Annotated in this window: 117 protein-coding genes and 6 pseudogenes (1 of these 123 only partly in view); 60 read left to right on the forward strand and 63 right to left on the reverse strand. The window is 73.0% G+C overall.

Translation table 11 applies throughout. The features are described 5' to 3' along the window. A partial coding sequence (locus tag KIS93_RS42000) for an FAD-dependent oxidoreductase (RefSeq protein ID WP_186404741.1) occupies positions 1 to 137 on the reverse strand: 137 nt, incomplete at its 3' end. Positions 138 to 227: 90 nt separating this feature from the next. After that, on the reverse strand, positions 228 to 965 hold the full coding sequence (locus KIS93_RS42005; RefSeq protein ID WP_080038252.1) for an arginase family protein: 738 nt from the start codon (positions 963 to 965) through the stop codon (positions 228 to 230). A gap of 98 nt (positions 966 to 1063) precedes the next feature. Here KIS93_RS42005 and KIS93_RS42010 point away from each other — a divergent pair, with 98 nt between their 5' ends. After that, complete coding sequence (locus tag KIS93_RS42010; protein WP_186404742.1) at positions 1064 to 1942, forward strand: LysR family transcriptional regulator; 879 nt, start codon at positions 1064 to 1066, stop codon at positions 1940 to 1942. A 17-nt stretch (positions 1943 to 1959) separates the two neighbouring features. Continuing rightward, positions 1960 to 2739, forward strand: coding sequence for an SAM-dependent methyltransferase (locus tag KIS93_RS42015; protein ID WP_080046669.1), 780 nt, complete (start codon positions 1960 to 1962; stop codon positions 2737 to 2739). Here the strand turns inward: KIS93_RS42015 and KIS93_RS42020 are convergent. Genes KIS93_RS42020 through KIS93_RS42030 form a run of 3 tightly spaced genes read right to left on the reverse strand, consistent with a single transcriptional unit; the run spans position 2733 to position 5354 of the window. After that, the gene (locus KIS93_RS42020) at positions 2733 to 4172 is read right to left on the reverse strand and encodes a type I glutamate--ammonia ligase (RefSeq protein WP_222107835.1); all 1440 of its coding nucleotides are present in this window, start codon (positions 4170 to 4172) and stop codon (positions 2733 to 2735) included. The two genes, KIS93_RS42015 and KIS93_RS42020, sit on opposite strands and share 7 nt — an antisense overlap. A gap of 51 nt (positions 4173 to 4223) precedes the next feature. After that, a complete protein-coding gene (locus KIS93_RS67815; RefSeq protein WP_080038255.1) occupies positions 4224 to 5000 on the reverse strand; it encodes an LLM class flavin-dependent oxidoreductase in 777 nt (258 codons plus the stop codon). Between the two features lie 24 nt (positions 5001 to 5024). Beyond that, the gene (locus KIS93_RS42030; protein WP_080038256.1) at positions 5025 to 5354 is read right to left on the reverse strand and encodes a YciI family protein; all 330 of its coding nucleotides are present in this window, start codon (positions 5352 to 5354) and stop codon (positions 5025 to 5027) included. 163 nt (positions 5355 to 5517) lie between these two features. Between KIS93_RS42030 and KIS93_RS42035 the strand changes: the two genes are divergently transcribed. From KIS93_RS42035 to KIS93_RS42055, 5 genes are all read left to right on the forward strand, one after another. Next, complete coding sequence (locus KIS93_RS42035; RefSeq protein ID WP_186404743.1) at positions 5518 to 6585, forward strand: hypothetical protein; 1068 nt, start codon at positions 5518 to 5520, stop codon at positions 6583 to 6585. 204 nt (positions 6586 to 6789) lie between these two features. Then, positions 6790 to 8250 (forward strand): amidase, encoded by a 1461-nt coding sequence (locus tag KIS93_RS42040; protein WP_080038258.1) that lies wholly within the window; start codon positions 6790 to 6792, stop codon positions 8248 to 8250. Positions 8251 to 8331: 81 nt separating this feature from the next. Next, entirely contained in the window at positions 8332 to 8871 is a 540-nt protein-coding gene (locus KIS93_RS42045; RefSeq protein WP_080046670.1) for an RNA polymerase sigma factor, read from the forward strand. Next, positions 8868 to 10022: a CU044_5270 family protein gene (locus KIS93_RS42050; protein ID WP_080038259.1), complete on the forward strand. Its 1155-nt coding sequence runs from the start codon at positions 8868 to 8870 to the stop codon at positions 10020 to 10022. The genes KIS93_RS42045 and KIS93_RS42050 overlap by 4 nt, the downstream gene beginning before the upstream one ends. Before the next feature lie 19 nt (positions 10023 to 10041). Continuing rightward, a complete protein-coding gene (locus tag KIS93_RS42055) occupies positions 10042 to 11220 on the forward strand; it encodes a helix-turn-helix transcriptional regulator (RefSeq protein WP_080038260.1) in 1179 nt (392 codons plus the stop codon). Positions 11221 to 11267: 47 nt separating this feature from the next. On the opposite strand, the gene KIS93_RS42060 is transcribed toward KIS93_RS42055, so the two are convergent. The 9 genes from KIS93_RS42060 to KIS93_RS42095 form a co-directional block, all read right to left on the reverse strand. After that, complete coding sequence (locus KIS93_RS42060) at positions 11268 to 11465, reverse strand: hypothetical protein (protein ID WP_080038261.1); 198 nt, start codon at positions 11463 to 11465, stop codon at positions 11268 to 11270. 8 nt (positions 11466 to 11473) lie between these two features. After that, the gene (locus KIS93_RS67820) at positions 11474 to 11602 is read right to left on the reverse strand and encodes a hypothetical protein (protein ID WP_268966949.1); all 129 of its coding nucleotides are present in this window, start codon (positions 11600 to 11602) and stop codon (positions 11474 to 11476) included. Next, positions 11599 to 11958, reverse strand: coding sequence for a hypothetical protein (locus KIS93_RS42065; protein ID WP_080038262.1), 360 nt, complete (start codon positions 11956 to 11958; stop codon positions 11599 to 11601). The genes KIS93_RS67820 and KIS93_RS42065 overlap by 4 nt, the downstream gene beginning before the upstream one ends. Beyond that, positions 11934 to 12224, reverse strand: a complete 291-nt coding sequence (locus tag KIS93_RS42070; RefSeq protein ID WP_155126942.1) for a TetR/AcrR family transcriptional regulator — start codon at positions 12222 to 12224, stop codon at positions 11934 to 11936. Before KIS93_RS42070 ends, KIS93_RS42065 begins: the two co-directional genes overlap by 25 nt. 57 nt (positions 12225 to 12281) lie before the next feature. Then, on the reverse strand, positions 12282 to 13448 hold the full coding sequence (locus KIS93_RS42075) for an acyl-CoA dehydrogenase family protein (RefSeq protein WP_080038264.1): 1167 nt from the start codon (positions 13446 to 13448) through the stop codon (positions 12282 to 12284). An 81-nt stretch (positions 13449 to 13529) separates the two neighbouring features. Further along, the gene (locus tag KIS93_RS42080) at positions 13530 to 14153 is read right to left on the reverse strand and encodes a TetR/AcrR family transcriptional regulator (protein ID WP_080038265.1); all 624 of its coding nucleotides are present in this window, start codon (positions 14151 to 14153) and stop codon (positions 13530 to 13532) included. Positions 14154 to 14196: 43 nt separating this feature from the next. Beyond that, positions 14197 to 15327 (reverse strand): acyltransferase family protein, encoded by a 1131-nt coding sequence (locus KIS93_RS42085; protein WP_080038266.1) that lies wholly within the window; start codon positions 15325 to 15327, stop codon positions 14197 to 14199. A gap of 117 nt (positions 15328 to 15444) precedes the next feature. Beyond that, complete coding sequence (locus KIS93_RS42090; RefSeq protein WP_230466118.1) at positions 15445 to 16035, reverse strand: DUF2306 domain-containing protein; 591 nt, start codon at positions 16033 to 16035, stop codon at positions 15445 to 15447. A gap of 146 nt (positions 16036 to 16181) precedes the next feature. After that, positions 16182 to 16985, reverse strand: coding sequence for a cyclase family protein (locus KIS93_RS42095; RefSeq protein WP_222107836.1), 804 nt, complete (start codon positions 16983 to 16985; stop codon positions 16182 to 16184). 178 nt (positions 16986 to 17163) lie between these two features. Between KIS93_RS42095 and KIS93_RS42100 the strand changes: the two genes are divergently transcribed. The 4 genes and pseudogenes from KIS93_RS42100 (at position 17164) to KIS93_RS42110 (ending at position 20323) form a co-directional block, all read left to right on the forward strand. Next, positions 17164 to 18600, forward strand: a complete 1437-nt coding sequence (locus KIS93_RS42100) for a dihydroorotase (protein WP_080038268.1) — start codon at positions 17164 to 17166, stop codon at positions 18598 to 18600. A gap of 109 nt (positions 18601 to 18709) precedes the next feature. Then, positions 18710 to 19090: pseudogene (locus KIS93_RS69235) on the forward strand (AAA family ATPase); the annotation flags it as partial. Positions 19091 to 19310: 220 nt separating this feature from the next. Further along, a complete protein-coding gene (locus KIS93_RS42105) occupies positions 19311 to 19853 on the forward strand; it encodes a hypothetical protein (protein WP_186404744.1) in 543 nt (180 codons plus the stop codon). After that, positions 19850 to 20323 carry a hypothetical protein gene (locus KIS93_RS42110; RefSeq protein WP_186404745.1) on the forward strand — a complete coding sequence of 158 codons (474 nt, stop codon included), beginning with the start codon at positions 19850 to 19852 and terminating at the stop codon, positions 20321 to 20323. Before KIS93_RS42105 ends, KIS93_RS42110 begins: the two co-directional genes overlap by 4 nt. Before the next feature lie 25 nt (positions 20324 to 20348). On the opposite strand, the gene KIS93_RS42115 is transcribed toward KIS93_RS42110, so the two are convergent. Then, a complete protein-coding gene (locus tag KIS93_RS42115; RefSeq protein ID WP_080038270.1) occupies positions 20349 to 21872 on the reverse strand; it encodes an FAD-dependent monooxygenase in 1524 nt (507 codons plus the stop codon). 69 nt (positions 21873 to 21941) lie between these two features. On the opposite strand from KIS93_RS42115, the pseudogene KIS93_RS66170 reads away from it, so the two are divergent. Next, a pseudogene (locus tag KIS93_RS66170) lies at positions 21942 to 22088 on the forward strand (TetR family transcriptional regulator); the annotation flags it as partial. Positions 22089 to 22165: 77 nt separating this feature from the next. Then, positions 22166 to 22555 carry a TetR/AcrR family transcriptional regulator C-terminal domain-containing protein gene (locus KIS93_RS63785; protein WP_222107837.1) on the forward strand — a complete coding sequence of 130 codons (390 nt, stop codon included), beginning with the start codon at positions 22166 to 22168 and terminating at the stop codon, positions 22553 to 22555. Between the two features lie 6 nt (positions 22556 to 22561). Here the strand turns inward: KIS93_RS63785 and KIS93_RS42125 are convergent. Continuing rightward, a pseudogene (locus tag KIS93_RS42125) lies at positions 22562 to 23976 on the reverse strand (MmgE/PrpD family protein). Between the two features lie 9 nt (positions 23977 to 23985). Next, a complete protein-coding gene (locus tag KIS93_RS42130; protein WP_222107838.1) occupies positions 23986 to 25305 on the reverse strand; it encodes an MFS transporter in 1320 nt (439 codons plus the stop codon). A gap of 174 nt (positions 25306 to 25479) precedes the next feature. On the opposite strand from KIS93_RS42130, the gene KIS93_RS42135 reads away from it, so the two are divergent. The 4 genes from KIS93_RS42135 to KIS93_RS42150 all read left to right on the forward strand — a co-directional run bounded on the left by KIS93_RS42135 (position 25480) and on the right by KIS93_RS42150 (position 29315). Next, complete coding sequence (locus KIS93_RS42135) at positions 25480 to 26559, forward strand: DUF5937 family protein (protein ID WP_080038273.1); 1080 nt, start codon at positions 25480 to 25482, stop codon at positions 26557 to 26559. Positions 26560 to 26651: 92 nt separating this feature from the next. Then, positions 26652 to 27794 carry an erythromycin esterase family protein gene (locus KIS93_RS42140; protein WP_080038274.1) on the forward strand — a complete coding sequence of 381 codons (1143 nt, stop codon included), beginning with the start codon at positions 26652 to 26654 and terminating at the stop codon, positions 27792 to 27794. Positions 27795 to 27825: 31 nt separating this feature from the next. Beyond that, a complete protein-coding gene (locus KIS93_RS42145; RefSeq protein ID WP_230466119.1) occupies positions 27826 to 28290 on the forward strand; it encodes a MarR family winged helix-turn-helix transcriptional regulator in 465 nt (154 codons plus the stop codon). A gap of 74 nt (positions 28291 to 28364) precedes the next feature. Further along, positions 28365 to 29315 (forward strand): LLM class flavin-dependent oxidoreductase, encoded by a 951-nt coding sequence (locus tag KIS93_RS42150; protein ID WP_418115081.1) that lies wholly within the window; start codon positions 28365 to 28367, stop codon positions 29313 to 29315. Here KIS93_RS42150 and KIS93_RS42155 read toward each other — a convergent pair. After that, entirely contained in the window at positions 29282 to 29824 is a 543-nt protein-coding gene (locus KIS93_RS42155; protein WP_080038275.1) for an LOG family protein, read from the reverse strand. The two genes, KIS93_RS42150 and KIS93_RS42155, sit on opposite strands and share 34 nt — an antisense overlap. Positions 29825 to 29860: 36 nt before the next feature. After that, entirely contained in the window at positions 29861 to 31750 is a 1890-nt protein-coding gene (locus KIS93_RS42160; RefSeq protein ID WP_080038276.1) for a S9 family peptidase, read from the reverse strand. Between the two features lie 175 nt (positions 31751 to 31925). On the opposite strand from KIS93_RS42160, the gene KIS93_RS42165 reads away from it, so the two are divergent. Continuing rightward, positions 31926 to 33674 carry a cytochrome P450 gene (locus KIS93_RS42165; RefSeq protein ID WP_186404746.1) on the forward strand — a complete coding sequence of 583 codons (1749 nt, stop codon included), beginning with the start codon at positions 31926 to 31928 and terminating at the stop codon, positions 33672 to 33674. 9 nt (positions 33675 to 33683) lie between these two features. On the opposite strand, the gene KIS93_RS42170 is transcribed toward KIS93_RS42165, so the two are convergent. From KIS93_RS42170 to KIS93_RS42180, 3 genes are all read right to left on the reverse strand, one after another. After that, positions 33684 to 34829 (reverse strand): RNA polymerase sigma factor, encoded by a 1146-nt coding sequence (locus KIS93_RS42170; RefSeq protein WP_080038277.1) that lies wholly within the window; start codon positions 34827 to 34829, stop codon positions 33684 to 33686. An 8-nt stretch (positions 34830 to 34837) separates the two neighbouring features. After that, entirely contained in the window at positions 34838 to 35245 is a 408-nt protein-coding gene (locus tag KIS93_RS42175; RefSeq protein ID WP_080038278.1) for a YciI family protein, read from the reverse strand. Positions 35246 to 35308: 63 nt separating this feature from the next. Continuing rightward, complete coding sequence (locus KIS93_RS42180) at positions 35309 to 35806, reverse strand: pyridoxamine 5'-phosphate oxidase family protein (RefSeq protein WP_080038279.1); 498 nt, start codon at positions 35804 to 35806, stop codon at positions 35309 to 35311. Between the two features lie 203 nt (positions 35807 to 36009). Here KIS93_RS42180 and KIS93_RS42185 point away from each other — a divergent pair, with 203 nt between their 5' ends. After that, positions 36010 to 36471, forward strand: a complete 462-nt coding sequence (locus KIS93_RS42185) for a hypothetical protein (RefSeq protein WP_080038280.1) — start codon at positions 36010 to 36012, stop codon at positions 36469 to 36471. Between the two features lie 165 nt (positions 36472 to 36636). Here KIS93_RS42185 and KIS93_RS42190 read toward each other — a convergent pair whose 3' ends face one another. Both KIS93_RS42190 and KIS93_RS42195 read right to left on the reverse strand, forming a co-directional pair. Further along, positions 36637 to 37383 (reverse strand): hypothetical protein, encoded by a 747-nt coding sequence (locus tag KIS93_RS42190; protein ID WP_080038281.1) that lies wholly within the window; start codon positions 37381 to 37383, stop codon positions 36637 to 36639. A 58-nt stretch (positions 37384 to 37441) separates the two neighbouring features. After that, positions 37442 to 38275, reverse strand: a complete 834-nt coding sequence (locus KIS93_RS42195) for a GNAT family N-acetyltransferase (RefSeq protein ID WP_080038282.1) — start codon at positions 38273 to 38275, stop codon at positions 37442 to 37444. A gap of 139 nt (positions 38276 to 38414) precedes the next feature. On the opposite strand from KIS93_RS42195, the gene KIS93_RS42200 reads away from it, so the two are divergent. Together KIS93_RS42200 and KIS93_RS42205 are read left to right on the forward strand one after the other, a co-directional pair. Then, a complete protein-coding gene (locus KIS93_RS42200) occupies positions 38415 to 39605 on the forward strand; it encodes a cytochrome P450 (protein ID WP_080038283.1) in 1191 nt (396 codons plus the stop codon). 136 nt (positions 39606 to 39741) lie between these two features. Further along, positions 39742 to 40164, forward strand: a complete 423-nt coding sequence (locus KIS93_RS42205) for a YjdF family protein (protein ID WP_080038284.1) — start codon at positions 39742 to 39744, stop codon at positions 40162 to 40164. A 79-nt stretch (positions 40165 to 40243) separates the two neighbouring features. Here the strand turns inward: KIS93_RS42205 and ilvD are convergent. Then, positions 40244 to 42047: pseudogene (ilvD, locus tag KIS93_RS42210) on the reverse strand (dihydroxy-acid dehydratase). Positions 42048 to 42288: 241 nt separating this feature from the next. Here ilvD and KIS93_RS68440 point away from each other — a divergent pair. Beyond that, positions 42289 to 42339 (forward strand): annotated as a pseudogene (locus tag KIS93_RS68440) (hypothetical protein); the annotation flags it as partial. Positions 42340 to 42381: 42 nt separating this feature from the next. Beyond that, positions 42382 to 42834 (forward strand): MmyB family transcriptional regulator, encoded by a 453-nt coding sequence (locus tag KIS93_RS42215; protein ID WP_246005440.1) that lies wholly within the window; start codon positions 42382 to 42384, stop codon positions 42832 to 42834. Between the two features lie 7 nt (positions 42835 to 42841). Here the strand turns inward: KIS93_RS42215 and KIS93_RS42220 are convergent, their stop codons facing one another. After that, positions 42842 to 43267 (reverse strand): cupin domain-containing protein, encoded by a 426-nt coding sequence (locus KIS93_RS42220; RefSeq protein ID WP_155126950.1) that lies wholly within the window; start codon positions 43265 to 43267, stop codon positions 42842 to 42844. 113 nt (positions 43268 to 43380) lie between these two features. Between KIS93_RS42220 and KIS93_RS42225 the strand changes: the two genes are divergently transcribed. Then, the gene (locus tag KIS93_RS42225) at positions 43381 to 43731 is read left to right on the forward strand and encodes a hypothetical protein (protein WP_155126952.1); all 351 of its coding nucleotides are present in this window, start codon (positions 43381 to 43383) and stop codon (positions 43729 to 43731) included. Here KIS93_RS42225 and KIS93_RS42230 read toward each other — a convergent pair. Beyond that, complete coding sequence (locus KIS93_RS42230) at positions 43725 to 44291, reverse strand: TetR/AcrR family transcriptional regulator (RefSeq protein WP_080038288.1); 567 nt, start codon at positions 44289 to 44291, stop codon at positions 43725 to 43727. The two genes, KIS93_RS42225 and KIS93_RS42230, sit on opposite strands and share 7 nt — an antisense overlap. 92 nt (positions 44292 to 44383) lie before the next feature. On the opposite strand from KIS93_RS42230, the gene KIS93_RS63790 reads away from it, so the two are divergent. Both KIS93_RS63790 and KIS93_RS63795 read left to right on the forward strand, forming a co-directional pair. Continuing rightward, positions 44384 to 45286 (forward strand): MFS transporter, encoded by a 903-nt coding sequence (locus tag KIS93_RS63790; protein ID WP_222107839.1) that lies wholly within the window; start codon positions 44384 to 44386, stop codon positions 45284 to 45286. After that, complete coding sequence (locus KIS93_RS63795; RefSeq protein ID WP_222107840.1) at positions 45283 to 45837, forward strand: MFS transporter; 555 nt, start codon at positions 45283 to 45285, stop codon at positions 45835 to 45837. The genes KIS93_RS63790 and KIS93_RS63795 overlap by 4 nt, the downstream gene beginning before the upstream one ends. A 62-nt stretch (positions 45838 to 45899) precedes the next feature. Here the strand turns inward: KIS93_RS63795 and KIS93_RS42240 are convergent, their stop codons facing one another. After that, a complete protein-coding gene (locus KIS93_RS42240; protein WP_155126955.1) occupies positions 45900 to 47156 on the reverse strand; it encodes a YncE family protein in 1257 nt (418 codons plus the stop codon). A 197-nt stretch (positions 47157 to 47353) separates the two neighbouring features. Here KIS93_RS42240 and KIS93_RS42245 point away from each other — a divergent pair, with 197 nt between their 5' ends. Continuing rightward, the gene (locus tag KIS93_RS42245) at positions 47354 to 48052 is read left to right on the forward strand and encodes a TetR/AcrR family transcriptional regulator (protein ID WP_230466121.1); all 699 of its coding nucleotides are present in this window, start codon (positions 47354 to 47356) and stop codon (positions 48050 to 48052) included. On the opposite strand, the gene KIS93_RS42250 is transcribed toward KIS93_RS42245, so the two are convergent. From KIS93_RS42250 to KIS93_RS42265, 5 genes and pseudogenes are all read right to left on the reverse strand, one after another. Further along, on the reverse strand, positions 47985 to 49268 hold the full coding sequence (locus KIS93_RS42250) for an MFS transporter (RefSeq protein WP_186404747.1): 1284 nt from the start codon (positions 49266 to 49268) through the stop codon (positions 47985 to 47987). The two genes, KIS93_RS42245 and KIS93_RS42250, sit on opposite strands and share 68 nt — an antisense overlap. Before the next feature lie 28 nt (positions 49269 to 49296). Next, positions 49297 to 49896, reverse strand: coding sequence for a helix-turn-helix domain-containing protein (locus tag KIS93_RS42255; RefSeq protein ID WP_080038291.1), 600 nt, complete (start codon positions 49894 to 49896; stop codon positions 49297 to 49299). Between the two features lie 60 nt (positions 49897 to 49956). Further along, positions 49957 to 52560, reverse strand: a complete 2604-nt coding sequence (locus KIS93_RS68445; RefSeq protein ID WP_335673924.1) for an ATP-binding protein — start codon at positions 52558 to 52560, stop codon at positions 49957 to 49959. 200 nt (positions 52561 to 52760) lie between these two features. Continuing rightward, a pseudogene (locus KIS93_RS68450) lies at positions 52761 to 53420 on the reverse strand (AfsR/SARP family transcriptional regulator); the annotation flags it as partial. A gap of 38 nt (positions 53421 to 53458) precedes the next feature. Then, on the reverse strand, positions 53459 to 54352 hold the full coding sequence (locus KIS93_RS42265; RefSeq protein WP_080038292.1) for an NADP-dependent oxidoreductase: 894 nt from the start codon (positions 54350 to 54352) through the stop codon (positions 53459 to 53461). Positions 54353 to 54422: 70 nt separating this feature from the next. Here KIS93_RS42265 and KIS93_RS42270 point away from each other — a divergent pair, with 70 nt between their 5' ends. The 3 genes from KIS93_RS42270 (at position 54423) to KIS93_RS42280 (ending at position 56579) form a co-directional block, all read left to right on the forward strand. Continuing rightward, the gene (locus tag KIS93_RS42270) at positions 54423 to 55043 is read left to right on the forward strand and encodes a TetR/AcrR family transcriptional regulator (protein ID WP_080038293.1); all 621 of its coding nucleotides are present in this window, start codon (positions 54423 to 54425) and stop codon (positions 55041 to 55043) included. An 85-nt stretch (positions 55044 to 55128) separates the two neighbouring features. Beyond that, positions 55129 to 56247, forward strand: coding sequence for an alkene reductase (locus KIS93_RS42275; protein WP_080038294.1), 1119 nt, complete (start codon positions 55129 to 55131; stop codon positions 56245 to 56247). 65 nt (positions 56248 to 56312) lie between these two features. Beyond that, positions 56313 to 56579: a hypothetical protein gene (locus tag KIS93_RS42280; RefSeq protein WP_080038295.1), complete on the forward strand. Its 267-nt coding sequence runs from the start codon at positions 56313 to 56315 to the stop codon at positions 56577 to 56579. Between the two features lie 6 nt (positions 56580 to 56585). Here the strand turns inward: KIS93_RS42280 and KIS93_RS42285 are convergent, their stop codons facing one another. From KIS93_RS42285 to KIS93_RS42295, 3 genes are all read right to left on the reverse strand, one after another. Continuing rightward, positions 56586 to 57056 (reverse strand): hypothetical protein, encoded by a 471-nt coding sequence (locus tag KIS93_RS42285; RefSeq protein ID WP_155126962.1) that lies wholly within the window; start codon positions 57054 to 57056, stop codon positions 56586 to 56588. Positions 57057 to 57098: 42 nt separating this feature from the next. Then, positions 57099 to 57803, reverse strand: coding sequence for a TetR/AcrR family transcriptional regulator (locus KIS93_RS42290; RefSeq protein ID WP_230466122.1), 705 nt, complete (start codon positions 57801 to 57803; stop codon positions 57099 to 57101). 77 nt (positions 57804 to 57880) lie between these two features. Then, positions 57881 to 58408: a DUF1062 domain-containing protein gene (locus tag KIS93_RS42295; protein WP_230466123.1), complete on the reverse strand. Its 528-nt coding sequence runs from the start codon at positions 58406 to 58408 to the stop codon at positions 57881 to 57883. 308 nt (positions 58409 to 58716) lie between these two features. Here KIS93_RS42295 and KIS93_RS42300 point away from each other — a divergent pair, with 308 nt between their 5' ends. Both KIS93_RS42300 and KIS93_RS42305 read left to right on the forward strand, forming a co-directional pair. Further along, positions 58717 to 59478 (forward strand): PASTA domain-containing protein, encoded by a 762-nt coding sequence (locus KIS93_RS42300; RefSeq protein ID WP_186404748.1) that lies wholly within the window; start codon positions 58717 to 58719, stop codon positions 59476 to 59478. A gap of 45 nt (positions 59479 to 59523) precedes the next feature. Beyond that, positions 59524 to 61020: a hypothetical protein gene (locus KIS93_RS42305; protein ID WP_080038298.1), complete on the forward strand. Its 1497-nt coding sequence runs from the start codon at positions 59524 to 59526 to the stop codon at positions 61018 to 61020. A 12-nt stretch (positions 61021 to 61032) separates the two neighbouring features. On the opposite strand, the gene KIS93_RS42310 is transcribed toward KIS93_RS42305, so the two are convergent. Then, complete coding sequence (locus tag KIS93_RS42310; RefSeq protein WP_471633767.1) at positions 61033 to 61629, reverse strand: helix-turn-helix domain-containing protein; 597 nt, start codon at positions 61627 to 61629, stop codon at positions 61033 to 61035. Positions 61630 to 61709: 80 nt separating this feature from the next. Here KIS93_RS42310 and KIS93_RS42315 point away from each other — a divergent pair, with 80 nt between their 5' ends. Beyond that, positions 61710 to 62330, forward strand: coding sequence for an SAM-dependent methyltransferase (locus tag KIS93_RS42315; RefSeq protein WP_080038299.1), 621 nt, complete (start codon positions 61710 to 61712; stop codon positions 62328 to 62330). A 19-nt stretch (positions 62331 to 62349) separates the two neighbouring features. Further along, positions 62350 to 62841: a DinB family protein gene (locus KIS93_RS42320; protein WP_186404749.1), complete on the forward strand. Its 492-nt coding sequence runs from the start codon at positions 62350 to 62352 to the stop codon at positions 62839 to 62841. A 30-nt stretch (positions 62842 to 62871) separates the two neighbouring features. Here the strand turns inward: KIS93_RS42320 and KIS93_RS42325 are convergent, their stop codons facing one another. Both KIS93_RS42325 and KIS93_RS42330 read right to left on the reverse strand, forming a co-directional pair. Beyond that, positions 62872 to 63498 carry an ankyrin repeat domain-containing protein gene (locus tag KIS93_RS42325; RefSeq protein WP_246005442.1) on the reverse strand — a complete coding sequence of 209 codons (627 nt, stop codon included), beginning with the start codon at positions 63496 to 63498 and terminating at the stop codon, positions 62872 to 62874. Between the two features lie 67 nt (positions 63499 to 63565). Continuing rightward, positions 63566 to 64108 (reverse strand): GlcG/HbpS family heme-binding protein, encoded by a 543-nt coding sequence (locus KIS93_RS42330; protein WP_080038300.1) that lies wholly within the window; start codon positions 64106 to 64108, stop codon positions 63566 to 63568. A gap of 197 nt (positions 64109 to 64305) precedes the next feature. Between KIS93_RS42330 and KIS93_RS42335 the strand changes: the two genes are divergently transcribed. Genes KIS93_RS42335 through KIS93_RS42345 form a run of 3 tightly spaced genes read left to right on the forward strand, consistent with a single transcriptional unit; the run spans position 64306 to position 66979 of the window. Then, entirely contained in the window at positions 64306 to 65493 is a 1188-nt protein-coding gene (locus tag KIS93_RS42335) for a sensor histidine kinase (RefSeq protein WP_230466125.1), read from the forward strand. After that, complete coding sequence (locus KIS93_RS42340; RefSeq protein ID WP_080038302.1) at positions 65490 to 66113, forward strand: response regulator; 624 nt, start codon at positions 65490 to 65492, stop codon at positions 66111 to 66113. Before KIS93_RS42335 ends, KIS93_RS42340 begins: the two co-directional genes overlap by 4 nt. Positions 66114 to 66166: 53 nt before the next feature. Beyond that, the gene (locus tag KIS93_RS42345; RefSeq protein WP_230466126.1) at positions 66167 to 66979 is read left to right on the forward strand and encodes an MBL fold metallo-hydrolase; all 813 of its coding nucleotides are present in this window, start codon (positions 66167 to 66169) and stop codon (positions 66977 to 66979) included. Positions 66980 to 66985: 6 nt separating this feature from the next. Here the strand turns inward: KIS93_RS42345 and KIS93_RS42350 are convergent, their stop codons facing one another. Beyond that, on the reverse strand, positions 66986 to 67381 hold the full coding sequence (locus tag KIS93_RS42350) for a RidA family protein (protein ID WP_080038304.1): 396 nt from the start codon (positions 67379 to 67381) through the stop codon (positions 66986 to 66988). 110 nt (positions 67382 to 67491) lie between these two features. On the opposite strand from KIS93_RS42350, the gene KIS93_RS42355 reads away from it, so the two are divergent. Then, the gene (locus KIS93_RS42355; protein ID WP_080038305.1) at positions 67492 to 68469 is read left to right on the forward strand and encodes a helix-turn-helix transcriptional regulator; all 978 of its coding nucleotides are present in this window, start codon (positions 67492 to 67494) and stop codon (positions 68467 to 68469) included. Positions 68470 to 68548: 79 nt separating this feature from the next. On the opposite strand, the gene KIS93_RS42360 is transcribed toward KIS93_RS42355, so the two are convergent. Continuing rightward, positions 68549 to 69487: an MBL fold metallo-hydrolase gene (locus tag KIS93_RS42360; RefSeq protein ID WP_155126966.1), complete on the reverse strand. Its 939-nt coding sequence runs from the start codon at positions 69485 to 69487 to the stop codon at positions 68549 to 68551. A 75-nt stretch (positions 69488 to 69562) separates the two neighbouring features. Between KIS93_RS42360 and KIS93_RS42365 the strand changes: the two genes are divergently transcribed. The 4 genes from KIS93_RS42365 to KIS93_RS42380 all read left to right on the forward strand — a co-directional run bounded on the left by KIS93_RS42365 (position 69563) and on the right by KIS93_RS42380 (position 73304). After that, positions 69563 to 70267, forward strand: a complete 705-nt coding sequence (locus KIS93_RS42365) for a TetR/AcrR family transcriptional regulator (protein WP_080038306.1) — start codon at positions 69563 to 69565, stop codon at positions 70265 to 70267. After that, on the forward strand, positions 70264 to 71067 hold the full coding sequence (locus KIS93_RS42370; protein WP_080038307.1) for an alpha/beta fold hydrolase: 804 nt from the start codon (positions 70264 to 70266) through the stop codon (positions 71065 to 71067). The genes KIS93_RS42365 and KIS93_RS42370 overlap by 4 nt, the downstream gene beginning before the upstream one ends. Continuing rightward, entirely contained in the window at positions 71061 to 71828 is a 768-nt protein-coding gene (locus KIS93_RS42375) for a MerR family transcriptional regulator (RefSeq protein WP_080038308.1), read from the forward strand. The genes KIS93_RS42370 and KIS93_RS42375 overlap by 7 nt, the downstream gene beginning before the upstream one ends. A gap of 126 nt (positions 71829 to 71954) precedes the next feature. Continuing rightward, the gene (locus KIS93_RS42380) at positions 71955 to 73304 is read left to right on the forward strand and encodes a carotenoid oxygenase family protein (protein ID WP_080038309.1); all 1350 of its coding nucleotides are present in this window, start codon (positions 71955 to 71957) and stop codon (positions 73302 to 73304) included. A 10-nt stretch (positions 73305 to 73314) separates the two neighbouring features. On the opposite strand, the gene KIS93_RS42385 is transcribed toward KIS93_RS42380, so the two are convergent. After that, positions 73315 to 74286, reverse strand: coding sequence for an MBL fold metallo-hydrolase (locus KIS93_RS42385; RefSeq protein ID WP_080038310.1), 972 nt, complete (start codon positions 74284 to 74286; stop codon positions 73315 to 73317). 183 nt (positions 74287 to 74469) lie between these two features. On the opposite strand from KIS93_RS42385, the gene KIS93_RS42390 reads away from it, so the two are divergent. The 5 genes from KIS93_RS42390 (at position 74470) to KIS93_RS42410 (ending at position 78011) form a co-directional block, all read left to right on the forward strand. Next, positions 74470 to 75003, forward strand: a complete 534-nt coding sequence (locus KIS93_RS42390; RefSeq protein ID WP_168012812.1) for a DUF3307 domain-containing protein — start codon at positions 74470 to 74472, stop codon at positions 75001 to 75003. A gap of 26 nt (positions 75004 to 75029) precedes the next feature. Then, positions 75030 to 75842 (forward strand): alpha/beta fold hydrolase, encoded by an 813-nt coding sequence (locus KIS93_RS42395; RefSeq protein ID WP_080038312.1) that lies wholly within the window; start codon positions 75030 to 75032, stop codon positions 75840 to 75842. After that, on the forward strand, positions 75842 to 76147 hold the full coding sequence (locus KIS93_RS42400) for a GbsR/MarR family transcriptional regulator (protein ID WP_246005443.1): 306 nt from the start codon (positions 75842 to 75844) through the stop codon (positions 76145 to 76147). The genes KIS93_RS42395 and KIS93_RS42400 overlap by 1 nt, the downstream gene beginning before the upstream one ends. Before the next feature lie 724 nt (positions 76148 to 76871). Further along, positions 76872 to 77411, forward strand: coding sequence for a GNAT family N-acetyltransferase (locus KIS93_RS42405; RefSeq protein WP_080038315.1), 540 nt, complete (start codon positions 76872 to 76874; stop codon positions 77409 to 77411). 156 nt (positions 77412 to 77567) lie between these two features. Beyond that, positions 77568 to 78011: a group II truncated hemoglobin gene (locus tag KIS93_RS42410; protein WP_222107841.1), complete on the forward strand. Its 444-nt coding sequence runs from the start codon at positions 77568 to 77570 to the stop codon at positions 78009 to 78011. A 640-nt stretch (positions 78012 to 78651) separates the two neighbouring features. On the opposite strand, the gene KIS93_RS42415 is transcribed toward KIS93_RS42410, so the two are convergent. Together KIS93_RS42415 and KIS93_RS42420 are read right to left on the reverse strand one after the other, a co-directional pair. Further along, positions 78652 to 79290, reverse strand: a complete 639-nt coding sequence (locus tag KIS93_RS42415) for a response regulator (RefSeq protein WP_080038317.1) — start codon at positions 79288 to 79290, stop codon at positions 78652 to 78654. Further along, complete coding sequence (locus tag KIS93_RS42420; protein ID WP_155126969.1) at positions 79287 to 80714, reverse strand: sensor histidine kinase; 1428 nt, start codon at positions 80712 to 80714, stop codon at positions 79287 to 79289. The genes KIS93_RS42415 and KIS93_RS42420 overlap by 4 nt, the downstream gene beginning before the upstream one ends. 166 nt (positions 80715 to 80880) lie before the next feature. Here KIS93_RS42420 and KIS93_RS42425 point away from each other — a divergent pair, with 166 nt between their 5' ends. From KIS93_RS42425 to KIS93_RS42435, 3 genes are read left to right on the forward strand one after another with little or no spacing between them, the layout of a single operon-like run. Then, a complete protein-coding gene (locus tag KIS93_RS42425; RefSeq protein WP_080038319.1) occupies positions 80881 to 82347 on the forward strand; it encodes an alpha/beta fold hydrolase in 1467 nt (488 codons plus the stop codon). Continuing rightward, positions 82344 to 83729 carry an ATP-binding cassette domain-containing protein gene (locus KIS93_RS69240; RefSeq protein ID WP_080038320.1) on the forward strand — a complete coding sequence of 462 codons (1386 nt, stop codon included), beginning with the start codon at positions 82344 to 82346 and terminating at the stop codon, positions 83727 to 83729. Before KIS93_RS42425 ends, KIS93_RS69240 begins: the two co-directional genes overlap by 4 nt. Beyond that, positions 83726 to 84478, forward strand: coding sequence for a hypothetical protein (locus KIS93_RS42435; RefSeq protein ID WP_080038321.1), 753 nt, complete (start codon positions 83726 to 83728; stop codon positions 84476 to 84478). The genes KIS93_RS69240 and KIS93_RS42435 overlap by 4 nt, the downstream gene beginning before the upstream one ends. A 671-nt stretch (positions 84479 to 85149) precedes the next feature. Here the strand turns inward: KIS93_RS42435 and KIS93_RS42440 are convergent. Both KIS93_RS42440 and KIS93_RS42445 read right to left on the reverse strand, forming a co-directional pair. Continuing rightward, entirely contained in the window at positions 85150 to 86601 is a 1452-nt protein-coding gene (locus KIS93_RS42440) for a vanadium-dependent haloperoxidase (protein ID WP_222107842.1), read from the reverse strand. 995 nt (positions 86602 to 87596) lie between these two features. Further along, positions 87597 to 88826, reverse strand: a complete 1230-nt coding sequence (locus tag KIS93_RS42445) for a CynX/NimT family MFS transporter (protein ID WP_080038322.1) — start codon at positions 88824 to 88826, stop codon at positions 87597 to 87599. A gap of 78 nt (positions 88827 to 88904) precedes the next feature. On the opposite strand from KIS93_RS42445, the gene KIS93_RS42450 reads away from it, so the two are divergent. Together KIS93_RS42450 and KIS93_RS42455 are read left to right on the forward strand one after the other, a co-directional pair. Then, positions 88905 to 89459 (forward strand): TetR/AcrR family transcriptional regulator, encoded by a 555-nt coding sequence (locus KIS93_RS42450; protein WP_080038323.1) that lies wholly within the window; start codon positions 88905 to 88907, stop codon positions 89457 to 89459. 87 nt (positions 89460 to 89546) lie between these two features. Next, positions 89547 to 90557, forward strand: a complete 1011-nt coding sequence (locus KIS93_RS42455; protein WP_080038324.1) for an amidohydrolase family protein — start codon at positions 89547 to 89549, stop codon at positions 90555 to 90557. Between the two features lie 2 nt (positions 90558 to 90559). Here KIS93_RS42455 and KIS93_RS42460 read toward each other — a convergent pair whose 3' ends face one another. Further along, a complete protein-coding gene (locus KIS93_RS42460) occupies positions 90560 to 91102 on the reverse strand; it encodes a helix-turn-helix domain-containing protein (RefSeq protein WP_080038325.1) in 543 nt (180 codons plus the stop codon). Positions 91103 to 91161: 59 nt separating this feature from the next. Here KIS93_RS42460 and KIS93_RS42465 point away from each other — a divergent pair, with 59 nt between their 5' ends. From KIS93_RS42465 to KIS93_RS42475, 3 genes are all read left to right on the forward strand, one after another. Beyond that, a complete protein-coding gene (locus KIS93_RS42465; RefSeq protein ID WP_080038326.1) occupies positions 91162 to 92457 on the forward strand; it encodes an alpha/beta hydrolase in 1296 nt (431 codons plus the stop codon). An 84-nt stretch (positions 92458 to 92541) separates the two neighbouring features. Continuing rightward, positions 92542 to 93063, forward strand: a complete 522-nt coding sequence (locus KIS93_RS42470) for an RNA polymerase sigma factor (RefSeq protein WP_155126972.1) — start codon at positions 92542 to 92544, stop codon at positions 93061 to 93063. A gap of 325 nt (positions 93064 to 93388) precedes the next feature. After that, a complete protein-coding gene (locus KIS93_RS42475; protein ID WP_186404750.1) occupies positions 93389 to 94063 on the forward strand; it encodes a hypothetical protein in 675 nt (224 codons plus the stop codon). A 10-nt stretch (positions 94064 to 94073) separates the two neighbouring features. On the opposite strand, the gene KIS93_RS42480 is transcribed toward KIS93_RS42475, so the two are convergent. The 10 genes from KIS93_RS42480 to KIS93_RS42525 form a co-directional block, all read right to left on the reverse strand. Further along, complete coding sequence (locus tag KIS93_RS42480) at positions 94074 to 94703, reverse strand: response regulator (RefSeq protein WP_080038329.1); 630 nt, start codon at positions 94701 to 94703, stop codon at positions 94074 to 94076. Between the two features lie 5 nt (positions 94704 to 94708). Then, positions 94709 to 95596, reverse strand: coding sequence for a sensor histidine kinase (locus KIS93_RS42485; protein WP_246005444.1), 888 nt, complete (start codon positions 95594 to 95596; stop codon positions 94709 to 94711). A 274-nt stretch (positions 95597 to 95870) separates the two neighbouring features. Further along, on the reverse strand, positions 95871 to 96614 hold the full coding sequence (locus KIS93_RS42490; protein WP_080038330.1) for an ABC transporter permease: 744 nt from the start codon (positions 96612 to 96614) through the stop codon (positions 95871 to 95873). 2 nt (positions 96615 to 96616) lie between these two features. Beyond that, positions 96617 to 97336 (reverse strand): ABC transporter ATP-binding protein, encoded by a 720-nt coding sequence (locus tag KIS93_RS42495; RefSeq protein ID WP_080038331.1) that lies wholly within the window; start codon positions 97334 to 97336, stop codon positions 96617 to 96619. Positions 97337 to 97400: 64 nt separating this feature from the next. Further along, positions 97401 to 98393, reverse strand: a complete 993-nt coding sequence (locus KIS93_RS42500; protein ID WP_080038332.1) for a hypothetical protein — start codon at positions 98391 to 98393, stop codon at positions 97401 to 97403. 141 nt (positions 98394 to 98534) lie between these two features. Continuing rightward, positions 98535 to 99122, reverse strand: coding sequence for a dihydrofolate reductase family protein (locus KIS93_RS42505; protein ID WP_080038333.1), 588 nt, complete (start codon positions 99120 to 99122; stop codon positions 98535 to 98537). A 5-nt stretch (positions 99123 to 99127) separates the two neighbouring features. Next, positions 99128 to 99730, reverse strand: a complete 603-nt coding sequence (locus tag KIS93_RS42510; protein ID WP_222107843.1) for a dihydrofolate reductase family protein — start codon at positions 99728 to 99730, stop codon at positions 99128 to 99130. 120 nt (positions 99731 to 99850) lie between these two features. After that, on the reverse strand, positions 99851 to 100828 hold the full coding sequence (locus KIS93_RS42515) for an SDR family NAD(P)-dependent oxidoreductase (protein ID WP_080038334.1): 978 nt from the start codon (positions 100826 to 100828) through the stop codon (positions 99851 to 99853). Between the two features lie 113 nt (positions 100829 to 100941). Next, positions 100942 to 101226 (reverse strand): YciI family protein, encoded by a 285-nt coding sequence (locus tag KIS93_RS42520; protein WP_080038335.1) that lies wholly within the window; start codon positions 101224 to 101226, stop codon positions 100942 to 100944. Positions 101227 to 101234: 8 nt separating this feature from the next. After that, positions 101235 to 101801 carry a TetR/AcrR family transcriptional regulator gene (locus KIS93_RS42525; protein ID WP_080038336.1) on the reverse strand — a complete coding sequence of 189 codons (567 nt, stop codon included), beginning with the start codon at positions 101799 to 101801 and terminating at the stop codon, positions 101235 to 101237. Positions 101802 to 102014: 213 nt separating this feature from the next. Between KIS93_RS42525 and KIS93_RS42530 the strand changes: the two genes are divergently transcribed. Continuing rightward, complete coding sequence (locus KIS93_RS42530) at positions 102015 to 102803, forward strand: maleylpyruvate isomerase N-terminal domain-containing protein (RefSeq protein ID WP_080046687.1); 789 nt, start codon at positions 102015 to 102017, stop codon at positions 102801 to 102803. A gap of 97 nt (positions 102804 to 102900) precedes the next feature. Here the strand turns inward: KIS93_RS42530 and KIS93_RS42535 are convergent, their stop codons facing one another. The 3 genes from KIS93_RS42535 to KIS93_RS42545 all read right to left on the reverse strand — a co-directional run bounded on the left by KIS93_RS42535 (position 102901) and on the right by KIS93_RS42545 (position 105094). Next, the gene (locus tag KIS93_RS42535) at positions 102901 to 103149 is read right to left on the reverse strand and encodes a hypothetical protein (protein ID WP_080038337.1); all 249 of its coding nucleotides are present in this window, start codon (positions 103147 to 103149) and stop codon (positions 102901 to 102903) included. A gap of 172 nt (positions 103150 to 103321) precedes the next feature. Continuing rightward, complete coding sequence (locus KIS93_RS42540; RefSeq protein ID WP_230466474.1) at positions 103322 to 104257, reverse strand: helix-turn-helix domain-containing protein; 936 nt, start codon at positions 104255 to 104257, stop codon at positions 103322 to 103324. 129 nt (positions 104258 to 104386) lie between these two features. After that, positions 104387 to 105094, reverse strand: a complete 708-nt coding sequence (locus tag KIS93_RS42545) for a sulfotransferase family protein (RefSeq protein ID WP_155126975.1) — start codon at positions 105092 to 105094, stop codon at positions 104387 to 104389. Between the two features lie 163 nt (positions 105095 to 105257). Between KIS93_RS42545 and KIS93_RS42550 the strand changes: the two genes are divergently transcribed. Next, complete coding sequence (locus KIS93_RS42550) at positions 105258 to 106451, forward strand: cytochrome P450 (RefSeq protein ID WP_080046689.1); 1194 nt, start codon at positions 105258 to 105260, stop codon at positions 106449 to 106451. Positions 106452 to 106484: 33 nt separating this feature from the next. After that, positions 106485 to 107108, forward strand: a complete 624-nt coding sequence (locus tag KIS93_RS67825; RefSeq protein ID WP_080038339.1) for a TetR/AcrR family transcriptional regulator — start codon at positions 106485 to 106487, stop codon at positions 107106 to 107108. 6 nt (positions 107109 to 107114) lie between these two features. Here the strand turns inward: KIS93_RS67825 and KIS93_RS42560 are convergent, their stop codons facing one another. Beyond that, positions 107115 to 107348, reverse strand: a complete 234-nt coding sequence (locus KIS93_RS42560; protein ID WP_080038340.1) for a hypothetical protein — start codon at positions 107346 to 107348, stop codon at positions 107115 to 107117. A gap of 169 nt (positions 107349 to 107517) precedes the next feature. Between KIS93_RS42560 and KIS93_RS42565 the strand changes: the two genes are divergently transcribed. Together KIS93_RS42565 and KIS93_RS42570 are read left to right on the forward strand one after the other, a co-directional pair. Next, positions 107518 to 108393 carry an SAM-dependent methyltransferase gene (locus KIS93_RS42565; RefSeq protein ID WP_222107845.1) on the forward strand — a complete coding sequence of 292 codons (876 nt, stop codon included), beginning with the start codon at positions 107518 to 107520 and terminating at the stop codon, positions 108391 to 108393. A 157-nt stretch (positions 108394 to 108550) separates the two neighbouring features. Further along, positions 108551 to 109225, forward strand: coding sequence for a rhomboid family intramembrane serine protease (locus KIS93_RS42570; protein ID WP_230466475.1), 675 nt, complete (start codon positions 108551 to 108553; stop codon positions 109223 to 109225). Here KIS93_RS42570 and KIS93_RS42575 read toward each other — a convergent pair. Together KIS93_RS42575 and KIS93_RS42580 are read right to left on the reverse strand one after the other, a co-directional pair. Further along, positions 109202 to 109417, reverse strand: a complete 216-nt coding sequence (locus KIS93_RS42575; protein WP_080038342.1) for a hypothetical protein — start codon at positions 109415 to 109417, stop codon at positions 109202 to 109204. The genes KIS93_RS42570 and KIS93_RS42575 overlap by 24 nt on opposite strands. 98 nt (positions 109418 to 109515) lie before the next feature. After that, positions 109516 to 109671: the 3' portion of an SDR family NAD(P)-dependent oxidoreductase gene (locus KIS93_RS42580; protein WP_080038343.1), read on the reverse strand. The gene runs 597 nt beyond the window's last position; 156 of the gene's 753 nt are visible here — the last part of the coding sequence; the start codon falls outside the window, past its right edge; its stop codon occupies positions 109516 to 109518.

A 109671-nucleotide genomic window follows, 5' to 3' on the forward strand; every position in this document is an offset into this window, starting at 1 on the left:
ACGCCGAACGCGCGGGAGAGATTGGAGACCTTGCCGTCCCTGCGTTCCAGGACCGTGACGGCCACGCCCGACTCCGCCAGGTCCCCCGCGAGCAGCAGCCCGGTGGGGCCCGCTCCTACGACGATCACCTCGGCCATGTCGCCTTCCCTTCACGTCAACGTCTGTTGGCACCACTCAATCACCCCGTTCGAGGAGTGTCAACACGTGTTGGCCAACAGTTGTTGACCTTACTGAGACGCTGTGCACAACCCGACCAGCGAAGGGACCAGCCGCTCCAGCAACTCCTGGTCGCGGGGGTTGGCGGGCGCGTACTCGGTGATGCCCAGTCCCGCGATCGGGTGCCGGGCGGCCAGCTCGGCGACGGCCTCGGTCAGCGCCTGTGCCGACAGGCCGTCCGGCTCGGGGTAGCCGACCGAGGTGATGCCGTCCAGGACGTCGAGGTCCACGTGCACGTAGACGACGGCGTCCGGGCCGATGGCGTCCAGGCCGCCGATGCCCGCGCGGCGGATGTGCTCGGACTCGGCGGGATCCAGCGAGCGCGTGCCGGCCAGCGCGATCCGGGACGGGTGCAGCGCGGGGGAGCGGACGAGGTCGGCCGGGCCCTCGCCCTGCAGCGTGCGCAGGATCATGCCGTGGAAGGCGCCCGACGGGGAGGTGGCGGGGGTGTTCATGTCGCCGTGGGCGTCGAACCAGGCGACGTGCAGCCGGTCGCCGTGCCGGCGCAGCGCGGCCGTGATCGGCTCCAGCTCGACGCCGCAGTCGCCGCCGACCGTGACGACGAAGCCGTCCTGGGGGAGTGCCTGGCGGACGCGGTCGGCGGTCTCGGCGAGGGTGGCGCCGGTCTCGACCCGGACGTGCGCGTCCGCGGGGATCATGGCGGCCAGCCGGGCGGCGCCTTCGACGAGCCGGGGCGCCGTGGGCGAGGCCGACCCCTGCCACTGGGGCACTTCGACGACGGTGAGCATGGTGGTTCTCCTCCTGGTCGTGGTGGATCGACAGTGTCGCCCGAGGTCTTCTGCAACGTCCACTTAGCGTTCCTGCACGGATCTATAAGATGTGCTTGATGCTGGATCCGGTCAGGTTGCGCCTGCTGTGCGAGTTCGCCGAGCACGGCACGATGACGGCCGTCGCCGAGGTGCTGGGCCTGACCTCGTCCGCCGTGTCGCAGCACCTCGCCGTCCTGGAGCGGGAGGCCGGGGTGCCGCTGTTCGAGCGGGCGGGGCGGCGGGTCCGGCTGACCGCCGAGGGGTGGCGGCTCGTGGGGCACGCGCGGGTCGTCCTCGACGCGCTGGACGCCGCCGAGGAGGATCTGCGCTCGGCCGCCACCCCGCGCGGGCCGGTCAGGGTGGCCTGCTTCGCCACGGCGGCCGTCGCGCGCCTGCTGCCCGCGATCGCCACCGCCAGGGGCCGCCATCCGGACCTGCGGGTGATCGTGCACGAGCTGGAGCCGCGCGAGGCCGTCGAGGCGCTGCGGGCCGGCCGGTGCGACCTGGCGGTGGCGTTCACCTACAGCCTGATCCCGGAGGAGGCGCCGCCCGGGGTGACCCGCCGGTTCCTGGGCGTGGAGCCCATGCTGATGGCCCTGCCCGCCGGCCACCAGGCCGCGGGCGGCGGGGTGGACCTGCGCGTGCTGCGCGAGGAGCCCTGGATCGCCGGCTCGGAGGGCACCAGCGACCACGAGATGCTCGACCGGGCCTGCGCGCTGGCGGGCTTCCGGCCGAACGTGGTGCACACGGCCGACGACTACGCGCTCGTGCTGCGGATGGTGCGGGAGGGTCTGGGGGTGGCCCTGGTGCCCGAGCTGGTCGCCACGGTGGTGGGGGTGCCGGCGGGGGTCGTGCTGCGCTCGATCTCCACGATCGAGATCACCCGCACCACGTACGCGTGCCTGCGCACGGCGACCCCGGCCGTGAGCGCGTTGCTGGACCTGCTCCTCGGATGATCGCCTACGCTCTTGGCATGGACGGCGAGCCCCGTATCGATCGGACGAGACCGCATTCGGCCCGGGTCTGGAACTACCTGCTCGGCGGCACCGACAACTTCCCCGTGGACCGCCAGGCCGGCGACGAGCTGCTGCGCACGTTCCCGGATTTCGCGCAGGTGGCGCGGTTGCAGCGGGACTTCCTGCGCCGGGTGGTCGGCCACCTGGTCACGGAGGCAGGGATCAGGCAGTTCCTCGATCTGGGGTCGGGCCTGCCGACGGCCGACAACACGCACGAGGTGGCGCAGCGGCTGGCGCCGGAGTCGCGGGTGGTCTACGTGGACAACGATCCGCTGGTGCTGGTGCACGCGCGGTCGTTGTTGTCGGGGTCGGCGGCGGGGGCGACCGACTATCTGCAGGCCGACGTGCGGGATCCGGAAGGGGTGCTCGCGGGGGCGGCCCGGACGCTGGACTTCTCGCGGCCCATCGGGTTGGTCATGTTGAGCATCGCGGGTCAGGTGCCGGACCACGGGGTGGCGGCAGGGCTGGTGCGGCGGTTCGTGGCGGCCTTGCCGGCGGGTAGCGCGCTGGCGCTGTCGGACGGGGTGTCGGTGAATCCGGCGCTGGTGGAGGCGGTGGATGCCTACAACCGGCGGGCCGCGTTCCCGTACACGTTGCGCACGCCTGAGCAGGTGGCGGGGTTCTTCGAGGGGTTGGAGCTGGTGCCGCCGGGCGTGGTGCCGACACCGTCGTGGCGGGCGCAGCCGCCGTCGGGTGTGGTGAGCGCGGTGTGCGGGGTGGGGCTGAAGGCTCAGTAGAGCCAGCGGTACGCGCGGATGATGGCGGCGGGGTCCAGGTCGGCGGCGCGGTCGGCGTCGGAGGTGCGGACGGCCCGGAAGGCGTCGATGAGGTCGTCGCCGAGCGCGGCGCGGATGCGGGGGTTGTCGTGGAGCGCGCGTAGCTGCTGCTGGACGGTGGTGGGCAGGCGGTGGATGCCGTGGTCGGCGCGTTGCTGGTCGGTCCAGGTGGCGGGGTCCTCCTGGATCGGGCCGGGCGGTGCGAGGCGGTCTTCGATGCCGGCCAGTCCCGCGGCGATGACGGCGGTGAGCGCCAGGTAGGGGTTGGCGGCGGCGTCGGAGGGTTTGAGCTCGATGTTGGCGTGGTCGGGGCCGAGGAGCGGGGTCGAGGGGATGAGGCGGAGTGCGGCTTCGCGGTTCTCGATGCCCCAGCAGGTGTAGGCGCCGGACCAGTAGCCGGGGCGCAGGCGCTGGAGTGAGGAGAGGCTGGGGGCGGTGATGGCGGTGATGGCGGGCAGGTCGCGGAGGAGGCCGGCGAGGTAGGCGGCGCCTTGGGGGGTGAGGCCGGCGGGGCCGTCGCCGCCGGACAGGAGGTTGGTGCCGTTGTGGCTGGGTGAGGTGTGCAGGTGCCAGCCGTTGCCGACGTGGCCGGGGGTCACGAGGGGCGCGAAGCTGGCGCGCAGGCCGTGGTGGTGGGCGGCGGCGTGGATGGTCTGCCGGGTGAGGAGCTGGTGGTCGGCGGCGGTGAGGGGGTCGGTGGGGGCGATGTTGAGCTCGTACTGGCCGGGGCCGTACTCGCCGTGGAGCTGGCCGATGGGGACGCCGTTGCGGTTGAGGTCGCGCAGGAGCTGTTCGGCGAAGGCGTCGACGGCGAGCATCTTGACAGGGCCGTAGGAGGGGCCGTCGTAGACGGGGCGGGGGTCGTCGCGGGGGTCGTCGGCGGCGCTGAGGTGGAATTCGATCTCGTAGCCGGCGCGCAGGGTGATGCCGAGGTCGGCGGCCCGGGCGAGCTGGCGTTCGAGTGCGGTGCGCTGGTCGTAGGGCCAGGGGGTGCCGTCGGGGGCGATCTGCCGGCCGGGGCCCAGGCGAAGGCGGGTTGTCCGGCGAGCTGGACGATGCGGTCGGTGATGGGCAGCAGGCGGATGTCGCCTGAGGGGGTGGCCAGCGGGGGGTGGTCGAAGGTGATGGTGTCGTGGGAGTCGAAGACGGCGAAGAGGGGGGTGATGCCGACGCCGCGCCGGGTGGCGGCGGTGAACTGGTCGATGGGGACGGTGCGGGAGCGCGGGATGCCGTTGTTGTCGGCCCAGGCGATGATGACGCCGACGACGCCGTTGGCGGCGAGGTCGAGGTCGAGGGTGTCGGCTTGGGTGGTGTGGTCGAGCATGGGTGTCCCCCTTCGGTGGTCGGCCCGCGTGGCACCTTAGCGGGGGTGGAGCGGGGGTGCGGGGTGCCACGCTGGGGGCGTTCGGCCTGGTAGGGGGTTTGCCCGGGGTTGTGGGGATGGGTCAGCGGGGCGGGCCGGCGGCGATGGTGGCGCGGGCGTCGGGGACGCCGCCGCGCCACCAGCCCATGGCTTCGATCCACCAGGTCAGGCCGGCGGCGGTGTAGGCGTCCAGGTGGCCGTCGGTGGCGCGCCCTTCGAGGGCGATGTCGTAGCCGTCGAGGGTGCCGCGTTGCTCGGCGAGGTAGTCGACGACCCGGGCGAACTCGGATGGGGGGACGGGGCGGTCGCGTCCGTACTCGTGGAAGGTGGGCATGGCGCCGTCCCAGCGGGCGGCGCGGCGGAAGCCGGCGCGGGTGGGCCAGCGGCCGGGGCACCAGATGGGGATGCGGGGCTGCTGGACGGGGGTGGGGTGCAGGCGTTGCCAGAGCCGGGTGAGCTGGTCGAGGCCGTGGTCGAGCTTGGCGGCGCGGGCCTTGAGATCGGGGTCCTCGCCGAAGTCGGTGTATTCGGCGTCGAGGGAGCCGAGGCCGGCGCCGAAGGTGAGGCGTCCCTGGGAGAGCCGGTCGAGGGTGGCGCTCTCCTTGGCGACGGTCTGGACGCGGCGGCGGGGGAGCGCGGTCATGAGGATGCCGAGGCGGATGCGGTGGGTGCGGGCGGCGATGGCGGACAGGGTGACGGTGGGGTTGGCGACGGGCCAGGCGGGGTCGTGGTAGAGGAGGTGGTCCCACAGGTAGACGCCGTCCCAGCCGTGTTCTTCGGCCGTGACGGCGAGCTCGGTGAGGAGGGCGGGGTCGGCGAATTCGCCGACGTTGGGCAGGCCGATCGCGTAGCGCACCATGGGTTCAGGTTATGCGGCTGGTGATCATTGTTGGTGGAACGGGCGTACTTCGATCTTCCGGTCGCAGACCTTGGACGCTTCGGCGGCGAGCTTGAGCGCCGTGTCGAGGTCGGGGGCCTCCCACACCCAGATGCCGGCGAGGTACTCCTTGGACTCGATGAAGGGGCCGTCGGTGAGGACGGGTTGCTCGCCGCGGTTGTCGACGACGGTGGCGGTGCCGGTGTCGGCGAGGCCGCCGGCGAAGACCCAGTGGCCGTCGGCGATGAGCTGCTCGTTGAAGGCGCTGATGGCGGGCTGGCGGTCGGTGCTGCCGGGGTTGTCCTTGTCGTCGATGACGGAAACCAGGTATCGCATCTGGGAATGATCTCCTGTGCTCTCGGGTGGCTCAGCTACTTTGTCAGACTTGTGCGGTCGGGTGCGGACGGATGGTGACGTTCCCCTTCGTGTCTTGGCGGCCGATGATCGCGCCCCTATGTTGGTGATCGTTTCGCCGGCCCTCCGAACCCGCGGGGTGATCATGGGATCCACGCGTACGAACCTGACCATTGTGGCGAGCGTCCTCCTCCTGGCCGGGCAGGCGGTGGGCGCGGGCCCGGCCGCGGCGGACGGCTGCCCGGCGGCCACCGGCCAGTGGGAGGTCACCGATCTGGGCGTGACCGGGAGCGCGCTCGACATCAACGACCTGGGGCAGATCGCCGGCTCCAGCGTGAGCGCGTCCGGCGAGCAGCGGGCGACCGTCTGGGACGGCGCGCAGGTGCTCGATCTGGGCGGTCTCGGCGGCGGGCACGCCTACGCCGGCGCTCTCGACGAGCACGGCAACGTCGTCGGCAGCAGCTACACGGCGGAGGAGAAGGGCCACGCCTTCCACTGGCGGGCCGGGACGATGACCGACCTCGGCGTCTTCGGCAGCGTCCCCACCCGGGCCCGCGACGTCAGCGCCGGCGTCATCGTGGGCGAGTACCGGCACGTGCTACCCAACCGCACGGCCCGCTACCAGGCGTTCCGCATCGAGAACGGGGTCAGGACCGACCTCGCCGCCGTCTCCGGCAGCAACGCGGCGGCCGTCAACCCGGCCGGGCAGATCGCCGGCACCCAGGGCCTCCTGGAGCCGCCGGGCCCGGCGAGCGGGCGGACCCACCGGGCCTTCCTGTGGGACGACGGCGTCATCACCGAGCTCGGCACGCTCGGCGGCCAGTGGAGCCAGGCCGAGGCGATCAACGGCGACGGCGACATCGTCGGCCAGTCGGCGCTCGGTGCGGACGGCGTGCTCGCGGGCGGCTTCATCTGGAGCGCCGGGGCCGGCATGCGGCGCCTGCCCGACGGCGGGGGCGTGGCGGCGCCCAAGGCGGTCAACGACGACGACGTGATCGCCGGCACGCTCACGTGCGCGGCGACCGGCACCGCCGCCCACGCCGCCGTCTGGACCGGGCCTGACGCGGCGCCGGCCCTGCTGCCGGACCCGGCGACCGGCACCGCCACGATGGCCAACGCCGTCAACGCGCGGGGCGAGATCACCGGCTGGGCGGAGGCTCCCGACGGGTCGCGGCGCGCCCTGGTGTGGCGGCCCGCCACAAATCCAGAATGAGTTGCCTTTTCTGCTGGACAATTCGCGCGCATTATGGCTCGCGATCGAGAGAAAGGGAGACATCTGTCTCATTGCGCGCGACGGAATTTCCTGCCCTCGCCTACGGGTCAGCCTTCTGACCTGGTTTTATTCGCTATTTCGGTGCGGCGAAGCCGGTGATTCGCGCGAGACGGGATTCCGCCGGAAACCCTTACAGTCGCCTTCATGGAAGACACTTTTCAATCGGCAGAAGAGCTCGCTGCCGCAATGCGTGCCGGTGACGTGAGCTCGGTGGAGCTGACCGACGCGGCGATCGCCCGGATCGAGCGGGACGACAAGGCGGTCAACGCGATCTGCGTGCCGGACTTCGACCGGGCGCGGGCCGCCGCCCGTGACGCCGACCGGGCTCGGGCCAGGGGCGAGGACCGGCCGCTGCTCGGCATCCCGGTGACGGTCAAGGAGTCGTACGACGTCGCCGGGCTGCCCACGACCTGGGGCATGCCGGCGTACCGCGACCACGTGCCGGCCGAGGACGCGGTGCAGGTGGCGCGGCTCAAGGCCGCGGGCGCGGTGGTGCTCGGCAAGACCAACGTGCCCCTGGGGTTGCAGGACATCCAGACCTTCAACGACATCTACGGCACCACCGGCAACCCGTGGGATCCCGATCGCACGTCGGGCGGGTCGTCCGGCGGGTCGGCGGCGGCGCTGGCGTGCGGGTTCGGCGCGTTGTCCATCGGCTCCGACCTCGCCGGTTCGCTGCGTACCCCCGCGCATTTCTGCGGCGTCTACGCGCACAAGCCGACGCTCGGGCTGGCGGCGACGCGCGGCATGGCCGCGCCGCCGGCGCCGCCGTTGCCGGTCGAGCCCGACCTGGCCGTGGTCGGCCCGATGGCGCGCACCGCCCGTGACCTCACGCTCCTGCTGGACGTCATGGCCGGGCCGGATCCGCTGACGCTCGGCAAGGCGTACGAGGTGCGGCTGCCGCCCGCGCGCCACGAGCGGCTCGGCGACTTCCGGGTGCTGGTCCTGGACGAGCATCCGCTCATCGCGACCGGCGCGGCCGTGCGGGCGGGCGTGAACCGGGTGGCCGGCGCGCTCGCCGAGGCCGGCGCCCGCGTCGAACGGCACAGCGCGCTGCTGCCCGATCTGGCCGAGGCGGCGACCCTCTACATGCAGCTGCTGATCTCGGGCGCCGTCGCGCGTTTCCCCGTCGATGCGCACGAGCAACTGCGGGCCCGCGTCGCCGGGCTGGACGCGGACGACCGGAGTCTCGACGCCGTGCGGCTGCGCGCCATGCTGTTCAGCCACCGCGACTGGATGGAGGCCAACCAGCGGCGCGAGGTGCACCGCCACGGCTGGCGGCGGCTGTTCGCCGAGTTCGACGCCGTGGTGTGCCCGATCACGCCGACGCCCGCGTTCCCGCACGACCACCACCCCAACCCGATGGAGCGGCGCATCGACGTCGACGGCGTCACGTTCGCGTACTTCGACCAGCTCGTGTGGGCCGGTCTGGCCACCATGCCCGGCCTGCCCGCCACCGCCATTCCGGCGGGCCGTTCCCCGGAGGGGCTGCCGGTGGGGGTGCAGCTCATCGGCCCGATGTTCGAGGACCGCACGCCGCTGCGGCTGGCCGAGCTGCTGGAGCAGCGCATCGGCGGCTTCCGGGCACCGCACCAGGGTTGCTGAGTGTGCGAGATCGGGGTGTAAGAAAGTCGTCCCGCGGACCACATGCTCTGCGAACGCATGCCCCGATCGAAGGACATCAGCTTGCCGAACCCCCATGAGCGCTTCACCGCGCTCTACACCACCTACCAGGCGAGGGTGTACGGCTATGCGGCGAGCCGCGCCGGACACCAGCTCGCGGAGGAAGTGGTCAGCGAGACCTTCCTGGTGGCCTGGCGGCGCCTGGACGACATTCCCGCCGACGCCCAGCTGCCCTGGCTGCTGCGCGTCGCCCGCAACATCCTGCGCGACAACTACCGGCAGGCCGCCCGGCGCGAGTCCCTGGAAGCCGAGTTGCGGACGTGGACCGAACAGGCCATCGCGGACGCGGGTGAGCACGCCGTCGAGCGCGTCGCCGTCCTGCGCGCCCTGGCCGGCCTGTCCGACGCCGACAAGGAGGTCCTGACCCTGACCACCTGGCACGGCCTGTCCGCCGCGGAGGCGGCCGAGGTCGTCGGCTGCAGCAAGGCGGCCTTCTTCGTACGCCTGCATCGGGCGCGGCGCAGGCTGCAGTCGGCGATCGACGTCACCAGGACCAGCGCCTCCCCCAAGCCCGTGACCGTTCCAGGAGGGGAACTCCGATGAGCCGCAAGCCCGACGCGATGGACCTGCTCGCCATGGCCCGCCCGGCCGCACTGGATCGCGGATCGCGCCTGTCCGCCGACGACCTGCTGGCGATGGCGCAAGCGGAGCCGCCACGCGAATCATCACGCCTGCGACGGGCCCGGCCGCGCCGGTGGGCCTTGTGGGCGCCGCTGGCCACGGCGGCGATCGTGGCCCTGGTCTTCGTCCTGGTGACGCGCCTGGCGTCGCCCCCTGCCGTGCTCGACCCGCCGAGGGCCAACCAGGAGCTGTTCGACCTGGCCGACAGGATCGACCGGTTGCCCGCGACGGGCGGCGCGTACTGGCGGGAGGTGCGGATCGACGGCACCCCCCTGGCCGGCGGCGGTTATACGCTCACGGTGTCCGGCCGCAGCGAGACGTGGGTGCCGCGCGACCCCGCCGATCCGGTGCTGCGGCTGGCGTGGCGGCGCGAGGCCGCCCGCCCCGCCACGGCCGCGGACGAACGCGCCTGGCGGGCGGCGGGAGCTCCCGACCGGGTGAAGGGCCACTGCGAGAACAAGGGGCCGTGCCCGTCGGTCCCGGTCGCCGACGAGCCGCAGGACTGCAGGTACACCATGGGCGTCGATCCCACGGGAACCTACCCCGACGCGACGGTCAGCACGTTCACCATGGCAGATCTGGCGGCGATCCCCACCGATCCGGACAAGCTGATCGAGCGGCTGCGCGCGTACCACGCGATCTGGAACGCGCGCGGCTTCACGCAACCTTTCGAGACGTTCCTGCCGACCACCGCCAACCTCCTGGGCATGCCGCTCAGCCCGGCGCAGCGCGCCGCGCTGATTCGCGTCCTGGCCGCCCTGCCGACCACCAGGGTCGTGGGCACGGTGACCGATCCGCTGGGCAGGAGGGGCATCTCGGTGGATCTCGGCGGGGAGGGCGGCTCTCTGGTGTACTCCGGCAAGCCGCGCAAGGAGCTGCCGGTCTCCTATCGGCTGATCCTCGACCCGACGACGGGGGCGACGCTCGCGCACGTCTCGTACGCGGCCCGCACCGCGCTGGGGGCGACCAAGGGCCAGGTGATGGGCTACCAGGCCCGCGGCCCGGAGTCGGGCTGGACCGGGAAGCCGGCTTCACCGCCGAAGGGCTGCAAGCGGACAGGTTCCGTCCAGTAGGGGACATAGGCTGGTCGGCATGTCTGCGCCGACCGGCCGTGTGCTCACCCTGCTGGAGCTGCTGCAGTCGGGTGGCATCCGGACGATGGCGGAGCTGGCCGACCGGCTCGGGGTCGAGGGGCGGACGGTGCGGCGGTACGTCGGGCAGCTGATCGACCTCGGCATCCCGGTGGAGTCGGTGCGGGGGCGTTATGGCGGCTATCGCCTGGCGCGCGGTTACCGGTTGCCCCCGCTGATGCTCGACGACGACGAGGCGCTGGCCGTGCTGCTCGGGCTGATGGCGCGGCGGCCGGTGGCGGACACCGCGAGCGAGACGGCGGCGGCGAAGATCCGGCGGGTGCTTCCGGGGCGGCTGGCCTCCCGGCTGGAGGCGTTGCTGGACTCCGTCGCCTTCACCGAGCGGCCGGGCGGGCCGGACGTTCCTGATGGCGGGGTGCTGCTCGCGGTCGCGGACGCGGTGCGTCACCGCCGGCCGGTCGCGATCCGGTACACCGATCGGAGCGGGCGGCGCAGCGAGCGGACGTTGCACCCGTACGGGATCGTCAGCCATGCGGGCCGCTGGTATGTCACGGGTGAGGATCCGGGCGTCGGGGAGAGCCGGACGTTCCGGCTCGACCGGGTCGAGGACGCGCGGGCGCTGTCGGGCTCGTTCGAGGCGCCGGCGGGGGTGGATCCGGCGCGGCGGGTGGTGGAGGGGTTCGCGGCGGCGGCCTACCGGTATGAGGTGAGCCTGCGCGTTCAGGGGACGGTCGAGCAGGTCCGGGCCCGGCTGCCCGCCGGCATCGCCACCGTGGCGGAGATTCCCGGGGGTGGCGAGGCGGCGGGTGGGGAGGCGGCGGGTGGCGAGGCGGCGGGTGAGGGGTGGCTGCGGGTGGAGTTGCGGGCCGAGCGGCTGGACTGGCTGCCCGGAGTGCTGGCGGCGCTGGATCGGCCGTTCGTCATCGAGCGGCCGGGCGAGCTGCGTGACCTCGTCCTCGCCTTCGCCGGCCGGCTGGCCGCCCGCGCCCGCGGGTCAGCGGGGGACGAAGCCGCGGTAGGTGACGCGCCGCCGCCACAGGACCGGCCACTGGCGGTCGCGGATGCCGTGCAGCACGAGGGCGACCATCGTGCCGGTGAGGAAGCCTCCCACGATGAGGCTCATGGCGAGCATGAATGCGATGGCCATCAGAAATTCCCTCCGTCAGAAGTTCAAACTTAAACCTGACGGGGTGAACAGCCGCCCCGCCCGCCCTATTCCGGGCGGGCTCAGGCCGAGAGGGCGAGGTCGCGGCGGCGTAGGAACGCCGGCCCCGCCGCCGCCAGGGCGAGGGCCAGCGCGGGCGCGGCGGCCGTCCCGTTCAGCGGCAGTGCGGGGACGTGCACGAACGGGGACAGCTCCGGCACGATCCCGTCCGCCGGCCGGACCTCCGCGAGCAGGTCCACGGCCGGGAACAGGCCGAGCACCGTCCAGCTCAGCGCCGCCGCAGCTCGGCCCGGCCAGCGGCCTCCTCGCCGGGTGCGATGGTCAGGTCGAGGCCGTCCGGGGCGCGGGTGCGGCCGGACGTCTTGGCCGGGCCGGCGGCGTGGACGGCGGCGGTCATCGTTGCCGCTCGAACTTCTCCAGGCCGGTGCGGGCCTGCTCGAACAGCTCCCGGCCGAGGAACTCGGGCCTGATCAGGTCGAGCTGGGCCTTGCCGACGCGTACGGCGCCGTCGGGGCCGTACAGGTCGGTGCCGAGGGCGCGGGAGACGTGCTCGTGCAGCACGGTCAGGCCGAGCTTCATCGCGGTCAGGACGGTGGCGCGGGCCCGGTGGTCGCTCTCTTCGCGGGGGTCGTCGCCCGCCAGGTGCTGCTCGGTGATGGCGACGAGGTCGTCGAACATGCCGGCGGCGGCGGGGGAGCCCTCCACGAGGGCGCGGCCGAGGTACTTCATCAGGGGCGGCGCGGTGCGGTGCACGGTGCCGACGAACTCGGGGTTCTCCAGCCGTCGGTGACGCCGGCGCCGACCTGGGCCCGGATGTAGGTCAGGACGTACTCGTCGCAGGCCAGCCGCAGCGCTTCCTTGGTGCCGAAGTGGTGCTGGACCAGGCCGGGGGAGACCTTGGCCGCCTCGGCGATGCCGCGGATGGTGGTGGCTTTGACGCCCTGCTCGGCGAACAGGGTCATGGCCGCGTCGCGGATGCGGGCGCGGGTGGTGAGGTCCTCTTCGGAGATTGGTCGCACGTTCAAAATTCTAGACGTTTGTATTGACAACGATGCGATCGTTCAATCAGAGAGGTGTCAGGGCTCCAGGCCGAGGGCCACCCAGGCGTGGCCCGGCGCCAGGCCCGCCAGCTCGCGCCCGCACTCGGCCAGCACCGCCGGGCCCGACGTGATGTGCGCCATGCCCGCGTGCACGTCCCGGAACAGCCGCTGGATCGGCCCCTCGCGCAGCGCCGTCGTGCCGCCGCTGGCCTGGACGAAGCGGGCGGTCTCGGCGACGGTCGAGGTGATGTGGTTGAGCGCGAGCCGTACCAGGGTGTCCTGGCGCACGTCGAGGTGGCCGCCGGAGTCCAGGACGCGTTCGGCGTCGTCCCAGGTCTGGTGCACCAGCGCGGCGGCGGCGCGGAAGGCCGCCTCGGCGCGGGCGAAACCGGTGTGGAAGGCGTCGCTGCCGGCGAGCTGACCGGGCCGGCCCGCCCGCGCGCCCACGTGGCCGATCAGCTTGTCCAGCAGGCGGCGGCCCACGCCGAGCGCCCACCCGCTGTGGCATAGCAGCGCCTGGTCGAGCAGTCCGAGCCGGTAGAGCGCGCCGCCGCGCATCGGCTCGAACTGGGCGAACGGATGCGTGTAGGACTCGGGCACGAAGGCGCCGTCGATCGCGTAGTCGATGCTGCCGGTGGCACGCAGGCCGAGGACGTCCCAGTTGCCGAGCATCGTGATGTCCTCGACCGGGGTGACGAACATGCGGGGCTCGCCGGTGTCCTCCACGATGGCCAGGCTGTGGGTGTACTGGGCGTGCAGCATGCCCGAGCCGAAGCTCCAGCGGCCGGTCAGGCGGTAGCCGCCGCGCTCGCGGACCGCGCTGCCGGGGCGCGTGCCCTGCCCGGCGAACAGCGGCATCCGGGGGCCCTTGAAGATGCGTTCGACGGCCTCGTCGCCGAGGTAGGCGCCGGCCGCGCCGTTCTCCAGCGTGGTGATCATCGCGACCCAGCCGGTGGAGGCGTCGGCGTAGGAGAGCGTCTCGATCACGGCGAGCAGTTCCTTCGGCGACAGCTCGCCGCCGCCGAGCGGCGCCGGCACCCACATGCCGCAGATGCCCGCCTCGTGCAGGGCATCCACGACGTGGGCGGTGAGCCTGCCCTGCGCCTCGGCCTGCCCGGCCTCGCCCTCGATGAGCGGACGCAGGTCGCGGGCCCGCTGCGCCAGGGCCGGGCCGGCGCGGTGGAGCGGGCGGGTCTCGGTCATGGCGGGGCCCCCTTCCCTGATCGCCGGTGACTGTACTCCGGCGGCCGGGCCGGCGCCATAGGCGGCCGGCGCGGGGTGCGTTCAGGCGGCCGGCAGGCGGACGCCGACGAGCTTGACCAGGAACCGGTCGATCTGCTCCTCCAGCGGCGGCAACGGCAGCGCCGGCTCGTTCACCCGCAAGGACACCGCGCCGTGCACGGCCGCGCGCAGGTCGAGCGCCACCGCGGCGGCGTCACCGGCCGGCGCGCGCCCCTCGTCCATGCAGCGCCGCACGGCGGCGGTCGTCCGCTCGGCCAGCTCCTGCTTGAACGCCAGGTGCATGCGCCGGTTGAGGCCGCTCTCGTGCAGCACCTTGTACAGGCCGGCGTGCTCGCGCACCCACGAGCCCAGGAACAGCAGCCGGGCCCGCAGCCCGGCCACCGCGTCGCCGCCGGCCGCCTCGGCCGCCTCCAGGTCGCGCAGCAGGTCGCGGGTGCACTGCTCCAGGGCGGCGTAGACGAGGGCGTCACGGTCGGCGAAATGGAGGTAGACGGAGGTGGCCGCGATGCCGACCTCGCGGGCGACGGCGCGCAGCGACAGCGCCTCGTCGTCGCGCAGCTCGTCCAGCATCCGCAAGGTGGCCTCGATGATGTCGCCGCGCAGCCGCTCCCCCTGGCCGCGCCGGTTGCGGCCCCGCGCGGGCGGGGAAGAGGAGGTCGCGTGCATGATCGGTATTGTACGCAACGGCCGTTTCCCTACGGGCGTAGCGTCACAGGACGCGGCGCACGCCCGGCAGCCGCCGGACCGGGCCCGCCAGCGCGAAGCAGGCCGGCAGCGCCACCACGGCCACCAGCGCGGCCTTCGCCGGCGTCGGCCACGCCAGGCCGCTCAGCGCGTACCCGAGGGCCGTCACCACGAACGCGTGGATCACGTACACGGTGAACGCGTGCGCCGACAGGTAGCGGCGCAGCGGGCCCTGCCGGTCCATGCGGCGGTGCAGGAACGTCAGCAGCGCGAGCACGACGCCGACGGCGAACGAGGAGTCCCACAGCGCGTACCACAGGGAGCTGAGGGTGCCGCCGCCCAGCCACGCCTCCAGGCCGCCGGACAGCGCCAGCGGCAGGAACACCACGGTCGACCCGGCCGCCAGGGCGAGACCCGCCCAGCCCGTCCGGCCGCTCATGCTCCGCAGCCAGCCGCGCCGGTAGGCGACGGTGCCCAGGACGAAGAACGAGACGTACTGGGGGAGGTAGGAGATGGTGGGGAAGTCGATGATCGGCACCCCCGTGCCCACGGGGAGCACCACGCGCAGCGCGTACGTGACCAGGGCCAGCCCCACCACGAACGCGGCCACCGCGCCAGGAGTGAGCGGCCGGGTGGAGGGCGGGCGCCGCTCGGTGAGGCGCCGGACGGTGGCGTAGCACACGTCCAGGACGAGCAGCGCCAGCACGAACCACAGCGGCCCCGACCCGATGGTGGCCAGGTAGAACTCTAGCGGGGAGCCGCCCGGGAAGGCGGGGACCAGCAGGAGCGGGTTGAGCACGAAGGAGAAGACCGCCAGCGGGATCCCCAGGCGGACCAGCCGCTCCCGCAGGAACGGGCCGAAGCCCTTGCGGTCGTAGGAGCCGGGCGTGAAGTAGCCCGACAGCAGGAAGAACGCGCCCATGAACCAGGACTGGTTCAGCATCAGGAACGCCGACAGGGCGTACCCGGCCGCCGTGCTGGTGGGCGGCTCGTTGTAGTACCACAGCGGCAGGCCGCTGTAGCCGACGGCCACGTGGTGCAGGACCACGAGCGAGGTCAGCAGGATCCGCAGGTTGTCGATGAACCACAGGCGGGGCGGTGCCGCGCCGCCGCCGCCCGTGAGCGTGGGCGGTGCGGGGTGGGGGCCGGTCGTCATGGACGTGCTCCAGTCGAGTCGTCGGGGTGTGCTGCCGACGCTAGGGAGCGCGCGGGGGCGGCGGTATGCGGCTGGGTGCACAGCGGGGGTGGAGCCAGGCACACTCCCGCGTTCCGGCTATCGCCCCCGCCTGATCAGGATCTCCGCCACGATCAGGTTGATCACCCAGCCGAGCACCTGCCCGACCGGGATCATGGACGGGGCCAGCGTCCCGAGCGAGCCGGCGGGCACGCCGAAGGGCAGCTGCGACACCAGCAGCAGCGGCACCACGATCCGGGAGGTGACGGCCAGGAACGTCAGCGCGTAGTTGCGCATCATCCACTCCCGGTGCCGCACGAAGTCGCGGCGGGCGGCGGCCCGGTAGGCCAGCCAGCCCGTGACCAGCCACAGGACGGCCGGCACGGTCAGGCCGACCTGCGTCACCAGGCGGCCCGACAGCAGCGCCACCGGCACCGCCGCCAGCGCCGACGGCAGCACCCCGGCCAGCAGGTAGCAGCGCCCGATCACGCGGTGGACCCGGCGGCGCGCCCGCACGGCGGGCACGAACTGCAGCGGGCCGAGCACCAGCGCCACCAGCGCGGTGAAGACGTGCGTGGCGAGCAGCGCGAAATAGGGGCCGCCCGGCACGGCCAGCCGGCTCGCGCCGGGATCGAGGCTCGTGTACGGGGTGACGAGCACGGCGCCGAAGACCAGTGCGGTGGCGAGCATCACCCATACCGTGCGCGTCCTCCGGTGCCCCATCGCCGTCCTTCCGCGTCGTGCCGATCCCGATGACTGATCAGCATGCGGGCAGGACGGCCGCGAGGCGTCAGCCCAGGGTCGGCATCCGCGCTACGACCACGGGTGTAGGACGGTCAGGCGGGGCGGGCGATCGCGAGTGGTCTGACGGGGGCGCCGGTCGCGCCGACCAGCGGCAGCGGGTTGACCACGAGCAGCACCTCGCGGTGCCCCGCCGCCGACAGCGGCCACAGGCGCATCGTCTCCACCAGGTTGACGCCCGCCTCGACGAGCAGGATCCGGTGCACCGGCAGGGTGGCGTGACCGTGACCGGGCGGGATGTGCTCGAAGGCGATGGTCTCGGCGCCCACCAGGCGGGGCCGCCGCTCGGCCAGCCACCGCCCGGCCGCCTCACCGGGACCGGGCGCTCCGTGCGCCTGGCCGGTGAACAGGGCGGGATCGTCCCAGTGCCGCGACCAGCCGGTGCCGATCAGCAGCGCCTCACCGGGCTCCGGGTCGAGGCCCCGCGCCGCCTCCTCCAGGTCACCCGGGGTGATCTCGTAGCCGGGCGGCAGGACGGCGGTGCCGTGCACGGCGGCCACGTCGAGCAGCACGGCGCGGCCCACGTACGGCTCGAACGCCTCGACGCCCAGCTCCGCGAACCCGTCCCGGCCCTGCACCGCCGCCGCCTGCCGCCCGCCGTGCAGCCGCCCGTCCTGCGAGACGTGCGCCAGCGCGTCCACGTGCGTGCCGACGTGGCCGCCGGTGACGATGACCTCGCTCGCCGCCGACCCGCCGTCGGCGCGCACCACGTCGCCGTGCCGCCGCTCCAGCACCATCCGGAACGGCGCGTGATTGGGCGACTGCGGCATACCGGTGCGCATCGGCTGGGCCAGGTCGAACACCTCGGCCCCGGCCAGCGCCTCCCACGGGGCTCGCACGAGGAGAAGTCCTTACGAACGGGGGTGTTCCGCTGCGGGAAAAGCTGATCCAGACTGTACGGCAGGAGCCGACCGGCGAGAAGGGGCGCACCACCTCCGTCGCCGCGCCCCCTGTCGGAGCCGTGTACGGCCGCGCTGCTGGAGACCACCCGTACCCCGCCGGCCCGGAAGGGGCGCCATGATGCGATACGACCTGCTGGTCAAGGGCGGGACCCTGGTCCTGCCGTACCACGGCGAGGTGCGCGCCGACGTGGCCGTGGCCGGTGGCCGGATCGTCGCGATGGGGGAGGACCTGGACGTGGCCGGCCTCGGCGATGGCGGCGAGATGATCGACGCCGCCGGGAAGGTCGTCTTACCGGGCGCGGTGGACGCCCACTTCCACCTGGGGATCTACCGCGACCTCGCGCTCGACGCGTACGAGGAGACCCGCTCCTCCCTGGTCGGCGGCGCCACGACCGTCCTGTCCTACTTCCGCACCGGCCAGCACTACCTCGGCAGGACCGGCCCGTACGAGACGATCTTCCCCGAGGTGCTGGACGCGGTCGCCGGCCGCTCGTGGACCGACTACGGCTTCCACCTGGCCCCGATGACCGCCGCGCAGATCGAGGAGATCCCCGCCCTGGTGGCCGGGCACGGCGTCACCTCGTTCAAGTACTACATGTTCTACAAGGGCTTCGACCTGGCGGCTAACAGCCGCGACGCGCGGGCGTTCACCATGGGCGACGAGTACGACCTCGGGCATCTCTACCTGATCATGGAGAAGCTGGCCGCGACGCAGGCCGCCCACCCCGGCCGCCGGCTGTCGCTGAGCCTGCACTGCGAGCAGTCGGAGCTGATGCGCGTGTTCATCGACCGGGTCCGCGCCGGCGGCGGCCCCCAGAACCTGCGCGCCTACAGCCAGGCCCGGCCGCCCCTGACCGAGCGGCTCGCCATCGCCGAGGCGGCCGTGCTGGCCGAGCACACCGGCGTCGAGATCAACCTGCTGCACCTGTCCAGCGCGGAGGCGTTGCAGGCCGCGGCCCGCACCTCCGCCAGGCGCGAGACCACCCTGCACCACCTGTGCCTCGACCACGACGACCTCGACGCGCGCGCTCGGCCCGGCGGAGGGCTGGGTGGAAAGGTGAACCCGCCGATCCGCACCCGCGAGCACAACGAGGCGTTATGGGCGGGCGTGGCCGACGGGCGCATCGACTGGGTGGCCTCCGACCACGCCTGCTGCCTGGAGGAGCACAAGGGGGACGACCTGTGGCCGGCGCGGCCCGGCTTCGGCGGGACGGCGCTGCTGTACCCCGTGCTGTTCTCCGAGGGGCACCTGCGGCGCGGCCTGCCGCTGACCAGGATCGCCGAGGTCGCCTCCGCGAACCCGGCCCGCGCGTTCGGCCTGTGGGGCCGCAAGGGCGCGCTGGCCATCGGCTGCGACGCCGACCTCACCGTCCTGGACCCGGAGCTGACCAGGACCGTCACCGCGGACCTGCTGCTGTCGGGACAGGACCACTGCCCGTTCGAGGGCCTGCGCGTGACCGGCTGGCCCGTCGCCACCGTGGTCGGCGGGCGGGTGGCGTTCCGCGACGGCAAGACGTCCGGCGAGCCGTCGGGCTCCTACCTGCATCGCTGACGAAGCACCTGCTTCACCCCGATTGCCCCGTTCGTCCACTTCGGTGGCGGGTGGGGGGCTAAAGTCGATCTTTCAGCGGTAGCAGGACGATCGGGGGCGAAAGATCTCAATGGGGACGCACACCTGGTCCGGGACGCCCGCACCGCACCCGGTCGCGACCAAACCGGGTGGACCTCTGGACCAGCCGCCGTCCCTTCCCGGGGAGCTGTTCGTGGGGCGGGCGGCAGAGCTCGGCGTCCTGAACGACGCCCTGTCCGGCGCCCGGCAGGGGGCGGGGACAGTATCGCCGTCGGCCTTGATCTGGGGGCCGGGTGGCGTCGGCAAGACGTGGCTGGCCCTGCACTGGGCCCACCGCAACGCCGGATCCTTCCCGGACGGGCTGCTCCACCTCGACCTGCGTGGGCACGACCCCGTCACCCCGCCCGTGACGGCCGAGGAGGCGGTGCGCGACCTCCTGCTCGCCCTCGGCGCCGACCCCCGTACCGTCCCGTCGGCACCCGAGGCCCAGGCCGCGCTCTACCGCGACATGATGGCCGGCCGCCGCCTGCTCGTCCTGATCGACGACGCCCCCTCGGCCCGCCACGTGCGGCGCTCCTGCCCGGCACCCCGCCAGCGCGGTCCTGATCACCAGCCGCCGCGAGCTGGACGTCCCGGCCGCCGCGCGGGTCCCGCTGGGCGGGCTGACCGAGCAGGAGGCGTCGCGGCTGCTCGTGCGCGCCATCGGCACCACCCGGCCGCACGCCGTACGCGACCTCGTGCGCCGCTGCGCCGGCCTGCCCCTGGCACTCGGCCTGGCGGCCGCCCGCATCGCCACCCACCCCCACCTGCCTCAGGAAACGCCCCCCACCGAACCACCCGCCGACCCTCCGGGCGAGCCGCTCGCCGGTCAGGACGCCGCCTTGCGGGCCGCCTTCGAGGCGTCCTGGCTGGTGCTCGGTGAGGACGCCAGGCGGCTGCTGCTGGCGCTGGCCCCCGCTCCCGTGCCGGACGTCGGCCTCGCCGCCGTGGCGTCGCTGGCCGCGCTGCCCGCCGCGCGCACTGGCACGCTGCTGCGCCTGCTGGAGGCCGCCCACCTGGTGATCCAGCACCGGCCGGGACGCTACCGCATGCACGACCTGGTACGCCTGCACACGCTCCGGCACGCCGATCCCGCCTCCACGACCGCCGCCCTCCGACGGCTCGTCGACCACTACATGTACACCGCCCACCACGGCGCCATCACCCTGGCCCGCAGGCCCGCCCGATCACCATGAGCCGGCCGGCGCCCGGCGTCCACCCCGCCCTGCCCGCCACCGAGCAGGACGCGCTGGACTGGTTCGACACCGAACGCGACTGCCTGCTGACCCTCCTGCGCTGGACCGCCGACCAGGACTGGAACGAGGACGCCTGGCGCATCGCCTGGTCCATGGACGAGATGCTCCGGCGCAGAGGGCACGTCCACGACCGGGTCCGCGTCTGGGAGAGCGCCGTGTTCGCCGCCGAACGGCTCGGCGCCGCCGACGTCCAGTGCCTGGCCTACGGCCGCCTCGCGCACGCGCACGACGCGGCGGGCGACCATGCCGCCGCCCTGCCCGCCCGGCGCCGGGCCCTGGCACTGGCCGCACACCTGCACGATCGTGGCGGACAGGCACAGACGCACCGCACCTCCGCCTTCCCTTCGCGGGCGGGAGTGGAGGCTGCGCGCGCCCGCTTGGACGCGTCGCCCGCTCGGCCGGACGCCTGACGCGCCCCCTGGTGGTGGTGCGGCATCAGCATGGTGAGCCGAACCAGGTGTCCAGCGCGACGGCGAGGGACGCCTCGTCGCCCGCCTGCCAGGCGATGACGGCGTCGGGACGCAGCAGCAGCGGCTCGGTGTTCGTCACCGTGACGACCTCGACCCTGCCCGCCGCGTGCCGAGCGAGGTGCCGCGTCGGCGGCGTGAGCAGGAGCAGGCCGCGGCCGGTGCGCAGGTGCTCGTGCAGCCGTGACACCGCACCCTCACCACCATCCCGGCCGTCGTCGTCATTGACGGTCACAAGCTCCAGGTCAGGGCAGTGCCGGCCGGCCGGGGCCGGGGCGGGGTAGGGGAGGTCGTAGCGGAGGTTCACGCCGGACAGCAGCTCGGTGAAGTACCGGTTGGCCGCCGGGAGGTCCAGCACCTCGTCCATGATGTCCCGGAGTGCATCGACGTGCGGGCCGGGAGCCAGCAGCGCGGACTGGGCCCGCGTGTTGCGCAGCACCGCCTCGCCCGCGGGGTGCCGCTCGCGGGTGTAGGTGTCGAGCAGGGACGGCGGGGCGTCGCCCCGCACGACGGCGGCCAGCTTCCAGCCGAGGTTCATCGCGTCCATCAGCCCGAGGTTGAGGCCCTGCCCGCCGCTGGGCGAGTGCACGTGTGCGGCGTCCCCGGCCAGGAACACCGGGCCGAGCCGGTAGGTGGCGGCCTGGCGGGCCTGGTCGCCGAAGCGGCGGTCGTCGTGGATCTCCTCGATCCGGACGTCGGCACCGGTCACGCGGCGGATCGCCGCGGCCAGCTCGCGAGCGGTCACCGGCCCGTCGGGCCCGTGCTCGGCCGTCGCGCGCCGGCCCAGCCCATGCCCCGCCGTCGCCGGCTCGGTGACGCCCGCCATGTCGCCGCCGCGCAGGAACGTGCCCGTGTCGTACCGGCCCGGGGCGGGGACGGGGCCGGCGAACCGCACCCGGCCCGCGATCGTCCGAAGCAACGCCGGCGTCCCGGGGAAGGGGAAGGCGGCGAGCTCGCGCACCGTGCTGTGGCCGCCGTCGCAGCCCACCACGAACCGTGCGCGCAGCCGGCGTTCGCCCCGCGAGGTGGCCACGACGATCGTGACCCCGTCACCGCCGCCGTCGCCGTCGCCCGCGTGCGCGGAGCCTGGGTCGGGTTCGAGCGCGACGACCCGGTGCCCGCGCAGGATGCGGACCCCCAGCTCCTCGGCGTGCGCGGTGAGGATGCGTTCCAGCTCCGGCTGCCAGATCTGGGTGCCGCGCCGCCGTTCGTCCGGGACGAGCTTGTGGAGGTTCGCGAAGTGGCCGAGGGTGGTGCCGTGGTCGCGGGCGAGGTCCCGCGTGCCGCCGGGTCGTGCCCGGTCGAGCTGGGGGCCGAGGCCGCGGCGCCAGAGTGCTTCGGTGGCCAGCGGGCCGATGCCGCGAGCCTTGGTCTGTTCGGCGGGTTCGTCCAGGCGTTCCACCACGAGGGGGTGAACGCCGCCCAGGCGGAGCTCCGCGGCGAGGAGCAGGCCGACGGGTCCGGCGCCCACGATGATCACATCAGCGTCCATATGACGACTCCTTAACTTGTTAAGGGGTACTATGGCTTTAACAAGTTAAGGGCGTCAAGGAGGACATCGATGCCGATCGACGTCGGGGAGGCCGTGCGGACGGCCCTGGCCCTGGTGGAGGCCGACGGTCTCGACAAGCTCACCGTCCGGCGCCTGGCCACGGAGCTCGGCGTCAAGGCGCCCGCGCTGTACTGGCACTTCAGCGGCAAGCGGGCCCTGCTCGACCACATGACCGACGCCATCGTGGCACCGGTGCTCACCCGGCTCCCGACCCCCGACACCTTCTGGCTCACGTGGCTGGAGGAGGCCGGGCTCGCCCTGCACGCCGCCCTGCTCGGCCACCGCGACGGCCCCGCATCGCGCTCGGCGCCGACCTGCGGGTCGCCCGCTCGCTCGGGGAGTTCGCCGAGCGTACGGTCGAGGTGCTGCACCGGGCGGGCTACCCGCTCGGCGACGCCACCCGCGCGGCCGGCGTCCTGGTCCACTTCATCCTCGGACGCGCGGTCGAGGACCAGACGTGGCCCGGCGAACACGACGAAGCCGCCGCGATCGCCACCATCCCGTTCCCGCTGATGGCGCGCGGCCTGCGCGAACGTCACGCCGCCGGCGCCACCGTGACCGACAACTTCCGCTACGCGCTGGGCGTGCTGCTCGCCGGCCTGAACGCGACCCGCCCCACCTGACGCGCGTCAGGACGGGCGGAGGGCGGTCCTGGTCAGGACGTCGTCCGCGGTGCCGCCCGAGCCCAGCTCCCGAACCGCCTCGGCCAGCTCGTCCACCTGGCCGGGCGGCAGCGCCCGGCTCGCGTTGGAGCGGAACTTCGCCTCCAGCTCCGCCGCCGACAGCGGATGCTCGGGCCCGCCGCGCGAGGAGTCCACCCGGTGCTCCAGCGTCGAGCCGTCGCGCAGCCGCACCCGCACCACCGCCGCGAACGCACGGGGAAGATCCGCGAGGCGCGCTCGTCGGCGACGCACCGCACCCGGCCGGCCAGCTCCAGCCGCGCCGGGTCGAGTGCGGCGAAGTCGTCCAGGGCCAGCCCCAGCCCGCCGCCGCCCAGCAGCGCCGCCGCCAGCGTGTACGGGCCGGAGAACTTCGCGTGGTACGGCGAGCGCGGCCGGGCCTTGTCCTGCCACGGCTCGGCGATCGTGCGCAGCACCGGCCCCGCCACCCCCGCCTCGACCTCCACGATCCGCGCCGGGTCCAGCCCGTCCCGCCGCAGCGCCAGTGCGCAGTCGACGAGCGGGTGGGTGAAATGGTTGGCCGGGTACGGCTTGTACACGGTCCGCAGCAGCTCCCACCGCTCGCCCAGCCCCTCCAGCAGCGCGTCGGCGTCGTACCGTCCGCCCAGCCACGCCTGGAAGAACCCGAACCGGCCCTCCAGCACCGTCGGCGGCCCCGTCAGCCCCTCGGCGGCCAGCACCGCCGCCGACACCCCGGCGTGCGCGGCCCACCCGCAGTGCACCGGCTTGACGGTCCCGCCCGTACGGTTGGCCTCCAGCAGCCCGGCGCCCATCGAGGCGGCCACCCCCACCGCGTGCGCCACCCCCTCGGCCCGCAGCCCGAGCAGCAGCCCCGCGGCCACGGCGGCGCCCAGGGTGCCGCAGATGGAGGTGGCGTGCCGGCCCTGCTCGAAGAACAACGAGTTCCGCTCCTGCGGCAGGTAGGACGCCATGCCGAGCCGGGCGCACACCTCGATCCCGGCCGCGATCGCCGCCACCAGCTCCGCGCCGGACGCGCGCACGCTCTGCGCCACGGCCAGCGCCGCCGGCACGACGCAGGCGCTCGGGTGCAGCACCGAAGGAAGGTGCGTGTCGTCGAAGTCGAGCGCGTGCGCCAAAGTGCCGTTGACCAGCGCCGCCGACGGCGCGGGCACCCGGTCGCCGCTCCCGATCACGCTCGCCTCCCCGGCCCCGCCCCACCGCCGCACGCCCCGCAACACCACCGCCGCGGCCTCAGCGGTGTCGCTGGTCGCGTCGGAGTAGGCGGCCAGGCAGTTGCCGAGGACGTCCAGCACCCGGCCCGGCACGTCCTGGCGCACCGCCTCCGGTAGCTGGCCGTCCCCGCGCGCCACCGCGAACTCGGCCAGCCGCCGCACGTACGTCATCCCGTCTCCTCACCTGCCGTCGCCGTCCCCATCGTGCGCGGAGACGGCCGTACCGGGCAGCCGCCCTCCGTGATCCTTCTCGAGGGCCACGGCGGAGGCGGACAGGAGCGTCGCGGCGGACAGGCCGCCCCAGAGGGTGGCCGGGCCGTGGGAGGCGAGGGCGGTGATGACCGCCGGGGAGACGGCCAGGCCGAAGCCGGTGGAGAGCTGGAAGCGGGCCACGGCGCGTCCCAGGAGGCGGGGCGGGGCGAGGGCGGTGACGAGCGCGGTGGCGCTGCCGGCGTAGATGATCTCGCCGAGGGTGCAGATCACCGACACCGCCGTGACGGCCGGGGCGCCCCAGCCGTGCCCCAGTGAGGTGGCCCCGAGGAAGCCGACGTAGGACGCGGCCAGGACCACGCCGGACAGAGCCAGCACCGCCCGCCGGGAGAAGCGCGACATCAATACGGTGACCGGGACCTGGAGGGTGACCACCAACACCGTGTTCGCCACGAAGATGGCCGCCGGCCACACCGGGGAGGCGTGCAACTGGGTCACCAGGACCAGGGGGAGCGCGACTTCGGGGACGTTGAGGCAGAACACGTAGACGACGTTGGCGGCCAGCAGCGCGCGCATCCGCGGTGCGGGCCCACCGGCGCTGTCCGGAGCAGCGGGTGGAAGAGCGGACGGGTCGGCGGGTGGGGCCGACGCTCGGCCGGCAGGTGCGCTGGTGGGCGGAATGGTGGGGACAGGGGGAGTGGCCGGTGGAAGGGCGGTCCGATGTGCGTGCAGGCGGACCGACCAGGCCAGGACCGCCGCAACGAGATAAGCCAGCCCGGTGACAACGGCCAGCACCCGCAGCGCTGTAGGGCCGCCCGTCAGGCAGGCGGTGGCCAGGAGGGCGCCGGCGCCCAGGCCGCCGTTGCGCAGGGCGCGGCCGGCGGCCAGGGCGGCATCGCGTTCGCGGCCATGGGCGACCGTGGCGACGAGGGCGGCATGGGCGGCCGGCCACGCCTGGTTGCCGATGCCGAGGAAGAGCGCCGCCGCCGCGAACAGCCAGACGGGCCCCGCCGAGGCGAGCGAGGTGTGCCCCGCCGAGGTGAGCCGGTCGTGTCCCGCCGGGGCGGCCAGGAGGAGTGCCACGCCCGCCACCCGTACCAGCATCGACGCCGCCACGACCGAGCTGCGCGCCCCCCGATCGAGCCACCGCCCGACCGCCGGCATGCAGGCCAGCCCCAGCACGACCCCGGCCGTCATCGCGATCCCGGTGACCGGCGCGGACAGCCGGAGCACCGTCACCCCGTAGAGCAGCAGGAAGGGCCGCAGCAGGCCGGTGCCGAGCGCGTCCACGGCGAGGGCGACGGCGTAGCGGGGCCGCCGGAGGCGCGGACGAGGGCGCGGGGCCGGATCTTGGTCGTTGCCATGGCGTTCACGATGGGGCCGGGCCGCCAGTACGGCCCCGACGGTTGACGGAGATCGTCAATCGGCGGAGCCGCCGGGTGTCCGGCCAGCGATGATGGGGGGATGACGTTGAGGATCGACATCGGCGGGCTGCCGTCCGGGCGGCTGCGGTTCACCGCCTCGCCGCTGGCCGAGCTGACCGCGATGCTGCACGTGCTGGCCGAGCCGGGCCATCACCCGCGGTTCGCCGCCTGGGCGGGGGACGTGTGGGCGGGGTTGCGGCCGGAGCTGGCCGAGCGGCTGAGGGAGGCGGAGTTCCTGTGGCGGTCCTCGCGGGCGGACTTCCTGGTGCCCGCCCGTCCCCGGCCGACGCTCGCCGAGGAGCTGGACGACGTGGACCGGATCGGCGACGAGGCGTATGTGCGGGCCGCGCTCGTCACCACGTGCGGCAGCAACCGGCTGCACTTCGGCTCGCCGCTCGAGGACGCGACGGCGCGCGAGCGGGCCCTGGACCTGGCGCAGGCCCGCGGCGCGCTCCAGGAGGCGTTCGTGGAACGGCTGCTCGCGGATCCGGCCGCGGTGCGGGCGCGGGTGCGCCACACTCTCGAACAGTGCGCCGAGGCGTTCTTCGACGCCGCCTGGGCGGGCATCTCCGTGCGGCTCGCCACCGACCTGCGCCTGAAGAACGACCTGCTGAAGCGCCAGGGCGTCGCGGCGGCACTGGCGTCGGTCTCCGGCGCGGTCACCCTGGCGCCGGACGGCGACGGCATCATGGTGGACAAGCTGCAGGACAAGGCGATCACCGCCGCTGACACGGGCGTCACGTTCCTGCCCACCGTCTTCGGCCACCCGCACCTGGTGGTGATCCACGCGCCCGGCTGGCAGCCGGTGGTGCAGTACCCGGTGGCGGAGGCGAGCCCGCCGGCGCCGGTCTCGATGGAGACGGTCACGCTCCGGCTGGAGGCACTGGCCCATCCGGTACGGCTGCGGCTGCTGCGTACCCTGGCCCGTGGCCCGCACACCACCGGCGAGCTGGCCCACGCCTGGGAGCTCACGCCCCCGGAGGTCTCCCGCCACCTCGCCGTCCTGCGCCGCGCGGGCCTGCTCTCGGCGCAGCGGCACGGCCGGTACGTCCGCCACCGCCTCGATCTGCCCGCTCTGACGGCGCTGGGCGGCGACCTGCTGACGGCCGTACTGCGCTGAGCGGTGCCACGACGTTTGAGACTTGAAACCAGAAAAGCCGAGAACAGGCCGGAAAAGCTTCAATCGACGTTGCAGTGTTACGATTTACCCACATGAGTCAGGACATTCGCGACTTCATCGCCCCCTCATGTGAGCTGCTGGCCCTCGGCGAGCCGACCCACCAGGTGCCCGCCACCCAGCGGCTGCGCAACGAGCTGTTCGCCCGGCTGGCCGGGCAAGGCTTCCGCTCGATCGCCCTGGAGATCGACCGCGTCGCCGCCCTCGCCGCCGACGACTACGTCCGCAACGGCACCGGCACCCTCGACACCGCGCTCAGCGAGGGCTTCTCGCACGGCTGGGGAGCCATGGAGGGCAACAGGGAGCTGCTCGCCTGGATGCGCGAGTACAACCGGACCCGGCCGCCGCAGGAGCGGCTGAGCCTGCACGGGTTCGACGCGCCGACGGAGAACTTCAGCGCGCCCAGCCCGCGCCGCTACCTGGAGCACGTCCGCGACTACCTGGGCCTCGACCTCGACATCGCGGGCCTGGCCGGCGACGACGAGCGCTGGGAACGTACCGAAGCGATCATGGACGCGGCGAGCTCGCCCGGCGCGAGCCCGGAGGCGGGGCGGCTGCGTGCCGCCGCCGAGGAGCTGCTCGTCGCGCTGCGGGCGCGCGAGCGGGAGGCGCCCTCGCGCGAGGAGTGGATCAGGGCCAGGACGCACCTCACCGCCGGCCTCGGCCTGCTCCGCTACCATCGGCAGGCGGCCGTGCCGCTCGAACGCAACGAGCGGGTGACCCGCCTGATGGCCGTGCGTGGCGCCCTGATGGCCCAGAACCTCCTCGACCTGCACGCCATCGAGGCCCCGCGCGGGCCGATGCTGGTGCACTCGCACAACGCGCACCTGCGCAAGTCGCCGGGCGGCATGCGGGTGGCGGATCTGGACATGCACTGGATCGGCGCGGGCGCCATCGTCGCGTCCCTGCTGGGCGACCGGTACGCGTTCGTCGCCGGCGGTCTCGGCCGGGCCGGGGCGCTCGGCGTCGGCGACCCGGCCCCGGACACCTTCGAGGGCCTGCTGGGCGCCCGCATCACGACGTGGGGCCTGGCCCCGGTCCCTTCCGGCGCCCGCACCCGCACCGACCCCGTCCCGCAGCAGAGCGGGTACTTCCCCCTCGACCACGCCACCCTGGACGGCGCGGACGCCGTCCTGTTCATCGCCGACCCGGATCTCGTCCAGCTCGCGCGTGCCTAGTTCGTGTCGCGAATTTTGCTATTGTCGAGTGGTGAAGGAGCAAGCCGAAAGTCAGATAGGGGTGGTGGCCGCGCTGGTGCGGTCCACGTTCCTGGTCAATGCCGTCTACGAGGCCTCCGCCCGCGAGTACGGTCTCACCCAGCAGCAGGGCCAGTTGTTGTGCGTGCTGATGCCGCGCCCGTACGGGATGAGCGAGCTGGGCGCGGTGCTCGGCCTGGCCAAGTCGAGCCTGACCGGTCTGGTCGACCGCACCGAGCGTAACGGCCTGGTCCAGCGCAAGCCCGATCCCGACGACTCCCGGGCGGTGCGGGTGGCGCTCACCAAGATGGGCGCCAAGCTGGCCGTGGAGTTCTACGACGAGACCTGCCGGCGCATCGATGAGCTGGCCGCCGGGTTCGCGCCGGAGGAGCGCGACACGCTCGCCGCCCTGCTCGGCCGGATCGTGGCAGACAACAAGGTGCCGACCGTCTTCATGGAGCCGGATCGGTTGCGGTGACGGCGATCCCCACTTGCGGTTCGTGCCACGAACTAATAAAGTTCGTGGCACGAACTTTGTGAGGGGTTTGAATGATGAGCACGTTGTCCGCATCCAGGGTCGTCTTCGGCTTCGGCACGCATCCCGGCATCGACGACATCCCCGAGCTGCTGCGGCTGACCGAGCAGGCCGACCGTGACGGGCTGGACCTGTTCACCCTGTCCGACCACCCGTACATCGGCGCCCGCCTCGACGCCTACGCCGCGCTCGGCTTCGTCCTCGGGCGCACGCGGCACCTGGCCGGCTTCGCCAACGTCACCAACCTGCCGACCCGGCCGCCGGCCATGCTGGCCAGGACGGTGACCTCGCTGTCGGCGATGTCCGGCGGCCGGATCGTGCTCGGCATGGGCGCGGGCGGCCTGTGGGACCGCATCGCCGACATGGGCGTGCCCCGGCTGAGCCCCGGAGCCGCGGTGGACGCGTTCGAGGAGGCGATCGTGCTGGTCAAGCTGCTGTCCGGCGGCGGGCCCGCGGTCACCTTCGAGGGCGCCCACTACCAGGTGCGCCAGATCGAGCCCGCGCCCGTCGCGGCCCCGCCCGTGTGGACCGGCTCGGTCGGCCCCAAGTCGCTGGCCGCCACCGGCCGCGTCGCCGACGGCTGGATCCCCGGCCACGCGGCCGACTGGCTCAGCGAGCGCTACCGCTCCTCCCGCCCCGTCATCGACGAGGCGGCGGCCGCCGCCGGCCGCGACCCGGCCGAGGTCCGCACGATCTTCAATCTGCCCGGCCGCATCACCGACCGGCCGCTGCCCGCCACCCGCGACGCGGAGGGCCGCTGGCTCGGCGGCTCCGTCGGGCAGTGGGTGGAGGAGCTGACCTCGGCCGTGCTGGAGCACGGCGCGTCCGGCTTCACGCTCTTCTCTCCCAGCCACGGCTCCGTCGACGCGACCACCCTGGCCCGCTGGGGCCAGGAGGTCGCCCCCGCCGTACGCGAGGCGGTCGCCAAGGAGGCTCAGCCCGTCACGCCGGACGACTCCTCCAGGTAGGCCATCGCCCCCACGGGCTCCTCGGCGAAGAAGACCAGGTCGGTGAGAGGACGAGGCAGGAAACCCTCGTCCTCCATCCGGCGGAACTGCTCCTTGAGTCCGTCGTAGAAGCCCGCCGTGTTGAGCAGCACGACGGGCTTGTCCGTACGGCCGTGCTTCTTCAGCTCCAGGATCTCCGTCGCCTCGTCCAGCGTGCCCGTGCCACCCACCATGATCACCACCGCGTCGGCCTTCTCCAGCAGCAGCTTCTTGCGCTCGCCGAGGTCGGCCGCGACGACCATGTCGTCCACGCCCGGGCGCACCTTGTGGGCCAGGAAGTCCACCGAGACGCCCATGAGCCGCCCGCCCGCCTCGTGCACCCCGTCGGCCATCACCTTCATCAGCCCCACGTTGGAGCCGCCCCACACCAGGGTGTGCCCGCCCCTGCCGATCAGCTCGGCGAACTCGCGGGCGGGGCGGGTGTAGGTCTCGGGCAGGTCGGCGGCGGACAGGAAGACGCAGATGTTCATGGAGACCACCGTAAGGGGCCGCGACGCGTCACCTGGTCACAGGTGCCGGCCCCACCAGTCGAGGATGGCCTCGAAGCGGGCCACCCGATGGCTCGGCAGGCCCGAGCGGGACAGCTCGTGCCCCTCTCCCGGGAACAGCAGCATCTCCGTCTCCACCCCGCGCATCCGCAGCTTGACGAACAACCGCTGCGCCTGCTCCACCGGGCACCGCCAGTCGTGCTCGGAATGGATGATCAGGAACGGGATATCGATCTTGTCGGCGTGCGTGAGCGGGCTCTGCTCGGCCCAGCGCGCCGTGTCCTCGCCGTACAGGTCACGCGTGAAGAACCAGCCGATGTCGCTGCTGCCGGTGAAGCTGTCGATCGCGTTGAGCGCCCGCTCGCTGATCGCCGCCTTGAACCGCTCCCCGTGGTGGGCCGCCAGCCACGTGGTCATGAAGCCGCCGTGCGAGCCGCCCAGCACACCGGTACGGGAGGCGTCCAGGCCGCCGGTGGCCAGCGCGGCGTCCAGCAGCGCGAGCAGGTCGGCGGCCGACAGCCGGCCGACGTCGCCGATGATGTGCCGGCCGTGCGCCTGCCCGTAGCCGGAGGAGCCGCGCGGGTTGCCCATGACGACCGCGTACCCGGCCGAGGCGTAGACCTGGGCCTCGTCGAAGACGTGCCAGCCGTACTGCGTGAACGGGCCGCCGTGGATCATGAGGAGCACCGGGTGCGGCCCCTCGCCCTCGGGGCGGACGATCCAGCCGTGCACCGGGTAGCCGTCGGGGGCCGTGCCGGTGATCTCCTCCAGCGGCAGCACGCCGAGGTCGCGGCCGAAGGAGGTCAGCGTAATCTCCTTGCCGTCGCGCAGCGCGACGAGCTCGCCCGGCGTGCGGGAGTCGGCGACGGCCGCGACGGTGACGCCGGCGGCGTGGGCCACGGCGTTGACCTCGCGCGGGCCGCTGATCAGGACGGCCGGCTCGCCGCCCTCGTACGGGACCAGCAGCAGGTCCTTCGCACCCCGGTTCTCGGCGGTCACGAGCACACCCGCATCGATGGGCGCGTACGGGTCCTCCGGCAGGTGGAAGCGCTCCTCGTCGGTCAGCCGCCGGGCCGCGCCCCCCGCCACCGGCACCGTCCACAGCCCGGCGTTGCGGCACACCACCCGGCGGCCCTCGGGCCCGGCGGTGTAGCCGAAGAAGCACAGCGCCGCGCCGTCAGGGGTGAAGCGCGGCCCGGACACCGACAGGTCGCTGCCCGTCACCCGGCGCAGCCCGGAGCCGTCGGGAGCGCACACCCACACGTCGCTGGTGACCGTGGTGTCGCGCTCGTCGTGGCGGGCCGCCACGAACGCCAGCAGCTCGCCGTCCGGGCTCCACGCCACCTCGCCGTGGTCGTAGTCGCCCTCGGTCACCTGGACGGGCGAGGGCTCGTCCGCGAACGGGTCGACGACGAACACGTGCGCCCGCCGGTCGATGAAGAAGCCCAGGTTGTCGCGCCGGAACTGGAAGCCTGTGATGCGGCGCGGCGGCTCCTTGTCCGGCTCGCCCTCGCCGTAACGGCCCTCCTCGGGCACGCGCGCCACGAACGCCAGCCGCCGCGAGTCGGGGCTCCACACCGGCTCGCCCGCGCCGAGCGGCTGGTCGGTCACCTTCCACGGCTCGCCGCCGCCGGTGGGCAGCACGTAGAGCTGCGGCTTGGCGCCGTCACCGGCACGTACGAACGCCAGCCAGGCGCCGTCGGGGGAGTAGACCGGCTCCGTGTCGCGCGGGCCACGCGTCAGCCGGCGCGGCCCGGCGGAGCCGTCCGTCGGGACCAGCCACAGGCCGCCGCGGTAGTCGTCGGCTTCGAGGTCGGGCCGGGTGACGGCGACGATCGCGTGTTTCCCGTCGGGCGAGATCGTCGGCGCGCCGAGAGCATGCAAGAGGGAAATGTCCGCTGGTTTCATGCGCTCGACCCTAACCGCCGCGCCCCGGCGGCCACAGCGACCCGCCCCTCACAAAACCCCGCACACCCCGGCCGATGGTCACAATTCGTGATGCCGCACACCTTCTGCGTGAAACCACCGTAAGATCCACGGCTAGATCGACGGCGGTACCGCGAGCAGAGAGGCAGTGCAGCACGTGACCCCCCAAGGCCCGCAGCCCCACCAGCCCCCCGAGCCGACGGCCCCGGCCCCCGCCGAGCCGCTGCTGACCAGGGACTACGACGCCAACCCCGCCCAAGTGCACGCGAGACTGCGCGACACCTACGGCGCCGTCGCGCCCGTCGACCTGCTCGGCGTGCCGGTCTGGTTCGTCATGGGGTACGAGGAGGTGCTGCGCGTCCTGCAGAACGCCGGAGGCGTCTGGAGCAAACACCCCGATCGGTGGAAAGCCCACGCCGAAGGCCGCATCCCCGCCGACTGGCCCCTCCTGCCCGTCTTCCAGGTCAACAACTCCACCTTCCAGGAAGGCGCCGCGCAACAGCAGCTCCGCAACGCCTGGACCAGCGCCCTCGCCCCCTTCCAGGACCACGGCCACCCCCAGGCCCAGCAGCTCGAACAGGCCGTCGCCCGCCACGCCGACGACCTCATCGCCGTGCTCGCCGAAGGCGGCACCACCGGGCAGGCCGACCTGGCCGCCCAGTACGCCCGGCCGCTGCCGCTCATGGTCGCCGACCGCATGCTCGGCTTCACCGCCGGCCGCGGCGAGGACGTCGTCATGGACATCTGGCGCCTCATCGACGCCGGGGCCGACGAGGCCACCGCGCTCGAACGGCTCCACGCCGCCATGACCGAGCTCGGCGCCGCCAAACGCGAGCACCCCGGCGACGACCTGCCGTCGTACCTGATCGCCGCCAAACCGGACATCACCCTCGACGAGCTGGCCCGCGAGCTGCTCATGCTGCCCGGCCTGCTCGACTTCACCGCCAGCCTCGTCTGCAACGTCGTCGTCGAGGTCGCCACCAACCCCGACGTGCGCGAAAGCCTGTCCACCGGCGCCATCGACGAGACCATCAACCGGGTCGCGCTGCTCAACCCGCCCATGGCCAACCTCACCTTCCGCTACGCGCTGACCGAGGTGAAGCTGGGCGGGCGCACCATCGCCGCCGGCGACCCCGTCATGCTCTCCGTCGCCGCCGCCCACCAGGACCCGCGCTTCGCCGGCGCCATCGACTGGAACGCCATCCGCACCACCCGCGCCCACCTCGCCTGGGGCGCCGGCCCGCACAACTGCCTCGGCCGGCTCCTCGCCACCCGCATCACCGCCATCGCCGTGCACCGCCTGTTCAAGCGGATGTCCAAGGTCAAGCTCGCCCTCCCGGCCGACCAGCTGCCGTGGCGGCCGTCCCCGTTCATGCGCGCGCTGCGCTCCCTCCCGATCCAGTACGAACTCGCGCCCGCACCCCCACGACCGCCCCACCCCCGCCCCACCCACCCCGGAGGCCCCTCCGCCCACCGAGCCCGCCGACCGCCCGTCCAGGTCCCCCTTGTGGACGTTCCTGCGCGGCCTGCGCCGCCCCCGCTGACCACCCCCACCGGCCGCCCGGCCCGACAGGGCCGCCGCCAGCCGACCAGACAGTGCTCCGATGGGCAGGCCGCCGTACTCGGGCAGGGAAGGCCGGGTGGCCCGTGCTCGGGCGACGCGAGACCAGGTGGCGCTCAGGCAGGCGGCACACGAACGGCGAGAGACCGAGCGGGCGCGCACCCCACAGGTCGGCGAGGGCGAGCGACGCCCAGACGGCCAGACCGCTGTGCCTGGGCAGCGCGAGGCCAGGCGCGCGAGGCGCGGGCAGGCGCCGGGCGGTGCTCGGGCGGCGGGGGCCGATCGGGAGTGCGCACCGCGCCCGGCGGCGGGGTCAGGCGGGTGGGGACGGCCGGGGCCGCCTGACCGGGCGGCTCACCCGCGCAACCGGGTGTTGAGCCGGGCGGCCTGGCGGGTCAGGTGCTCGCGTTCGGGCAGGCTGGGCGCCGACCGGGCGGCCTCGGCGTACAGGCGGGCCGCGGTCGCCAGGTCGCCGTCCCGCTCGTGCAGGTACGCCGCCACGGCGGTGTACCTGGGCAGCGCGGGATCGAGCTCGGCCAGCGCGGCCAGCCCGGCCCGCGCCCCGTCGGCCTCGCCGACCGCGACCGCCCGGTTGAGGCGGGCCACGGGGCTGCCGGTGATCCGGACGAGCTCGTCGTACCACTCGACGATCTGCACCCAGTCCGTCTCCGCGGCGCACCGAGCGTCGGCGTGCAGCGCGGCGATCGCCGCCTGCGCCTGGAACTCGCCCAGCCGGTCGCGGGCGAGCGCCGCCTGCAGCACGTCCACCCCTTCGGCGATCATCCGGGTGTCCCACAGGCCGCGGTCCTGCTCGGCGAGCGGCACCAGCCTGCCGTCCGGGCCGGTCCGCGCCGCGCGGCGGGCGTGGTGCAGCAGCATGAGCGCGAGCAGGCCCGCCACCTCCTCGTCCTTGGTCCTGGCCGCGAGCTGGCGGGTCAGCCTGATGGCCTCCGCGGCCAGGTCCACGTCGCCGGAGTAGCCCTCGTTGAAGACGAGGTAGAGCACGCGCAGCACCGTGGCCAGGTCGCCGGGCTGGTCGAAGCGGACGGAGGAGACGGTCCGCTTGGCGCGGCTGATGCGCTGCGCCATCGTCGCCTCCGGCACCAGGTACGCCTGCGCGATCTGGCGCGTCGTCAGCCCGCCGACGGCGCGCAGCGTCAGTGCGACCGCCGAGGCGGGGGTCAGGGACGGGTGCGCGCACAGGAAGTACAGCTGCAGCGTGTCGTCCACCGCCTCCGACGGGCCCGGCGCCGGCTCGGTCTCCACCCGGATCTCGCGCTCCTGGCGGGAGGTCTCGGCGCGGGCGGCGTCCAGGAACTTGCGCCACGCCACCGTGACCAGCCAGCCCTTCGGGTCGCGCGGCGCGTCGCCCGGCCAGACGCGCACGGCCTCGACCAGGGCCTCCTGCACGGCGTCCTCGGCCGCCACGAAGCTGGCTCCGCGACGGACGAGAGCACCGATCACCGCGGGCACCAGCTCCCGCAGCAGCGCCTCGTTCACCGCGTCACTCAATCCGTCGCAGGCAGGTGCTCGGTCATGATCGGGCGCACCTCCAGCCACTCGTGGATCGGCTTGCCGCCCGCGCCGGGAGCCGCCGACAGCTCGGCCGCCAGCTCCAGCGCCCGCTCGTAGCTGTCCACGTCGATCACCATCCAGCCGGCGATCAGGTCCTTCGTCTCCGCGAACGGGCCGTCGGTCACCGGCGGCCGCCCCTCCCCGTCGGAGCGGACGAACGTGCCCTCCGGCGACAGCGCCTGGCTGTCGACGAACTCGCCGGTGCTCTCCAGCCGGGCGGCGAACTCCCGCATGTACCGCAGGTGCGCCGACAGCTCCTCCGGCGTCCACTGGTCCATCGGTACGTCGTTGACCGCCGCGGGCGCGCCCCGGTAGTGCTTGAGCAGCAGATACTTGGCCACCGTCGTTCTCCTTAGTGTGATACGGCCCCATTGTGGCCGTGTTGCTGATGATGGAGGGATGTTTCAGGCGCTGCGGCTCTCCTCGCGCTTGCGCATCAGCTCCTCCACCGCGCTCGGCAGCGTCGTCTCGAAGTCGATCAGCTTCGCCCACGTGGGCGTGACGACGATCCGGACCATGCCGTCGTAGAGGGAGCGCACCTCCGCCTCCCACTCGACCCGCTGCTCGGGCGTCATCTGGTAGCTGCCGTTCATCTGCAGGTACTCCTGCGGGATGCCGTCGACGACGTCCAGCTCGACCACGCCGCGGATGAGCAGGATCTTGGGCGGGTGCACCTCGGTGTCGATCGTCAGGGCGACCGCCGGGTTCGCGCGCAGGGCCGCCAGCTTCGGCGCGTTCTTGGTGGTGCACATCACGATCTGCGAGCCGTTCCAGGTGAACGCGATCGGCACGTTGCGCGGGGTGCCGTCCTTGGCCACGTAGGCCAGCCGGGTCACGTCGCGGGCCAGCAGCTCCTGGCTGTAGGGGCGGCTCAGAACCTCGGCGATCTCGTGCTGCTTCATGTCTGTCTCCCGTTCTCGTCGTCGCCCGTCGGGGCGCTCCCGCCCCTGGGACGGAGCCGGTGACGGGTTCTCGACATCCGCGCGAACTTTTTTCCTGACCCGCCGGAGACCGGTGATCATGCGGGCTGCAGCCGCCCTGCAAGCGGCCCCTGATCGACTACCGGGACCCGCCCCTGACCAGACGGAACGTGAGGAAGAGCAGGATGGCATCGGTCGTCTTCGGGACATTCGCCGTGATCGCGCTGATCGTGGCCGTCGTGCTGTTCCTCGTGCTGAGGCGCAAGCCGCACACCCGCGTCGGCGCGTACGTCAGCGCCCCCATCGTCCTGCTCGCCGCGGGAATGCTCGGCATGGGCGCCCTGGCGTTCGGCAGCCTGGAGGCCGCCGGGCTGCGCACCTTCACCCCGGAGGAGCGGGCGGCGGCGGTGCCGTGCCAGGCGGCGGTCCTGGGGGCCGAGCAGACCTCCAACAAGCTCAACGGGCGCTACTTCTGGCTGCTGCGCCTGCGCGTGACCCCGCGCGCGGGCAGCGCGTACGAGATCGAGCGCACCGCCCGGCTCACCTCGCCCACAGGGGAGCGCCTGCGCGCCGGGAACGTCGTGCTCCCCTGCCTGGTGGATCCCGGAGACCAGAGCCGGATCGACATCCCGGCCCTGGGTAAGTGATCGTCAAGCGCCTTCCAACCGTGGCCTCCTACGGTGAGGTCATGTTCAACATCGGTTGGGTCGAGTTCGTCTTCGTCTTCGTCATCCCCGTGGCGATCCTCTGGCTCGTCATCTACACCGCCGTACGGGCCGCGATCCGCCACAGCAGGTGACCGCCCGCGACGGTCAGCCGCCCATGTCGGTGGTCACCGTGTCGGGATCCGGCGCCTTGATCGACACCTTGGCGCCCCACCCGGTGAAGCGGCTGTCGATCGTCAGCGTCTTTCCCTTCAGCTCGCTGCTGGCCAGCACGCCCGTGGCCGCGTACGACGACTTCACCCGGCTCACGAGCCCGGCCGAGGTCAGCGTCAGCGTGTAGGAGACCTTCGTGGCGTTGTCCATGCGCAGCGGGATCGACGCCCCGAACCAGCGCGACACCTTCTCGAGCTCCTTGAACGTGATCGTCCCGGTGAGCGTGCCGCCGCGCAGCCTGCCCTTCTTGACCAGCGCGGCCAGGGTCTTCGGCTCGGCGGGGTTGATGACCTGGCCGTGGAAGCCGCTGCTGCCGCCGAGCAGGCCGTTGGTCTTGAACCAGGACTTGCCGGGCGGCAGGCGGTCCTCCCACATGCCGCCCGAGGTGTAGCTGACCTTGCCGACGCTGATCGTGCGCTCGCCGGGCCGGCCCGGCGAGGTGGTGGTGATGTCGGAGGCCGCCACGCCCTTGGCGTCGAGCTGGAAGGTGCCCTTGCGGCTCTGCAGCTTGGCCTTGCCGCCGCCCGACAGCGTGGTCGTCTCGGTGAAGCGGACGCCGTGGCCGGGGGTGAGCTGGGCCTTGAGCGCGCGTACGGGATCCTTGGGAGCGGCCTGCGCGGGCGCGGCGGCCACCAGCAGGCAGCCGCAGGCCACCAGGGCCGTGATCGTGGTCTTCTGCACGGCGGTGATCTTGCCGGAGGTGGATCACGATCGGGACACGACCGGACGTCTCGCGGGTTCAGTGTGGTTGCGGGCGTGCCCAGTGTGGCTGCGGGCGTGCCCAGTCGCGGGTCTCGCGTACGACGGTGAACCCGGCCGACCGGTACAGCGCCACCGCGGCCTCGTTCGCCGACGGCGTCACGACGGCGACCGCGCTCGCGCCCCGCTCGGTGAGGGCCGCGCACGCGCCCAGCACCGCCTCGCGCCCGTGGCCGTGCCCGCGATGGTCGGGATGGGTGCCGACCGGTTCGAGCAGCCCGCACCTGCCCGGCCCCGCGAGCCAGCCGGTCACGGCGGCGGCCGGCTCGCCCTCCGGCGTGCGTACCAGCACCTCCACGGCCAGCCCGGCCGCCGGTGAGCGGCGCATCGCGTGCCAGCGTTCGACCGTGAACGTGGATCCCGGGAAGGCCGAGCGCTGCACGAGCACCCGGTCGGCGGCGCCGGCCGCGTCGACGGGCTCGGCGCGGCTCGACACCGGCCGCCGCGACCACGACAGGACGAGCCAGGACTCCTCCGGGTCGGGCTCCCACCCGGGGATGGGCAGGCCGTCGCAGCGATCGTTGCCCGGCTCCAGCAGGTCGCGGGCGTCGGTGGCGAGCGCGTCGAGGGTGGCGGGGCCGAGGTCCGGCGCGGTGGTGACGCGCAGCACGGGGCCGTCGAGGAAGCCGGCCGCCACCGGCGCCCCGCCGTCGGTCCAGAGGAAGACGGCGGCGTCGTCGAAGCGGAGCAGCCACCCCACGTCCCCCGGGTGCAGGCCGCCGCCCGGGGCGTCGGCCGGAGTCCACGCGCACAGCGCGCGCAGCGCCGGGCCGGTCTCGGCGGAGGTCAGGCGGCGCCGCGCCAGGGAGATCATGAACGGCAGGCTAGCCAGCGGCGCGGGCCCGGCTCAAAGCCTTTTCTGGCGGGGCCGTCATGTCAGGCCGGTGACGGTCCCGTGTCAGCGGGGTCGGCGACCGTGGAGCTCTGAAAGGCCGCTGACGAGAGGAACGACCATGGAGCACACGCTCGCCGCGATGCCCACCGAGCGCCGGCCCGGCTGCCCGTTCGACCCGCCCAAGGAGCTGGTGGAGGCCCGCGCGCAGAGCCCGATCAGCCGCTTCACCTTCCCCGACGGCCACCAGGGCTGGGTGGTCACCGGCTACGACCTGGTGCGCTCCGTGCTGGCGGACCCGCGGTTCAGCTCCCGCAAGGAGCTGATGAAGCACCACCCGCTGGTCGACTTCGGCGACATCGAGGTGCCGCCCGCGCCGCCCGGCGAGTTCCTGCTGATGGACGACCCCCAGCACGCCCGCTACCGCAAACCCCTCGTCGGCCGGTTCACCGTGCGGCGGATGCGGCTGCTGACCGAGCGGGTCGAGCAGGTCACCGCCGAGCACCTGGACGCCATGGAGCAGGCCGGCCCCACGGCCGACCTGGTGACCGCCTTCGCCAAGCCCATCCCCGCCGTGATGATCTGCGAGCTGCTCGGCGTCCCGTACGAGGACCGCGACCGCTTCCAGGAGAACGTCGACAAGTTCATGAACGGTGAGACCGGCGAGGAGGAGCTGATCGCCGCCTACACCGCCGTGCAGCAGTACCTCGCCGAGCTGGTGGCGGCCAAGCGCGCCCACCCGACCGACGACGTGCTCAGCGAGCTGACCGACAGCGACCTGACCGACGAGGAGCTGCGCGGGATGGCCCTCATCCTGCTGGCCGCCGGCCTCGACACCACCACGAACATGCTGGCCCTCGGCACCTTCGCCCTGCTCCAGAACCCGGACCAGCTCGCCGCCCTGCGCGCCGAGCCGGAGCGGGCCGTGGAGGAGCTGTTGCGCTACCTGAGCGTCGCCAAGACCTTCCAGCGGACGGCACTGGAGGACGTCGAGCTCGGCGGCCACACGATCAAGGCCGGGACGGCGGTCGTGCTGTCGTACCACACCGCCAACCGCGACCCCGACCGCTTCACGAACCCGCACGCCCTCGACCTGGGCCGGCAGGAGGGCGGGCACCTCGCCTTCGGCCACGGCATCCACCAGTGCCTGGGCCAGCAGCTCGCCCGGGTCGAGATGCGGGTCGCGTTCACGGCGCTGTTCGAGCGCTTCCCCACGCTGCGGCTGGCCGTACCGGCCGAGGAGGTCGGGCTGCGGCCGGAGACCGCCGACATCCACGGGGTCAAGAGCCTGCCCGTCACCTGGCTAGACTGAGGGCAGCACACGAAAACGCGGCCCGGTCGGTAGCCCGGGCGAAGCTCCACGTATCCGCCCTTTCCTGGGATGTCCGGTGTGCCGTAAGGCGACCTCGCCGAGGCCGCCTGTCCGGCATACACGGGAAAGGGCAGTCGTGATCACGCTCTCCATCTTCTTCGACGGCGGGTTCTGGGTCGGCGTGCTGGAACGCGCCGAGGACGACCGGGTGCGGGCCGTCCGCTTCGTCCTCGGCCCCGAGCCGACCGGCCCCGAACTGTACGACTACCTGCTCCGCCACGGGGTGGCGCTGCTGGAGCGCTCCGCGTCGGCGCCGCCCGTCCCCGCCGGGGAGCGGGCGACCGGCCGGGCCAACCCCAAACGCGCGGCCAAGCTCGCCGCCAGGGCGGCGGCCCGCCTGCCGGCCCGCGGCACCGCCGCCCAGGAGGCGCTGCGGCTGGAGCTGGAGCAGCACAAGTCGCAGGCCAGGGCCGACCGGCGGGCCCGGCGGCGGGAGCAGGCCGAGCACAAGCGCGAGGTCGCCCGCCGCAAACGCATCGAACGCCGCCGCGACCGCTGAGATCCCTCAGAGTCAGCGGCCGGCATGTCACGGGCCGGTATGTCACGGGCCGGTATGACCCGGGCCGTCCTTGGGCGCGTCAGGGGCCGGCGATCTCGCGGACGGCGCCTTCGGCGGCCGAGCGGGCCAGGGCCGCGTAGGCGCGCAGTGCCGTGGACACCGGGCGGTCGCGGTGCCGGGGCCGGTAGCCGGTGTGCTGCTCCAGCCGCCGGCGGCGGGCGGCGAGCTCGTCCTCCGGGACGCCCAGGTGGACGAGGCGACCGGGCACGTCGACGGTGATGGCGTCGCCGTCCTCGACGAGGGCCAGGGGGCCGCCGGCCGCCGCCTCCGGCGAGACGTGCCCGACCGACAGGCCGGAGCTGCCGCCGGAGAAGCGGCCGTCGGTGACCACCGCGCACACCTTGTCCAGGCCCCGGCCCTTCATGTACGCGGTCGGGTACAGCATCTCCTGCATGCCGGGCCCGCCGCGCGGCCCCTCGTACCGGATGACGAGCACGTCGCCGGGCGACAGGCGGCCGGACAGGACCGCCTCGACGGCCTCCTCCTGCGACTCGGCGACCACCGCGCGGCCGGTGAAGACGCGCAGGCCGTCCGGGACGCCGGCGGACTTCACCACGGCGCCGTCGGGGGCGAGGTTGCCGCGCAGGACCGCCAGGCCCGCGTCGGGGGAGTAGGCGTGCGCCGCGTCGCGCACGCAGCCGGCCGCCGCGTCCAGGTCGAGGGACTGCCAGCGGGCCGACTGGGAGAACGCGGCCGGCGAGCGGGCGCCGCCGGGCGCGGCGTGGAACAGCTCGACCGCCTCGGGGGAGGGGGCCGCGCCGCGGACATCCCAGGCGTCCAGCCACGCGCCGAGCGAGTCGGCGTGCACGGCGCGCACGTCCTCGTGCAGCAGCCCGGCGCGGCGCAGCTCGCCCAGGACGGCGGGATGCCGCCGGCGCGGTGCACGTCCTCCATCAGGTACGTCCCGTTGGGCGCGACCTTGCACAGGCACGGCACCTCGCCGGAGCGGGCCTCGATGTCGGCCAGCGTGTAGGCGAGGCCGGCCTCGCGGGCGGCGGCCAGCAGGTGCAGCACCGTGTTGGTGGAGCCGCCCATGGCCAGGTCCAGCGCCATGGCGTTGTCGAAGGCGGCGCGGGAGGCGATCGCGCGGGGCAGCACGCCGTCGTCGTCCTCGCCGTAATGGCGCGCGGCCAGCTCCATCACGGTACGCCCGGCCCGCTCGTACAGGGCGCGGCGGGCGGTGTGGGTGGCCAGGGTGGTGCCGTTGCCGGGCAGGGCCAGGCCGAGCGCCTCCAGCAGGCAGTTCATGGAGTTGGCGGTGAACATGCCCGAGCACGACCCGCACGTGGGGCAGGCCGCCTCCTCGATGCGGGCCAGGTCGTCGTCGGCGACGGCCGGGTTGGCGGCCTCGGACATGGCGGTGATCAGATTGAGCCCGGTGCGGACCGTGCCGTCGGCCAGCACCGCGCGGCCGCCCTCCATGGGCCCGCCTGAGACGAAGACGGTGGGAATGTTCAGCCGCAGCGCGCCCATCAGCATCCCCGGCGTGATCTTGTCGCAGTTGGAGACGCACACCAGGGCGTCGGCGCAGTGGGCCCGCACCATGTACTCGATGGAGTCGGCGATCAGCTCCCGCGACGGCAGCGAGTACAACATGCCGTCGTGCCCCATGGCGATGCCGTCGTCGATGGCGATCGTGTTGAACTCGCGCGCGATCCCGCCCGCCGCGTTCACCGCCTCGCCCACGATGCGGCCCACCGGCTGCAGATGCGTGTGCCCCGGCACGAACTCGGTGAAGCTGTTGGCCACCGCGACGACCGGTTTGACGCCGATGTCGGCCGCCGGACGCCGGAGGCGCGCATCAGGGCGCGGGCGCCGGCCATGTTCCGCCCGTGGGTGACCGTACGTGATCTCAGTTGTGGCATGCGGCCATGCTGGCGGCCGGCGGGCGGGCGGCGAAGACGCCCGTAGTGCTGGTAGTGCCACTACCAGCACTATCCTTGCCCGGGTGAGCAGCGTGGCCGACCGGCACCGGGAACTCGGCAGCTTCCTGCGCGCCAGGCGCGCGCGGCTCGACCCCACCGCGGTCGGGCTGCCGCCGGCGGGCCCGCGCCGCAGGGCGGCCTGCGGCGCGAGGAGGTCGCCACCCTGTCCGGCGTCAGCGCCACCTGGTACACGTGGCTGGAGCAGGGCCGCGACATCCAGCCCTCCCGCCAGGTGCTCGACGCGCTGGCCGGCTTCCCCGCCTACGCCATCGCCCCCGACTGGACGATCACCGGCTGGAACGCCGCCTACGCCGCCCTGTACCCGAACGTGGCCACGGTGGACCCCGGCGAGCGCAACCTGCTGTGGCTGGTGTTCACCGACCCGTACGTCCGTGACCTGCTGCCCGACTGGGAGACCACCAGCCGCCGCTTCCTCGCCGAGTTCCGCGCCGAGGCCGGGCCACGCCTCGGCGACCTGGCCCGCTCGCCGATCGTCCAGCGGCTCCTCGCCACCAGCGAGGTCTTCCACGCCGCCTGGCAGGACCACCACATCGAGGGGTTCGCCTCGCGGGAGCGGCTCTTCCGCCATCCGGCGGCGGGCGTCCTGCGCTACGAGCACCACCGCCTGGCCCTCGCCGACCAGCCCGACCTGCACGTGGTGATCTACACCCCGGCCGGCCCGTGACCGGCCGTTACTCGAAGTCGCATCCGGGGTTCGGCGCGTCCACCGAGAACGGCGCGCCGTGCGGCAGCACGTACAGCACCTCCAGGATGACGGGCCGGTCGCCGCGGTTCTGCCCGATGTGCACCTGGTCGGCGCCGCTCGGCTCGACGATCGCCTGCCCCTTGCGGTAGACGCCGTCGGAGGCGCAGGTGGCGTCGAAGTGGCTGAGGGTGCCCTGGCGGACCACGCCGTACAGGGTGCCGTCGTGGTAGTGCCAGCCGGTGCTGCCGCCGGGCTCGATGGTGATCTCGCGCAGGATGTAGTCCTGGTCGCCCACCGTGCGCTGGTAGAGGACGGTGGCGCTGACGCCGGTGGCGGGCGTGGCGCTCGCCGCAGCGGGGAACAACGCGAGGGCCACGGTGGCGGCGGCCGCGATGAGGGGAAGCTTGCGCATGATGTGTCGCCTTCGTCGATCGTCGGTCGGTTTCCGCCGACTAAGACCGGGCGGGCCGTCGATCCCGTGACAACCGCATGCGCTTTCAAGGGGTGATCGAGGACAATGCGGGCGTGCGGATCCTGATCGCCTTCGTCGCCCTGGCCGTCCTGACCTCCTGCGGGTACGGCGAGCACGAGCGTGTCCTGCGCTCCCTGACCGGCATGGAGCAGGTGGCGCGGTCCCTCGGACCCGGCGATGCCCCCTTGACCGGTCCGCGGCGGGTCGGGGAGGCCGAGTTCCAGGCGATCTACCGGGCGGGCGACCGGGTGCACTTCCAGGTGGGCGAGGCCGGCCCCGGCGTGGATCCCCACGGCTACGTCTGGAGCCCCGGCCGCGCGCCGGTCGACGACTCCGGCCCGTCGGTCGCGTCGTCGTTCGAGCACCTCCAGGGCCCCTGGTACCGCTGGAGCGACAGCTACTGACCGCGCACGAGCGGGAGGAAGACCGTGTCGACGATCTCCTCCAGGACGTCGTCGGGCACGGGGGCGAACGTCACCAGGATCTCGTGGCGCAGCAGGTCGAAGGGGAGCGCCTTGATGCGTTCGGTGAGACGCTCCGGCCGGATCTCGCCGCGCTCGGCCGCCCGCTGGAAGATCACGTCGCCGCCGTCGTCGCCCCCCGGCGATAGCAGCTCGCCCGGGCGGGTGCCGGTCTCCTGGTAGTAGCCGGCCAGGTGCACGTTCATGAGGGTGATGAGGCGGACGCGGGTGCTGTTGATCTCCCGCATGAGGGTGAGGACGTCCTCGCGCAGGCTGCCGGTGTCGGGAACGTCGATCCTGGCCTGCTCCAGCACGTGGGCGACGGTGGCGCGGACGAGCGCGTCGCGGTCGGGCCAGCGGCGGTAGAGCACGGGCGGGCTGGTGCCGGCCCGCTGGACGACGGCGTCCATGGTGAATCCGGCGTAGCCGGTGGCCGTGAGCTCGTCCCAGGCCGCGTCGAGGAGCGCCTTTTCCAGTGCCGCGCCACGGCGCCGCTCGGGCATCCGCCACCTCCTTTGGATAGATTTGCCTATCTTATCTTAGCGCCCTAGGGTGGCGGCCGTAAGATAGAGCCGTTTATCTTAGGAGGCCGTTCGTGAGCACTCCCCCTGACACAGGAGCCGCGCGGGTCCGGCCGCCCCGGACGTTGCGCGAGGCGTGGGTGGCCCTGGCCGGGCTGTCGGCGGTGTTCCTGTTCGAGATGCTCGACAACTCGATCCTCAACGTCGCGCTGCCCACCATCGGCCGCGAGCTGCACGCCTCGGCGGTCGCGCTGCAGTGGGTGACGGGCGCGTACGCCGTCATGTTCGGCGGGCTGATGCTGGCCTTCGGCGCGGCGGCCGACCGGTTCGGCCGGCGCCGCGTCATGCTCGCCGGGCTGGCGCTGCTCGCCGCCGCGAGCCTGGCGACCGCGTTCGTCACCACCGCCGAGCAGCTGATCGCCGTGCGCGCGCTCACCGGCGTCGCGGCGGCGATGACGACGCCGGGATCGATGGCGCTGGCCTTCCGGCTGTTTCGCGACGACCGCCTGCGCATCCGCGCGACCACCGTCATCACGACCGCGGGCCTGGCCGGCCTCGCGATCGCCCCGGCGGCGGGCGGCTTCGTGCTCGCCGTCGCCCCGTGGCAGGTCCTGCTGCTGGTGAACGTGCCGATCGCGGTGCTGGCCATCGCCGGCGTACGGGCGGGCATCGCCCCCGACGACCCGGCCGGCCTCCACCGCGACCCGTGGACGTCCTCGGCGCGGTGCTGGGCACGGCGACGATCGTCCTGGCCCTCGTCACCCCCACGGTCTTCGTGCACGAAGGCGCCGCCGGGTGGCGGCCGTGGACGCTCGCCGCGCTCGCCGCCGCCGGAGCGGTCCTGTTCGTCCTGCGCGAGCGCGCGGCCCGCCACCCGCTCCTCGACCTCGCGCTCGTCGCGCGCCCGCTCGTCGCCAGTGGCCTGGCCTACAAGGCCGCCGCCGGGCTCGCCACCGCCGGCCTCGGCTACCTGGTGACGCTGCACCTGCAGCTCGCCTGGGGGTGGCCGCCCGGCCTCGCCGCGCTCGGCATGCTCCCGCAGGTCGTCGTCCTGATCGCGGCCGGCCCGTTCATCGGCCCGTTCGTGGAGCGCGCCGGCGGCGCCAGGGCCGCCTGGCTCGGGGCCGTGGCCGTCGTGTCCGGGCTGGCCGTCTACGCGCTGCTCGGCAGGCTCGGGTACGCCGGCGTGGCCGCCGCCCTCGTGCTCGTCGCCGCCGGGATGCGCGTGGTCGGCGTGGTCGCCGCCGTCAACGTGCTGCGCGGCCTGCCGGACGACCGTACCTCGATCGGCGCGGCCCTCACCGACACCGCCACCGAGGTCACCTCCGGCGCCGGCATCGCCATCGGCGGCACCGTGCTCGCCGCCGTCTTCACCGGCGACCTCGCCGCCCCCGCCTGGAGCGCGCAGCAGAGCGCGCAGTTCCAGGACGCCGTCACGATCGCCGGCCTCCTGCTCACCGGCATGGCGGCGGCGCTCGTCAGCTGGGGGATGCTGCGCGCGCGCCACCCCTCGGCCGCCGCCCGCTGAGACCGCGTTCAGGGCGCCGCTCGCTGAGATGTCCGCCGACCGCGTCCGCGCCACTGTTCTGATCAGCCGGAGGAGGGGCCGGTCCAGCCGTTCGGCACGTGGCCGAGGCGGACGCGCTGCGGGTGGTCGCCGACCGGGACCGAGAGCAGCTTGCGGCCGGTCGCGAAGTCGATGGCGGTGACCTGGTCGGCGCCGCTCTCGGAGATCACGCACGCGCGGCCGTCACCGCTCACCGTGGCCCAGTACGGCTTGGCCGCCGGCACCAGCGGGCCCTCCTGCAACGTCGCCACGTCCAGGACGGTCGCGTAGTCGTCCATGGTGCCGGCGACGCACAGCTTGTCGCCGGTGGGCTTCATCGACAGGCCGTGGTGGCGGGAGTCGTTGACCCAGGTGGTGCGGTCCTCGCTGGTGGCGGGGTTCTTGGGCAGCGTCTTGACGCGGGTGATGCGGTCGGCGGCGACGTCGTACTGGACGACGCCGTTGAAGAAGGAGACCTGGAAGTACAGCGACGACTCGTCGGGCGTGAAGACGGCGGGGCGCACCGCGTCCGACAGGTCCCTGCGGCCGAACGCGTCGAGCCGGCCGCGCATGTCGATGGTCTTCACGACCCGGTACGTGGCGGCGTCGGCGACGGTGATGTGCCGGTCGCCCTTCAGCCAGTCCTGGGACGGGTCGTCGAAGGCGTTGTCGACCTCGCCGATCGACATGTTCCACAGCAGCGAGCCGCCGGCGGTGAACACGTTCTCGTGCGGCTTGTCACCCGCCCGGAACGAGCCGAGCTGCCTGCCGGTGCGGATGTCCAGGACGTGCACGGTGTTGGAGGTGGACGCCGAGACCGCCACCTTGGTGCCGTCGGGGGAGACGGCCATGTGGTCGGCGCGGTAGCCGGAGACGGGGAAGCGCCACCGGATCGCGCCGGTGGCCAGGTCGATCGCGACCACGTCGGCGAAGCTGGGCCGCGAGACGACCACGGCGGTGCCGTCCGGCGTGGAGTACATGTCGTCCACGAACTGGTCGTGGCCCTCGCCCGGCCCTTGGCGGATGCCCAGGAAGTAGATGAGCTTGATGGGGTTGAGGTAGATCTCGGTCAGGCGCTGGGCCTTGTCGGGGATGACGTTGATGCGGGCGATCTTCGCGAAGTCGCCGGTGGAGCCGATCACGTCGGCGGTGCCGTCCCAGTTGTTGCCCACGAACAGCACCTCGCGCAGGGCGGTCGTGGCGCTCGCGGGAGCGGTGCAGCAGGCGGCCGTCAGGGTGGCCGCGATGAGGACGTCGCGCAGGCGGGAGGCGGATCGGCGGGCACGAGCCAGAGCGTGCATGGTCCTTCTCCAGAGGGAGCCGGAAGAAAGAGGGGGGCGCGCGCGGCGCGCCCCGGGGTGGCGCGACAGCCTCGGGAAGCCGTCACGCGCGGACGAGAACGCGGTGATCTCGCAGGGCCGGCCGAAGGTCTGAATATCGGGATATTCAGACTTGGTGACTGGATGGTAGGCACGTGTGGCGCCCGCCACAAGACCCGATGCGAGAAACTTTCCGTGACACCTCAGCGGAGGACACGGTGGCGGGCAGGATCACGCCGGCGGCGGGCCGGTACGCGGGCAGGACGGCGAGCGAGCGCCAGGCCGAGCGCCGCAGACGCCTGATGGAGGCGGGCCTGGAGCTGTTCGGCGGCGGCCCCGGCTATCGCGACACCAAGATCGTCGATGTGTGCCGGGCCGCCGGGCTGTCCACCCGCCAGTTCTACGAGGAGTTCCGCACCCTGGAGGACCTACTGGCCGAGCTGCACCTGTACGTCAACGACACCGCCGAGCGGGCCGTGCTCGCCGTGCTGCGCAAGGCGCAGGAGCTGGAGCCGGTCGAGCGCTACTCCACCCTGTTCCGCGCCTACGCCGCCGGAGCCACCGCCGACCCCCGCCACACCCGGATCGCCTTCGTCGAGATCATCGGCGTCAGCCCGCGCCTCGACCGCCAGCGGCTCGACCGCCGCGCCCGCTGGATCGACTTCCTGTGCCGCCAGGCCGAGGCCGCCGCCGAACGCGGCGAGATCCCGCCCGGGGACTACCGGGTGGCCGCGGCCGCGTTCATCGGGGCGGTCAACGGGCTCATGCACGACTGGGCCGTGGGCTGGGTGGACGCCGGCCGGGAGCAGATCATCGACGAACTGCTCGCGATCCTCCTGGCCCGCTTCCAGGTGCTGTCCCAGAAGCCTCCGGCGTAGGCGGACGTCGCCCGCCTGCTCTCACCACGACGAGCAGCCCCGCCGCCATCAGCCCGGCGGCGTGCAGGCAGAGCGTCGGGACGATGCCGAGCCGCTCGCCGAGCACGCCCGCCAGCGCCATCCCGAGCAGGGACGTGGCCGCCTGCGCGCTCATGAGGAGCCCGAAGACCGCGCCCAGCCGGTCGGCGCCGGTGGCCGTCTGGGCGAACGTCGTGAGCCCCGCCATCGCCGCCGCGGCCGGCAGCCCGGCCAGGGCGATCAGCACGATGGCCGGCCACAGCTCCCGCGTCAGGAGCGGGTAGGTGAACAGCGCCAGGTCGGCCAGGCCGAAGACGACCGTCCCCCATCCGAACAGCGCTCGCGGCCCGGCCTTCCCCGGGCGGGCGGCGAGCGCCAGACCGCCGGCGATCCCGCCGACCGCCTGCGCCGACAGGAACAGCCCGTACGCGTCCCCCGTTCCGCCGAGCACCTGGGCGACGAACGGCGCCGCGAGCGTCGCGAAGACCCCCTCGCCCAGCCCTGTGATCACCATGTACGTCACCAGCAGGCGCACGTCGCGGTTCCCTCTGGCCAGCCGCAGCCCGGCCACCCATGCCCCGCCCATCGTCGTCGCGGCCGGGGCGCGCCGGGAGGGCGTCCGCAGGCGGGCCAGCAGGAGCGCGGAGACCAGGAAACCGGCCACGCCGATCCAGACGACCGCGGCCAGCCCGCCCGCGCCGACCGCGACCCCGCCCGCCAGCGCCCCCAGCAGCCTGGCGGCCTGGCCGCTCTGCCCGTGCAACGCGTTGGCCCGGACGAGCTGCGAGGCGGCCACGATCTGCGGCACGAGGGCCTTCTGGGCGGGGAACAGCACGGTGCTGAGCACGCCCGTCCACAAGGCGACGACGTAGACGATCCACACCTGGCCCGGTTCCCGTACCGCCAGGAGAGGCAGCAATCCTAGCGCGAGCAGCACGTCCGTGACGGCCAGCAGCCTGCGGCGGTCCCACCGGTCGGCGAGCACGCCCGCGAGGGAGCCGAGCAGGACGTCGGGTAACCGGGCGGCCAGCAACATGGTGGCGCTGGACAGCGTGGACCCGGTGAGGACATAGACGTGATAGGCCAGGCCGGTGCTGATGACCCAGTCACCGGTCTGCGAGATCAGCCCGGCCGTGAGGAGCCGCCGGTAGTCCCGGTTCCTTCCGAGGAGGCCCCGGATCCCTTCATCGGTGGGCATTGCCGCGGCGTTCATGGCCACCCCCGGCTCAGTCGCCGGTGCCGGTGGCGGGGAGCGGGACCAGGAGGGTGGTCAGCAGCACGGGCCGGGCCCCCTCCGGCCGCTCGGACGGGTCGGCGATGCGCGCCATCAGCGGCTCCAGCAACCGGTTGAACGCTTGATCGAACGCGGCCAGCTCGTCGGGCGTGACGTAGAGATAGGAGCTGCCGATCCCCCCGGCCTGCCGCCACGCGTCCGGCTCGTCCCTGCGGCGCTCCTGCCATTCGGCCAGCCGCGACAGCGCCCGCTCGGCGATGACCTGCTCCAGCAGCCCGCGGGCGGCCGACGCTTCAGGGGTCTGCTCAGTGTCGGACCACTCCTGGGTCAGGGACGTCGCCCGCCACGGCCGTTCCCGCTCGTCGCGCGCCTCGGCCTGCTCCACGAAGCCGTACTTGGCGAGTTGCCGCAGGTGGTAGGAGGCCAGCGCCTGGCTGATGCCGACCTCGCGGGCGGCGTCCGCGGCGGTGGTGGCGCCGGCCCGCATCAGCAGCTCGTGCAGCGCCAGGCGGACGGGATGCGCGAACGCCCGCATGGCGGCCGGATCGTCGAGCACGCGGCGTGGCCGCTCCCTCCAGGATTCCAAAGACATGCTTGGAATCCTGGGACGGCTACGACCAGATGTCAAGGAAACCTTTGGAATGATGACTTCTCAGGCGAGGGTCGCGCGGGCCAGCGCCGCGGCCTCCTGCCAGGTCAGGTTCGTGCCGCGCAGGAACGCCTCGGCATGCGCCGCCTCGCCCAGGACGGCTCTGGACGCGGACGTGATGCGGTCGACGTCACCGCGTTCGGCGGGCGGCAGCGGCGCGCCGACGCTGCGCCGGGCCGCGTCCGCCGCGCCGAGCAGCAGGGTCGCGACCTCCGCCCGGCCCGCGCCCCCGGCCAGTGCCGCCCCTGCCGAACCTTCGAGGGACAGGGCCACGGCGCGGGGCTCGCCGATCGAGCAGGCCACCTCCAGGCCGTGCAGCTGGAGGGCGGCCGCCCGGGCGGCGTCGCCGCGCAGCTCGGCGGTGAAGCCCAGCTCGACGTGGAGCAGGTGCTCGCCCGCCGGCGAGGAGGCGAAGTCGTCACGCAACTGGGCCAGGTACGTCGCCGCGGCGTCGAGGTCGCCGGAGCGGCGGAAGCCGAGGGCGAGGCCCATGATGGCGTGCACCTGGCCGTACACGTAGCCCTGCTCCGCGGCCAGGCGGCGGGCCTGCTCGTGCAGGTCGCGGGCGCGTTCCCAGTCGTGCGACAGCAGCGCCAGCCGGCCGAGCCCGGAACGGCGGGCCGCGACCTCCGCCGTCAGGCCCAGCTCCTGCGCCAGGTGCAACCCCTCGCTCTGGCGGCGGGTCGCCTCCGCGTAGTCGCCCTTGATCTCCGCCAGCGTGGACAGGGGTGACGTGGTCTGCAGCTCGCCCCAGCGGTCGCCGAGCTCGTGGAAGAGCGTGGCGGCGTGCAGGGTGTTGCGGGCGACGGCGTCGAGGTCGCCGCGGCTCAGGGCGTTCATCGCGCGCAGGGCGAGCACGGCGGCGGTGCCCCACGCGTCGGCGGCCAGCAGGCGCTGGGCCTGCGTGTTGACCTGCTCGCTGACGTCGGGGAGGCCCGCGTGGAAGAGGCCGTAGGCGTAGAGCCAGAGCATCCGGCCGTGGCGGGCCGGGTCGGCATCCGTGCCGGGGGAGGGCGCCGGCCGCGGGTCGGAGCGGTCGCCGGTCAGCAGCGTGAACGCGCCCTGCAGCAGGCGGAGCTCGGCCGAGTGCGGGGCCTGCGCGAGCGTCGCCGACAGGGCCTGATGGCCTTCGGTGAGCCGGCCGCGCAGCAGCCACCACCAGGTGAGGGCCGTAGCCAGCCGGGCAATGGCCTCGGCTCGGGCGCTGGCAGCGGGTGAGGTGTTGGGGGCGGCGTCGGAGCGGGGGTCGGCCTCGGTTCCGGCGGTGGGGTCGGGGTGGGTGGTGGGCTGGAGGGCCGCGCGGAAGTTGGCGGCCTCCGCGTCCAGCCGGTCGAGCCAGGCTTGCTGGTCGGGGCCGCGCAGGTGGGGGTCGGCCCGCTCGGCGAGAGCGAGGTAGTGGCGCAGGTGGCGCTCGCGCAGGACGGTCAGGTCCTCCGTCTCGCGCAGGCGTTCCATCGCGTACGCGGCGATCGACTCCAGCAGCCGGTAGCGCGGCCCGGCCGGGGTCTCGGTCATCACGACCAGGGACCGGTCGACCAGGCGGGTGACCAGGTCCAGCACCTCTTCGGCCGGCACGTCGGGCCCGGCGCAGACGGCCTCGGCCGCGTCCAGGGTGCAGCCGCCCGCCGGCACGGCCAGGCGGCGCAGCACGACCTGCTCCTGGTGGGTGAGCAGGTTCCAGCTCCAGTCGATCACCGCGCGCAGGGTCTGCTGCCGGGCCGGGGCGCCGCGCCGGCCGGTGGTGAGGAGCCGGAACCGGTTCTCCAGCCGGGCGGCCAGTTCCTTGACCCCGAGGCTCCGTACGCGGGTGGCCGCCAGCTCCAGGGCGAGGGGGATGCCGTCGAGGCGGCGGCAGATGTCGGCCACCGTCTCCAGGGTGTCGGGGCCGGGGGCGAAGGCCGGGGCGGAGGCGGTGGCGCGCTCGGTGAACAGCCGGATCGCGTCCGCCTGCTGGAGCGGGTCGATCGGGTAGAGGGTTTCGCCGGTCAGGCCGAGGGGTTCGCGGCTGGTGGCCAGGATGCTGAGCGCGGGGGCGGCGCGCAGGAGGAGGTTCGCGAGCTCGGCGGCCTGCTCGATGAGGTGCTCGCAGTTGTCGAGGACGAGCAGCGTCCGGCGTTCGCGCAGGGCGGTGGCGAGCCGGTCGGTGGGGTTCGTGGGGGCGCCGGAGATCGGTGCGCCGGTGATGCCGAGCACGGCGGCGATCACCTGGACGAGGTCGTCGGTGCTGCCGTGGTGATCGGCGAGCTCGATCAGCCAGACCCCGTCGGGGAAACCCGGCACCGCCGCGGCCGGCGTTCGAGTGGCCGGCTCCTGCGCGCCCAAACCGTGCGCGGTCGGCGTCTCGGTGGCGCGGCTCGGCGCCGTCCCGCCCTGGGCGGCGATGCGGGACGCCGCCTCGACGGCGACGCGGGTCTTGCCGACCCCGCCCGGCCCGATGAGCGTGACCAGGCGGCTGCGGCCGAGGAGGGCGGTGATCTCCTCCAGGGCACGCCGGCGGCCGATGAGGGCCGTGAGCTGCGTGGGCAGGTTGGTGCGGGGAGCACCGGGCGACGGATCCTGGTGCGGGCCCGCTTGGGGGAGCGCGGCCTGCTCGGGTTGGTGCGGCACGGTGCGTTCAAGTTGCTGGGGCGAGGCTCGCCCGGGTTGAGGGAGTGCGGCTCGTTCGGATCGGGGGAGCGCACCACGTGCGGGTTGAGGGAGCGTGGCCCTTCGGGACTTGGGCCCAGGCCGAGTGACGGGTCCTGGCGGAGGATCGCCTGGTGGAGCGCGCTCAGCTCCGGGCTCGGGTCCACGCCGAGCTCGTCCGCGAGGCGCCGCCGCAGCTCCGTGTAGGAGGCGAGCGCTTCGCTCTGGCGGCCGGCCAGGTAGAGGGCCCGGAGCTGGATGGCGCGCAGCCGTTCGCGCAACGGGTGGCGGGCGACCAGGTCGGCGAGCTCGCCGGTGAGCAGCAGGTGGTCGCCCGCGGCCAGCCGCGTCTCGGCGTGCTCCTCGACGACGGCGAGGCGCTGCTCGGTGAGGCGGTGGGCGGCGGCGCGGGTGAACTCCTCGTCGGCGAAGTCGGCGTAGGCGGCCCCGCGCCAGAGCTGCAGCGCCTCGGTGAGGAGCGCGGCGCGCGTCTCGGGGGCGGCGGTGCGGGCCTGGGCCACCAACGCGAGGAAGCGGCGCGCGTCCACCTCGTCCTCGGGGGCGAGGCGCAGGAGGTAGCCGGGCGGCTGGTACGCGACGCGCTCGCGCCCGAGTGCCCGGCGCAGCTGGGAGACCTTGGCTTGCAGGGCGTTGGCGGGGTTGCCGGGCGGCCGGCCGTTCCACAGGTCCTCGATGAGGCGGTCGGTGGGGACGGGCCGGCCGTCGTGGACGAGGAGATCGGCGAGCAGGGCCCTGACCTTGACTTCGACGATCTTGACCGGCCGGCCTTCGTCGTCCTGCACCAAGAGGGGCCCCAGCACCGCGAATCGCACAGTGGTCACCGTACACAGGCCGATTCCCCCCGCCCTTCGGGAGTGGCTCAGACGACGATGACCCGGCGTCCGCGCGTGTGACCGGCCTTGCTGTCGACGTGCGCCGCCGCGGCCTCGGAAAGCGTGTACGACCGGTCGACCGGAATGTGCAACCTCCCCTCAGAGATGAGGCGGGCGGCCTCGGCGAGCGCGTCCGGCATGCTCCCGGCCACCCCGGAGAACCGCACCCCGAGCACCGGCGCGCCGAGGTCGGCGATGGAGACGACCTTCCCCGGGTCCCCGGTCAGCTCTACCAGCTCGCGGATCACGCCCGAGCCGGCCAGGTCGAGGGCCGCGTCGACCCGGCCGAGCCGCCGCACCCGCTCGACCCAGCCCTCGCCGTAGGTGGTGGCGAGGGCGCCGAGGCTACGGAGGTAGTCCTGGTTCGCGGGCCCGGCGGTGCCGATGACCGTGATGCCGCGTTCGCGGGCGATCTGCAGCACCGCCGAGCCGACGCCGCCGGACGCGCCGCTGACCAGCAGCGTCTGCCCGGCCCGCACGCCGACCTGGTCGATGACGCGCAGCGCGGTCTCCACGACGGACGGGTACCCGGCCGCCTCCTCGAACGTCAGCCCTTCGGGCATCCGCGCCCACGCCCACAGCACGGCGAACTCGGCATAGGTGTCGGAGCCCTCGCCGAACACGTGATCGCCCACGGCGACCCCTTCGACGCCTTCCCCGACCTCGTCCACCACGCCGGCCGCGTCGAGCCCGACCCCGGCGGGCAGCTCGATCGGGCGGGCCTGCTGGAACTGGCCTTCTCTGATCCTCCAGTCGACGGGGTTCACGCCCGCCGCCCGTACGGCGATGCGGATCCGGCCGGGGCCCGCATGGGGCTCCTCGGCGTCCACGAGGTGCAACACGTCCGGGTCGCCGAACTCGGCGAAGCTCACTTTCTTCATGCCGCCGACCGTAGCACTAACGGTTAGTGTTTTGAAACATCTCCGTTTTCCTATCTGGTAGCATCGGATCATGACCGAGCCGTCCGGACGCCGCGAGCGCAAGAAGGCCGCGACCCGCCAGAAGATCGCCGACACCGCCCTGCGGCTCTTCCTGGAGCGCGGTTACGACGCGGTGGGCATCCGCGAGGTCGCCGCCGCGGCCGACGTGGCCGTCACCACGGTCTTCGCCCACTTCGCGAGCAAGGAGGCGCTGGTGTTCGAGCAGGACGAGGACTTCGAGCGCCGCCTCACCCAGGCGGTCACCGGCCGCGCGCCGCACGAGCCGCTCGTCCCCGCGCTGCGCCGCGAGATCGAGGCCCTGGTGCGCCACTGCACCGCCGACGGCGCCGCCCCCATCTGGCGCATGATCGACGAGTCGCCGGCCCTGCGGCAGTACGAGGAGTCGATGCGGTCGCGGCACGCGCGCTCGCTGGCGGCGGCCATCGCCGCCGACCTCGGCCTGCCCGGGGAAACTACGGCCTGCCGGGCGGTCGCGAGGTTCGCGATCGACGCGTTCTCGCTGGCCCGCGAGGCGGCCGAGCCGGAGGCCGCGCTCGACGAGGTCTTCCCGATGATCGAGGCGGCGTGGGCGGCCGCCGGCCGTTCCCTGCCCGCGCGGGAAGCCGTTCCGGCGGAGGCGGGAGCCGGCTGAGGGCCGGTCATCAGCGGGTCATCAGCCGCTCCGAAGCGCCCGGGAGCACAGTCGTCACTGTCCCCGGACGTCGAGAGATCGGAGCATGACCATGTCGAGCGCGGCATTGACCTCCCGCCTGTTCGAGCCCGCCAGGCTCGGCCCCCTGCACCTGCCCAACCGGCTGGTGATGGCGCCGCTGACGCGCAACCGCGCGTCGGCCGACGGCGTCCCGACGCCGCTCATGGCGACGTACTACGCGCAGCGCGCGTCCGCCGGCCTGATCATCGCCGAGGCCACCACGCCGAACGCGGTCGGCCAGACTTATCCCGACATTCCCGCCATCTACAGCGATGAGCATGTGGCCGGCTGGCGGCGCGTCACCGGCGCGGTGCGCGCGGCGGGCGGCACGATGTTCCTGCAGCTGCAGCACGGCGGCCGGATCGGCCACCCGGAGACCAGCGGCCTGACGCCGCTCGCACCCTCCCCGGTCGCCTTCCCCGACCCGATCCACACCCCCGCCGGATCCAGGCCCGGGGTCGTGCCGCGCGCGATGACCGTCGGGGAGATCCGCGGCACCGTGGCCGACTTCGCCGCCGCCGCCCGTCGGGCCGTGGACGCCGGGTTCGAGGGCGTGGAGGTGCACGGCGGCAACGGCTACCTCATTCACCAGTTCCTGTCCGGGGTCACCAACCAGCGCGGCGACGCCTACGGCGGCTCGGCGACCGGGCGCATCCGCTTCGCGGTCGAGGTGGTGGAGGCCGTGGCCGACGCCATCGGCCCCGAGCGGGTGGGGTTGCGCATCGCGCCCGGCGTCACCGCGAACGCCATGCGCGAGCACGACGTCGAGCGCGTCTACCCCGAGCTCGTCGGCGCGCTCGCCGGCAAGGGCCTGGCCTACCTGCACGTCGTGTTCGCCGACCCCGCGCAGCCGCTGTTCCACCGCATCCGCCGCGCGTGGCCGTCCGTGCTGATCACCAACCCGGCGTTGCCCTGGCCGGCGCCGTTCCCCGCCGACGGCGGCCGGCAGGAGGCGGAGCGGCTGCTCGCGGCGGGCGCCGACCTGGTCTCGCTGGGCCGGGCGTTCCTGGCCAACCCCGATCTCGTCGAACGGTTCCGCCGCGGCGCGCCGCTCAACCCGGTGCGGCCGGAGTACTGGTACGGGGGCGGGGAGCTCGGCTACACCGACTACCCGGTGCTCGGCCGCCACCCGGTCGCGGTCTGAGACCGCCTCGCGGACGCGACGGGATGGGCATTGCCCGTGCTCAAATCTTTAGTTAACTTTCCTGTATGAAGTCGCGTCCGTTAGCCGCGCTCGCACTGACCGCGGCCGCCCTCCTCGCCTCCCCGGCCGTGGCCGCCTCCGCCACCTCCCAGGCCGCGTCCGCCACCTCCGCCGCCTACGTCAAGCAGGCCAGCTACGGCTGGCCCGACCAGTGCCAGTGGTTCGGCGCCCAGGGCCAGGCCAACCACACCTGGAGCTCGTACTACTGCGAAACCGTCATCCCCACCAACTGGACCGCGCCCGGCCTCTACAACCTGTGGGTGCAGTACTGACCCCGCTCAGGCCCAGCTCTGGGTCACGCCGCCGTCCGGGAGCGAGATCTCCAGGCGGCGGCACCACGGCCGCGGCGGCGTCCACCCGGCCGCGGGCGTGAACTCCACCTTCAGCAGGCGGGCCGACGCGGGGACCGGCCCGCCCAGATCGCGAACGCCGTGCGCGGCCGGCCCGCCCGACGGGTCGAAGGCGCCGCCGTTGTCGTCCCGGTAGTCGGTGCCCAGGTCGTCCTCGGTGGACAACATCCAGTACCAGAAGAACGGCCCCTTGCGCTCCTCCTCGTCCGGCGCCGGCCCCGGGACGAGCTCGTAGTGCAGCACCCCCTCGCCGCCCGACAGCTCCAGGCCCCGGGCGACCACGTGGTGGCCGTCCACCAGCTCCCCGAGGTCGAGGTCGAAGACGACGTCGAGCCGCCTCGACCCGCCCGTCCGGGCGAAGTACGCGTCGGTGGCCGTACGCGGCGGAATGCTGATCATGAGCCCCAGCATCACGCATGACCGGCCTGCCGGGCCAGTCGTTTACAGGCCGAGGGAGGCGATGAGGTCGCGGATCTCGTCGCGGTAGACGGCCGCGGGGTCGTGGACGAGCGGGCTCAGGTGGCCGTAGATCTCCAGGGCGACGAGGCCGTGCATGCGGCCCCACACACGCAGGGTCAGCGCCAGCGCGGCCGGCGGCAGGCCGGGGAAGTGCTCGCGGACGTGCGCGACCAGGCCGGGGTCGAAGTCGTCCCAGGTGTAGGTGCGCTCGGTGCGCTGGAGCGGCTCGGCGGCCGGCCAGGCGGCGGCGACCAGGCCGGTCAGGCCGGTGCAGGCGCGCAGCTCGGCGGCCTTGCCGGGGCCGTCGGCGGGCGGCCGGTAGCCGGGCACCGGGTCGCCGTAGATCAGCCGGAAGCCCTCGGGCCCGGCCAGCGCCCACGCGCGCACGGCCTCCGCCCAGGCCAGGATGCGGCCGCCGGGATCGTCGGCCGGCACGGCGTCGCGGGCGGCCTCGGCGGCCTCCACGACCGAGGTGTAGACGTCGCCGATCAACGTGGTGACCAGGTCGTCGCGGGTGGGGAAGTAGCTGTAGATGGCGCCGGCCGTCATGCCCATCTCGCGGGCGATGGCGCGCAGCGAGATCGCGTCGGGGCCGCCGGCGGACATGAGCTTGAGGGCGATCGCCTTGATCTCGGCGGTGGTCTCGGCGCGCAGCCGGGCACGGCGGCTGATGATCTCCCCGGTCACGCCCCACACTCTACAGCGTTCGCACGCTGCACACCGTTCAGTGAAGGTCGGGTGCGGTGCGTGACCGGGGAGGCCGGTCACAGCAGGACGAACGAGAAGTCCTGCGCCGTCCGGCGGTTCAGCGGGATGTCGATCTTGACGCGGCGGGCGATCTCCCTTCGGCTGATGCCCAGCCCCTGGCCGATGAGCCGTTCAGGGCGGACGGGCACGGGGTCGTCGAAGACGACCGTGACATGCAGCGGCCACACCTCCTCGGGAGGAGGCGGGGCGACGAGCTCCCAGCAGCCGTCCCACTCCAGGGCGAACCGGTTACGGCGGGCGGTCCACGGGTCGAGCAGGACGCGGGCGACGAAAGCCTGCGAGTCGGCCGAGTAGCCGGACAGCAGGGTGCGGGACAGGGAACGGACGTGGACCCGGTCATGGACGGTCAGCTTGCTGGTACGACCGCAGGACACGCAGTCGACCAGGAGCCAGACGTCGAGCAGCTTGCCGTTGGCGTTGACGCGGAACCTGCCGTCACCGGCCGTGGCCCGCTCGGACGGGCAGGTCACGCAACGCAGGGCGAGCAGGGGCAGGCGGGTGCGCCGCACGACCCAGGGCAGCACGGTATGAGGATGTGAAGACATGATCTCTCTGAAGACCTGACAGAGGGCACGGAAACAGAGCCGGCGGCGACGCCGGCGACCGATGCGCGGAGAAGGTGTCAGGTCTAAAGAGCAGGCGGGGTCATGCGGGGGAGAGTCCTCACGTTCGGGAGTGCGAAGTCACCGTAGGGGAGGGCCGGTCGCGAAGGCCAGCCGTTTTTCGCCCGCCCCAGGCCGCTCCGACCCGTTCCACGCGCCGGAACACCGATGGAACGCCCCAACTGACGACGGCTCCCGAAGCGGGAGCCGCACAGGAGGAGGAGAGGCCCATGAACCTGAGACGCGTGTTCGGCCTGATGGCGGGCACGGCGCTGGCCGTGGCCGGCCTGGCCGGGCCGGCGCGGTCCGCGTCGGCGGCGCTGGCGCTGCCGTTCGCGACCCCGACCACCTGCACCTTCCAGACGCTCAACACGGGGAACTTCCTGACGGCCGTCGGCGGCGGCGGCCGCACGACCGACGTCATCCACTCGAACGCCACCGTGGCCCGCTCCTGGGAGCGGTTCACGGTCGTCGACGCGGGCGACGGCGTGCACTTCGGCATCAAGACGCTGACCGGCAACTTCCTCACCGCCGTCGGCGGCGGCGGGCGGACCACCGACGTCGTGCACACCGACGCGACCCTGCTGCAGGCATGGGAGAAGTTCGCGCTGATCCGCCAGGGCGGCGACGGGTTCGCCATCCAGACCGTGGACGGCCACTACCTGACCGCCGTCGGCGGCGGCGGCCGCACCACCGACGTCGTCCACAGCGACGCGACGCTGATCCAGTCGTGGGAGATCTTCCGCGTCCAGTGCGGCCTGACCACGGTGCCGAACGTGCAGGGCTTCGACGACGCCTCCGCCCGTCAGGCGATCGTGGCGGCAGGGCTGGCCGTCGGGTCGGTCACGTTCGACAACACCTGCAAGGACGTGTTCGGCACCGTGCTGTTCTCCACGCCCGGCGCCGGCACGACGGTGGCGCGGGGTTCGGCGGTGAACCTCAGGGAGTCCAGCGGGGTGGACGCCCAGGGCCGGCCCTGCGTGCTCCCCTGATGCTCGCGACCGGCTGATCCGCAAGGGCATGGCTACGATGCCGCCATGCCCTTCGATCTTGCGTCCCTCGGCTTCGGGATCTTGTTCGCCGCCCTGTTCGCGGGGCTGCCCCTGGCGACCGCGGCCACGGCCGTCCCCGCCGCGGTGCTCTCCGCCCCGGCCGGCCGGCACGACCTCGTGCGCCGGGGCGTGGTCGTCGTGGGGTTGTTCACGTCGTTCTGCGGCGCCCTGATCATGGGGCTCGGGGCATGGCTGGCCCGTGCGGACACCCGCTACGGCGCCCTGGAGAGCCTCGGCTTCCTGCTGCTGAGCCTCCTCGGCGCGGGGCTGCTCATGGGCGGCCTCGGCCCGCTGCCCTCGTGGCTGCTGGAGCTCGCCGATCGCGCCGCGGAACGGCTGCCGCCGCCGTTCCGCCTGGCGGCCCGGGACCTGGCCCACCGCCGTATCCCGGCGGTGGCGGCGATCACGCTGGCGATGCTGGCGAGCGCCGCCGGCATCGCCGTGACGGTCATCGCGACCGGCGAGACGACCCAGGCCAGGGCCGCCTACCAGCCGCAGGCCCGGCCGGGCGCGTTACTGGTCGAGTCGGGCTCCCCGTTCAGGGAGGGGTTCTCGCCGGAAGAGGCGGGCGCCGTGCGGGCGGCGATCGAGCGCGAGTTACCCGGAGTGCCGATCGTCGAGGTCGAGGAGGTCCCCGAACCGGACCGGTACCTGCACGCGACGGCGGAGGCCGCCGAGCTGCCGGACGAGATGGTCTACTGGCCCCAGGCCATCGGGGACGAGAAGCTGCTGCGCTACCTCACCGGTGACCAGTCCACGCCCTACGACGAGGGCACGGCCGTGGTGATCGTCTCCGGCGACGTGCGGGCCGATGCGGTCGAGCTGTCGTACGAGATCAGCGCCGACGACGAGAGCACGAGGACCAAGACGATCCCGGCGGCCGTCGCCAGGCCCGCCACCCCCCACATGGCGACGATCTTCGTCCCCTCGAAGATCGTCCGGGACCTCGGCTACCCGCTCCAGCCGGCCGAGCTGATCGTCGACCCCACCCTCCACCGGGTCACGGAGCAGGAGCGGGAGCGCCTCGACCGCCGGCTGGACGACGACCTCGCGCGGACCTACGTCGAGCGGGGCTTCCAGGCTTCGACCAGATGGCTGCCGATCGCCGCGGCGGCGCTGCTGCTCGCCCTCGGAAGCGCGCTCGCGCCCGGCTTCGGCCAGGCCGCGAACGCGCGCCAGGCCCGGGTCCTGAGGCGGACCGGCAGCGGATCGGGCGCCGCGTTCCGGTGGTTCTGCGCGGGCCGGGCGGGGCTGAGCGCGTTGCTCGGGACGGTGCTCGGCGCGGTCGCCGGATGCCTCGCCGGGATGTTGCTGCTGTGGCCCCTGACGGCGTCCAGCAGTTGGGACGACCCGCCAAGGGTGCCCTTCGAGACGCCCTGGGCGGCGGTCGTGGCCGTCGTCGCGGGCCTTCCCCTGCTGGCCGCGGCCCTGGGCGCGCTGCTCGCCCGCGAACGACCACCCGTCCCTCCGGCCCGGCGCTGAAGCCCCGCCGGGTCAGGCGGGCCGGTGCGGGTCGGCGTGGACGTGGGTGCGCATGCCCTGCGGGTCGAACAGGATCAGCAGCTCGACCACCCCGCCGTCGGCGCTGCCCAGCCAGTGCGGCAATGACGTGTCGAACTCGGCCGCCTCGCCCGGCGGCAACGTCAGGTCCCGCTCGCCGAGGAGGAGCCGCAGGCGGCCGTTGAGCACGTACAGCCACTCGAAGCCGTCATGGGTCTGCGGCGTCGGCACGAGCGGTTCCGGCCGCGCGGGGATGATCATCTTGAACGCCTGCACCCCGCCCGGCCGGCGCGATAGCGGCACGAACGTCATCCCGAACCGGTGGATCGGCGTGAGGTGGATCCGCGGATCGCCGGTGCGCGGGGCGCCCACCAGATCGTCCAGCGGCACGTTGTACGTGCGCGCCAGCGGCAGCAGCAGCTCCAGCGTCGCCCGCCGCTGCCCGCTCTCCAGCCGCGACAACGTGCTCTCGGAGACGCCGGTCGTGGTCGCGAGGTCGGCGAGGGTCAGGCCGCGATGCCGGCGCAACGCCCGCAGCCTCGGCCCCACCCCGTCCAGCACCTCGTCCAGGTCTTGGTCCACGCCCGCCATCTTGCCAGAACCGCAAGATTTCGTGCCAGAACGCACGCTCCCGACGAGACTGGGCGGACACCTCTCGAAAAGGAGCCCCCATGACCGAAGCGGTCACGTTCTGGGACGGCGTGTACGCGGCACGACCGGCCGCCACCCGCCCCCGTCCGAACACCCGCCTGACCGAAGTGGCCACGCCCCTGCCGCCCGGCGACGCGCTCGACCTCGGCTGCGGCGACGGCGGCGACGCGCTGTGGCTGGCCGGGCAGGGCTGGCGGGTCACCGCCGCCGACATCTCCGCCGTCGCGGTCGAACGGCTCACGGCACTCGCCGGCGCGCACGGCCTCGGCGACCGTATCACCGCCGTCCGGCACGACCTGCGCGACTCGTTCCCGGACGGCACGTTCGACCTGATCTGCGCCCACTACCTGCACACGCCCTTCGACCTCGACCGGGCGGGCGTGCTGCGCGCGGCCGCGCACGCGCTGCGTCCCGGCGGGCGGCTGCTGGTCGTCGACCACGGCTCGACCGCGCCGTGGTCGTGGAACCAGGACCCCGACGCCCGGTACCCGAGCCCGCGGGAGGTCGCGGCGGGCATCGCGCTGGACCCGGCGGCGTGGACGATCGAGCGCGCCGACGCGCCCCGCCGGATCGCGACCGGGCCGGGCGGGCGCACCGCCGAGGTCACCGACCACGTCCTGCTCATCCGCCGCAACCCCTGAACCCGCCGGAGAGAACGCCATGCCCACTACCCACCGCCGCCGTGACACGCCGCCGCCCCGCACCGGGGGCGGCGAGGCCGAGGTCCTGCGCGGATTCCTCGACTACCTCAGAGCCTCGATCGCCGCGAAGGTCGACGGCGCCCCCGACCCCGAGGCCCGCACGGCCGCCGTGCCGTCCGGGACGAACCTGCTCGGCCTGCTCAACCACCTGACCTGCGTCGAACGCGCCACGTTCCTCGGGGAGGACGTCACCGACTGGCCGGCCACGTTCACGGCCGCGCCGCAGGACAGCGTGGCCGACGTCGTCGCCCGCTACCGGGAGACCGTCGAGCGCGCGAACGCCGTGCTCGACGGCTGCGCCGACCTGGGCGCGCCCGTTCCCAGGCCGCGGCCGGGCCGCCCGGCGCCCAGCGTCCGGTGGGCGCTCACCCACCTGATCGAGGAGACCGGCCGGCACGCGGGCCACGCCGACATCCTGCGCGAGCTGATCGACGGCACCACCGGCCGCTGACTCGATGGTTCGGCGGGCGTCCACCCATGGTCAGCGGGCGCCGGCCGCGCGGAGCAGGGCGGCCACCTCCGTCTGGCCCTTGGCGATCGCGTGGGCGAGCGGCGTGACGCCGTCGCGGTCGGCGAGGTTCACGTCGGCGCCGGCCGCGACCAGCAGGCGCACGATCTCCTGGTACGGCGGGCCGCCGTCGCCGAGGATGACCGCCTCCAGCAGCCCGGTCCAGCCCAGGTCGTTGACGTGATTCACGTCGATCCCGGTCTTCAGCACCTCGCGGACGTAGTCCACGTGCCCCCGCTCGCAGGCCGGGATGAGGGACACCCCTCCGTACCGGTTGCGCACGGTCAGGTCAGGACCGGCCGGCAGCAGCGCGCGCAGCATGGCGACGCTGCCGGTCACACCGGTGACGAGCCACGGGGTGGCCCGGTCGGCGTCCTGCGCGTCGGGGTCGGCGCCGGCCTCGACCAGCACCTCGGCCACCTCGACGTGGTCGGCCGCGGCGGCGAGCAGCAGCGCCGTGCGCCGCCGGTCGTCGCGGGCCTCGACGTCGGCCCGCGCCGGAGCGCGTCGCGGACGGCGCCGGCGTCCCCTCGCGCCGCCGCCGCCAGCAGTTCCTCGTTGACCACACCATCTCCTTCTTCCGCCTTGGGGGCGCCGCACGCCGTGAGGACCGAGCCGAGCAGAGAGGCCAGGACGGATCTGCGCCCGATCAGGCACGCGCGGCCGCTCACCGCAGCCGGCCCGCCACCGCCTTGAGGCCGGCGCGGGCGATGGCCTCGTCGACGTCGCCGCTCGGCGCCCCGCCGACGCCGATGCCCGCCACCGGCGCGCCGTCGGAGACGACGGGGACCCCGCCGCTGAGGAAGAGCGTACCGGGGATGTCGGCGATGCTCGGGCCGCCGCCGTCGAGGCCCTTGGCGAGCTCGCTGGTCGCCCGGCCGAAGGAGACCGCCGTGAACGCCTTGCGCCGGGCCGACTCCTCGGTCTGCGGCCCGGCGCCGTCACCCTTGACGACCAGCCGGGTCGCGCCGGAGCGGTCGACGATCACGACGGTCACCTTCTGCTTCTGCCGGGCGGCCTCTCGCATCGCCGCCTCGGCGATCTCCAGGGCGGCGCCGGACGACAGTACCTCCGTCCGGACGACCGCCTGGCCGTCCCGTACTGACGGCGTGGCCGCCTGGGCGGCGGTGGGGGCGAAGGCGGCGGCCACGAGGGCGAGGCCCGCGAGCGGGGCGGCGGCGCCGCGGCGGGCGCGCAGGGATCCGGTCATCGTCTCTTCCGTTCGTCACGAGGTGTTCGAGCAGGTCAAAGCCTCTCAGCGACGGCGCGGGCAGCCATCGGAAGCATGAACGATCCCGCGGCGTCAACCGGTCGAGCCGCCGATCAACCGATCGGTTGATGTGCCGCCGGCACGTTCCGGCCGGGTCCCCGGCAACGCATAAGGTCGGGGCAGCACGGACGGGGAGGATGATGAGGGAGCGCGTCTGGCTCAACTGGGCCATGCATGCAGGCTTCTACCTGCTGCTGGCCGCCTCGGCGCTGAGGCTGGTGTCCCGGCACGGCATGGTCGCGCAGACCGTGGCCGCGCTGGCCGTCTGCGCGGTCCTCGCGCTGGCGTACCTGGTGGGCGTGGTGTCCTGGAGCCGGCTCGGGCGCCGGCGGGTGGTCTGGCTGGGCTGCGTGGCGGCGGTCTGGCTGGGGCTGGTCGTCGTCGCGCCGTCGTTCAGCTGGTGCGCGGTGCCGCTGCTGTTCCTGTGCCTGCGGCTGCTGAACGCGCGCGCGTTCGCGGTGGCGGCGGCCGTGCTCACGCTGGTCGTGATCGCGGCCCAGACCAAGATCGCGCAGGAGGTCGATCCGAGCCTGATCCTCGCGCCCATCGGGATCGCCGCCATGACGGCGGTGACGTTCTGGGAGCTCCAGCGCGAGAGCGCCGCCCGCCAGCTGCTCATCGACGACCTGATCAGCACCCGGGAGACCCTCGCCGAATCGCGGCACCGCACCGGCGTGCTGGAGGAGCGCGAGCGGCTGGCCAGGGAGATCCACGACACCCTCGCCCAGGGGCTGACCAGCATGGGGATCCTGCTGCAGGCCGCCGACCGGGTGTGGGCCGCCGACCCCGCGCTCGCCCGCGCCCACGTACGGCGGGCCGCCGAGGCCGCCGCGGAGAACCTCGGCGAGGCCCGCCGGTTCGTCCGCGACCTGCGGCCGCCCGGCCTGGACGGCACCACGCTGCCCGAAGCCCTGGCCCGGCTCTGCGCGAACGGCGGCGACGACGCTCCGCGGGTGCGTCTGCGGGTGGAGGGCGAGCAGTACCCGCTGGAGCCAGGCGTGCAGACGGCGCTGCTGCGCGTGGCCCAGGGCGCGCTGGCCAACGTCCGCGACCACGCGGGCGCCGCGAACGCCACGATCACCCTGTCCTACCTGGACGGCGAGGTCACCCTGGACGTCTTCGACGACGGCGCCGGCTTCACCGAGCCCGCCCCGGCCCCCGGCCGCGGGTACGGGCTGCGCGCGATGCGCGATCGGCTGGCCGGGGTGCGCGGCGTCCTGGTCGTCGAGAGCACCCCAGGTGAGGGCACGGCGCTCGCCGCCCGCGTCCCCGTCGCCGGCCAGGCCACGCCGCCGGTGCGCGAGCAGGAGGTGGGCGCGCGATGAGGCTGTTCCTGGTGGACGACCATCCGGTCGTACGGGCGGGCCTGGTGGCGCTGCTCGGCGGCGAGGACGACATCGAGATCGTCGGCGAGGCGGCCGGCGCCGACGAGGCCCTGCGCGGGATCGCCGCGCACCGGCCCGACGTCGTCCTCATGGACCTGCAGCTCGGCGACGGCATCGACGGCGTCGAGGCCACCCGCCGGATCCGGGCGCTGCCCGCGCCGCCGCAGGTCCTCGTCCTGACGACGTACGAGACCGACGCGGACGTCCTGCGCGCCGTGGCCGCCGGCGCCACCGGATACCTGCTCAAGGTGTGCCCGCCGGAGGAGCTGTTCCAGGGCATCAGGGCCGCCGCCAGGGGAGAGAGCGTCCTGTCGGCCAAGGTGGCGGCGCGGATGATGCGGCGGCTGCGCGACCCCGGCCTGGCGCTGAGCGTGCGGGAGGTGGAGATCCTGGAGCTGCTGGCCAGCGGCGCCGCCAACCGTGAGATCGCCAGGCGGCTGTTCATCACGGAGGCGACGGTCAAGACCCACCTGGTGCACATCTACGGCAAGCTCGGCGTGGACACCCGTACCGCCGCCGTCACCGCCGCCGTGGAGCGGCGCCTGATCAGGCTGCCCTGACCCCCGTGTGTCGCAGACCGCCGCGCGCCCGGCGGGCGGGCAGCATGGGAGGCGTGCGTGCGGACGAGGAGGACCTGCCCCGGCAGGAGTGTGCCGTGACGGTGCTGGGCGGCCCCACGGCCGTCATCGATCTCGGGGGCCTGCGGATCGTCGTCGATCCCACCTTCGACGACCCCGGCCCCCACGGCTACCTGACCAAGACGACCGGCCCCGCCGTGCCGGAGAGCCGGCTGGGGCCGGTCGACGCGGTGCTGGTCAGCCACGACGCCCACCCGGACAACCTCGACGACCGGGGCCGCGCCTTCGCCGTGGCCGCCCCGCTGACCCTCACCGTCCCCAGCGCCGCCGCGCGGCTCGGCCCCCGGGCGGCCGGGCTGGCCCCCTGGAGCACCCGCACGCTGCCGCGCCGGGACGGCGGCGGCGACCTGACCGTCCAGGCCGTGCCCGCCGTCCACGGGCCCGAGGACGGCGAGCGCGACCCGCACGGCCACATCAACTGCGAGGTCACCGGCTTCGTCCTGTCCGGTACGGGCCTGCCCACCGTCTACGTCAGCGGCGACAACGCCTCGATGCGGGCCGTGGCCGAGATCGCCCGGCGCGTCCCGGACATCGACGCGGCCGTGCTCAACGCCGGGGCGGCCCGCGTCCAGGGCAAGTTCCGCGAGCGCCCCGTATCCATGGACGCCCGCCGGGTCGCGGCCGCCGCCGCCGTGCTGGGCGTCGCCGTCGTCATCCCCGCCCACTACGACGGGTGGACGCACTTCTCCGAAGGGCGGGCGGAGCTGGAGACGGCGTTCGACGAGGCCGGCCTGTCCGCGCTGCTGCGCCTGACCGGGCACGGCTCCTGGTCGGCGCTACGCGGCTGAACGCCCTCAGGCGACCGCCGTCCCCTCAAGCTCGACCATCAAATCGGGGATCGCCAGCCGCGTCACCCCGAGCATCGTGGTGGACGGCGCCACCCCCGCCGCGCCCAGCCGTGACGCCAGCACCCCGTAGTGCTCGAAGAGACGGTCGACGTCGGTGGTGTAGACGTTGAGCCGGACCAGGTTCGCCAGCGACATGCCGGCCTCGCCGAGCACGGCCTCCAGGTTGTCGAGGCTCGACGCGAGCTGCGCCGCCAGGTCACCGGCGTGCTCCGGCTTGCCGTCGGCGCTCATCGCGGTCTGCCCCGAGCAGTACAGGGTGCGGGTGTGCCCCGAGACCAGCTCGCCCTGGTTGTAGCCCAGCTGCACCGACCACGGCCACGGGTTGATCGCCGTTCGCTCCATCGCCACATCAGCTCCTATCGAATCGTCAGCAATCTGTACGGGTTCGTACGACGAAGAGCCTGCCAACGAATCACGACATCCTGTGTCGTGTATTTCGATAGGGTTTTCGCATGCGTGCCGACCGGCTGGTCTCGCTGGTCCTGCTGCTGCGGCAGCACGGCCGGCTGTCCGCGACAGCGCTGGCCAGAGAGCTGGAGGTGTCCACCCGCACCGTGCTGCGCGACATCGAGGCGCTGTCGGCGGCCGGCGTCCCGGTCTACGCCGAACGCGGGCGGCACGGCGGGTTCGTGTTGCTGCCCGGTTTCCGTACCGAGCTGACCGGGCTCAACCCCGACGAAGCCCTCGCCCTGCTCGTCGCCGGGTCGCGGCGCGGCGCGCAGGCGTTCGGCCTCGGCTCGGCGCTCGCCTCGGCGATGCTCAAGGTGGTGGACGCGCTGCCCGAGAGCTACCGCGCCACCGCCGCGGGCGCGGCCGAGCGGCTGCTCATCGACCCCGAGACCGACCTGCTCTCGCGCCGGCTGGCCGCCGAGGAGGTGCCCGACGCCATCGCGGCCGAGGTCCTGCGGGCGGTGTTCGCCGGGCACAAGCTGCGCATCCACTACGCGGCGGCGGCCGACGCGAGCCCCGAGTGGCGCACGGTGGACCCGATCGGCCTGGTCACCGTGCGCGACCGCGGCTACCTGCTGGCCACGCGGTCGGGGGCGGACCGCACGTACCGGCTGTCGCGGATCCTGGCCGCCGAGGAGCTTCCCGAGCCCGCCCAGCGCCCCGACCGCGTCGACCTGGACCGGGCCTGGCAGGAACGCAGCACCCGCTTCCGCAGCGGCGGCGACCAGGTCACCGTCCTGCTGCGGCTGGACCCGGCACGGCGGGAGGAGCTGGCGGGCACCGCGCTGGCCGTCCACGCCGAGAAACGTGACACGGACGGGTGGCTGCGGATGGAGGCCAGCTTCCAGGACGGGCGGCACGCGGTGTGGGCGCTGTGGCAGCTCGGCCTCGCCGCCGAGGCCCTGGACCCGCCGTGGCTGCGCACCGCCCTGCACGACCGCGCCACCGCGCTCGCCACCCGCTACGGGACGCCCTCCTGAGAGCCGTCCGCTACAGGAGGACGTTCTCCTGGGAGCCGTCCGCCCCCGAACGTCCCGCCTGGGGGAGCCGTTCGCGCGGTCAGTGCTGCGCGCCGGCGTAGAAGGCGCGGGCGGCGAAGCCGATCCACTCGGGGCGTTCCCAGGTGGCCCAGCGGGCGCGGGCCTCCTCGTCGATCCGCGCCGCCGCCTCGTCGGCGGAGACGCCGGCCGCGCGTAGCCGCGTGACCTCCCCGTACACGTGGTCGAGGTAGTCGCGGACGTCGCGGATCAGGGACACGTCGGCCACCTCGCCGTGGCCCGGCACGACGATCTCGGGGCCGCGCGCGATCAGGTCGTCGAGGACGCCGATCCAGCCGGGGCCGTTGACGTCCACGTCGTACGGCGGGAAGTACGGCGCGATCGGGAAGATGCGCGTCTCGATCAGGTCGCCGCCGAACAGCACCCGGTCGTCGATGACGATGACCTGGTCGGAGCCGGTGTGCGCGGGCCCGACCGCCCGCAGCGCCGCCGTGCGCCCGCCGAGGTCGAGCTCGGCCGCGCCCTCGTAGACCAGGTCGGGATCGACGAGCTCGACACCTTCCAGCTCGGCCGCCGCGGCGGCGCTCAGCCCCCGGAACATCTCCACGTAGGAGGCGCCCTTGCGGTGCAGCTCGGCGCGCTGGGCGGCGTTGTAGACGATCGTCGCCACGCCCTTGAACGCCTGCGCCCCGAACCCGTGCTCGGGGTGGAAGTGCGTGACGGTCAGGTACAGGTGCCGGTCTCCGGCCAGGCGCCGGGCCTGCTCCAGCACGTACGCGCCGTTGCGTGGCCCCATGCCGGTGTCGATGACCAGCGCGGAGTGCTCGCCGACGACGATGCCGACGTTCGGGACGAGCTCGACCCGGCCGTCAGGGATGACGTACACGCCGTCGGACAGCTCGACGGGCTCGCCGCGCACGACCGGCGGCGGGCTCGTCCGCACGTCGGGCAGGTCGCTCAAGTCGGGGGACGGGTTCGGCGGCACATCGGCGGGGCACATGGTCCGGCTCCAATCTGAACAGTGTTGAGATGTGAGCGAGCCTAGCAGACATCTGAGCGGTGTTAAGATCGGGCGATGGCGAGAGAGCGATACCACCACGGCGACCTGCGCGGCGCGCTGCTCGACGCCGCCGAGACCCTGGTGCGCGAGCGCGGCACCGACGGCTGGTCCCTGCGCGAGGCCTCGGCGCGGGTCGGCGTCAGCCCCAGCGCCGCCTACCACCACTTCGCCTCCCGCGACATGCTGGTCCGCGCCCTGTCCGAGCGCGTGCTCGCCTGGCTCGGCGAGCGCCTGCGGCACGACTGCGAGCACGCGCCCGGCCAGGAGGACGACCCGCAGCGGCGGCTGATCGCGCTCGGCCGCAGCTACGTGACCTGGGCGCTCGACGACCCGGCCGTCGCCCGGCTCGTCCTGCGCGGCGGCGCCACCGGCCCCGACTCCGCCATCACCCCCCACCCGCACGACGTCCTCACCGCCGAGCTCGACCGGCTCACGGCGGCCGGCGCCCTGCCGGAGCCCGCCCGCGAAGGGGCCGAGTTCGTCGTGTGGGCGGCCCTGCACGGGCTGGCCGTGCTGCTGGCCGACGGCCTGGTCCGCTTCGACGACCCGCACGCGGTGACCCTTCAGACCGAGCGCGTCGTCCGTACCACGCTCAACGGCCTGGCCCAGGAGGCCTCGCACGCGGCGGGCCGGCCGGCGGGCCGCTCGGCCCACACCGAACGGCTCGCCCGCGTGGACTTGACCCTGACGCAGCGTCAACCTCCCAGCATGGGGGCATGACCACCGGAACCACGGGCGGCAGCACCGTCCAGACCTTCACGATCCAGCACGACGGCGTCACGATCCCCGTCTCACGCGGCGGCCGGGGCCGGCCGCTGGTCCTGTGCCCCGGGCTCAGCTCGACCCAGGCGGACCTGCGCGAGCCCGTCGAGCTGCTGCGGCGCGACCACGACGTGGTGACCTTCGATCTGCGCGGCCACGGCCTGGCCTCGGCCGCCGGCCGGTACTCGTTCCAGGCGTTCCTGAGCGACCTCACCGCAGTGCTGACGGAGCTGGAGCGGCGCGGGCTGCCCGAGCCGCCCCTGCTCGTGGGCTACTCGCTGGGCGCCGACCTGGCCGTGCACTACGCCGGCGAGCACCCCGGCGCCGTCGCCGGGCTCGTGCTCATCGACGGGGCGAACCCGGTGCCCGAGCCGTTCCTCACCGAGGACGTCCTGCCCGCGTTCCGCGCCCTGTGGGAGGAGGCGGCCACCCGGCAGCGGGCCGCGCGCCAGGTGCTGCTCACCGGCCAGGAGATCCTCGACCTCAACCTCGAGATCGACGCCGTCCGGGCGAAGATCCTCGACCGGTACGCCGCGATCGACCGGCCCATCGCCATGATCATGTCCACCGCGATGGCCGGCGACGAGGAACGGTTCAACCGCAACTGGCGGGCCGGCGTCGAACGGCTCGTCCGCGAGCACCCGCGCGTCACCACCACCTGGCTCGACGCCGACCACCGGCTGATCGTCACCCACGCCGACGACATCGCCCGCATCATCCGGCACCTGAGCGCGTCGTGGAGACTGGACCGATGCTGACGATCGGCGAGCTGGCGGCGTACACCGGGGTGACCGTGCGCACGGTGCGGCACTACCACGCCAAGGGGCTGCTGCCGGAGCCCGAGCGGGACCACTCCGGCTACCGCAGGTACGACGCCACCGCCGTGGTCGAGCTGATCAGGATCAGGACCCTCGCCGAGGCCGGAGTCCCCCTGGCGCGGGTGGGGGAGCTGCTGCGGGCCGGCGAGGAGGAGTTCGCCGCGGCCGTCGCGGACATCGACCGGCGGCTGGAGGCGGAGATCCGCGAGCGGCAGCGGCACCGCAAGCGCATCGCCCGGCTCGCCTCCGGCGACCGCCTCGCCCTGCCCGCGGAGGTCGTCGAGCACCTGGAGCGGCTGCGGGCGCTCGGCGTCGACGAGCGCATCGTCCGGGCCGAGCGCGACGGCTGGATCCCGCTGGCCCTGCACGCGCCCGAACGGGTCCCGGAGTGGACGGCCCGCAAGCGGGAGCAGCTCGGCGACCCCACGCTCGTCGGCTTCTACCGCACCCTCAGCCAGGCACTCGACCGGGCCGACGATGACCCCCGCCTGGTCGAGCTGGCCGACCGGCTGGCCGCCTACCTCACGCGGATGGCCGCGGAACGCGGCGACGACTACGTCGAGGACACCGGCATCGACGCCACGCTCGCCCAGCTCATGGACACGCTGGCGTTCGACACCGTGCCGCCCGCCCGCCGGCTGATCGAGCTGCTGCGGCAGCGCGGCTGGACGGGCTGGACCAGGCTCGAACGCATCCGATAGTCGTGAGGCTCTGAGCTGGGCCTCTTCCGCCCGGCTGAGGCGGGCGAGAAGAACAAGACTGCCGGTCGACGGATTTTTCCGGCACGGTGGTCGGCGTCCCCACCACGAGCCGACGGGAGCTCCACCATGTCCGAAACCGTGCCGCTGCATCTGGCGGGCAACAACGCCCCGGTCCCCGACGAGGTGACCCTGGAGCCGTCCGGGGTCGTGGGCGAGATCCCGGCCGAGCTCCGCGGCCAGTTCTTCCGCAACGGGCCCAACCCGCGTACCGGCTGGTCGCCGCACTCCTTCGCGGGCGACGGGATGATCCACACCATCGCGCTCGACGGCGGCCGGGCCCGCTGGTACCGCAACCGGTACGTCCGCACCCCGCTGTACGAGCACCCCGGCACCTCCCGCTTCGCCCTCGCCTTCGACCAGGACAGCGGCCGCATCGACTACCGCGTCACCACGGCCAACACCCACCTCATCGCGCACGCGGGCCGGCTGTTCGCGCTGGAGGAGGGCGGATTCCCGTACGAGGTGACGCCGGACCTCGCCACGATCGGGCCGCACACCTTCGACGGAGCCCTGCGCACCCCGATGACCGCGCACCCGAAGACCTGCCCGATCACGGGCGAGCTGCTGTTCTTCGGCTACCAGCTGCGCCCGCCGTACCTGACCTACTACCGCGCCTCAGCGGCCGGCGAGATCGTGCAGACGCGGGTCGTGGACGTGCCGCGCGCGACCATGATGCACGACTTCGCCGTCACCCGGCACCACGTGATCTTCATGGATCTGCCGGTCGTCTTCGACCGCGCCCAGGCCGCGGCGGGCGGGCCGCCGTGGCGCTGGGACGACGCGCACCGCGCCCGGTTCGGCGTGCTCGCGCGCACGGCCGGGGCCGACGCGCCCGTACGCTGGTTCGACGTCGCGCCCTGCTACGTGTGGCACACCATGAACGCCTTCGAGGGCCCGGGAGGCGACACGATCACCGTCACCGGCACCCGCGTCCCCACGCTGTGGCGCGACGGCGCCGGCGACCTGGAGGGCGGGCTCCCGGTCGCCTACCGCTGGACGCTCGACCTGCGGTCGGGAGCGGTCGCCGAGGAACCGCTCGACGACGCGCCCAGCGAGTACCCCCGCGTGGCCGGCCCCGCGCTCGGGCTGCCCCACCGCTACGGCTACACGACCAGCTTCTCCCTGGACGCCGAGCCCGACCGGTCGGAGATCTACGCGTACGACCTCGTCGGCGGCGGACGGGCGGTGCACCGCCTCCCTCCGGGCCGCACCTGCGGCGAGGCCGTCTTCGTCCCGAAGTCGGGGAGCGCCGGCGAGAACGACGGCTACCTGATGACGTTCGTGCACGACCGCCGCACCGGCACGAGCCACCTCGCCATCCTGGACGCCGCTGACCTGGCCGCGCCCCCGCTGGCCGAGGTGCACGTCCCGGTGCGCATCCCGGCGGGCTTCCACGGCAACTGGATCCCGTCCTGAGCCCCGCGCTTCAGGGGTGGCTGCGCTGGTGCTGCTCGGGCAGGCGGCTCGCCGGGTGCGCCCACACCACGACATTGCCGGGGCGGGCGCCCGCTCCGCGGAAGAAGTCGAGGACCTCCTGGTCGGAGTAGCGCAGGCTGAAGTGCACCAGGACGAACAACGTCCGCGGGTGCGCCTCGACCACGGGCTTGAGGCGGCTCCACACGGTGTGCCCGACCCGGTTCGCGCGCTCCAGCTCGGCGTCGTCGAGGAAGGTGCACTCGGTGATGACGACCGGATAGTCGAACAGCCACGGGCTCCGCTCGAACACGCTCACGTGCGTGTCCCCGAGATAGGCGAACAGCGGCCTGCTCACCTCGGCGTCGACCTCGACCCCCTTCTTGCGCTGGAGCGCGACGAACCGGCCGAACTCCGCATCCCGCCCCTCCGCCGTCATCGACCGCCACATCTCCTCGAACTCCGGCCGCAGCGCCTTGCGCCGCTCCGAGAACGCGTAGCCCATGCAGGGCACCTTGTGCTCGCACTCCACCACCCGCACGTGGTGCCCGCGCCGGCCGAAGACGATCTCGTCGTCCTGCTTCACGCCGTGCAGGCGGTGGCCGCCCGCCAGCGTCGCGTCGAAGTCCGCCCCGTGGTTCAGCTCGGCCGAGGCACGCAGGTACGCCTCCGCGTACGGCACCGACGCGGCCGGCAGGTAGATGTCCACGCCGGACGCCTTCGAGGCCAGGAAGTCGAGATCCTTGGCGTGGTCGTGATGGGTGTGCGTGAGGAAGACCGTGTCCACCTGCCGCCCCTCGCACAGCCCCGCGTCGAGGCAGCAGCGCAGCTCGGGGATGTGGAAGAAGGTCTTGTCGTTGGCGCGGGAGTAGCCGGTGAGGGTCAGGTCCGTGCCGGGGATCCGCCACGTCTTCCACTGCCGGAAGGGATGCCCGCGCTCCAGCAGTTCCGGGTGGTCGGGCCAGGGTTCCTGCGCGTGCGTCATCCGAAGGCACCCTTCCCGAGCGGTCGTGGACGGCGCTTCCCGCCGCCGTCAAGATCGAGCGTCCGCGATCGTAGCGCCCCCATCTCCGGGGAACACACCGATTTTCCCGGCCGATCAGGTCATGACGGCCGCCCGTTGCGCGGTGTGTTTGACTGCAGCAAACCCCGTGGAGAAGGAGCCACCGTGACCAGTGCCAGCGCGGCCGCGATCACCGCCGTCACGTTCGCCGCCCTGTACGCAGGGCACCAGATCGGCGATCACGTGGTGCAGAGCAACAGCACTGCGGTCGCGAAAGGCGTCCCCGACGCGGAGCAACTGGCCAGGGGTGTCTCGCCGTGGACCGGCTGGCGGGCCTGCCTGCGGCATGTCGCCGGATACATCGGCACGCAGGCGGCGGCGCTGGCACTGGTGTGCGTGGCGGTGCCGATGCAGCTCGCCGGCATGGTGACCGCGCTGCTCGTGTCGGCCGGCACGCACGCGGTGATCGACCGGCGGTGGATCGTGCGCCGGCTGATCGAGCTCAAGAAGTGCCACGACTGGGCGGAGGGGCCGTACCTGATCGACCAGTCCCTGCACGTCGGCGCGATGCTGGTCGCGGCGGTGCTGGCCGTGGTGGTCGATGATTTCGGGGGCGTGGCCGCCGTCGCGATCGGCGCGCTGGCCCTGGTGGGCGCCGCCCTGCTGATCGAACGCCGCTCGGCCACGGCACAGGTGTGACTGACCGGCTCTGCTATATTCAGAAAATGCTGAATCTAGTGAACAAGCTGCCGTTGGATGGATGCGATTTGCGCTATGCCGACAGCGGCGGCGCGGGGACACCGGTGGTCTTCACGCACGGCGCCGGGGTCGATCACGCGATGTTCGACGCCCAGGCCGGACACCTGCGCGCCCGAGGATTCCGCGTCATCGTCTGGGACCAGCGCGGCCACGGCCTGTCCCGCCCCGCCGGCACCCCGTTCACCGCCGAACGGGCACTCGCCGACCTGTCCGCACTCATCGCACACCTGGCGCTCGACCGCCCCGTGCTGGCAGGCCACTCCCTGGGCGGCAACCTCGGCCAGGCCCTCGTCCGGCGAAACCCCCACCTGGCCCGAGCCCTGATCGTCATCGGCTCGACCTGGAACACCGGGCCGCTGTCCTGGAGCGAACGCCTGCTGCTCAAGCTGGCCGCGCCGGCCCTGCTGGCCCTCCCGGCCGGGCGCCTGCCGGAGCTGATGGCCGACGCCTCCGCACTCACCCCCGCCGCCCGGGCCGACGCGCGGCGCGCCTTCTCACAGCTGCCCAAACGGGACTTCGTCCAGGTGTGGAAGGCCACCGTGGAGCTGGTCGCCCCTGACCCCGGCCACCGGACGCCCGTACCCCTGTGCCTGATCCGCGGCGACCACGACCGCACCGGCAACATCGCCGCGGCCATGCCCCGATGGGCCCGGGCCGAGGGCGTCGAAGAGGTCGTCATCCCCGACGCGGGCCACCTCTGCACCCAGGACAACCCGCAAGCCGTCAACACGGCGATCGACACGTTCCTGCACACCCTGACCGCCCGCGAGGAGCGGTGATGGACGCCGGCAAGCGCAACACGTTCATCGTCTCGGTCGGTGACCTCCTCGCCTCCTGGAACCTGCCGCACGCCACCGGCCGCGTCTACGGCCTGCTCCTGGTGAGCGAGACACCCCAGTCCCTGGACGCGATCGCCGCCGAACTCGCGCTCAGCAAGGCCTCGGTCAGCACCGCCGTCCGCCAGCTGGACTCCTGGGGACTGGCCAGAACCATCCCCAGCCCGGCAGCCGCCGTCTGCTGGTGGAGGCCGCCGGCGGGATCGCATCCCTCCTGGAGGCCAGCCACGCCCGCGCCCGAACCCTGATCGCGGCCCTCCGCGAAGGGGAGGACCTGGTCAGCCCTGGTCCCGCACGTCGGCGGCTCCAGGATGTGATCGGGTTGTTCTCCGGGTATGTGGACGTGGGGAGCGAGCTGCTCAGCGCGTACCGGCGGCAGCAGGAACGTCGCGAGGACGACTGACTGGCCACTGGCCACCGGCCACCGACGCTGGGGCGGGCCGCAAGGTCCGCCAGCGCCCACCTGATCCCACTCGTACTCGGCTCCGACAGGCAGCCACAGCCGTCCGACCACCCAGACCACCCACCGTGCAGACCAACCACGACGCAGACCACCCACCGTGCAGACCACCCACCGTGCAGACCACCCACCGTGCAGACCACCCACCGTGCAGACCACCCACCGTGCAGACCACCCACCGTGCAGACCACCCACGACGCAGACCACCCACCGTGCAGACCACCCACCGTGCAGACCACCCACCGTGCAGACCACCCACCGTGCAGACCACCCACGACGCAGACCACCCACCGTGCAGACCACCCACCGTGCAGACCACCCACGACGCAGACCACCCACGACGCAGACCACCCACGCCTTCGCCATCGCCGCGAGCAAGCCCCCGCCCCCCTTGCCCCCTGCCCCTCCTTCTCAGCGAGCCGCCAGGATCCGCCGCCGCTGCCGCCGCCACTGCCACCGCCGCTGCTGCCGCCGCCGAAAGGGCCGAAGAGCTGTGCTCCTATGATCACCACATGCTTGATGAAAGCCGTCATGCTCACGACCTCCTGACCGGCCGACTGTCGCTACGACGCCCGTCACCGGACGACATAGACGCGATCCACGCCATCCACAGCGACCCCGCCACCTGCCTGCACAACCCTTCCGACGCCCTGTCCAAGCGCGAGGAAGCGACGGAGCTCTTCCATCGCTGGGACGATCACTGGCAGCGCTTCGGCTACGGCTACTGGACGGTGCGCCGCCAAGGTTCGGACCGACCGCTGGGCTTCTGCGGAACCAAGACCATGGACCTCAACGGCATGAGCGTGCTCAACCTCTTCTACCGCTTCGAGACCTCGTCCTGGGGCCAAGGACTGGCCACCGAGGCCGCGACCGCAGTGGTCGACTGGGTGACGCAACGCGCCCCCGAGTTGCCCGTGATCGCCCGCGTCCGCCCGGCCAACACCGCCTCCCAACGCGTGGCGATACGCGCCGGCCTGGTAAGGGCCGCCCACCTCGACCTCCCCGGCGAGGACGGCCTGGGCTGGATCTACGCCAAGAACCTGCACCACTGAGCCACCAGCCGCACCCACGACCCACGACCGAGACACCGCGGCCGCGAAACGGCCGAAACCCACCTCTCGGCGAACCCCACCCCAACGGGATAAGCTCCGGAAGCGATCTCGAACAGCTCCGCAACGACTACCTATGCGCAGGTCACGATGACGAGCTTGTACGACCACGCCGGCGGCACCGAAGCCCTGCACCGCCTGGAAGAAATCTTCTACACCAAGCTGCTCACCGACCCCCTGCTCAAGCAGCTCTTCCCTGAGCGCAAACCTTCCCATGTGCCGAACCTGACATCGTTCACCTCGGAATCCTTCGGCGGCCCCGACGCCTTCACCCGCGGCCCAGGCTTCGCCTACCTCATCAGCGCCCACCGGCACCTGCACATCACCGAAGAGCAACGGCAACGCTTCGTCGAGCTGTACATGGAGGCCTTCGAGGAGGCCGGGCTCCCTCGCGACCAGGAGTTCCTGGACGCGGTGCGCGAGCACGTCGAGTTCGGCTCACAGGTAGCCATGCAAAACTCCCACGCCACCACGGACGCGGACCTCCACCCTCTACGCGAAGTCCCCCGCTGGACCTGGGCCGGAGACAACCCAACCCCCTGACCCTCGCACCCCCGACCAGGCCATCGACCCCAATCCACCCCACCGACACCACCACCGAAGGGCCGACCCACCGTTCCACCTCCACGTCAGGAGGGCAGCCGTTGATCACCCTCCTGAAGGATGACGATCGCGGACATGAAGCCGCCCGCCGCCTTCCACTGAGCTCCTTCACCCAGGCACCCGCAGAGGACGCAACGACCCCGACCAAATCCCCGATCGACGAGCCGAGCCCCATGCCCACCCACGACGGCGGCTCCCTAACGGGAAACCCCAGGCAAGCCCGCCCGACGCACGCGACCGGCACCGCTCAGCCAGGCCAAGCCGACGCACGCGACTGACACCGCCAGGCCGGGCCGACGCGTACCGACATCGCTCAGACAGCCGCTTTTCACGTGCACCCAGATCACCACACCAGGCACCGTCCAGCCGACCGCTCACCGCGTCCGCCACACCCGCGCCGACCGCCCGCCACTTGCGCTGGACATCCGCTGCGTCCGCCGCTCGCGCCGATCGCCCGCCATGTTCACCGCTCGCGCTGACCACCCCCGGCGTCCACTACCCGCGCCGACCGCCCGCCACCCGACGATCAGCACCCATGAGAAGAGGCGAGGACAAGGCGGGCCGCCAGGTGCTTGCCGGCCTAACGTGGCGTGACCAGGCGGGCCTCGTAGGCGGCGATGACGAGCTGGGCACGATCTCGGGCCTGCAGCTTGGTCAGCAAGCGGCTGATGTGGGTTTTCACGGTGCCGGGGCTGACCTGCAGCTGGTCGCTGAGCTCGGCGTTGGACAGCCCGTGAGCGATGAGCGTGAGCACCTCGCGTTCCCGATCCGTCAACGTGTCGAGCCCGTGGAAGACCTGCTGCGCCGGCCGCCGTACGAACTCCGCGATCAACCGCGTGGTGACGCTGGGCGCGAGCAGTGTCTCGCCGGACGCGACCACCCGGATCGCTTTCAGGAGGTCGTCGGGTGGCGCGTCCTTGAGCAGGAACCCGCTGGCCCCGGCCCGCAGCGCCGCGTAGACGTATTCGTCGAGGTCGAACGTGGTCAGGATGAGGATCCGGGTGTCGCCTGCTAGCTGCTGGGTCGCGCCGATGCCGTCGAGGCGCGGCATTCTGACGTCCATGAGCACTACGTTGGGTGACTCGGCGCGGGCGAGCGCCACCGCTTCCTGCCCGTCGGCCGCTTCGCCGACCACGGTCAGGTCGTCCTCGGAGTCGATCAGCAGGCGGAAGCTGCCGCGCAGCAGCGCTTGGTCGTCGGCGATGAGCACTCGAATCAAGAAATCTCCCATGATGCGTGGACGCCGAACCCGCCTTCGGGCCGAGGCCCGGCCTCGAAGGTGCCGCCGTACATCATGACGCGTTCGCGCATGCCGACAAGACCGTGCCCACCGGAACGACCCGGCAGAACGCGCTGCCCTGACCCGTCGGAACGATCCGGCGGAAGGCGTCGCCCTGACCCGTCGAAACGGTCCGGAAGGATGCGTTGCCCTGACCCGTTGGGAGAGCTCGACAGGAGGCGCTGCCCTGACTCGCCGGGGCGGTCGGACAGGACGCGTTGCACCGACTCGCCGGGACGGTCGGACAGGACGCGTTGCACCGACTCGCCGGGACGGTCGGACAGGACGCGTTGCACCGACTCGCCGGGACGGCCCAGCAGGAAGCGTTGCCCTGACTCGTCGGAATCGTCCGGCAGGAGGCGTTGGCCTGGCCCGTCGTCGATCACCGAGATGCGCACCGTCCTGCCGACGACCGACACGTCCGCGCGGCAATGGGCGGGCGCGGCGTGCCTGACGACGTTGGTGATCGCCTCCTGGACGATGCGGTAGACGGATGCGCCCATGCTGTCGGGTAACGTGCCGCTCACCGAGAGGTCGACCCGCACGCCGGCCTCCGCCGCCCGTTCCACCAGAGCGGGCAGGTCGGCGAGGCCGGGGAGCGGCGCGCGCTCCGGTGCGCCGTCGGCGGCGCGCAGGACGCCGAGGAGCTGGCGCATCTCCATGAGGGAGCCGCGCCCGAGCTCCTCGATGGCCAGCAACGCCTTGCGCCCTTCGGCCGGGTGCTTGTCCAGGACCTTGGCCGCCACTCCCGCCTTGACGGTGATCATGCTCATCGAGTGGGCGACGACGTCGTGCAGCTCGCGCACGATGCGCAGGCGCTCGTCGGCCGCCGCCTGCTCGGCCTGCCGCCTGGCCTCCTGCCTGGCCTCGCGTGCGGCGAACTCGCGGCGGGTGCGCGCCGCCGTACCGAGACTCCAGCTCGCCGCGATGACCAGCCAGACCATCCCGACGATGAGGACGGGGTCGGGCCAGCCGTTGGCCCGCTGGGGCGCGCTCAGCGCCGAGAGCAGCGCGGCTCCGCCGGTGACGAGCAGGCCCGTCACCAGGGCGATCGCCGATCGCCGCACCGGACGGCCGGTCGCCACCGGGTAGATGGCCAGGGCTACCACGATCGCCGGCAACAGCCGGTTGACCTGCACGAAGAGCACGGCGATGCCGATCAGGAGCGCACTGTAGTAGGCGGGCTCGGGCCATGCGCGCCGCACCGCCACTGGCGCCGCGAGCAGCCAGCACAGCGCCATGGAGCCGGCGTCGGCGGCCAGCTCCGGCGGACTCGCCGTGGACGCCAGCGCGAGCAGCACCGCGACGACGGTGTCGACCAGGATGAGCAACCAGGGTGGAGGCCGCTGGGCGAGCAGATGCACATCGCCACGTTATCGAGGGGCGGGCGGGAGCGAATCGGAGCACGGGCTGTCAGACCAGGGTCGTACTCCGCGGCCGTACGCCCGTTTCGTCTGACCCTGGTCTGATCCCAAAGATCGGATCTGGCTCCGATGTGCGGACCCGCCGCCGTGCAGCATCGTTACCGCCATGAATCGACGCGGACTCATCACCCTGTGCCTGGCGGCCTGTCTCGCCGTGCCGCTCGGCAGTGTCGCGCTGGCCTCGGCGCAGGCCCACGACCTCGTGTGGAAAGACTGTGGTGACGGCCTGCGCTGCGCCGACCTGGTCGTCCCCGTCGACTGGGCCGATCCCGGCGGCCCCAGCACGTCGGTTCACGTGGCCAAGCTGCCCGCGACGGGCAAGAGCGCGAAACCGCTGATCGTCAACTTCGGAGGGCCCGGCACCAGCACGACGATGCTCAGGCGCAAGGGCGATCCCGACGCTCCGGCGGAGCTGCCGAGGCTGCTCGACGAGTTGCAGCGGAGCTTCGACGTCATCGCCATCGATCCGCGCGGCATGTCGGAGCCCGCGAGCGGCAAGAGAGTGAGCTGCGCGGAGCCCGAGTCCTCCATATACAGCCTGCTCCTGGCCAGGACGAAGCAAGACTGGGACGCCCACGCCGCCAAGAACGCCGCCCACCAGGCGAGCTGCCGCATCATGGCGAAATCGACCTGGGGCGGGATGACGGCCTGGAACGTGGCCCACGACATCGACGCCCTGCGCGCCGCGCTCGGCCAGGACAAGATCATCTACGCGGGCAATTCCTACGGCACCGTCTACGGCCAGGCGTACCTGGAGCTGTTCCCGCAGCGGGTCGGCCGCATGTACTTCGACGGCACCGCCGACCACACCCAGCCGGACTTCGAGGCTTGGCTGCGCAACTACGCGGTGACGCAGGAGCGGCATCTGACCCTGTTCCGCGACTGGTGCGCCCGCCGCACCGACTGCGCCCTGCACGGCAGGGACGCCGGCAGGGTCTGGGACGAGCTCGTCGCCAGAGCGCGCCGCGCGCCGCTGCCGGCATCGTCCGGACGAACGGTGTCCGAGGGGCAGCTGTACGCCGGCGGAATCAAAGGCATGAACCCGGCACGGTGGCCCCAGCTCGCCACCGCCCTCCGCAAGGCCCTCGACGGCGACGCCGGCGACTTCCTCGAAGAGCTGCGCCCCGACGAGGGCGGCACGTCCATAAGCCAAGACGCCCTGTGCAACGACTTCATGCCCAAGCTGCCCACGTATGAGGAGTTCCAGGGCATCGAGGCCAGGCTCCGTGAGATCGCCCCGAGGTTCGGCTGGATCGAGGGACGCTTCGAGCTCGGGCGGTGCTGGGGCCGCAGCGGCGGCGCGTCCTGGGCGCCGCACCCGCTGCGCGTGAAGGACACCCCGCCGATCCTCTTCGCGATCGGCGAGCTCGACAACAACACCAACCACCTCGGGCAGGCGCACGTGGCCGAGCAGATCCCGTCCGCGCAGGTCCTGCGACACGGCGACGGCCACGCGTCCTGGGCAGGCAACACCTGCCTGCGGCGACATGTCTTCACCTATCTCAGCACGGGCGCGCTGCCCGCCCCTGGCACGCGCTGCCCGGCCGAACGGATCCAGAAGGTAGGAAAATGATCGAGGTCACGGACCTGACAAAGGTGTACGGCTCCACGCGTGCGGTCTCAGGGCTCACGTTCGACGTCCGGCCCGGGCAGGTCACGGGCTTCCTCGGGCACAACGGAGCCGGCAAGTCCACCACCATGCGCATGATCCTCGGCCTGCACGCACCCACCTCCGGCAAGGCGTTGATCAACGGCGTCCGCAAACACGACCTCCGCGACCCCATGCGCGAGGTCGGCGCCATGCTCGACGCCACCGAAGTGCAGGGCGGGCGCACCGCGCTCGACCACCTCCAGGCCCTCGCCTACGCCGGCGGCATCAGCCGCCGCAGGGTCGTACGGCTGCTGGAGGAGGTCGGCCTGGCCGGCGTGGCACGCAAACGCATCGCCGGGTTCTCCCAGGGGATGCGCCAGCGCCTCGGCATCGCGGCGGCCCTGCTCGGCGACCCCGGCGTGCTCATCCTCGACGAGCCGGCCAACGGCCTCGACCCCGACGGCATCCGCTGGCTCAGAACCCTGCTGCGCTCCCTGGCCGCCGAAGGCCGCACCGTCCTGCTGTCGAGCCACCTGATGACCGAGATGTCCCTCACCGCCGACCGGCTCATCATCATCGGCCACGGCCGCCTGATCGAAGACACGACGACACCGGAGCTCCTGGCCCGCTTCCAGGACGAGGTCCTGGTCCGCTCACCCCACGCGTCCCGCCTGGCGACAGTGCTCGAGGCAGCGGGCGCCACGGTACGCGCCGCCCCGCCACCGGGCACTCCTACGGCCGGCACCGCCGTACGCGCGGCACCACCCGCCCTGCCGGGGACGGCCGGCACGTGGCGGGCCGCAGCGCCGCTGGACGCTCACACGGCAGACGGTGGCGTACACGTTGCGCCATCCGACCTACCTGCGGCAGACGCTGCACACGTCGCACCGCCCGGCCGGCCGGAAGCGGACGGCAGGCGGCCTGTGGCACCGCCCGGCATGCCGGAGGCAGACCACACCGTAGGGGCCACACCATCCGGTCTGCCAGGGGCGGACGGCAATGTGCGCGTAGCACCGCAGGACACGCGTGGGGCGGACAGCAATGTCCGTGTCGCACCGCAGGGCACGCATGGGACGGACAGCAACGTGCGCGTCGCGCCGCAGGCCACGCGTGGGGCGGACAGCAACGTCCGTGTCGCGCCGCAGGGCATGCATGGGACGGACGGCAGAGTGCGCGTAGTGCCGCCGGGCACGCTTGCGGCGGGCGAGGCGGTCTACGAGCCCGGAGGCGAAGGAGGGCTTCTGGTGGCGGGCATGTCTGCGGCCGCCATCGGAGATGCCGCCCTGAGAAGCGGCTGTTCCATTCATGAGCTGACACCGCAGCAGGTGTCACTGGAGGAGGCGTTCATGGAGCTGACCCGATGATCAACGTGATCGCATCCGAATGGCTCAAGCTTCGTTCGCTCCGATCCACCTACTACGTGCTGGCCTGCACACTCTCGGCCCTGGTGATCACCGGTGCCGCCGCCCTGTCGATCTCGCGCTACTTCGACACCAGGGGCCTGAGCGGCGAGATCGTCGGCACCGGGCTCCGGTTCAGCGCCGACATCCCTCCTGTCCTGTTCGGGATGCTGGGCGTGCTCGCGATCTCCGGCGAGTACGGCACCGGCATGATCAGGCTCACCTTGACCACGGTCCGGCGCCGATGGATGGCCCTCCTGGCCAAGGCCACGGTGGTGGCCGCCGTGGCCGCGGTCGGGGGCCAGGTAGTGGCGTTCGCCACCTACTTGACCGCGCAGGCGGTGGTGAGCGGGCGCCCGATCGGTGCCTCATTGTCTGAACCGGCGGCGCTGGCCGAAGTGCTGGCGGCAGGCGCCGGCTCCGCCGTGGCCGCGGTGATCGGGCTGGCCCTGGCCACGATCCTGCGTTCGACCCCGGGAGCACTCGTCGCGTTGGTCGCCCTGCCGCTGCTCCCCGCCGTGATCGAGCGTTTTCTCCCCGCCCCGTGGAACGACTGGGTAGCGTCCCTGACGCTACCCGCCTTGACCCGGCAACTGGCGGGCGTCCCCGACGCCGGCGGCTTCGGCCCCTTCACGGCCACCGCCATCCTTGCCGGTTACGTGGTGTTTTCCCTCTTCGCGGCAGCTTTAGTGATCAACCGCCGCGACGTCTGACAGCAGCGGCGGGCCTTGCACAGCGGCTCCCATGCCGTTCTGCACCGACGTCATCGCCATATTCGCGCACGCAACCCTGAAGATCGCCAGGTAACCCGCGAGCTCGCCAGGTAACCCGCGAGATCGCCCAGCGCTGTCGCCGCGTTCACATAGCAACCCGGGAGATCACTGGCGCCGTCGCCACGCTTACGCAGGTAACCCTGCAGAACAGTTGCCTCGGGACGGTTCGTGGCGTGACTTGTGCAGGCTGCCGGTGCCGCTTCCAGATCGTGGTTTGACCTGGGTGCGAGTCGGCCGGAGTCGCCGTCGGGGTGCGGTTCGTGGCATGGCCTGTGTGCAGGTTGTCGGAGCTGCTCCCAGGTCGTGGCAAGAATCGAGTGCAGGTTCCCGGGGCCGCTCCCGGACCACGCCATGAACTGCGTGCGGGTCGGCGGGGCCGCGCCCAGGTCGCGTCATGACCTCGGAGCAGGCTGCTAGTCCTGGTCCTGGTGCTGGTGCTGGTCCTCGTGCTGGTGCTGGTGCTGGGTCGTGGTGTGACCTGCGCGGAGGTCGGTCGGCTCGCCTTCGGGGGCGGTGAGCGGCATGACCTGCGTGCAGGCTGCCGGTGCCGCACTCGCAGCGTGGCATCGCCCGCACGCAGGTCGCTGGGCCCGCCCCCTGGGTGCGGTGGCTTAGCGGGGGGTGGTGGGGAGTTCGGTTAGCTCGTTGGTGAAGACGTGGTTGGCGATGGCGTCTCCGATGGCCATGCCGTCGTCGGCGTCCCATGGGTAGTGGACGCCCAGCCACAACCGGCTCTGGGCGTTCTCCTGGGCGGCCTGTGCGAAGGAGGTGAAGGTCTTGCTCTTGACGGGGGCGGACGGGTCCTCGGTGTCAACGGTGAAGGTCGCGTTGCCGTCGAAGAAGCGGGTCATGATGCCTGCCCAGGCGCCGGCGAACGTGGCATGGCCCGACACCCAGGACGGGAAGCAGGGGGAGAAGTGGTTGCCGTTGCGGTCCACCGACAAGGGTCGCCAGTCGGGGTCGATTTCCCTGATGGCGCTCTCGGGCCGCCACAGGTCGATCCTCGTCTCGTACTTGGTGTCCCACGCGGCGATCGCGGCGTCCGCCAGGGCGAGGGAGACGAGCGTGTAGAGGCGGGCGTTCTCGTAGGGGCTGGTGACGTTGAGCTGCCGGGCCACCTGGCCGGTGTGCACCAGCAGCTGGCCGACCGGCCGATACGTGTCGTCCACGTCGTTGGCCCAGAACAGGGCGGCCGCGGTCTGCGAGGTGGTGCGCTCCAGCTTCGTCTTGGCCGTGTCGGCGGCGCCGCCGAAGCGGCGTACCAGATCGACCTGCCGCTGGTATTCAGTGGTCTGCAGCAGCTGGTCGTAGGTGATGGCCTGCTCCGGCGTGGGCCGCCTGAACTGGGAGCCGGACGTCATCGAGAACGGCTTGACCCGGCCCCAGTTCGGGGTCACCGCGTTCTGGGCGGTGGTGCAGCTCGGGTCGCCGGTGGGCCGCCAGGCGCCCCGCTCCGGGCTGGGCGTGTAGACGGTGCTGTCGGCGGAGTGGTCGTCGCTGCGGAACTGCCGCATCCGCTGCACCACCGAGCTGACCACTTGCAGGTCCAGATAGTCGAAGTCAGTGGGGCTGGTGCCGAAACGATGGGTGAAACGCTGGTCGAGCAGGTTCGTCATGCTCGGGCTGTGCAGGGTCGCGGTGCCGAACAGGTCGAGCAGGATGTTGTAGGCGGTCCTGCCGATGACCCGTTCCTCCTCGTGGTCGGTCTCGCCGAGGGAGAAGTAGCGTCCCGCCTGCAGGTAGGGCTGGTACAGCCGGGTGCGCCACTGGTCGCGGTACATGGTCTCGGCGTCGAAGATCGCGGCGTTCATCATGGCCGCTGCCCTGGCCAGCCTGCCGGGGGCCGCGTCGGGGCCGTTGAGCTGGCGGAAGACGTCCACGAGGACCTGGTTCCAGTACTGGGTCGGATCGCCGTCGTAGTTCGGTGCCGCCGCGGCAGCCGGCTGCGGTAGGGCCACCACGGTGCCGGTCACGGCGAGGGCCAGCGCGCTGCCGAGCGCGGCCACGCGGTGACGCCAGGTCCTGCGGACGCGGGGTAACGGACGGTCGTTGTTCTCCTTCACGAACAGGTCCTCCCTGGAAGTGTCAGGAACTTCGGTGTGTCAGGAACGTTGGTGAAGCAGCTGCGATCAAGCTCAACACACCGATCTGGTAACGGCAAAAGGCTGGATCCTCCCGCGGCGGCTCCTCGCCGAAGGGTTGTGACCTGGTCGTCGGATAGAGGTCGTCCTCGATGTCGTATGGGCGATCTCCGGTGGCCTGGGCAACCTCAGGCGGTCCGGTGGCTCGGGTGATCTCCGGTGGTTCGGGTGGTGTGGGGATAGCTTGGGCGGTGGGGGGCTTGGGCGGTGTGGGGCGTGGGCGGTGTGGGATGGCTCGCGGTGATGTGCGGTGGCCGGGGCGATGTCTGGCGGCTTGGATGGTGTGGGGTGGCTTGAGCGGTGTGCGGTGACTGGGGTGGTGTGCGGTGACTCGGGTGGTGTGGGGTGGCTCCGGTGGTGTGGGGTGTGCCGGCGGTGTGTGGTGGCTTGGATGTGGTCGCGAGGCTCGCGCGATGTCGAGTGGTTCGGGCGGTGTGGGGTGGCAGTGCGGTGTGAGGTGGCTCGGGCGGTGTGAGGTGGCTCGGGCGGTGTGAGGTGGCTCGGGCGGTGTGAGGTGGCTTAGGCGGTGGGCGGGGTGGCTTGGGTGATGTGGGTGGCTCGGGCGTTGTCCGGAGGATCGCGCGGCATCCGGAGGTTCGGGTGGTGTGTCGTGGGGCGGGGCAGTCGCTAGGAGCGGCCGCGAGCCCCGTGCCGGAGTGCGGGCGGGCGGTCGGGTGACGGACCAGGTGGTTGACGTGGGCGTGGACATCCCGAAGGGGCTGCCGGGGCGCTGGCGGTCAGGTGGTCGGCACAGGCGTGGACGGTCGGAAACATGGCGCCAGCGGCACCTGCGAGATCACGACTGCGGTCTTGAGCCTGGCCTCGGTCCGCAGTGGCATTGAGCCTGCCCTCGGACCGCAGAACGGGTCAGGACATCGCCCGCGCCGTCGGCCACGCTTCTGTCGTGCGCTTGACGGTCAACTGCGGCCGGGCGAGGGAGCGGGTTCAAGAGTCTGGTCGTCGGTGGGGGCCACCGTGCCTCTGCTGGCCGCCATCGCGAAGATCACCTGCCCGGCCGCGGCCACGCACATCAGGACGAGCGGCGCGTGCCAGCCCGAGCTGACCGTGTGCAGCAACCCGAAGATCACCGGCCCGGCGGCGGCCACCAGGTAGCCGACCGACTGCGCCATCGCCGACAACGTGCCCGCCACGGTAGCGTCCTGGGCGCGCAGGCTGAGGAAGGCCAAGGCGAGCACCAGGCACGCCCCGCCGCCCAGCCCGAGAACGATGCTCCACAGCCATGCCCACCCCGGCGCCACCAGCAGCCCGAGGTAGCCGCCGAGCACGACCGCGGAGGAGAGCGTCGCCACCGTGCGCTGGTCGCCGGCCCGCCGCAGCGCGGCGGGTGCCGCCAGGCTGGTCAGTACCGCGACCGCCTGGAACAGGAACAGCAGCCATCCCGCCGTGGCCGCGCTCACCCCGCTGTCCTGGAACACCTGAGGCAGCCACGTGACGGCGACGTAGAAGCCCAGCGACTGCAACCCCATGAACGCCGTGACGGCCCACGCCAGCGCCGATCTCCATGGCAGCCGGTGCCGGCGGATCGTCTCCGCGGCCGGTCGCGGCGCGCGTACCTGCGGGAGCCACAGCACGACGGCGGCGAGCGCGAGCACGATCCAGCAGCCGAAAGCGGTGGACCAGCCGCCGGCGGCGGCCTGGCTGATCGGCACCGCCACCCCGGAGGCCACGGCGGCGACGGCGCCCATGACGGTGGCGTACGCGCTGGTCAGCAGCCCCACCCGGGTGGGGAAGTCGCGTTTGATCAGGCTCGGCAGCAGCACGTTGCCCACGGCGACCCCGGCCCCGATCAGGACGGTTCCGGCGAACAGCCCGATCGCCGAGGGCACCCACCGGACCCCGATCCCGAACGCCAGCACCACGAGCGCCCACCAGAGGAGCCGCTCGGGCCCCCACCGCGCCGCCAGCCGCGGCACCACCGGCGACATCACCGCGAACGCCAGCAGCGGCAGCGTGCTCAGCAGCCCGGCCACGGCCGGAGCCAGCCCCAGGTCGGCCTGCACGCGATCCAGCAGCGGCCCCACGACGGTGAGGCTCGGCCGCAGGTTCGCCGCCACGACCAGCAGCCCCCACACCAGGAGCGCCCTGCCGGAACGGCCCTTTGACGTGGTCGAACGCTCCTTCGACATGGCGTCACCTTTCATGACATAATGCGGAATGAGGAATCCGGATTCCGTATCCGAAGTCTAGGCAGAGGAGCGTTCGGGATGTCAACTCCGCAGCGCCGCAAGCCGCGTACCGACGCCGAGCGCAATCGCGATCGGGTTCTGGAGGCCGCGCGCCTGTTGTTCGCCGAGTCGGGTCATGACGTGCCGATGTCGGAGGTCGCGCGGGCGGCGGGCGTCGGCATCGGGACGCTCTACCGCAAGTTCCCGACCCGGGAGGCGCTGATCGAGGCCATCGCCGAGCGCCGGGCCGGCGATCTCGCGGCCGCGGGGCACACGTTCGCCGGCGAAGAGGGTCAGGGTCTGGCCGGGTTCCTGTTCCACGTGGGGGAGGTGCTGGCCGGGGATCGCGGCATGTCCGAGGTGATCGAGAAGGCCATGGGCTCGGCCGAGCCGCAGGGGGAGACCCGCGACGCGCTGCTCGCCGTCATCGCGGAGCTGCTCGACCAGGCGCGGGCCCAGGGTGTGGCCGGGCAGGACGTGACGGCTGAGGACGTGAACATGATCATCTGCGGGCTGGCGGCCGTCATCCGCAACGCCGCGGGGGATTGGCGGCGGTATGTCGCGGTCGCACTCGAGGGCCTCCGTCCCCGTTGATATCACTGGTAACAAAAATTTGCTTACGTTGATGATAGTGGTGATAACGTTCCTTTGTTGCCATTGGAAACACGAGGGAGCGTCAGCATGCGCATCATCGGAGTGGAAGAGACCGTCATCGTGCCCGCCGTCCACGAGGCGTACAAGCGGGCCGGATCACCCCAGATCCCCGCCCGCGGCTTCGGCGACAGCCCGATCGCCAGGAACCTGCGCGAGACCGGCGAGCGGCGGCTGGCCCACATGGACGACCAGGGCATCGACGTCGCCGTCCTGTCCCTGGCCTCGCCCGGCGTGCAGGACCTGCCCGAGGCCGAGGCGATCGCGGTGGCCCGCGAGGCCAACGACCAGCTCGCCGAGATCGTCGCCGCGCGCCCCGACCGGTTCCAGGCGTTCGCCGCGATCCCCACCCAGTCGCCCGCCGCGGCCGCGGCCGAGCTGGAGCGGGCGGTGGTCGAGCTGGGCTTCCCCGGCGCCATGCTGTACGGTCGCACGGGGGACAGGCTGGCCGACCACCGCGACAACGACGAGCTGTACGCCACCGCCGAGCGGCTCGGCGTGCCGCTGCACTTCCACCCGCAGACGCCGGTCCAGCCGGTGATCGACGCCTACTACTCCGGCATCGGCCCGATCGGCACCCCGCTGGCCGGAGCGGCGATCGGCTGGTACTACGACCTGGGCGTCCAGTACCTGCGGATGATCTTCTCGGGCGTCTTCGACCGGTTCCCCGGCCTCCAGGTGATCGCCGGACACTGGGGCGAGGTCGTCCTGTTCTACCTCGACCACACCGGGTTCTTCGCCGAGGCCGGCGGCCTGCAGCGGCCGCTCGCCGACTACTTCAAGCAGAACTTCTGGGTCGCCGGCAGCGGCACCAACAGCCCGCGCTACCTGCGCTGGACCGCCGAGGTCATGGGCACCGACCGGATGCTGTACTCCACCGACTACCCCTTCACCTACGGGTTCCGGCCGGGCGGTTTCCCCTACGTCGACACCAGCAACGGCGCCGCCCGTTCCTTCCTGGAGAGCGCGCCCTTCACCGACGAGCAGAAGGCCGACATCGCGCACCGCAACTGGGAGCGCCTCACCGCCCGCGCGAGCTGAGGTCAGGAGCCGGCCGGTGGCCGCTCGACCGGGAAGAAGATGGGGCTGAGCAGGTGCTGGGTGCGGTCGGGCGTCGGCTGGTTGGCCAGCAGGGGCAGGATCACCCGACGGAACGCGGTGATCATCTCTTCCAGCTCCTCGCGGCTGAGCCAGACGGCGTGCTGCCGGTAGCCGATGAGGTCGGCCACCGGGTCGGCCTCCTCGCGCTCAAGATAGGCGTTGAACTCGGCGACCAGAACCGCCATCGCCGTGGCGAACGCGCGCCGGTGATCGTCGGGCGTCATGGCCGCGAGGACGCCGGCGTCGAGGACGGCCCGGTCGTGGCGCAGCCGGTAGCGGCGCTCCACCGCGCCGCGCACCCGCCGCTCGCCCGCCACCTCCAGGATCCCGGCGGCGGCGAGCAGGTCGACGTGCCGGTACACCATGGCCTTCGAGGTGTCGGGGATCCGCGCGCAGAGCTCTCCCGTGGTGAGCTCCCGCTCGCCGCGCATCGCGTGCACGATCCGCAGCCGTACCGGATGCGCCAGCAGCTCCAAAGTGTCCACGATCCAACATTCTCATGGTGTGCTACCGTTCGCAAAACAGTAGAAAGGTTGGTGCCGGCATGACCCTGCGAACGGATCCGGCGGCGACCGCCACGGCGGTCGTCGAGATGGCGCGCAGCGGGCGCTTCGCGGACGTCGAGGCGTTGTTCGCGCCGCCGCTGCGGGCGGTGGTCTCCGCCGAGGTGCTGCGGTCCGCCTGGGAGAGCCAGCTTTCCGTGCTTGGGGCGATCTCCGCGGTCGGTACGCCGGTCAGCGAGCCGGCCCCCGACGGCTGGGTGGCCGCGACGGGGCAGGCCGAGCTGGTCAAGGTGAGCGTCCCCGTCACGTACGAACGCGGCGAGCTGACCGTGGTCGTGGCGGTGGACGACACCGGCCTGCTGCGGGACCTGCGGCTCGCGCCACCACCCGCCGAGCCGTGGACGCCGCCGCCGTACGCCCGCCGCGACGGCTTCGACGAGCACGAGGTCACCGTGGGCTCCGGCGCGCTGGCCGTACCCGGAACGCTGAGCCTGCCGCGCGGCGACGGCCCGTGGCCCGCGGTGGTGCTGCTCAGCGGCGGCGGCCCGTTCGACCGCGACGCCACCAGCGGCCCCAACAAGCCGCTCAAGGACCTGGCCTGGGGGCTGGCCGGCCGCGGCGTGGCGGTGCTGCGCTTCGACAAGGTGACGCACACCCACGCCGCCCAGGTGGCGGCGCTCCCGGGCTTCACGATGAACGACGAGTACGTCCCGCACGCCGTCGCGGCCGTCCACCTGCTCCAGCGCCACCCCGCCGTCGATGCCGCGCGGGTGTTCGTCGCGGGGCACAGCATGGGCGGCAAGGCCGCCCCGAGGGTCGCCGCCGCCGAGCCGTCGGTGGCCGGGCTGGTGCTCCTGGCCGCCGACACCCAGCCCATGCACCGGGCGGCCGTGCGCGTCGTCCGCCATCTAGCCGCGCAGGATCCCGGCGCGCAGGCCGCGGTCGAGACGATCACGCGGCAGGCCGCCCGGGTCGACGACCCCGACCTGTCGGCCGAAACGCCCGCCGCGGAGCTGCCGTTCGGCTACTCCGGGGCGTACTGGCTCGACCTGCGCGGCTACGACCCGGTCGCGACCGCCGCCGCGCTGGGCAAACCGATGCTCATCCTGCAAGGCGGCCGCGACTACCAGGTGACCGTCGCCGACGACCTCGCCGGCTGGCGGGCCGGCCTCGCCCACCGCAAGGACGTCACCATCCGCGTCCACGACGCCGACGACCACCTGTTCTTCCCCGGCTCTGGCCCGTCCACGCCCGCGGACTACCACCGGCCCCAGCACGTCGACGCGGCCGTGGTCACCGGCATCGCCGACTGGCTCCTGTCCACCTGCGAACGCTGACGACCCCCGCGAAACAACAATCGCGTGCTCGCCGCCGTACATCTCTAGGGCAACGGCTCAAGGTTTTCCGGAAGGATCGCACGCTTGCGGGCAAACAAGAGTGTGATCACTGCTCCCGACGTCTTCGAGGCCGTCTTCGAAGCCCATTACGAGGAGATCCGGCGCTACATCGGGCGCAGGCTCGACCTCGACGTGGCCGAGGATCTCGCCGCGGAGACGTTCCTCATCGCCTTCCGGCAACGTGCCCGCTTCGACGGGGCCGTGGGCGGCGTCAGGCCGTGGCTGTACGGCATCGCCACCAACCTCATCGGCCGTCACCGGCGCGCCGAGGTGCGCAAGTACCGCGCCCTGGCCAGGACGGGGCCGCCACCCGACGACGAGGGGCACGACCAGCGGGTCGTGGACCGGATCAGCGCGAGCGTGACCGTCGACCGGCTGGCCGGGGCGCTGGCGCGGCTGTCGAAGGGGGAGCGCGACGTGGTGCTCCTCGTCGCGTACGGCGGGCTGGGCTACGACGAGGTGGCGGCGGCGCTCAGGATCGCCCCGGGGACGGTCGCGTCCCGGTTGAGCAGGGCCAGGACCAAGCTGCGTGAGGTGTTGGGATGAACGAGTTCCAGGTCATCGACTCGGTGATGCCCGATGTGCCGCCCTCGTCCGCCGAGCAGCTGGCCGCGGCGCGGGAGCGGGTGTTCGCCGCCGCGCAGGCTCCCCCGAGGTCCGGGGCGCGGGCGGGCGGAAGGCGGTGGACGGGGATGGCGCTCGTCGCGGCGGCGGTCGTGCTCGTGGTCGGCGCGGTGGTGGCCCTGGTGCCTCGGCCCGAGGCGGGGCCGGTCGCGGTCACGCCCCTGCGGAAGCTGGAAGCCGCGGCCGCCCGGCTGGCGGCGACGCCCGAGGCGGGGGCCGCTACTGGCGGCGAGACGTCGAGCAGGTCATGCGGACGAAGAGCGACCGCCCCTACCAGGTCGAGGAACGAGCCGTGGACGTGCTCGCCTTCGGGCCCGACCGTGCGGTCTACGGCTGGCACGAGCCGATCTCGTCGAAGCCGTACACGCCCGAAGGGCTGAAAGCCTGGCGGCGGGAGGGCTCACCCAAGCTGTGCCCCGCACGGGGGTGTGACACGAACCTGCCCGCCTACTCCTCGGCGGACCTGAAGCTGGGGCTGGAGCTCGCCGACGGGCTGAAGCCGACGCTGACGGAGCTGCGCGCTCTTCCCACGGAGCCGGTGGCACTCAGGTCGCGGCTGCTGGAAAGCTGCGCCCGTGAGGAGGCGGCCGAGCGCGAGGCGTGGCTCAGGGAGGCCGTCTCAGGGCTCATCAGCTCACCCGCGACGCCCGGCACCAGGGCCGCCGCCTATCTGCTCCTGGCGCGTGCGCCGGGCGCCGAGGTGGTCGACGGCGTTGCGGGGACGTTCGGGCTCGACGGGCTGGCCGTGCGGTTCGCGACCGAGCAGATCGTGATCGACCGCGGCACCGGCCGGTTGCTCGGCAAGCAGGGGCTGACTCCGGAAGGCGCCGTCTGGCGGGCCGAGATCGTCAGGAGCATGGGCTGGAGCGACGTGCGGCCGGTGCCGCCCGCCGGATGCGTCCGGTGCACCGCCCGGCTCTGAACGGGGGCGTTCACCTCGTGCGGCTGAGCAGGCCGCTCTCGTACGCCGCCGCGACCGCCGCCGCCCGGTCCTTCACCTTCAGCTTGGCGAAGACGTGCAGCAGGTGCGTCTTCACCGTCGCCTCCGTGATGAACAGCCGCCCGGCGACCTCCCGGTTCGTCGCCCCCCGGGCGATGAGCGACAGCACCTCCAGCTCCCGCGGGCTCAGCACCGGGGGAGGGACGTGGCGGGCCCGCTGGTCGAGGACGCCGGCCACCGTGGGGGAGAGCACGCTCTCGCCGCGGGCCGCGGCCCGCACGGCCCGCCGCAGGTCGTCGCGGGGCGTGTCCTTGAGTACGTAGCCGGTGGCGCCCTCCTCGATGGCGGGCAGCACGTCGGCGTCGTCGTCGAACGTCGTCACGACGAGCACGCGCACCCCGGGCTGCTGCTCGCGCAGCCGGCGGATCACCTCGACCCCGCCCATGTGCGGCATGCGCAGGTCGAGCAGGACCACGTCGGGGGCGGTGCGCAGGGCCACCGCCAGGGCCTCGCGGCCGTCGGCGGCCTCGCCGACGACCTCGAAGTCGCCGGTGTCGAAGATCCCGCGCAGGCCGTCGCGCACGATGGGGTGGTCGTCGACGATGATCAGGCGGATCGGCATGGGGTTCACGACCTCGCGGCGGCGGGGATGGCGGGGACGGTGGCGGAGATGCCGGTGCCCTGCCCGGGGGCGGTCTCGATCTCCAGGCGGCCGGCCAGGCGGGTGACGCGCTGGCGCATCCCGACCAGGCCGAAGCCGCTCGTACGGCCGGGCTCGTGGACGAAGCCCGCCCCGTCGTCGCGCACGTCGAGGGCGACCACGTCGTCCATGTACGACAGCGTCAGCACCACCCGCCCGGCGCGGGCGTGCCTGGCCACGTTGGCCAGCGCCTCCTGTGCCACGCGTAACAGGGTGTCCTCGACCTCGGGGTGCAGCGGCCGGGCCGCGCCGGTGACGGACACGGCCGCGGGCACCCCCGCGACCCGCGACCACCGCTCGGCCACCCCGGTCAGGGCGGCGGCGAGCTCGGGGCTCTCCTCCAGCGGCACGGGCCGCAGCGCGCGTACCGAGCGGCGGGCCTCGCTCAGGCTCTCCCGCGCCAGGCCGCGCACGGTCGCCAGCCGCTCACCGGCGCCGGGCACGTCGCCGAGGGCTTCGAGCTGGGTGAGGATCGCGGTCAGCCCCTGTGCGATGGTGTCGTGGATCTCCCTGGCCATCCGCTGCCGCTCGCCGAGCACCCCGGCCTCGCGCGCCTGCGTGAGGAGCTGGGCCTGCAGCTCGGCGTTCTCCTCGGCGAGCGCGGCCAGCCTGGCGGTGGTCTGCTTGAGCCGCTCGTTCTGCTCGGTGACGGTCTGGAAGACCAGCCCCGCCATGGACGTGACCAGCACCCCCACCACGAACGAGGCGAGCAGCTCGACCGGCGTCCGGCCGTCGGCGGGGCGGGCGGCGACGAGCACGCCGACCGTGACCGCCACCCCGCGTACGCCCACAGCCCCGGCAGCAGGGCGAAGCACTGCAGGAACGTCCCCACCCCGGTCACCGTGAACACCGTGTCGGCCCGGACCAGCGCCGCGACGACGGCCAGCAGCACGACGAAGTAGCCGGCCACCACCCACGGGCGGGCGACCCAGCCGGGATGCGCGGTCACGACCAGCCAGTGCCACGCCACCGCGAACAGCGCCAGCGCGAGCACCTCCACCCGCCACTCCCGCAGCAGCGAGAACAGCGCGGGCAGCAGGACCAACAGGTACGGCAGCGCCGCCATGACCCGGTCCCACCGGCTGGGCGTCACCACCGGTACGCCTTCAGCGCGCCGCCACCCGCCGCCACCGCGATCGCGACCATGATCCCCAGCGTAGCCGCGGACGGCGGGGCGCCGGCCCAGCCGTCCCTGATCGCCCGCACCACGGGCGCCATCGGCGTCAGGTCCCCGATCGCGCGCATCGAGCCCGACATCGTCTCGCGCGGGATGACCGCCCCCGACAGGAACACCATGGGGAAGAACAACCCGAGCCCGATCACCGTCGCCGCCCGCCCGCTGGGGGCCAGCGCGCCCAGCAGGAGACCGATGGCGCCCAGGCTGAGCGCGCCGAGCAGCCAGGCCAGCAGCACGCCGGCCAGGCTCGCGGGGGCCGCCAGCCCGTACCCGGCGGCGCCGACGAGGACGATCAGGGCCGTCCCCGCCACCGCCAGCAGCATGTGGGCGATCCACTGCGCGCCGAACAGCATGGCGGGCGCGGCCGGGGTGGCACGCAGCCGCTTCAGTACGCGCCGCTCCCGGTACTGGGCGAGCGTGGCCGGCAGCACCACCAGCGCGGCCAGCCCGATGACGAACGCCGCCAGCATGGGCACGGTGGCGTCGACCGCCGGCACCCCGCCCGGCAGCGGCTTGTTCCCGCCGCGCAGCTTCACCCACAACATGATCAGCGGGAAGGCCAGCGCGAAGAAGGCCGACATGGGGTCGCGCAGGCCCAGCTTGAGCTCGACGGCGACGACGTTGGCGAAACCCTTCATGCCCTTCATGCCCTTCATGGTCAGTTCCTTCCGGTGAGGGCGAAATAGGCGTCCTCCAGCGAGGCGGTGCCGGCGCCGGCCTGCCCGATCAGCTCGCGGGGGCTGCCCTGGGCGGTCACGCGCCCGCCGTCGATGATGGCGACGCGGTCGCAGAGCGCCTCCGCCTCGTCCATGAAGTGCGTGACGATGACGACCGTCACGCCGCGCTCGCGCATCGTCCGGATGAGAGCCCAGGTGGAGCGGCGGGCGTCCGGGTCCAGGCCCGTGGTCAGCTCGTCCAGCAGGACCACCTCGGGCCTGCCCACCAGGGCCAGGGCGATGAACAGCCGCTGCTTCCACCCCCCGGACAACCCGGCGAACCGGTCACCCTTCCTGCCCGCCAGGCCCCATTCGTCCATGAGCGCCCGCCAGTCGGCTGGGTCGTCGTAGAAGGAGGCGTACATCTTCAGCGCCTCACCGACCTTGATCGCGTCGGGCAGCGCCGCCTCCTGGAGCTGCGCGCCGATGCGCTGCTGGAGCGCGCGCCGGTCGCCGCCGTGCGGGTCCAGGCCCAGCACCCGTACGGTGCCGCCGTCGGGACGCCGCAGCCCCGACACGCACTCCACGACGGACGTCTTGCCGGCGCCGTTGGGGCCGGCGATCCCGAAGATCTCGCCGCGCTCCACCGTGAGGGAGACGCCGTTGACGGCCTGGTGGCCCTTGTAGCTCTTGCGCAGGTCGTTGACCTCGATGACTGCCATGCATCGAGGATCTTCGCCCCGGCCCTGCCCCGATATCCACCGATCGGTTGACCCCCTGCCGCGGCTACGAGAGGCGGTGGATCACGTCCGTCCACACCCAGATGCCGCGGCCGTCGGCCGCCGGGCCCATCGCCTCCAGCAGCCCGAGCCCGCGCGGCGCCTTGACCCGCTGCCACGCGCCCGCCCTGAGCACCAGCTCGGGCCGGCGGTCGGAGCCGAACCAGACGGCGCCGGCCGCGTCGGCGACCACGTGTTCCAGCCGGTCCAGCTCGACCGGCAGGTCCACGCGCCGCCACTGCCCGCCGTCCCAGTGCAGGGCGAGGGTCTTCAGCGTGCTGTACACGTGGCCGACGCACTTGGCGGCGTGCGAGCGGACCTCGGCCGCCGCCCAGACGTCGCCGGCGGCGTCCGCCGCCCAGTCGGTGATCTCGACGGCCGGTTCCGTCCACTTGGTGCCGCACGTGCCCGAGATGCCGCCCTTGGGGGTCGGGGGCAGCTTCCCGCCGGGCAGCGGCGTCTCCTCCCACCGGCCGCCGTCCCAGTGCAGGGGGACGCGGCGGTCGGCGCTCAGCGCCCAGACTCCTTCACTCGTGGCGAGCAGCCGGGCGACGGCGCGCGGCGTGTCCTGCCGGTGCCATGCCGCTCCGTCCCAGCGCCAGGTCCGCCCGCCCGCACCCGCCACCCACACCTCGCCGGCCGAACTTCCGGTGGCGTCCACGAGGCGGCCCGCCTTCCGGATCGGGTGGTCCTTCCAGGTCGTGCCGGAGATCCGCCAGGCGTGGATCACGCCGTCCTTGCCGGCGAACGCCCAGGAGCGGCTGATCCGGGCGTTCTTGCCGCTCGCGAAAGCGGCGGGGGTCTTCGTGGTACGCCAGGCGCGGCCCGTCCAGTGCATCATGCGCCAGATGGGGCGCTTCTCCCAGTCGAGGGCGATGGCCAGCCGGCCGTCGATCTCGTGATCCTTCGTCAGGAAGGCGGGGCTGTCGGCGGGGACCTTCCTCCATTGAGGGGCGGGGGTGACGGCCAGGGACAGCGCGAGGACGACGTTGAGGATCATGATCCCTATTGTGGGACGAACGTGGATCGGATGGGTGCGGCCAGGTCGATCCGGTGCCGCTTGGCCCACGCCGCCACCGACGCCGACACCGACGCCGCCACCGGCGAAGCCTGAGGCGCCCCGGCCGGGAGTTCCAGGCCGTCACCGGTGGTGGATGCGGTAGCGCAGGTGGGTGACGTGCTGGGTGGGGTCCTTGGTCGGCGGTGTGGTCAGGCGGCGGATCAGGTCGAGCTCGATGCGTTCGGCGGGCAGGTTGTCGAAGAGCCGGCGTCCCTGTCCGAGCAGGACCGGCACGACGTGGAGTTCGAGCTCGTCGAGCTGCCCCACCCGCAGCAAAGCCTGGGCGGCCCCGGCGCCGTGCACCATCACCTCGCCGTCCCCGGCGGCGGCGCGGGCCTGGGTGGCGCAGTCGTGGGCGTCGGTGACGTAGCGGACGGTGCCTGGCGGGGGTTCGTCCGGGATGGCGTGGGTCAGGATGAAGATGGGGACGCCGTTGTGGTGGTCGCCCTGCCAGCGGCCGGCGTGTTCGTAGGTGCGGCGGCCGGCGATGACGGCGCGGGTGGCCAGTACCTCGCTGTAGACCTGCCCGCTGGGGCCGGGGGCGTGGCGCTGGTCGAGCCAGTTGAAGAGCCGGAATCCGCCGACGCCCATGGGGTCGTCCGGGCTGTCGTGCGGGCCGGTGACGTAGCCGTCCAGGGAGATGGTCATGTAGAGGCGGATGATCGCCATGGCCGTCAGTTCTCCGTTCTGACGCGGTAGCGCAGGTGTGTCACGCCTGGTTCGTCCGCGGCGTGCAGGAGCTCGAGCTCGATGTGGTGGGGCGGCATGTCGTCGAAGAGCCGTTCGCCCCGTCCGAGCAGGACGGGGATCAGGTGGATCCGCAGTTCGTCGAGGACGCCGGCGGCGAGTGCCAGCCGGGCGGTGCGGGCTCCGTGAACCAGGACGTCCTTGCCGCCGGCCGCGTTCCTGGCCAGGTTCGTCGCGGTCGTCACGTCGCTGACATAGGTGACTCCCGGCCATTCCAGCTCGGGATCCGGTCGGCGGCGGCTCAGGACGAAGATCGGCACGCCGTCGTGGTGGTCGCCGCCCCAGCCGCCGGCCAGCTCGAACGTTCGTCGTCCGACGACGACGGCTTCGGTGGCCATGGCCTCGTCCATGATCTCGCGGCTGGCGCCCGTCAGGTGGTCGAGGTCCTTTCTGCGGTCGGCGTCGGCGTCCGGCAGGACCCACTCGTGCAGCCGGTGCCCTTCGTCGCCGAGCCCGTTGCCTGGGGCCGCGTTCGGGCCGGCGATGAATCCGTCCACCGACATCGACATGTACAGCACGGTCCTGCTCACGTTCGTGGTCCTTTCGGTGCGTCCGGCGGGGAGCCGACCAGTGCCGGTCCGGGGGGTCCATGCGCCGTCCGTCCGTACGAACGTCGGCGCCTCTCGGGTGACCGGCTTGCCGAGTCCGACTCACTCCTCGCGGGGGCGCATGTCAGGAAAGACGGCGGCCAGGGTCGGGCTGTCGGGCCGGTACAGGTCCAGCGGGTCGGCGCGCATCGCCGCGTCGAGGGCTCGGGCGTCGTCACCGACCAGGATGCGCCACGTGCCGGCGCGTACGCCGTCGAGGATGACGGTCGCGGCGTCGGCGGCCGACAGCGGCGCCCTGTCCCGGAACCACTCACCCATGCTCTTGACCGCGGCCCGGACCTCCGCATCGCTCAACCGGTCGGCGGGAACGCCCGCGACGACGGCGGCGCGCTCACGGGCTTCCGCGAGCTCCGCGGCGGTCATGTCGTCAGGATCGGGGTGGCCGTGGATCCGGCGGGAGTTGATCACGATCTCGGTGCCGACGTGCCCCGGCATCACCAGCGCGACCTGGACGTGCGGCGCGTTGATCCGCAGGTCCGTCAGCATCGCCTCGGAGAAGCCCTTCACGGCGAACTTGGCGGCACTGTACGCGCTCATCGGCATACCGGGACCGGCCGCCCAGAACCCGTTGACACTGCTGGTGTTGACCAGCCACCCCTCGTCACTGGCGACCAGGAGCGGCATGAACGCGCGCGTGCAGTTGTACACCCCGCCCCAGCAGACGCTGAACGTCCGCTCCCACTCGGCTCGCGAGCTGGTGAAGAAGCTGGCGCCACCGCCGATGCCGGCGTTGTTGAACAGCAGGTTGATGTGGCCGGTCCGGTGCCGCTCGACCACCTCGTCGCGGAACCTCGTCACCTGAGCCTCGTCCGACACGTCGCAGCGGTGGGTGGTGACCCGCACCTCGCCGCCGCCGGGTGCGGCTTTGGCGGCCCGCTCGGCGGTGCCGGCCAGCCCGGCCTCGTCGAGGTCGCACGCGGCGACCGAGCAGCCTTCGGCGGCCAGCTGAACGACCAGCTCGCGGCCTATGCCGGCGCCGCCTCCGGTGACGACGGCCATCTTTCCCGTGAACGATTCCATCGCTGGACCCCTCCGTCGCTGACCACCCTCGCACGTACCGGGGCGGGCATCAACGCCTGGCCCGCCGCGCGACACCCGCCTCGGGTCAGGACGCTGCGCCGGCTATGGCGCGGTCACAGCAGGAAGGCCAGGCGCTCGTCCGCCATGCCGGGCGCGATGTCGATGATGTCGGCGCTGACGACGTTCTCGGCCACGAACGGGTCGTCCTGGAGGCGTTCGTCGAGTTCCTCGCGTGAGGTGCGGTGGGCCAGGATCGCGCCGCCGAGGCCCGGCCGGATGCTGCCGGTCAGGAGGAACACGCCGTCGTCCAGGCCGCGTCTGATCCATTCCTGGTGGCCGCTCATGTGCTGCTGGGCGGCGTCCTTGTTGTCGGAGAATCGCAGCAGGACCACGAACATGGGGTTTCTCATTTCTCGTAGGTGCTCAGCCAGTCGCGCATCCGGCTGACTTCGCGCCGGACGAATTCCTCGTCCGCGAAAGCGTGGGACAGGACGGCGACGCCCTGGCTGAAGGCGAGGACGTGCATGGCGAGTTCGTCGGCTTGGTCGGCGTGTCCGAGCTCGGTGAATTGTTCGCGTAGCCAGTCGCGGAACAGGGTGAACAGTTCCCGGGCTTGGCCGCGCATGGTGTGGCCGAGTTTGGCGAGCTCGGTGTTGAGGGTGCCGACGGGGCAGCCGTACTGCTGGATGTCGGGGCCGTTGGTCAGGACGATCTCGACGAAGCGCAGGATGCGGCCGCTGGGGGTGGGGTGTTCGTTCTCCCATTGCCGCAGCATGTGGCGGGTGCCGGCGAGCCGGGTGGCGATGACCGCGTCCAGGATCGCGTCCTTGGATTTGAAGTGGTAGTAGAAGTTGCCGCGTGACAGGCCGACTGCGGCGGCGATGTCGGCGAACGAGGTGTGCTCGTATCCGCGCTGGTAGAACAGCCGGTCGGCTGCTTCGACGATGTGTTCGCGAGTCGCCGCGCCATTCATCCGCTCCTCCTTCGCCCCGCTAGGACGCTTGACCTAGCGGGACTCTAGGACGGTTGTCCTAGCACCGTCAAGCCGGGTCCAGGGCTTGCTCGTCCGGGTGCGGCAGGCCCTCCGGGGCGCTCTTCTCTGCGGTGGTGAGGGGCCGTTCGCGAGGGCGGCGGTGTTGATCGTTGTGCGATTGTCGGGACGGGGTGATAGAGATTCGGGGTGACGATGACACTCGAGTTCCCCGCTCTGCTGCGACTGATCGACGAACGGTCGACCGCCTTCCGCGCCGCGGTCGCCGCCGCGTCCAGCCTCGACGCGCAGGTGCCGACCTGCCCGGAGTGGACGCTGTTCGATCTGGCGCAGCACATCGGCGAGGGGCGCCGAGACTGGGCCGCCACCGTCGCCGCGGGGCCCGCTGAGGCCAAGTCGGCGGCGGAGGGCGCCCCGGCTGCGCCTCGGGAGCGCGAGGCGCTGCTGGCCTGGCTGGCGGAGTCCACGGACCAATTGGTGGAGGCGTTGAGGAAGGCCGGCCCGGATCGCGGTTGCTGGACGTGGTGGGACACATCGCAGTCGCCGCCGACCTGCGGTACCGTGGCTCGGCACCAGCTCCAGCAGATGGCGGTGCACACCTACGACGCCCAGATCACCGTGGGCGCCCCGCAGCCGCTGCCGGCCGAGGTGGCCCTCGACGGTGTCGAGGAGTTCCTGTTCACCTGCGTCGCGACGACGAGTGCCTGGCCGCACCGGCCCGCTGCCATCGACTTCCACGCCTCCGAGGGCCGCTCCTGGCGCCTGTCGCTCTCCGCCGACGGCGCGCGGACCACCCGCCTCCCCGGGCCCGACGCCATCCCGGCCGCCGCCGGGCAGGAGGCGGACGTGGCCTACGCCTCCGCCCGGGGCACGGCCGGCGAACTGGTTCTCATGCTGTACAACCGCATCCCGTTCGACTCCCTGAAGCTCGACGGCGACCGGCGTCTCTTCGACCAGCTCAGCGCCTGGGACCCGGCCGAGTAGGACGTGACGGCGCACCCCCGGGGCCAACGGCTGAACCGCGCCGTAAGGGAGGCCGTGGTTCCGTGTGCGGCCGTCCCCGAGGGTGCGGACGCGGCCGTCAGCCGGGGGAGCGGCGCCGAGCCTGCCGTTGCTCGGCGATGACCGTGAAGGCGGCGCGCAGCCGCGCACGTTGCTCGGCCAGGGTGCGGCAGAGCTCCTGGGCGATGGCGGCGTTGCGCCGGCTGTCGGCCCGGATGTCGGCCGCCCGGAGCGCCACCTCCCGGGCGATGGCGCGCACCTCCGCGAGCCGGCGTGAGTGCCGGGCGCCGCCGGTGTCCGTACGCGCTGCGAGGTCGTCCACGCCCATCACTGCCTCCCTCGGACGGGCAAGATCGGAGGCGACGGTGCGAGTGCCGCTCCATCCGCCTCTGGGTCTCCACCATGGCTGCGCGTCGCCGCGCCGATCAGCCATCGAAGCGAAGGATCACCCGCCGTCGTCATCCGAAAAACGAAACTCCGGACCCGATCCGCGGGCCGGCTCACGTGCGCAGGGTGCGGCTGGGCGGTCTGCCGTAGGTCTGTTGGTAGACGGCGGCGAAGTGACCCGGGTGGAAGAAGCCCCACCGGGCCGCCACCGCGGTGACGGTGGTGCCGTCACCCCAGGTGGCCGCGCACAGCTGCTCGTGGGCGCGTTCCAGCCGTACGCGGCGCAGGTAGGCCATGGGGGTGGTGCGGACGTGGCGGCGGAAGGCGAGCTGGACGGCGCGCACGGTGACGTGGGCGGCGCGGGCGATGTCGAGGGCGGTGATGTCGAGGTCGGCGTTGGCGTCGATGAACGCCATCGCGCGGGCCAGGGTGGTTTGGGTGGCGTCGACGCGGTCCTGGTGGTGCGGCTCGCTGAGCCAGGCGGTGGGGAACGTGGCCAGCAGATGGGCGGCCAGCAGCCGGGTGGCCGCGCCGGCCAGCAACGGCCGGGCCATGGTCTCGGGGTCGGCGCTCAGGCTCGCGGCGACGTAGTCGGCCGCCTGCAGCCAGCCCCGGGCCGCGGCGGGGCCGATGGGACGCAAGGAGGAGAACCGCAGCGGGGGCAGGGGATCGTCGGGCCGGTTGCGGGCCACCTCGGCGACGGCCTGCGGCGGGATCAGCACGGCGGTGTGCCGGATGGAGGCCAGCCGGGTGTGGTAGGGCCGGCCGGGATGCGCATGGAGGGAGATGTCGCCGGGGCCGAGGCGTTCGTCGAGGTCGAGGTCGGTGCGCACGCCCCGGTGCACCCGTACGACGATGAGGGCGGGGAAGGGGTCGGCGTGGTACTCGGTGGTCGCGGTGTGGTCGATGGTGTTGAAATACAGCGGGCCCTGCCCGAGCCGGGTGTGCCGGAACCGGTAGCCGGCGCGGCCGGCGCTCATCTTCACGGGAGCGCCGTACGTGGCGGCCAGGAACGCCGCGGTGCGCTCGGGATCAGTGCTGTCGAACACGACCTGCAAGCGGCTCCACCTCTGTCGCGGTTCGTTTCCAGCTTGTCACGCCACGCCGGGACGCGGAAGACGGCCCTCCCGTCCCGCGAGCGGCCGCCGCCACCGGGACCGGGGCGGCGGCCAGGGGGCTCAGCTCACGCGGTGGAACGGCAGCCCGATGTTCTCCCCCTGCAGCAGCCGGTCGATCGACTCCTCCATCACCTTGCTGTCGTTCAGGTGCGGGAACGGCTCCCCGGCGGGGACGTCCACGCCGAGGAAGCGGCACAGCGGCTCCCACCCTTCCCGCACGTCGAACACCAGCAGCCGCTCGGCCGGCAGGCTCTCCTTGACGGTGGCGACGTGCCGTTCGAAGGCCAGGAGGCTGTCCTTCTCGTCCAGCGGCTCGCCGAAGGCCCGGTCGCTGCCCAGGCCCTCGCGGATCATGCGTTCGAGCAGCGGGCGGGTGGTGTTCATGCTCTCGACCAGCGGGGCCATCTCGGGTGCGAGCTTGTCGGCCTGTAAGCGGGCCGGGCCGTTGGCGATGAGCGCCTGCATGCTGGCCAGCCACGCGTGCGGGTCGCGTACGGTGAGGACGACCTTGGCCTGCGGGTAGGCGTCGGCCAGCTCGCGCCAGAAGAACGCGGCCGGCCAGTCCACGGCCGAACGGAACCCCTCGAACACGTGGTCCCAGTCGGGCACCACGTCACGGTCGGCCAGGGGCGCCCACCGGCGGGCGCGGTCGGGGTCGGACCCGATGTCGAACATGTGATGGCAGGGCCCGAACCCCAGCCGCTCCAGCGCCGCCTTCATCGAGCTCGTACCGGTGCGCGGGAAACCCGCGCCGATCACGGTCAGCATGGTGCTCCTCCATGGGTGTCGGATGCCCTTGATCATGGTGGCGCGATCATGGTCGTGACAATCCCCTTCCGCAGGCCCTGTCCGAGGCCGCGCGCACCACGAAATGATGGGCTACTCTCGTTTTTGTGACATGCGGTCAGTGCCGATCGTCCGGAGGATGACCATGAGCGATGCCGTGACGTTGCCCCTGCACATGCGGCGCAACGGTTTCCACCCCGACCCGGAGCTCGCCTCGATGCGCGACGAGGAGGGGGTCCGCCGGGTGCCCACCCCGTTCGGCATCGACGCCTGGCTCGTCAGCCGCTTCTCCGACGTGCGGGAGGTGCTCGGCGACGCCACCCGCTTCAGCAACGCCGCCGCCATGTCGTTCCGTCCGGTGAGCGACCAGCTCAGCGCGGAGCAGCGCGAACGGATGCGGGCCGGCAACCTGCTGGCCTTCGACCCGCCCGAGCACACCCGGCTGCGCCGCATCCTGACCCCCGAGTTCACCATGCGCCGCATGCGCCGGCTGGAGCCGCGCATCCACGAGATCGTCCAGGAGCACCTCGACGCCATGGAGCGCACCGGGCCGCCCGCCGACCTGGTCTCCGCCTTCGCGCTGCCCATCCCGTCCCTGGTCATCTGCGAGCTGCTCGGCGTCCCGTACGATGACCGCGCCGACTTCCAGCGGCGCTCGGGCAGGCTGCTCGACGTGTCGCTGCCGTTCGAGCAGCGCACGGCGGCCAGCCTGGAACAGCGCGCCTACATGACCGACCTCGTCAAACGCGCCCAGGCCGACCCGGGCGAGGACATGCTCGGCATGCTGGTGCGCGAGCACGGCGACGACCTGTCCACCGACGAGCTGACCGGCATCGCCTCACTGCTGCTGCTGGCCGGGCACGAGACCACCTCCAACATGCTCGGCCTGGGCACCCTGGCCCTGCTCCGCCACCCCGACCAGCTCGACCTGCTCAAGAAGGAGCCCGAGCGGATCGGCGCCACCGTCGAGGAGCTGCTGCGCTGGCTGACCATCGTCCACTCCGGCACCAGCAAGGTCACCACCACCGACGTCGAGCTGTCCGGCGTGCGCATCCCCGCCGGTGAGGTCGTGATGTGCGCGCTGCCCGCCGCCAACCGCGACCCGCACTTCATCTCCGAGCCCGACCGGCTCGACATCGCCCGCGGCGACCTCGGCCACCTCGCCTTCGGCCACGGCGTGCACCACTGCCTCGGCGCGCCGCTGGCCAGGATGGAGATGCGGATCGCTTTCCCCGCGCTGTTCGAACGCTTCCCCGGGCTGCGCGAGACCGGCACCGCGCCGAGCTTCCGCTCCTTCAACGTCGTCTACGGGCTGTCCTCCTTCGACGTCACCTGGTAACCGCCTGCCGCGCCGGCTGCTAGCGTTCACCATGTGCACGAGCAGCGACAGCGAGCCGACGCGCTGCGCAACGCCGACAAGATCGTCCGGGCCGCGATCGCGATCCTGCGCGAACGCGGCCCCGAGGTCTCCCTGGAGGAGATCGCCCGGCAGGCCGGCATCGGCAGCGCCACCGTCTACCGGCGCTTCGGCGACCGCGACGGCGTGATCAGAGCCGCCTTCGAGACGTACTTCGCCGAAGAGGTCGAGCCGCTGGTGGTGGCCGCCCGCGACGCCGCCGACCCGGGCGCGGCCCTGACCGGGGCGCTGACGGCGGCCGTCGGCACGCTGGCCGCCCACCACGGGCTGCTCAAGGCCGCCCGCCAGGCGGGCGCCTCCACGGTCGACATCGCGGCCCGCTTCATGGGGCCGCTCGGCGCCGTCCTCGACCGGGCGCAGCGCGCGGGCCAGGTCCGGGCCGACCTTGTCGTACGAGACCTGGCCGCGATCGTCATCATGGCCCTGGCCACCGCCCACCCCGGCGACCCCGCCCACCACGACCCCCGCCGCTACCTGGCCCTGCTGCTGTCGAGCCTGCGGCCCTCGGACGACACCCTGCCCCCGCCCTCCTCGGAAAACCTCCTCACCAAAGAGGCCGGGCACTGCCCGCCGGCGTGACCCGAGCTAGCAGGGGGTGAAGAACACCTTCTGCGTCCCCTCCAGCACACCCCACTGCCCCGCCGGCTGACCGCACCCGAACCAGCGCTGACCGACGACCTGATCGCCGCTGTAGTAACTGAAGACGACGAGCAGGTCACCGCCCGGCGGCGGGGGCGGAATGGCGTGCGCCGGCGCCGCACCGGCCGTGAACGCCGCCGCGGCCAGCACCGCCGCTAAAAGCCCTCGCTTGATGGTCATCGCAGGACCTCCCGGGATCGTCCTCGTGAGCGGCTTTCACGGTAACTCCCGGCGATCATCGCCGCCAGAGCGGAACTCCCGCGCCCCCACCGGGTTACCTTCGAGGAGTAGACAGGTGCCGGAAGCAGGGGGCGCCGGCGTTCATCGGCGTGACTCCGGAGGCGTCATCATGTCGGAACGCAAGGCCGTGATGGGCACCGCGCTGGGCCCGATGGTGATCGCCGCGTGCGACCGGTACCTGCCCGCGGGCAACCGCATCACCGACGACGACCTGGCCCCGCGCCTGCTGCCGGCGCCCGCGCGGGCCGCCGTGCGGGTGCCGTTCGTCCGCCGCTTCCTGGCCTGGGGGGCGGACCGGTGGGTGCCGGGGTTGTGGGCGGCGATGCTGTGCCGCAAGCGGTACGCCGACGAGCAGGTACGCGCCGCGCTGGAATCCGGCATCGACCAGGTCGTCGTCCTCGGGGCCGGGCTGGACACCCGCGCCTGCCGGCTGGTCGTTCCCAAGGCTCGCGCGTACGAGCTGGACCTGGCGGGGAACATCGCCCGCAAGCACGCGCGGCTCAGCGACGTCTTCGGTCGGCTGCCCGACGGCCTGACCCTCGTCCCCATCGATTTCGACCGCGACGACGTCGCCGCCGCCCTGGCCGACGACGGCTTCCGGGTCGAGCGGCCCGCGATGTTCGTGTGGGAGGCCGTCACCCAGTACCTGAGTGAGGACGGCGTGCGGGCCACCCTGTCCTCCCTGTCCGGCGCCGCACCCGGCAGCCGGCTCATCTTCACCTACCTGCTTCAAGACTTCCTCGACGGCACCGAGCTGTACGGGGGCGGGCGCATGTACCGGCGTTTCGTCGCCCAACAGCGGATCTTCCGTTTCGGGCTGCATCCGGGGGACGTCGCCGGGCTGCTCGCGCCGTACGGATGGATCGAGCGCGAGCAGGTCGGCACGGAGGACTACCTGGAGCGGTACGTCCGGCCGGCCGGAAGGGAACGCGGCCTGGCCGCGCCGACGCCGGTCGAGCGGTTCGTCTACGCGGAGAAGGCCTGAGCGGGGGAGGCGTGCGCGGGAGAGATCTGAGCGGGGGAGGCGTGCGCGGGGGAGGCGTGCGCGGTCGCGCGTTCGTCGCCTGGAGAGGAGGTGGGCCGCTGGGCGCTGACCTGGTGTGGGGGTGCGGGCGGGCGGCTGGCAAGCTGGGCGCGTGCTCATGCCTACCGTGATCCTGTACCTGTGTGCCGCCGCCGTGGTCGCGCCCGGCGCGCAACTGCTCGCGGCCATGGCCGCGCCGCCCGGCGAGGCCGGCGACCGGTCCCCGCGCGCCCTGCTGCGGGCGTGGCGGCGGCCGGTTCCCGTCGTCGCGGCAACGCTGGTCGCGCTGATGGTGGCGCTGGCGGTGGTGCAGACGGTGTTCCCGGACGTCGTCGGCCTGCTGGAGCGGCATCCCGGCGGCGAGTGGTGGCGGGCGCTGACGGCGCTGCTCGTGCAGTCGTCCGGCTGGTTCCAGCTCGCGTTCAACCTGGCCGCCCTGATCGCCGTCGCCCCGATCGCCGAGCGGCGGCTCGGCGGGTGGCAGACCGCGCTCGTGTACGTGGTCAGCGGGGTGAGCGCGCAGGCGGTCAGCCTGGCGGCGTGGAGCCCGGAGGGGGCGGGCAACTCGGTCGCCATCTGCGGGCTCGTCGGCGCGCTCGCCGCCCACTACGCGCTCCGCGGCCCCGAACGTGCCCTGCGCCTGCTCGCGCTGCTCATTCCGGTCGCCGGCGTCGTGTTGTGCCTGCTCACGAACAACCACGGGGTGGGCGTGGTGGTGGGCACGCTCCTGGGCGCGGGGCTGACCCTGGTCTGGAGACCCGCGTCAGCTTCATCCTTGCCCAGCTCGGCCTGACCACCTCGGAGGAGGACCACCGCCGCGTCCAGGCTGCATGTCGAGGACGAGGTCGAGCAGCTCGACCACCCCGTCGGGCCGGTCGAGCAGGCCGGCCGCGTGCTGCTCGATCCGGGTGACGTCGTCGGCCAGGACCGTGGCGGCGAGCTCCTCGCGGGTGGCGAAGTTGCGGTGGATGGTGGTGCGGCTCACGCCGGCGTGCGCTGCAACGGGGTGATGCCCCGCCTGGTCATGGGCGAGACGCAGCGACGGCGGCGCCAACCTGCGCGCCTGACCGCACAGGCGGCTTCCTACCAGGCGACCAGCGCGTCAGGGGAGGCTTCCGGCCGGTCCGCCGGCGTGCCCCGGCGCCAGTCGCCGACGAACCGGCCGGTGAAGCCGTCCTCGCCCAGCAGCGCGAGCCGCACCGGCACCTCGGCGCCCTCCTCCACGCTCAGCCCGCCGTT

Origin of the sequence: [Actinomadura] parvosata subsp. kistnae (assembly GCF_900323885.1) — a bacterium.
Classification (GTDB): Bacteria; Actinomycetota; Actinomycetes; order Streptosporangiales; family Streptosporangiaceae; genus Nonomuraea; species Nonomuraea composti.

Bases quoted from the DNA above. Each gene is read 5' to 3' on its own strand.
- KIS93_RS42005 (WP_080038252.1), bottom strand. From the start codon at position 965: ATGCTCACCGTCGTCGAAGTGCCCCAGTGGCAGGGGTCGGCCTCGCCC.
- KIS93_RS42010 (WP_186404742.1), top strand. From the start codon at position 1,064: ATGCTGGATCCGGTCAGGTTGCGCCTGCTGTGCGAGTTCGCCGAGCAC.
- KIS93_RS42015 (WP_080046669.1), top strand. From the start codon at position 1,960: ATGGACGGCGAGCCCCGTATCGATCGGACGAGACCGCATTCGGCCCGG.
- KIS93_RS67815 (WP_080038255.1), bottom strand. From the start codon at position 5,000: ATGGTGCGCTACGCGATCGGCCTGCCCAACGTCGGCGAATTCGCCGAC.
- KIS93_RS42030 (WP_080038256.1), bottom strand. From the start codon at position 5,354: ATGCGATACCTGGTTTCCGTCATCGACGACAAGGACAACCCCGGCAGC.
- KIS93_RS42035 (WP_186404743.1), top strand. From the start codon at position 5,518: ATGGGATCCACGCGTACGAACCTGACCATTGTGGCGAGCGTCCTCCTC.
- KIS93_RS42040 (WP_080038258.1), top strand. From the start codon at position 6,790: ATGGAAGACACTTTTCAATCGGCAGAAGAGCTCGCTGCCGCAATGCGT.
- KIS93_RS42050 (WP_080038259.1), top strand. From the start codon at position 8,868: ATGAGCCGCAAGCCCGACGCGATGGACCTGCTCGCCATGGCCCGCCCG.
- KIS93_RS42055 (WP_080038260.1), top strand. From the start codon at position 10,042: ATGTCTGCGCCGACCGGCCGTGTGCTCACCCTGCTGGAGCTGCTGCAG.
- KIS93_RS67820 (WP_268966949.1), bottom strand. From the start codon at position 11,602: ATGACCGCCGCCGTCCACGCCGCCGGCCCGGCCAAGACGTCCGGCCGC.
- KIS93_RS42075 (WP_080038264.1), bottom strand. From the start codon at position 13,448: ATGACCGAGACCCGCCCGCTCCACCGCGCCGGCCCGGCCCTGGCGCAG.
- KIS93_RS42080 (WP_080038265.1), bottom strand. From the start codon at position 14,153: ATGCACGCGACCTCCTCTTCCCCGCCCGCGCGGGGCCGCAACCGGCGC.
- KIS93_RS42085 (WP_080038266.1), bottom strand. From the start codon at position 15,327: ATGACGACCGGCCCCCACCCCGCACCGCCCACGCTCACGGGCGGCGGC.
- KIS93_RS42090 (WP_230466118.1), bottom strand. From the start codon at position 16,035: ATGCTCGCCACCGCACTGGTCTTCGGCGCCGTGCTCGTCACCCCGTAC.
- KIS93_RS42100 (WP_080038268.1), top strand. From the start codon at position 17,164: ATGATGCGATACGACCTGCTGGTCAAGGGCGGGACCCTGGTCCTGCCG.
- KIS93_RS42110 (WP_186404745.1), top strand. From the start codon at position 19,850: ATGAGCCGGCCGGCGCCCGGCGTCCACCCCGCCCTGCCCGCCACCGAG.
- KIS93_RS42115 (WP_080038270.1), bottom strand. From the start codon at position 21,872: ATGGACGCTGATGTGATCATCGTGGGCGCCGGACCCGTCGGCCTGCTC.
- KIS93_RS42135 (WP_080038273.1), top strand. From the start codon at position 25,480: ATGACGTTGAGGATCGACATCGGCGGGCTGCCGTCCGGGCGGCTGCGG.
- KIS93_RS42140 (WP_080038274.1), top strand. From the start codon at position 26,652: ATGAGTCAGGACATTCGCGACTTCATCGCCCCCTCATGTGAGCTGCTG.
- KIS93_RS42150 (WP_418115081.1), top strand. From the start codon at position 28,365: ATGAGCACGTTGTCCGCATCCAGGGTCGTCTTCGGCTTCGGCACGCAT.
- KIS93_RS42155 (WP_080038275.1), bottom strand. From the start codon at position 29,824: ATGAACATCTGCGTCTTCCTGTCCGCCGCCGACCTGCCCGAGACCTAC.
- KIS93_RS42160 (WP_080038276.1), bottom strand. From the start codon at position 31,750: ATGAAACCAGCGGACATTTCCCTCTTGCATGCTCTCGGCGCGCCGACG.
- KIS93_RS42180 (WP_080038279.1), bottom strand. From the start codon at position 35,806: ATGAAGCAGCACGAGATCGCCGAGGTTCTGAGCCGCCCCTACAGCCAG.
- KIS93_RS42185 (WP_080038280.1), top strand. From the start codon at position 36,010: ATGGCATCGGTCGTCTTCGGGACATTCGCCGTGATCGCGCTGATCGTG.
- KIS93_RS42195 (WP_080038282.1), bottom strand. From the start codon at position 38,275: ATGATCTCCCTGGCGCGGCGCCGCCTGACCTCCGCCGAGACCGGCCCG.
- KIS93_RS42200 (WP_080038283.1), top strand. From the start codon at position 38,415: ATGGAGCACACGCTCGCCGCGATGCCCACCGAGCGCCGGCCCGGCTGC.
- KIS93_RS42220 (WP_155126950.1), bottom strand. From the start codon at position 43,267: ATGCGCAAGCTTCCCCTCATCGCGGCCGCCGCCACCGTGGCCCTCGCG.
- KIS93_RS42230 (WP_080038288.1), bottom strand. From the start codon at position 44,291: ATGCCCGAGCGGCGCCGTGGCGCGGCACTGGAAAAGGCGCTCCTCGAC.
- KIS93_RS42240 (WP_155126955.1), bottom strand. From the start codon at position 47,156: ATGCACGCTCTGGCTCGTGCCCGCCGATCCGCCTCCCGCCTGCGCGAC.
- KIS93_RS42245 (WP_230466121.1), top strand. From the start codon at position 47,354: ATGCGAGAAACTTTCCGTGACACCTCAGCGGAGGACACGGTGGCGGGC.
- KIS93_RS42250 (WP_186404747.1), bottom strand. From the start codon at position 49,268: ATGCCCACCGATGAAGGGATCCGGGGCCTCCTCGGAAGGAACCGGGAC.
- KIS93_RS42255 (WP_080038291.1), bottom strand. From the start codon at position 49,896: ATGTCTTTGGAATCCTGGAGGGAGCGGCCACGCCGCGTGCTCGACGAT.
- KIS93_RS42265 (WP_080038292.1), bottom strand. From the start codon at position 54,352: ATGAAGAAAGTGAGCTTCGCCGAGTTCGGCGACCCGGACGTGTTGCAC.
- KIS93_RS42270 (WP_080038293.1), top strand. From the start codon at position 54,423: ATGACCGAGCCGTCCGGACGCCGCGAGCGCAAGAAGGCCGCGACCCGC.
- KIS93_RS42275 (WP_080038294.1), top strand. From the start codon at position 55,129: ATGACCATGTCGAGCGCGGCATTGACCTCCCGCCTGTTCGAGCCCGCC.
- KIS93_RS42280 (WP_080038295.1), top strand. From the start codon at position 56,313: ATGAAGTCGCGTCCGTTAGCCGCGCTCGCACTGACCGCGGCCGCCCTC.
- KIS93_RS42285 (WP_155126962.1), bottom strand. From the start codon at position 57,056: ATGATCAGCATTCCGCCGCGTACGGCCACCGACGCGTACTTCGCCCGG.
- KIS93_RS42300 (WP_186404748.1), top strand. From the start codon at position 58,717: ATGAACCTGAGACGCGTGTTCGGCCTGATGGCGGGCACGGCGCTGGCC.
- KIS93_RS42305 (WP_080038298.1), top strand. From the start codon at position 59,524: ATGCCCTTCGATCTTGCGTCCCTCGGCTTCGGGATCTTGTTCGCCGCC.
- KIS93_RS42310 (WP_471633767.1), bottom strand. From the start codon at position 61,629: ATGGCGGGCGTGGACCAAGACCTGGACGAGGTGCTGGACGGGGTGGGG.
- KIS93_RS42315 (WP_080038299.1), top strand. From the start codon at position 61,710: ATGACCGAAGCGGTCACGTTCTGGGACGGCGTGTACGCGGCACGACCG.
- KIS93_RS42320 (WP_186404749.1), top strand. From the start codon at position 62,350: ATGCCCACTACCCACCGCCGCCGTGACACGCCGCCGCCCCGCACCGGG.
- KIS93_RS42330 (WP_080038300.1), bottom strand. From the start codon at position 64,108: ATGACCGGATCCCTGCGCGCCCGCCGCGGCGCCGCCGCCCCGCTCGCG.
- KIS93_RS42335 (WP_230466125.1), top strand. From the start codon at position 64,306: ATGATGAGGGAGCGCGTCTGGCTCAACTGGGCCATGCATGCAGGCTTC.
- KIS93_RS42340 (WP_080038302.1), top strand. From the start codon at position 65,490: ATGAGGCTGTTCCTGGTGGACGACCATCCGGTCGTACGGGCGGGCCTG.
- KIS93_RS42350 (WP_080038304.1), bottom strand. From the start codon at position 67,381: ATGGAGCGAACGGCGATCAACCCGTGGCCGTGGTCGGTGCAGCTGGGC.
- KIS93_RS42355 (WP_080038305.1), top strand. From the start codon at position 67,492: ATGCGTGCCGACCGGCTGGTCTCGCTGGTCCTGCTGCTGCGGCAGCAC.
- KIS93_RS42360 (WP_155126966.1), bottom strand. From the start codon at position 69,487: ATGTGCCCCGCCGATGTGCCGCCGAACCCGTCCCCCGACTTGAGCGAC.
- KIS93_RS42365 (WP_080038306.1), top strand. From the start codon at position 69,563: ATGGCGAGAGAGCGATACCACCACGGCGACCTGCGCGGCGCGCTGCTC.
- KIS93_RS42370 (WP_080038307.1), top strand. From the start codon at position 70,264: ATGACCACCGGAACCACGGGCGGCAGCACCGTCCAGACCTTCACGATC.
- KIS93_RS42375 (WP_080038308.1), top strand. From the start codon at position 71,061: ATGCTGACGATCGGCGAGCTGGCGGCGTACACCGGGGTGACCGTGCGC.
- KIS93_RS42380 (WP_080038309.1), top strand. From the start codon at position 71,955: ATGTCCGAAACCGTGCCGCTGCATCTGGCGGGCAACAACGCCCCGGTC.
- KIS93_RS42385 (WP_080038310.1), bottom strand. From the start codon at position 74,286: ATGACGCACGCGCAGGAACCCTGGCCCGACCACCCGGAACTGCTGGAG.
- KIS93_RS42395 (WP_080038312.1), top strand. From the start codon at position 75,030: ATGCTGAATCTAGTGAACAAGCTGCCGTTGGATGGATGCGATTTGCGC.
- KIS93_RS42400 (WP_246005443.1), top strand. From the start codon at position 75,842: ATGGACGCCGGCAAGCGCAACACGTTCATCGTCTCGGTCGGTGACCTC.
- KIS93_RS42405 (WP_080038315.1), top strand. From the start codon at position 76,872: ATGCTTGATGAAAGCCGTCATGCTCACGACCTCCTGACCGGCCGACTG.
- KIS93_RS42425 (WP_080038319.1), top strand. From the start codon at position 80,881: ATGAATCGACGCGGACTCATCACCCTGTGCCTGGCGGCCTGTCTCGCC.
- KIS93_RS69240 (WP_080038320.1), top strand. From the start codon at position 82,344: ATGATCGAGGTCACGGACCTGACAAAGGTGTACGGCTCCACGCGTGCG.
- KIS93_RS42435 (WP_080038321.1), top strand. From the start codon at position 83,726: ATGATCAACGTGATCGCATCCGAATGGCTCAAGCTTCGTTCGCTCCGA.
- KIS93_RS42445 (WP_080038322.1), bottom strand. From the start codon at position 88,826: ATGTCGAAGGAGCGTTCGACCACGTCAAAGGGCCGTTCCGGCAGGGCG.
- KIS93_RS42450 (WP_080038323.1), top strand. From the start codon at position 88,905: ATGTCAACTCCGCAGCGCCGCAAGCCGCGTACCGACGCCGAGCGCAAT.
- KIS93_RS42455 (WP_080038324.1), top strand. From the start codon at position 89,547: ATGCGCATCATCGGAGTGGAAGAGACCGTCATCGTGCCCGCCGTCCAC.
- KIS93_RS42465 (WP_080038326.1), top strand. From the start codon at position 91,162: ATGACCCTGCGAACGGATCCGGCGGCGACCGCCACGGCGGTCGTCGAG.
- KIS93_RS42475 (WP_186404750.1), top strand. From the start codon at position 93,389: ATGCGGACGAAGAGCGACCGCCCCTACCAGGTCGAGGAACGAGCCGTG.
- KIS93_RS42480 (WP_080038329.1), bottom strand. From the start codon at position 94,703: ATGCCGATCCGCCTGATCATCGTCGACGACCACCCCATCGTGCGCGAC.
- KIS93_RS42490 (WP_080038330.1), bottom strand. From the start codon at position 96,614: ATGAAGGGCATGAAGGGCATGAAGGGTTTCGCCAACGTCGTCGCCGTC.
- KIS93_RS42495 (WP_080038331.1), bottom strand. From the start codon at position 97,336: ATGGCAGTCATCGAGGTCAACGACCTGCGCAAGAGCTACAAGGGCCAC.
- KIS93_RS42500 (WP_080038332.1), bottom strand. From the start codon at position 98,393: ATGATCCTCAACGTCGTCCTCGCGCTGTCCCTGGCCGTCACCCCCGCC.
- KIS93_RS42505 (WP_080038333.1), bottom strand. From the start codon at position 99,122: ATGGCGATCATCCGCCTCTACATGACCATCTCCCTGGACGGCTACGTC.
- KIS93_RS42515 (WP_080038334.1), bottom strand. From the start codon at position 100,828: ATGGAATCGTTCACGGGAAAGATGGCCGTCGTCACCGGAGGCGGCGCC.
- KIS93_RS42520 (WP_080038335.1), bottom strand. From the start codon at position 101,226: ATGTTCGTGGTCCTGCTGCGATTCTCCGACAACAAGGACGCCGCCCAG.
- KIS93_RS42525 (WP_080038336.1), bottom strand. From the start codon at position 101,801: ATGAATGGCGCGGCGACTCGCGAACACATCGTCGAAGCAGCCGACCGG.
- KIS93_RS42530 (WP_080046687.1), top strand. From the start codon at position 102,015: ATGACACTCGAGTTCCCCGCTCTGCTGCGACTGATCGACGAACGGTCG.
- KIS93_RS42535 (WP_080038337.1), bottom strand. From the start codon at position 103,149: ATGGGCGTGGACGACCTCGCAGCGCGTACGGACACCGGCGGCGCCCGG.
- KIS93_RS42545 (WP_155126975.1), bottom strand. From the start codon at position 105,094: ATGCTGACCGTGATCGGCGCGGGTTTCCCGCGCACCGGTACGAGCTCG.
- KIS93_RS42550 (WP_080046689.1), top strand. From the start codon at position 105,258: ATGAGCGATGCCGTGACGTTGCCCCTGCACATGCGGCGCAACGGTTTC.
- KIS93_RS42560 (WP_080038340.1), bottom strand. From the start codon at position 107,348: ATGACCATCAAGCGAGGGCTTTTAGCGGCGGTGCTGGCCGCGGCGGCG.
- KIS93_RS42565 (WP_222107845.1), top strand. From the start codon at position 107,518: ATGTCGGAACGCAAGGCCGTGATGGGCACCGCGCTGGGCCCGATGGTG.
- KIS93_RS42570 (WP_230466475.1), top strand. From the start codon at position 108,551: ATGCCTACCGTGATCCTGTACCTGTGTGCCGCCGCCGTGGTCGCGCCC.